Consider the following 115,343-nt stretch of genomic DNA (forward strand, 5'->3'; position numbering starts at 1 on the left):
ACCCAGTTTTCAACTTAAAGGTGTTTTTTATTTGTCTCACTTTATGGGGTCAGTCCCACTATCTGTCAATAAGGGTTTTTTTATAACAACTAGTGGATAGAGAAGGGAAAGAATAGAGGTGCTTTTTGCATAGACCATTTAACGTCCAACTTTTATATACCCTTCATTCTATTATTTAAACATTTATTTTTTAAAAAATTGAAGGAGGAAAACTCCTGTCCTTGTCAAAAACATTGAGGAAAGCTTTTGTTTTCATTTGATGAGGTTGATAGGCCCGGTAGAAAATTCACCTCTTTTGCTTGTTTCTTGAGGCTATTAAAAGGTTCAAAGTCATTAAGTGAGAATCGAAAAGGTTAGAGGGGATTTTTAGAAGGTATATGTATATTTATTTCTTCAAAGATAATGACTGAATTGTGATTGGTTTGAGCGGAAGATGCAAGACTCCAGTGGGAGCAGTGGAGGTAAGACCCCACAGGAGCTTGCGAAGAGGAGGGCTTACCGCACACCCCTCGGAAAGCGAGCAATCTAGAGCAGAATCAATTACATTCTATTACTGTGTAGATAAAAGCAAACTTTACGACAAATAAAGGAGGTGAGTAACATCGGTGCTTATATGGTTGATTTTGTATTAGTTGCAGTGTTGGTGATTGGAAGTACGGCCTTAATGGGAGTAATCGCAAACGGGATAGGGGAGAAGTTGATAAGAGGTAAAAATCAAAATGAGCATGTTGATCACTCTAATTATATGCAAGTAGGATGGCGGAAAGTTGGCGGAAAACGAAAATAGCAGGTGAATGTTCACCTGCTATTTTCGTATGCTTCAATAAGCAAATTGCCTAAAATTTTATATCCTTCATCATTTGGATGAATATCATTTTTTTCGATATGTGTCAGTTCTAATTCCTTTCCAATGAAAGGAGCATGAGGGTCAATCACGGTAACATGTTCATTCTGTAAATTTTGTAGAAGTAGATGATAGTCTTTTAAAATCAGCTGACTTACTTCTTCATATTGATGAGTGCTTCCATAAGGAGAATAAAGGCCAAACAATAAGATTGTAGCATCTTTATTTAACGACTCTACATAACGAACAATTTTTGTAACATCGTCATAAATCGTTTCAGCCCTCTGTTTAAAGTCATCGACTTCAACTTGTTCACTTGAACGAATTTCTCTTAGAAAGTCATTTCCACCAATTGAAATAGAGATGATATTGGCGGTTTTTAGCTTATTCTGAATTCCTTGATTTTGTGTTAAAAATGAATAGAGTCCAGAGGTTGTTAAGCCTGGAACACTGTGATTCTCAACATATACAGAGTTGGTTTTGCGCAAATAATTCACAAACTGTGGAACAAAAGCAGGGGTGCGAAGATAATTCACTTCGCTTGCCCCGATTCCAGCACTTAATGAGTCACCTAGCGCAATATACGTTACATTATTAGGTGCTTCTGCTCGACTCGTTGTTGTACCAATAATGAGGCTGATACAACAAACAAGCGTTAGTGCAAGTTGGTTCCATTTCATTCTCCATCAATCCCTTTTTCTGATAGCAGGATTCTTAATCCTCCATTGAGAGCTCTCTTTTTTCTATTTTTCGTAAACGACGTTGTTCAAATAAGTAATAAACAACTGGAATGAAAATAAGTGTGATAAGTGTTGCGAATCCTAGACCAAACACAATAACAATGGCCATTGGTTGTTGTACTTCTGTTCCTTCACCAATACCAAGTGTTAATGGAATTAATCCTAAAATGGTTGTGAGTGTTGTCATTAAAATTGGTCGTAGTCTAGTAGGACCAGCAATTAAAATTGCTTCTTTTAATGGATAACCCTCTTTCTTCAATTGTTGTAAGTAATCAATTAACACGATGGCATTATTAACGACAATCCCTGTTAAAATAAGCACACCTACTAGTGATCCTACACCTAGAGGTTGCATGGTCACGAGTAAACCGAACATGATTCCAATAAACGTAAGTGGGACAGAGAACATGATAACAAACGGATAGAAAAAGGATTCAAACTGTCCGGCCATCACCATATAAACGAGGACAACAGATAAAGCAAGAGCCAGTGAAAGTTTAAAGAATGCGTCATTCATTTGTTCATTTTGTCCACCAAACGTAACTTTGTATTGGTTGTTAGGGAGTGATAATTTCTCTTTTAATTCTTTTTCTACGTCTTTTGTGACACTTCCTAAGTCACGTCCAATAATATCAGCTGTGACGTTAATTTCACGAAGTCGATCTTTTCTCGTAATCTGTGAAGGACCTTGTCCACGTGAAACTTCAGCAACTACTTGAAGAGGGACAGTTGTACCTGTTGGTGATTTAATCAATAAATTTTCTAGCTCTTCGGTTGAAGATGTGTAGCGATCTTCTAATTGAAGGCGAACATCTAATTCGTCACCCTCACGAGCGATACGAGTAGCTACAACTCCTCTTGTCGCTTCAGCAACTGTTTGTGCAATTTGCGCACTACCAATCCCGTATTGCGATGCTTTCTCACGGTCAATGTTAATCACGACTTCAGGATTTCCATTTGTAAAGCTTGATTCTGGTTCACGAACACCGTCTACTCTTGAGATGATTTCAATGGTTTCATCGGCTAAGCTGGAAAGTACATCGATGTCTGGGCCTGTTAATGATAATGAAACAGGATCACCAGAAAAGCCTGAGTCTCCACCTGAAACACTTGCATCGACATTTGGGATATCAGCTAATCGAGTACGAATTTCTTCGGCTACTTCTTTATCTGAACGAGACCGTTCACTTACAGGTTTTAGTAAAATATCATAACTTGCTCGGTTCGTTTGAGCACCAGCGCTAGGGGAGAAGTTATTTGTTCCTCCTACTGTAACGTAAAGTAAATCAATCTCTTTTATATCACTTAATGTTTCTCTTATCTCTTCGGATGTGTCATACGTTGCGTTAAGAGATGTGCCTTCAGGTAGCTTCGTTGAAACTGAAATGTAGCTTTGGTCTTGTGCTGGTAAAAATTCTGTTCCAATAAAAGGGATGCCAGCAAAAGAAAGTAAAAAGGCAGCCACAACAATTCCAATGGTTTTCTTTGGATGATCCAATGCTTTTTCTAAGATTGTTCGGTAGCGAAGACGCAACTTTGAAAACTTCTCTTTGGATTCAGCATCTTCCATTTCAGTTTCATTTTCAATACGTGCAAGATCTTCTTTTTTTAGCTTTAAGAAAAGAGAAGAGAACAAAGGAACAATAATCAAAGCTGTAAATAAGGAAGCGAGCAATGAAAATGAAATGACAAGTGCTAACGGCTTAAACAATTGAGCTGCTAGGCCGTCAACAAAGACGATTGGTAAGAATACGACAACAGTTGTTAAAGTGGATGCAATAATGGCCGTTCCAACTTGTCCTGTTCCTTTAATTGCTGCTTCTTTTTTAGATAGTCCTTGGCTTCTCATCCGATAGATGTTTTCAAGAATGACAATCGCGTTATCTACCATCATCCCAATACCTAAAGCAAGTCCACCTAGTGTTAAGAGATTTAACGTTTGTCCACTAAAGTACATAAAAATAAATGTGGTTACGATGGAAATAGGAATAGCAAATCCAATAATCAGTGTGCTTCGCCAGTTGCGTAAAAATAAGTATAAAATCGCTGATGCTAACAAACTTCCAATTAACATGTTTGAAGATACAGCTTTAATGGATTGATTAATAAATAAACTCTGATCAAAAATGACGTCAATTTTTAAGTCGTCAGGTAATTGAGACTTTAAACTATCTAATCTTTTTTCGATACTTTTAGCAACCGATACTGTATTTGAGCCTGACTGCTTTAATACAGATACACCAACGGCAGGATTTCCGTTTAAATAACTTAGCTGACTGGCATCTGCAGATGTTTCTTTAATTTCACCTAAGTTTTCTAAAGAGATGACACCAGAAGCAGTTGGAATTGGCAATGCTGCTAACTCTTCAACGGATGAAAATTCTCCTGTGACACGAATAGGAAAATTTTGACTTTGATCTGTTACATTTCCAGCAGGAAGGTTCACGTTTTCCGACCCAATAATTTGCTGTAATTCTTTTAGTGTTAAGCCGTAAGCAGTTAGTTTTTGTGGATCAATGGTCAGTTGAATTTCCTGAGTTGTCCCTCCAGAAATTCCAACAGAAGCAACACCGTCTAGCCCATCTAGTGCAGGCTTAATGTCTTCTTCTGCAAGGCGTTTTACATCTGCTAGGTTGCCATCTTTATCAGTGATAGCAAGCTGTACAATCGGGAGGTCACTTGGATCAAATCGCATTACACGGGGCAGTGACACTCCTTCCGGTAAAGCTTCTCTTGCCATATCCACCCGTTCCCGCATACTAAGCGTGGCAAAATCCATATCTGTTCCCCAATTAAAAGATACAAGAACGAGAAGACCTCCATTTTGAGAAATTGAAGTGACACTTTCTACGTTTGGGATAGTACTCATTGAATTTTCGAGTGGTTTTGCTAGTAAGTTTTCAATCTCTTCAGGTCCTGCCCCTTCATATGTAGCTGTGACAGCGGCAACAGGGAATGTTAACTCAGGAAACAAGTCAACAGGCATATTACGGACACTCACTCCACCGAGAATGAGTAGGAAGAGAATGACCATCGACATCGCGATAGGTCGTAATACAGACAGTTTTACAATTTTCATGCTGTTTTCATCACTCTTTCCGTTCTTTAATTGTGTCACCGTCTTTTAAACGTTCTTTTCCGTCTGTTACAATGACATCCTTTTCAGCTAATCCTTCAACGACTTGATACACATCGCCACTTGCAAAACCAAGCGAGATGGGAGTACGAGTGACACGGTTATCTTTGGCGATAAATACGTAAGGTTCGCTTTCTTCATATAAAATGGCTTCCTTTGGTACAACAAGTGCATCTGTAATAGAGTCAATGGTCACCATGGCTGTAGCTTTCATGCCACCTTTAATGACATTCTGGGGATTACTCACTGGAACTTTAACTGTAAATAAGCTAGTTTGTGGATCTGCTGTTGGTGAAACCGTTTGAATTTTAGATGGGAATTCTTGGTCTACACCATCAAATGTAACAGTTGCATTGTTTCCGCTTTTTAGTTGTGAAACTTGATAGCTGTTAACTTGGAACGTAGCAGCGATATCACGCTGATCAACCACAGTCACAACAGGTACATTTGGGGCAGCTATCCCACCTTCAACAATTCCAATTTCTGCTACTGTTCCGCTAATTGGAGCTGTGAGTCTTGTTGCTTTTACTAATTCTTCTGCTTGAGCAACTGCTTGATTTGCTTGCTGCTGTTGTTGCTTTAGCTGCGGAAGCATGTCAGGAGTTGGAATGAGCTGTTTAAGAGACTGCTGAGCAATCTGTGCTTGTTTTAGCGTGACATCTAAACTACTTTGCATTAAATCAAGCGGTGTCACAGCTCCTGTTTGGGTACCTTCTAGTAAAGCTTCTGATTTTTTCATGGATTCGTTTAATTCACTTTGAAGCTTATCTAATTCATTTGAATTTGTGTTCGATGAAGTCGCTGATTCTGCTTCTTTCACTGCTTTGTTAATGTCGGATTGCGCTTGTTTTGCTTCATTTAATTGCTTCGTAGCGTTTGATGCATCTAGCGAAACAAGAAGGTCACCTTTACTTACTTCATCGCCAATGGAAACATGCACCTTCTCAACTTCTAACGGTGTAGGAGCAACAATAGGAACTTGTTTATCTGGCATTGCTACACCAGAAAGTTCGGTCGTATTAACGAGATTGCTTTTTTCGACTTGTTTTGTATTCACAACAATGTCGTTGTTTTTCGTGTCTTGTGTAGTAATTTCTTTCGGCGCGCATGCTGTTAAAAGAAGAAGAGCAGCGGCTATTTTGACTAATTTCATAAATGACGTCACCTCTTTATGTATGATTTGCAAATGATGGAATTAAAACATATAAGTTTTTAAAATGGAAATGTAATGTAGGATCTCTTAAAGATGATTTTGTTTAGAATGATAACTGTTTGTCGGCAATGAGGGAGAGCAACCTGTAATGGAAATTAAACCACTACCCAACGCTTGTTTAATTAAAACCATCTGTACGAAATCAGCTTAATCAAAAAAATAAAAAAATTAACGAAAAAATGAAACTAAATTGGAGGTTTATCCGTATTATAGATGTGGTAAATACACAAAGAAAGATCTTACAAGTAAGGAAGTAAGAATATGTGTTTGGTTTTTGAAAAACTATATCATTCCGATTGACTTTATAGTATAATGCTAATAGATATTATTTTATTAAATTAATTATAAAGTAGTATCGATTTTCATTATCACTAATACTAACGATTGATAAACCTTTATTTTAGTATAAAGCAACCTGTTTTTTATTTCATGTTTTTTTGTGTTACGTACCACTTATCTTAGATAGAGGGAGTGAAGTAATTGATGGTTACATTATATACATCACCAAGTTGTACATCTTGTCGTAAAGCAAAAGCTTGGTTAGAGGAGAACAATATTGCATATGTAGAGAGAAATATTTTTTCTGAACCATTATCGATTGATGAAATTAAAGAAATTTTACGCATGACAGAAGATGGTACAGATGAAATCATTTCAACTCGCTCAAAAACGTTCCAAAAGTTAGACGTCCAAGTAGATGCAATGCCATTACAAGATTTGTATGAATTAATTCAACAAAATCCTGGCTTATTACGTCGCCCTATTATTATCGACGAGAAGCGTCTGCAAGTAGGATATAATGAAGATGAAATTCGCCGTTTCTTACCAAGAAAAGTTCGTACGTTCCAATTACGCGAAGCACAACGACTTGTGAATGGATAAGTTTGTGAAATGATTATCATAAAAAACACGAAAAAGCCTTCACTCATTTTGAGGAGAAGGCTTTTTTATTCAACTATCTTGTTTTCAAGGAAGTCAAAATACGTCCCGTACTAAGAATAATAGCAACTGCGATAAATGGAAGAGTCACTTTCAGTAATGGGTATTGTTCGTAGAACCATGATAAACGTTGTTCGTGAGTCATCATTTTTCCAGCGGTGTATGCCAATATCCCAGCTCCGACATATACTAATAGAGGAAAGCGCTCTAATAAATACAAAATAAGTTTACTTCCCCAAACAATAATTGGAACAGAGATGATTAACCCAATCATGACAAGTAGAATATTACCATGTGCAGCGCCAGCAACAGCAATGACGTTATCAAGACCCATGACCACATCAGCGAATACAATCGTTTTAACAGCAGCACTTAAGGTGACACCAGCTCGGATTTTAGTGGTGTCATCTTCATTACTAATTAATAATCTTAAGGCAATGACGAGTAACAAAATTCCACCGATAAGTTGTAAAAATGGAATAGTAAGCAAATAAACAGCTAAAATAGTTAGTAATATACGAACGACAACAGCAAGTCCTGTTCCAAATACAATCGCTTTGTTTCGTTGATGTTCAGGTAGGTTCCGGCTTGCTAAAGCAATAACAATGGCGTTATCTCCGCCTAGTACAATGTCAATACTGATAATAATTAATACGGCCATTAATAATTCCAAATCCAACTGCAAATCCCCCTAACAATTAGTTGTACTGCTAGCTTTAAAAGGTGTCAGATTTTTTTATTTACCTTCTTGATCGTTTTGTCATACAATAACAGTACAAGATATATAGAAAATGTATGCTTGTACACGTGCAGTTAGAATACTTTACAAATATGTGAAGTGCATGTAAGATTGCTTTAACATGAAGGACATTTGTTTTTTTAAGTAGTAAAATGGAAAGTCTATTTTAAAAAAGATGGTTGCTTTTAGCTTCATTTTTAAAATAGTAACTTGATGGTGTTTGGCAGGAGTGGAAGTCAAACACATCCCACTATTCGTTTTATAGAAACAACGCGAAAAGAAATGGTGGCCAGTGTTACCTTCACTTTTAAGAAGGGAGAGGTGAAAGAATGGAAATTGAACGCATTAATGATAACACGGTAAAGTTTTATGTAACGTACGTTGATATAGAAGAAAGAGGGTTTGACCGTAATGAAATATGGTTTAACCGTGAGCGAAGTGAAGAACTTTTCTGGGAGATGATGGATGAAATTCATCAAGAAGAAGAGTTTATTGCTGAAGGACCACTTTGGATTCAAGTGCAAGCGTTAGAAAAAGGAATCGAAGTGATTGTGACTCGTGCACAGCTCTCAAAAGACGGTCAAAAGTTTGAAGTTCCGATTAGTGAAAACAAAAAAATTGATATTCCCGTCGATGAAAAGCTCGAAGCACTGTTAGATCCTCAGCTTTCAAATGATGATTCTAAAGAAGATGAAGAACTTGATGATGAGTCATTGCAATTTGTTGTTCGGTTCCAAGATTTCGAGGATTTAATCTCTCTAAGCCACCGTATTCAGTTAGAGGAGATTACCAATGAAGTGTATCATTTTCAAGGCAAATACTATTTATATGTAGAATTTCTTGAAGAACATGATGAAACACAAGACCTAGATGATGTGTTAAGTATCATTCTTGAATATGGACACGAATCTGCTGTTACACATGCTCGATTAGAGGAATACGGTAAAGAAATTATGAAAGATAATGCATTAAAACAAGTAAAGCACTATTTTCCGTTAAGATAGATGAAAGGGCTGTTCTGTAAATGGTTTGCTCTCACATACAATGGATTACTGTCAAAATCTATGTGTGAGCCTAAACTTTTACTTAAGAACAGTCTTCTTTATGTGGATGACTACTAGTTATGAGATATAAAGAGATAATAACATAAAGTAAGCTATTATAAGGAGCTTAAATACATAACGTTGTGAAGAGGCAGATATGCTTAGGGAAATAAACGTTATGAAAAGCTAAACGAATAATACGAAAGCTGTTTTGGGATAGGTGAAAAACTGTGAAAAACAGATTGCAACTACTGGTATTTATATTAGGTTTATTCGTACTCTTATTTTTTACACAAGGTTACTGGGATGGAAAAGTCATTGGTATACTTAGTATTTTAATGACGATTAGTGTTGTATTTATTGGGTTAGTGATTTCCCTCGAAAATCGTCACCCAACACAAACGCTAACCTGGCTTGTTGTACTAGGAAGCTTTCCGGTTGTCGGATTTTTCTTTTATTTATTATTTGGAAGAAATGTGCGCAAGCGTCGACTATTTGAAAAGAAAGCCAAATTAGATGAGCAAGTGTTATTAAAAATTGAAGGTGATCAACGCAAGATTGATGAAGACTTGGAAAGCATGGGTGAAAATTACCGACATTTGTTTCGCTTAGCTCGAAAAATTGGCAAAAGTCCCATTTCATTTGCAACTGAAACACATGCCTTAACAGATGGAAAAGAAACATTTGATGAGATTATGGAAGCGTTAAAACATGCGCGTCATCATATCCATCTAGAGTATTACATTGTTCGTGATGACAATTTAGGTCGTCGCATTAAGGATACGCTTGTTCAAAAAGCAAAAGAAGGGATTTATGTCCGCTTTTTATATGATGCAGTAGGAAGTTTACAGTTACCTCGAAAGTACGTAGAAGAGCTACAAGACGCAGGTGTAGAAATGATTCCATTTTTACCGGTTCGCCTTGCTTTTTTGAACAATAAAATTAACTTTCGCAATCACCGGAAAATCATTGTTATTGATGGAACGATTGGTTTTGTTGGTGGTCTTAACATTGGCGATGAATATTTAGGAGAGAGCCGTCATTTTGGTTTTTGGCGAGATACTCATTTATTAGTACGAGGGGAAGCTGTTCGGTCACTTCAACTTATCTTTCTACAAGATTGGTACTACATGACGGGCCAGACGTTATTAACACAAATGTACTTATCTCCTGACCTAATGGATGTAGATGTCTTGAATAACCATGGCGGTGTTCAAATGATTGCAGGTGGACCAGATCGTGAGTGGGAAGTGATTAAGCATTTATTTTTCTCGATGATTACTTCCGCAAAAGAATCAATTTGGATTGCATCTCCGTACTTTATTCCGGATGAGGATATTTTTACAGCCTTAAAGGTTGCGGCGTTAAGTGGTGTAGATGTGCGTTTGCTTGTACCAAAAAAGCCAGATAAGAAAATTGTCTATCATGCGTCACGATCTTATTTTCCAGAGATGTTAAAAGCAGGTGTAAACATTTACGAGTATGAAAAAGGATTCATGCACAGTAAAATTGTGATCATTGACAAAGAGATTGCATCGATTGGAACGGCAAACATGGATATGAGAAGTTTTCATTTGAATTTTGAAGTGAATGCATTCTTATATCAAACAAGTAGTACACAAAAGCTTGTGTATGAATATCTTCAAGATTTAGAGCAATCGAGTGCTTTGCATCTCAATGATTTTGAAAAGCGTCCGCTCATTCAACGTATCTTTGAATCAACGTCTAGGTTACTATCACCTTTATTATAATGAACAGTTCTCTCTTGTTGAAACATTCGCTAAAACAGCAGATGTTTCAACAAGGGAGTTTTTTTTGGAGTTATTTAAATAGACAACACGCACAAAAATAGTGGATTAACCTGTTTTTTCTTTGTCCCAATAAAAAGGAATTAGTAGAAGAATGTCGAACAACATATAGTGGTTCCATCTATCTATGAAGAGAAGAAAGGGGAGAATCATGCTTGTTAGTTGCCAAGACAGAAGAAGGAGAGCTCTTTTCATTAGCTAACCGCTTTCGCCCACATGTTTTAAAAGAGTTACGAAAGACAACCACGTTTGTATGCCCCAGTTGCCAAAAGCCCGTTCAACTAAAAGTAGGGACAAAAATCATTCCGCATTTTGCTCATTTAAAGTCCCAGTCGTGTTGTGCACAACATGAAGGAGAAACAGCTTATCATTTGCAAGGGAAGCAACAGCTGTATCATTGGCTATCGTTACAGTCAACACCAGAACTAGAGCCTTATTTGCGTACTATTGCTCAGCGACCTGACATCCTTGTGGCGATAAATGATATGAGTTATGCCATTGAGTTTCAATGTGCCAATTTACCTCCTGAGTTGCTTGTTAGACGAACAGAGAAGTATTTTACAGAGCGGTACGAGCCTGTTTGGATTTTAGGAGCGAGGCGATTAAAAAGAGTGTCTCAACACTCCTTTAAGCTATCTCCGCAAGAGTGGCAATATATGACTCAGAGAACACCACATACGTTACCTGCTTTGTTCTATTACTCTCCACATGACCAACTTTTTATTAAACTACAGCACCTTTATCCTTTTTCTTCACAAATCTGTTTTGCTCATATTAAAACATTTCCGCTAGCTCATTATCATTTTCATGACATTTTATTCTCCCGTTCAGAAGAGTTATATTTACTTCATAAAGAATGGTTTCAAAAGAAGAAGAAATGGCGAACACAATACATGCTATATCCAAACAAATCGTATCGAACTTTTTTAGAGTCGTTGTATCATCACCAAATCCCTCCATCTCATTTTCCTTCAGAAGCAGGAGTTCCACTTTCATCTCTCTATCTAATTGATACACCTGCTTGCGTTTGGCAAACGTGGTTGTTGCTTGATGTACTAGTCAATAAGTACATTGGTAGCACTCTGTCATATCAGCAGTTTCTCTATCATTTCAAGAAGCGTATTCAAACAAAAGACATCAAATATCGCCATCTTCCTCTTATGAATGTAGACCCGTATTTACCGTTAAAAGAATACATTCATGCTCTTTGTGAAATGAGAGTGTTAGAAAAGGTCACAGATACAATGTATAAGGTTATTCGCATGCATACGATCCCTGAAGTAACAAATGATAGGTTTGAAGAAGATCGACAAGTGATGAATATGATAAGCAAAATAAGTGACAATAATTTAGAAAATTTGTACGATTAGAGATATGGTTTGTTATTCCTTTTTTTTAGTAATTCACAAAAAGGCTTTGAAAAGGAATTTCTTACACAAACAGAGAATATTGAGATGAATGATGAAAAGTGGAGGGATTAAGATGACAGAACAAGCAACTGCGAAAAAACTACCACCGCGTAGCGAAATAAAAGTAGAGGATACATGGAGATTAGAAGATATATTTGCAACTGATAATGAGTGGGATAAAGAGTTTGACGAAGTGAAAGCGTTAATTCCACAAATGGAACAATATCAAGGTAAGCTTGGTGAATCAGCAGATAAATTGTATGAAGCATTGCAACAACAAGATGAGTTAACGATGCGAGTAAGCCAACTTTATACATATGCACATATGCGTTATGACCAAGATACAACGAATTCATTTTATCAAGGGTTAGATGATCGTATTAAAACGTTGTACACACAAATCTCAAGTGCGCTGTCATTTATCACACCAGAGCTGTTAGCCATTGAAGAGGAGAAAATTCAGCAGTTTTTAACTGAAAAAGAAGAGCTGAAATTATATGAGCATGCGTTAGATGAAATTAACCGTCAACGTCCTCACGTATTAGGGGCTTCAGAGGAAGCGTTATTAGCAGAAGCTTCTGAAGTACTAGGGGCATCTAGCAACACATTTGGTATGTTAAACAATGCTGATTTAGAGTTCCCAGAGATTAAAGATGAAAATGGAGACGATGTTGAGATTACACACGGACGCTACATTCGTTTCCTTGAAAGTGAAGATCGTCGCGTACGTGAAGATGCATTTAAAGCGGTGTATAAAACATATGGTAATTTTAAAAATACGTTTGCGAGTACGTTGAGTGGAACAGTGAAAAAAGACAATTTCAATGCTCGTGTTCGTAATTATGATTCTGCTCGTCATGCAGCTCTTAGCAACAATAACATCCCGGAAGAAGTGTATGATAACTTAGTCAGCACAGTAAATGATCATTTGCATTTGCTCCATCGTTACGTGGATTTACGTAAAAAAGTATTAGGTGTAGAAGAGTTGCACATGTATGATTTATATACCCCATTAGTAAAAGACGTGAAAATGGAAGTTCCGTATGAAGAAGCGAAAGAATATTTATTAAAAGGTCTTAAGCCATTAGGAGAAGATTATCTAAATGTATTACGTGAAGGTTTTGAAAACCGTTGGGTGGATGTGCACGAAAATAAAGGAAAGCGAAGCGGTGCATATTCATCAGGCACATACGGGACAAATCCATACATTTTAATGAACTGGCAAGATAATGTGAATAACTTGTTTACGCTTGCTCACGAGTTTGGGCATTCGGTTCACAGTTATTACACGCGTCAAACACAGCCGTATCCGTATGGTGATTATTCGATTTTCGTAGCAGAAGTTGCGTCTACGTGCAATGAAGCATTGTTAAATGATTACTTATTAAAAACGATTGATGATGAGAAAAAGCGCTTGTACTTATTGAATCATTACTTAGAAGGTTTCCGTGGTACTGTGTTCCGTCAAACTATGTTTGCTGAGTTTGAACATGATATTCATGTTCGTGCACAAAATGGAGAACCAATCACACCAGAACTATTAACAAACGTCTATTACGATTTAAATAAAAAGTACTTTGGTGATAACATTGTCATTGATGAAGAAATTGGATTAGAGTGGGCGCGTATTCCTCACTTCTATTACAACTATTATGTGTATCAATATGCAACAGGATTTAGTGCAGCAGCAGCATTAAGTAAACAAATTTTAGAAGAAGGAGAGCCTGCGGTTACGCGCTATGTCGACTTCTTAAAAGCTGGTAGCTCTGATTATCCAATTGAAGTGTTAAAGAAAGCGGGCGTTGATATGACAACAGCTGCGCCAATTAAAGAAGCACTTGCGGTATTTGAAGAAAAGTTAACAGAAATGGAACAACTTTTATCTTAAAAGTTAGAGAGTGATAGAGTGAACACGTTTTAATCGTATCACGTATTTCTCTACAGCTAGATTTAAGGATCAATAAGGGTTATGAGAATAGGAGTGATTCTTACTCCTGTTCCCATAACCTTTTTATTTTTTAAATCCTTTAAATTGGTTCTGTCGGTTCAATAAAAGCAACGTAATAAAAATAGACAAAAACATAATAGGTCCTGCTAAGATCATCGGTGCAAGCTCCATCAAAGCTAAGCAGTAAAAGAAGAAGGAAAGCATGATGACGATAATACAAATGAGAGGTAAAAGATAAGCCAAATGAATCTTCCTTTCTAAATGATGTGTTTGTACTATATGTATGTGTATGATAGACGAAGATTCTTTTTACCATGTACATTTTTGAAGAGAGACAAACGTTTCTTTTTTTAGTGTGGTTTTTCAGAAATAGCCGAGAGAAATCGAAGATAAATCTAATTAAATGCCACGCGAAAAGTGGGTATCCTCACAGAGAAATCCATCACTTTTTCAATCATCATCACGCTTACAAACATTCTTTTTTCAATAAATAAAGAAGAAAGTGCTTTCAATATGACAAATTTGTGAAAGTGATAAAAATCACTTGTCAAAAGTCGACACGGTTTGCTATATTATTAACGTGAAGTTTATCACAAACAAACATATACCCCTTTGTTTGACCGTGAAAATTTCTCCCATCCCCTTGTTGTCTTAAGACAAACAAAAAGACCCGGCCGAAAGCCGGGTCTTTTTGTGTTTTATTTAAAACGTAGAATCGATGTATCTCCAAAATGTACCGTATTTAACGGGTACTTGTTCAACGACTTGCTTAAGTTGCAACTTCTTTAATTCTTTTTCAACTTCCTGAATAGATCTATTGTAAACAACTGCCACTTCTTTTGATGCAACAAACTTGAAATATTGCATGAATAATTCAAGAGGTGGTGGTGAAGACGGCTCAGGTATTTGTTCTAACATTTCCTCAATGACATGAACGTATGTGTCATATGTGTAGTGGCCCGCAATTTTAATTCCTTCTTCTTCTGCTTTCTCATTAAAAAATACAAGTGTTGGAATTTCATCGACGTCCATTTCCGCTGTTACTTTTAAGTCACACTGAAATGCTTTTGAGGCACTTTCTGAATGTAGGTCTTTACGGAACTCTTCAACATCTAATCCTACATCTTCAGCGCATTGAATTAAGACATCTTCCTCTGAAATATTTTGTTTTTCAAGAAATAAGACTTCTTGAAGCTTTCGTAAAAAACGAATTCCTTGCCTTTTTCCTTGGAGTCCTGCAGCTTTAATTCCAATGGAAGCTGCATAAGGAGTGGAAACAGGGTTTTCCAGCCAAAGGCTTCCATCACAAGACATGCCTGAGCGACTACCTGTTTTTTCCCAAACACGCGCAATGTTTTCAAATTTGCGCTGTGTACCTGCATTTAATGATTTTAACTGTCCGCTTAAGACATGTTTTAAGGTGAAGAATTGACCATACTCAATTTGTAACTTCTTCAGAATCGGTTCTAATGCCCAACAATCTGGACAGAGTGGATCAATGAATACATAAATCTCAAGAGGCTTTTTACTCGAGCCTTGGCAAAGTTGAGATAACGAATGTTTTGTCGTCGGTTCTTGAGTACTCAATATGAAAATCCTTTCTCATCTGTTGGTTCGGGAGTATTGATCATATGCTGAGCAGTTAATACGAGGCGACGATAAAAGTCATCACGCACTTCACCTTTAAGGTTCACGTCATCCATTGCTTCGTACATACAGGTAAGCCACGCTTTTGCTCTCGTTGGTGTAATTTCAAATGGCAAGTGTCTTGCACGAAGCATTGGATGACCATGTTCTTCTGTGTAGAGAGCAGGTCCTCCTAAATATTGTGTTAGAAACTGCTTTTGTTTTCGAGCTGTTTCTGTAAAGTCGTTTGGAAAAATTGGTGCTAAATCAGGATGCTGTTCAACTCGTCTATAAAAAGCATCAACAAGTTTTGAAATCGTGTGTTCGCCACCTAATTCATCGTAAGGTGTGTAGAGTTTCTCTGTCATGTTGATAACTCCTTTTTTAATTAATTGGAATAAAGATGTTAAAATCGTAAAATCATGACTTTTCTACATTTTATCAGCGTCAATACGTTATCTCAAACGATTCGCTCTCAAATCTCTTTTTGCATAAAATAAGTGAAGCTGTCGAAGCTTCACTTATTTTATGCAAAGTAGGTTGATTTTACTTTCTTAACATAAGCTTGTGTTTCTTTAAAAGGTGGAATTCCACCATATTTATCCACGTTTCCGGGTCCAGCATTATAGGCAGCTAATGCGAGTTCTACATTGTCATTGTATTTATTTAGCATTTGTCGCAAATACTTTGTGCCACCAAAGATGTTCTCCGCTGCATCAAAAGCATTTTCAACACCTAAATAACGAGCGGTGCTTGGCATTAGTTGCATTAATCCCATTGCGCCAGCATGACTTTTCGCTTGTGTATTAAAATTTGATTCATGAAGAATAACCGATTTAATGAGTTTTGAATCAACATTATATTTTTGTGACGCTGCTTCAATGATTGATTCAATGTCACTGCGCACAGGTAAGTGATGTTGGGACGGTACGGTTTTTACAGATAAGCTCGATTTAAGGGAACTGTTAGGTGACAGTAAGCTTGCTTGTTGTGCTAATAAAGAATAGAGCCCTAATGATTGCGATTTCTGTGTTTCACTCATGGTGTTCGTGTATTGTGCTAATAAACTAGAAAAGAGCTCAGAGTCGATGGATGACGACTGAGTTGACGTTGAAACGTGTCGCAATGCTTGCAATTCTAATAACGGTTGGTATGCACGGATATTCATGAAGATTCCTCACTTAAGGCAATGTATTTTTCACGATAAAAGCGACGAATTTTATTTTCAGTTTTCCGAATTGGGATATGAAGAGAATGAAGAAGTTGTTTGAAATTCTCTTTTCCTTCTTTTGCATTCTTTACTTCATACTCTAGCTCATAATCTTCTTTTTCTAAGTAGAGACTATGATCAAAAACAAGGAGACCATCTTTATAAGGTTTCTCCACACGGCGAGTTGTTAACGTACCAAAATATAAAAGCTCCGTTACATCTACACCTAAACGTTCAATGAGCTCACGGATTTTACCAGTAACATGAACTTGTCCGTTCATGAATGCTTTTGCTTCATCTTCTGTGAGGAATTGATGAGTTTCTAGCAACCCTTGTTCATGAGGTTGCTTAAGTGTTAACACGTAACCACCTTTTTTATAACGAATGCGAAGGGCAGCTCCACAATCTTTTAAAGAAAATGATGTAGTATCAAAATAGTGATTGTCCTGGGTGATAAAATCTTCTTCACCAATGTTAAAGTGAGCGATGAGTTCGTCAAATTCTTGTTTCGTCACCAGGTTCTTAAATTCAATTTCAATTTCTTGCTTCATGAACAAACACCTTTCTATGTAGAAAAATATAGCGTGAAAAAGCGATGTAACGGTCATTTTAAACAGCGATTACAATTATATATATATGCCTTTCATTATTCCACGAAATCGTACTCATATCAATGTTTATCAATCAAACTTTTTATATGTTAAAATGAAGTAGTTGAATAGTCCATTGTAAAGGTTGGAAGGAGTTTAGTTATGCAAAAAAGAATTGAAGTAACAAAGAGTTACACGGAAGAGAATACGCTATATTTACAAACAGAAGAATTTACGAAACCGATTGATCATATAGAGGATACGATGCAGATGATTACGGATTCTGATAACGTATCATTCATTTATATTTTAGATATTAACGATGATTTTGTTTATATAAGCATACCTGATCATGCATGGCCTAATTTAAAAGAAGTTTTACATACAGATTACACAGTCGTTGTAGTTGTGAATGAACATAAAGTAGAACTAAAGGGTTTAAAAGAAGAATTAGAGTATTTAATCGGTAATATTGAAGGAAATACCAATTACGGTGAAGCGATGGTGTCTAAAGTAGAAGAAGTATTTTTAGGTAAATAAAGAGAAATAGGAAGATGGGGGGTGTGTTAGCAATGGTAAAGCATTGGGATTTATTTTTAGGTCCATATAAGCAAGCGGTAGAAGAATTAAAAGTAAAGTTAAAAGGAATTCGAACGCAATATGAAATGAAATCCATGCATTGCCCAATTGAGTTTGTAACAGGACGTGTCAAACCCATTGCTAGCATTCTAGATAAAGCGACGAGAAAAGGGATTCCACTCGACCGTTTAGAAGAAGAAATGCAAGATATTGCGGGTTTACGTATGATGTGTCAGTTTGTAGATGACATTAAAAGTGTAGTGGAGTTATTAAGGCAACGAACGGATTTTGAAATTGTCGAGGAACGAAACTATATTACACAAAAGAAAGATAGTGGCTACCGATCTTATCACGTTGTGGTTCGTTATCCAGTTCAAACCATTAAAGGAGAAAAAAACATTCTTGTCGAAATTCAAATTCGTACATTAGCGATGAATTTCTGGGCGACCATTGAACATTCACTTAATTATAAATACAGCGGGAAGTTCCCAGAAGAAATTAGAGAACGATTACAACGTGCAGCGGAAGCCGCTTATTTGTTAGACGAAGAGATGTCAAAGATTCGTGGAGAGATTCAGGAAGCACAGGCTATTTTTTCACGAAAAAAAGAAAACAAGGATGAATGAGAATAAATGGGGGATAGGGTGAAGAAGATGAAATTTGCTATTACGTCAAAAGGTGATCAAGTATCAAACACATTAATGCAAAAAATGAGAACGTACTTGCTTGACTTTCAGCTTGAATATGACGAGCAACAGCCGGATATTGTCATCTCAGTAGGAGGAGATGGAACGCTTTTATATGCTTTTCATCGCTACCGGAACCGATTAGATAAAACAGCTTTTGTTGGGGTACATACAGGTCATTTAGGGTTTTACGCGGATTGGACACCAGATGAAATTGAAAAGCTTGTCATTGCTATCGCAAAAACCCCTTATCAAACGGTAGAGTATCCACTATTAGAAGTCACCATTCGTTACATTAACGGCGGAAGAGAAGCTCGCTATCTTGCTTTAAATGAATGTACAGTCAAAAGTGTAGAAGGATCGCTTGTGATGGATGTAGAAATTAAAGGTCAGTTGTTTGAGACATTTAGAGGCGACGGGTTATGTATTTCAACGCCATCTGGTAGTACGGCTTATAACAAATCGTTAGGTGGCGCTATCTTACATCCTTCTTTAGATGCGATCCAAATTGCTGAAATGGCTTCAATTAACAATCGTGTTTTCAGAACAATTGGTTCACCGCTTATTTTACCAGCCCATCATACTGCAATGTTAAAGCCTGTGAATGATGTAGATTTTCAAATTACAATTGATCATTTAACGTTGTTACATAAAGACGTTAAGTCGATTCAATGTCGGGCAGCAGATGAGAAGATTCGCTTTGCAAGATTCCGTGCATTTCCTTTCTGGCAACGCGTACGTGATTCATTTGTCTGTGATTAAGAACGAAACAGGAAGGATTTATCATGGCAAGGTTATTTACGTTAACGTGGAAGATTTCTCCTGAACATCATGGAGTTCTCATTCGCGATTTCTTAAAAGAACATCATATTTCAAAATCTGCTTTAGTCGATATTAAATTTCACGGTGGTTCGATTAAAGTAAATGGTGACGACGTGACGGTGAGGTACTTGTTGCAAAAAGGAGATGAACTTTCTTTAGCCTTTCCACCAGAACAGCGGAGTGAAGGGTTAAGGAGTGAAAACATTCCACTCGATGTTGTTTATGAAGATGAGTATCTACTTGTTATCAATAAACAGGCGGGGCTACCGAGTATTCCTTCTCGTACCCACCCAACAACATCGTTAAGTAACGCACTACTACACTACTATGAGTGCAACGATATTCCATCAACCATTCATCTTGTCAATCGTTTAGACAAAGATACATCGGGGCTATTAATTGTCGCCAAAAATCGGTATGTGCATTATTTGTTTTCAAAAGCGCAGCAAACGCATTCCATTGAACGAACATATCATGCGTTTGTTGAAGGAAGATTAGCTTCTAGTTCTGGGACCATTTGTGCACCAATTGGGCGGAAATTGGACAGCATTATTGAGAGAGAAGTACGTGAAGACGGTCAGTATGCCGTGACAAACTATTCGGTTTTAGAGGAATTTGAACATGGAACCTATGTTTCACTAAAGCTTGAAACAGGAAGAACTCATCAAATCCGCGTTCATATGGCTCATCTTGGTCATCCATTAGTAGGTGATGATTTGTACGGTGGAAAGTGTGAATATATGCTTCGTCAAGCCTTACATAGTTATCATCTGACCTTTTTTCATCCTATTTTACATAAGCAATTATCATTTGTGTCGCCCATTCCTTCTGACATGGAAGAAGCGAAGAAAAAACTTGCTCAAAAACGTGAGTACACATAAAGGTCGTCGAGTCTTTTTAACTTGATCTAGCTAGATTCCATGAACGAATAAGCTGAGTCAAACAGGGAGTGATTCCTCCTTGATGGCTCAGCTTGTTCTTGTTTAAATCGTTCGGAACTTTTCTTTTACATAAGGCATAGAAGAAGGAACGGATACCGTTTCTAGTTCTGGATAGCGTAATGCAGTTAGAGCTCCTCCAAATACCGCACCTGTATCGATGTTAAATGTTCTGTTTAAGATACGTGGCTCTTTTACCGGTGTATGACCGTACACATTAATTGATTTTCCTTTGTAGTGTTTTGACCAGTCACGTCGCACAGGTGAGCCATCTTCGTGCTTTTCACCTGTTATATCGCCGTATAAGACAAATGTTTTTACTTTTTTATCTGTGCGGCCTATGTAGTCTTCACGAATACCTGCATGAGAAACGACTAACTGATTTTGATCAAGTTGTAAGTAAAGAGGTGCTTGTTCATACAACTCAATGAACCGGTGACGAATCGTTTGTTGATCATCACTAGATAATGCTTCATATTCAGCTACTGTTGTTTCTAATCCGTGTGTGATTTGAACTTTGTTTCCTAAAAAGTAGCGATAAAGCTTGTTGCAATGGTTTCCTGGGCAGTAATGAGCTTGCTTTTCCTTCACTACAAGCTTCCATACGATTTGAATCACATCTAAGGACCGTGGACCTCGATCGGCTAAATCTCCAACAAATACAAGACGACGTTGACTTGAATGTTTTGGTATCCCGCTTTCCCATATGTAACCGAGTTTTTTCGTGAGCAGCTCAAACTCTTCAAAGCATCCATGAATGTCTCCGATAATGTCAAATTTCATTTTTTCACTCCTAGTCGTTACTTTTATCTTTAAAATAGCACTATTTTTGTGCAAACTATTCATACTTACCAAAATCAATTTTAACAAATTCATGTTTATTAGTTGAATTGTAAGCGCATTACGTAATACAGTAAAAGAAGTTTTGTTTTTGAGAGGAGGCATTCAACTTGAGTGAAACAGCAGAAGTGACAAAAGAAAAGATGATTAAAGAACAGTTGCTACACGCATTAAACGGTCATGACATTGATATGTTTCGTGAAGAGTTTTTAGAAATGCATACGTACGACCAAGCTCAATTCTACGAAGAGCTAGATCAAACTCAGCGCTCCCAACTTTATGAGTTTTTGTCTCCAAAAGAAATGGCCGGTATTTTTGAAAACCTTGAGATACCAGAAGAAGAGTATCAACAGCTATTATCAGAAATGCATCCAACATTTGCAGCAGACATGTTATCAGAAATGTATGCCGATGATGCGGTTGATGTGTTAAATGAGCTTGATAAAGAACAAGTCGCAAGCTACTTAACCATTATGGATGATGAATCAGCGAAAGAGATTAAAGATCTTCTTCATTACGAGGAGTATACAGCTGGTAGTATTATGACGACGGAGTTTGTGGCCATTCATGCTCATCAAACGGTACATTCTGCGATGCAAATTTTACGAAAAGAAGCTCCACAAGCTGAAACAATTTACTATGTCTTTGTTGTGGATGAAGAGAGGAAGCTTGTAGGTGTTATTTCGTTACGTGACTTAATTGTGGCAGATGAGGACACGATGATTCACGAGATAATGAGTGAGCGAGTGGTATCGGTATCCGTTGCTGAAGACCAGGAAGAAGTGGCACGTACAATGCGTGATTATAACTTTTTAGCGTTACCAGTTGTTGATTTTCAACATCATCTACTAGGGATTATTACAGTCGATGATGTCCTAGATGTTATTGATGAAGAAGCATCAGATGACTACTCAAAGTTAGCCGGAATTAGCGACGTTGACAATGTTGACAAAAATCCCCTTTCAGCTGCAAAGAAGCGTTTGCCATGGCTTGTTATTTTATTATTTCTTGGTATGATGACAGCGAGCTTAATTGGTCAGTTTGAAGATACGTTAAATCAAGTGGCTATTCTAGCGGTATTTATCCCTTTGATTGCAGGGATGGCAGGAAATACAGGAACGCAAGCATTGGCTGTGGCGGTAAGAGGTCTTGCTACAGGAGAAGTGGCGGAAGAAAGCAAATGGAAACTCATCGTCCGAGAAGCAGGAACAGGATTTATTACAGGCGGATCATGTGGTGTCCTTGTGACGCTTGTTGTGTATGTGTGGCAAGGAGACTTTTTTCTTGGTTTGCTTGTAGGAATCTCCATTTTTATTACACTCATTGTAGCAACGTTAGCAGGGTCATTAGTGCCACTTTTGATGGACCGATTAAACATTGACCCAGCTGTAGCATCAGGTCCTTTTATTACGACCATTAACGATTTGATTAGTATTTTAATTTATTTTGGTTTAGCAACAATGTTTATGAGTTACTTACAATGAAGAATGGGTGATTTAAGAAAGGAGCCAATTACCAATGTTTGATTTGCCATTAAAAGAACCAGTGATTATTTTTGCCGTAGCAATGATTACCTTTCTTACTTTTCCATTCTTAATGCGAAAATTAAGAATACCAGGTATTATAGGTCCAATTATAGCAGGCGTCATAATTGGGCCAGACGGATTAAATCTTTTAGCGCGCGATGAAACAATTCAGCTTCTTGGAACAGTAGGCCTTTTATTTATTATCTTTATAGCTGGATTAGAGCTGGATTTAGATGGCTTTAAAAAGTATCGAAAGCGAAGTTTAGTGTTCGGTTTATTTTCGTTCTATATCCCTTTATTATTTGGTACAGTTTTTGGTTTATTACTAGGTTATGGAATGGCAGCCTCGATTTTATTAGGGTCTATACTTGGCTCGCATACATTACTTGGTTATCCTATTGCAAGTAGGTTAGGGATTGGAAAGAATAAAGCAATCACAACAGCTGTAGGTGGAAGCATCTTAACCGATACTTTTGCGTTACTAGTTCTTGCTATTGTTGCAGGATCAGTAGAGGGAGAGCTAACTATTCAATTTTTTGTAACATTGCTCTTTTCTCTATGTATATTTGTAGCAGTTGTATTAGTTGGTGTCCCTTTTATTTCGAAGATATTCTTTAAAAATGCAAGTAGTGAAGGTACAACAGAGTTCATTTATGTAATGGTTGTATTGTTTACAGCAGGATTTTTGGCTATCGTAGCAGGTTTACAACCTATTATTGGAGCATTTTTAGCAGGAATAAGTTTAAACCGTTATATATTTGAGCAAAGTCCACTTATGAATAGAATTCGTTTCTCTGCTAATGCATTGTTTATTCCATTCTTTTTACTCTCAGTAGGAATGTTAATGGATTTGCAAGTACTCATCAGTAGTCCAAAAGCATGGATATTCACAGCTGCCATTCTTGTAGGAGTAATTGGTGGTAAATATTTAGCTGCTCTTTTAACAAGCGTTATTTACAAATACAATCGAAACCAACGCCTAGCGATATTCGGTCTTACAATACCTCAAGCTGCAGCTACACTTGCAGCTACACTAGTAGGATTTAAAGTAGGTTTATTAGATCAAACTGCGGTTAATGGTGTTATCATTATGATTTTAATTACATGTATAATAGGTCCTTATTTAGTAGAAAAGTTTGGTCGCAAGTTAGCCCTTGAAGAAGAGCAACAGCCTTATAAGCGGGCAGATGCCCCTGAGCGTATTCTAATTCCGTTATCAAACGCAAAAGCAATGGAATCATTAATGGATTTAGCTTTTGTTATTAAAAGCTCTAGTTCTCAAGGCCATCCACTTTATCCATTAGCAGTAGTAGAGAGAGAGGTAGAAGCAGCAGAGAAGGAAGTAGCTAAAGCGGAAAAAATGCTGGGACAGGCTGTTATGTATGCATCAGGTGCAGATATTCCGATTAAGTTATTAACACGTGTTGATCATAATGTAGCTTCTGGCATTGTCAGAGCAGCTACAGAAGAACGAATTACAACAGTTATAGCGGAATGGGATGGAGAGAGAACGACACCAAGACGTATTTTTGGTAGTACTATTGATCAAATGCTCGAACAAACATATCAGACAGTTTTAATTTCAAAACTTAATCATCCACTGAATACGACAAAGCGAGTGGTTCTTGTCTTACCAAAAGGAATAGATCATAAACAAGGATATGAAGAAGCACTTATTAGAATCAAAACATTAACAAGTAAACTTGGGGCGACATTATGGTGCTTAATTTTAAAAGATGATACAAAGAAGTATGCAGCATTCATTGAGGAACTAAAGCCTAATCCTCCTACTACTTTTGAGTTTGTCGAAGGATGGAGCGTCTTGTTTGATAATTATTTAACAAATCTAGATGATGACGATTTAATTATTGTTATTAGTTCACGACAAGGAACGACTGCTTGGCATCCGAAGTTAGAAGAACTACCTTATAAATTATCAAAAGTTAACCCTGAAAGCTTCATTGTTTATTATCCTACTGAAGAAGAGGAAATCGACTTAAGGGGTACACGTGGCACAGAATTGCCGAGAGAGTTTTTGAGGAAAAAGGATTATGATGATGAATAAGTAAAGAAGGCTTATAAACGATATCCCTTTCTATGTAGTATTGTATTAATACGACTGTGATGTGGAGAGGTGAGTCGAATAGGGATAGAGATGCTCCCTATCTGACTCACCTCTTTTTACAATTAACGATTGTGCATTTGTCAGAATATGATATACTGATATTAATACTAGGTACTAATAACTTGTGATAGGTAATCGATTTTACATAAATGGAGGGTTTATCAATGAGAGGTTTGTCGTTAGAAAATCGTACGTTTGTCGTAATGGGCGTAGCTAATAAAAGAAGTATCGCGTGGGGAATTGCACGTTCTCTTCACGAAGCGGGTGCACGCTTAGTCTTCACATACGCAGGTGAGCGTTTAGAGAAAAATGTACGTGAGCTTGCTGACACGTTAGATCGCAATGACTCTATCATTTTACCATGTGATGTAACAAACGATGAAGAAATTCAAACTTGCTTTAACGAAATTAAAGAACAAGTTGGTGCTATTCATGGACTTGCACATTGTATTGCATTTGCAAAAGGCGAAGATTTAGAAGGAGAGTATGTTGATACGTCTCGTGAAGGCTTCTTATTAGCTCACAACATTAGCTCGTATTCGTTAACAGCTGTGTCAAAAGCTGCAAAAGAATTAATGACAGAGGGCGGTAGCATTGTAACACTAACATATCTTGGCGGTGAGCGTGTTGTCGAAAATTACAATGTAATGGGTGTAGCAAAAGCATCGCTTGAGGCAAGTGTGAAATATTTAGCCTCAGATCTTGGTAAGCATAATATTCGTGTAAATGCCATTTCAGCTGGGCCGATTCGTACTTTATCAGCAAAAGGAATTAGTGGCTTCAATGCTATTTTAAAAGATATTGAAGAGCGCGCGCCACTTCGTCGCACAACGACACCAGAAGAAGTTGGTGACACAGCTGTTTTCTTATTTAGTGATTTAGCACGCGGAATTACTGGTGAAAACATTCACGTTGATTCTGGCTTCCATATTATTGGGCGTTAATATGAATATAAAGAGTGGGACCTAACGAAAAAGTTGTTCGGTCCCGTTTTGTATGTTTAGGAGAAAAGTGGAAAGATAGAGGCTTGTGAAGCCATGCCTCTATATGAAAAGCTCTTGCTTTTTAGAGGAAGCGAGGGCTTTTTCTGTGCTTCCATGAAAAAATGAACAAGTTTTCTATGATGGAGGCATACATTTAGATAAAGCGTGCTAACTAGCATAGTAATTGGAGGTATGCTTCCATGACAAACTCAAAGTCAAGATCAGAAGAAAATGAGCCGTTGATGTATATTGTTCAACCAACAATTCACCAAAGTAAACGCTCCATGCAATATTATTTTCATTCACAAACCGATCAACCTAAGCAAGTCGTATCGGCAAAAAGTGAAAAAAAGAAGCCTATCAAAAAAGAGGAGCCTTCTTTTTCGTTAATTCAAACCGTTGATGAAAGTGTGAAGAAAGAAGAAGCGCGTAAGCCAAATAAGATGTTTCAAGATATGACAATTGAAGAGAAGGCAGTGTTTTTAGCAGGGTTCCCTAAGCACATGTCGCAGCCGATTTGTGAAGTGACGACAAAGGTAGATAAATATGTAGGGACCATTCTTGAGGTGAAAGGTGATGTGATTGTTTTTACTGCACCGCCTAAAAAAGAGGAGCTAAAAATTAAATTAGATAACATCAGGAAAATTTCAATCATTAAGATTTAGCATGTATACATCAATCTAAAGAATGGGACATAACGGAAGCACTGTTATGTCCCATTCTTTAGAATTTTAAGGTAGAAATTAATAGCTGTTCTCTCTGAAGAGCATGAATTTCGATATAAAGATAAAGGTTCAAGGCTAACAACACGTATTGCCTGGTTGTTCGTTTTTTCTTAGGGATGTACATTTAAAGGTAAAGGGTGATGAAAGCGTGGAGTGGACGTGGTTGTATTTAGTTTTGTTTGTACTAGCTACTTTCCGTTTAACAAGATTAATTGTATTCGATAAAATTACATGGTTTATTAGGAAACCGTTTCATGAAGTCATTGAAGAAAAGCATGAGGATGGAACGGTGGAAACGTATTTACATGTAAAAGGTGAAGGAATGCAAAAGTGGATTGGAGAGTTATTAAGTTGTTATTGGTGTACGGGGATGTGGTGTGCGCTTATTTTATATGTTAGCTATTTAACCGTTCCCAACCTTGCCTTTCCTGTTATCTCAATCCTTGCTATCGCTGGATTAGCGGGTATTATTGAGTCATTTATGAAATAGAACAAGGTCGGCTGGTGGAAGAAAACAAAGGGCCGACTTTTTTGTGTTTTCCTACTATTTAGAGAAGAATCGTTGTACATTGTGGTGATGGAGTGTTTTACTTAATATAAGTTTCATGAAAAGAAGGAGAGGGAAATGCTACATGAATTTATATGAATTAATTAGAGCGGGTGCATACGATCTTCATATGCATACAACTGCTTCTGACGGTGCTTTTACACCAACAGCAGTTGTAAGGAGAATGAGAGATTTAGGGAAACGAACCATTGCCATTACCGATCACGACACAATGTCAGGAATAAAAGAAGCGCAAGAAGAAGGGGAGAAGCTCGGTGTCCTTGTTATACCTGGAATTGAATTAACCACTTATTTTCAAGGAGAGCGCATTGATATTTTAGGATATGGGCTAGAAGAAACTGAAGAGCTGAACCGTATTCTTAAACAAGTAAGAAGTCAGCGTGAAGAACGCGCGCATTATATTATTGAAAAGTTTCATGAGCAAGGGATGACAATTACAATTGAAGATGTATATGAATTTAGTCAAGGTGCGGTCATTGCTCGACCTCATATTGCTAAAGCTGTAGTCGCAAAAGGTTATGTGAAAGATGTGAAAACGGTTTTTGACTTCTATTTAGGTGATGGTAAAGTGTGTAGTGTGGAGAAATTACAACTTACGCCAAAACAAGGGGTTTCACTAATCCAACAAAGTGGTGGACTAGCAGTGTTAGCACATCCAGCCGTGATTAAAAATCAGGATCTTGTTACAGAACTGCTTTCGTATGGATTTGATGGGATTGAAGTTCATCATCCATTACACACTACTGCACAGGAAACGATGTATCGAAAATTAGCAACGGAGTATAAGCTCATTCCGACAGGTGGCTCTGATTTTCATGAATAAAGAAGCTCTCACCATTCCATAGACTTTCTACGGTGGTGAGAGCTTTTTAGTTTGAAAAATTAATAATGATTTTATTTAAAAAAGGAATACCTTCTTTCCATTCGTTTGTGTATGCATAACCTTCTAGCATAAAGGACGAACTTTCTTCATTGACCGGGACGCTAATTTGAAACGAGTCGAAGGAGAGAAGTGAGTTAGCCTGAAGGTGAGTTTCTTTAATTGGGGTTAACCAATGTTCTCCATTCGTGCGTATTTTCTCTGCCCAATCAGGAATACTATATCTCCATTTTGACGGGCTAGCTTGTAATGGGAATTTGCTGGATTTTGCTACTGATTCACTTTGCTCAGCAATCTTTCCGCTTAACTGTCCAATAGAAGGTGGTGAGATTTTTAAGCAAATGACAGGTTCATGCAAGGTTATTGTTGTCTGATTTTTCATAATCACGTTTCCGACAATCATCATTTCTTCATCTTCAGAGGATGGAGTGACAAGTGAATAAGTAAAATAACAAACAAAGTCTAACTTGGAAAAGCGATCTACTGGTTTTTCAACGATTTTTTCAACCGGCTTTTCAATAATTTTCTCAATGGGCTTTTCAATAATCACTTCGACTGGTCTCTCGATAATCTTTTCCACAATTCTTTCTTCTATGATTGGTTCGCGGCGTGACAACTTTTGAAGCAATTGTTCTGTAATCATTTTTTGTTCAGCTAATGAATTTTCAAGTACACTTACTTCTTTTTCTAATTCCTCGATTTCCATTTCTTTTTCTGTTGAAAGAAGACTTTCTGAATGTTTGTTACGCCAAAATAATGTATTTTCTTTTTCGATTTGTAAAAGACGTTCGTATTGTTTTATCTTTTGTTGAGAATGAGATAGCTCTGCTTTATAGTGAATAAGCTTTTGTTTTAATTGAATGCTTTCTTCTTTAGGTGAAGGAACTTTTTTATCCATTGGCATTCTCCTTTCCTATTATTTTATATGTAGCAAGCGGCAGGCGAATGATTGTTTTCCGTTTTCATTGTATGCAATCAAATAAAAATAGAGGAGAAAACTCTCCTCTAAGTTGTGAGTGCTTAGCAATCAGGGTCGACTCCTGGGAAAATCATTGGGCATGTTGGAGGCATTGTATTTAATGAACATACGTCTGATACAAGCTCAGGACGAGGACTTACATAGCTACCTTCTACTTCAATGTTCACATCCATTAATGAGTATACGTTTAAGCATAATACTAAATCAACATCAACAGTGCGAGCAGCTACATCGACTTCTGAATCGTCTTCCATTGCAGAAACGACACCTGCAATTTCTGTTCCTTCTGGTGCGCATAAGAAGAATGTTTTTACAGTAGAGAAGGGAATTGGTTCAGAAATAGCAACTGTACCTAAGCTATCTCTTAACTCGATTCGATACTCTCCAGTAACTTGAACTCTTACACGTTGTAATGAAATTGTTTCACCGTTTGGTAAGACAGTTGTAACAGTTGGACGAATACCATTCATTCCTGACATTTCCGTTACTTCAAAGTCGCTTAGATCTGCAATCATTCTTAATTCTACTCCACCCTCAAGGTCTAGGAAATCAAATGGATCGTCATCTGATGTTCCTGGAGCGTTACTTACTTCAAAGCCTAATGCGCTTAAAGCTGCTTCATCAAATGTGCGATTGACGCCTTTAACTGCACGTTGCACCCAATCATACAATTTTGGTACACGGATGCAAAGTCTTTCTACTACATCAAAATTATCATGCATGAATATTTACCTCCTGATCATAATTGTCCTTTCTCTACGCCATAATCTAGGTATCGGACTAATATATTGTATGAATGACTAGTATTTGTGTGCCGTGATAAAAGCGGAATTTCTCCTAAATTGTTAGGCACTTGTTATGAAGAAAGAAAGAACCGTAAAATTATTAGCTCATTCATATCATATTCACCTAGGCGTAAAGTGTTATAAAAATTTAACGGGTAGAGATGAGGACGAATAAAAGCGAATAAACGGCTAGTTATGTTTAGGAATCTTATTCATATATATAGATATTGATAAGTTTCGTTTTATTAACATGTTAGCTGAAAGGAGATAGTGCTGTGAGTGATCAAGTAAAGCTAAAGCGATACATTGCCAGTTTGAAGTCAGAACTTGAATTTTATAAAGAACAATACTCTGAGCGACAAAAAGAAGAAGTAGCTTTTCAAGAGTTAGAAGAGAAAATGATTGAAATGCATAAAAGTTATGAAAAAGAAAAACGGAATTTATTAGAACAAATAGGCGTGTTAAAGGCGTTTATTAATGATATTTCAACGATAAAAGAACAACCAAAGTCGGAACCAAAACCAGAACCTGAGGTTGTTGTGCAAAAACCAGCCGAAACAGAGTTATTGAAGCAAGAGGTTCAGCAGTTAACGGAGAAGCTTCAAAAAGTGCAAGCGCAAAAACAACCCGTATCAGGAGATTGGTTTCAACGAGTATTAGCGGAGCAAAAAAAGGTTCACCCAAAAGCCACTGAAACAACTTTTCGGTCCATTCAACAAAAATTGGACAAATGATAGAGAACGTCTATTTCGGTTATCGAATATGATGCCATAGAGTAGTTGAAACGCATTGAAGGGGGGATGAAATGATGTTTTACGGATATAATCCAAGTTACAATGGTAATCAAAAGCTCCCTGTTACACAAAAGAGTCAACCAATGAAGCAAGTGACTCCAGCACCTAAAATGAATGCTTATCCAACATATCAACCCGTACAAAAAAGTGGTTGTGGTTGTGGGTCTAAGATGCCGAAGCGTTAATCCATTTGTTTCGTTGTTGTAAATCAAGAAGGTGAATCAAAATGAGCAACCATGCTTTTTGATTCACCTTCTTTTGTTTTTACCTCATATTTTAATCCATAATGTCAGAACATAATAAGAAACAAGGTTCGAAAGGGTTGTTACCGATGCTTCAAAAGGAAGTAAAAGAAAGTGTGATTCAGCTTAAACAAATTCAGGCGTTAATAGAACAATGTGTGGCACAATCACAAGATGAAACAATGAAAAGGGTGTTTAAACAAGCTGCTCATGATACGCAAGCTGTACGTCATAAAGCGATGAAACATCTGAAAGAGCTTGAACAACAAGGTGCTCGAGGGTTGAAATAAGAAGGAGATAAAAGTATGCCAGAATGGATTCAAATTGTAATTCGATCGGTATCCATCGTCATTGGATTGTTTATCATTACAAAATTGCTTGGGAAAAAACAATTGTCCAAGCTTTCTTTTTTTGAGTACATTGCAGGAATTACAGTAGGAGATATTGCAGGTACCTTGTCGATGGATATTGACCTTGACGTATCAAATGGAGTAACGAGTATTTTAATATGGACGTTGGCACCGTTATTGATTGGCAAAATATCGTTAAAAAACAAAGCATTCCGAGATTTTTTCGAAGGCAATTCAACCGTTTTTATTCAAAATGGACAAGTGCTAGAAGAGAACTTACGACGTGAAAAATATACAGCCGATGAACTTCTAGAGCAACTGAGAAAAAAGGACGTTTTTAAATTAGCAGATGTTGAGTTTGCTACGCTTGAAGCAAATGGTGATCTTAGCGTGTTGTTAAAAAAACCAAAGCAACCAGTTCGTGTAGAAGACCTATTTGCTACATATATAACAGATAAAGAACCTCATACGATTATTATGGATGGTCAATTATTAGATCAATCCCTTAAAACAGCAGGATTTACTCAAGTGTGGCTAGAGACACAGCTTGAACGAAAAGGGTATACGATTAAAGACATCTTTCTAGCGCAAGTAGATAACCTAGGACGGGTGTATGTTGATCTTTATGATGATGTCATTCAAAAAGATAGTGTTGATGAGTATGCATACTTACTAGCAAGTTTAAAACGATGCGAAGCACAATTTGAATGGCTTTCAAATGCAAGTATTGAATATAAGGAAATGTATACGGATTTGTGTAAAGAAGTTCACCGTATCACCAATGAAGTCGTACCTTATCTACAAAGGAAGTAGATAAGGTACTTTTTTTTATGAGTCGAATACGATGCATGGAGGTGATAACGATGCCGGATTTATTTGATGAACTTGAACGATTTTTTGAAAGAAATATCATGGGCCCTCATGAAGAACGATTTAAACGTGTTGAAAAGATGATGGAAGAGCAAAACCGGGAACTTTCAAGGCGTGGTGAGGAGCTTGATCAAATGGATTTGAAAGATCCATTTGGTCAATAAGTCTATCTTTAAATAAATTCTTCAAAAGCCCATACCAATTGGCATGTACTCACATACTTTATTAAAGAACAAGGACAGAGGGGGTGTAAAGATATGTCATTCGGATACTGCGGATATGGATATGGCGGTTGCGGTTATGGCGGTGGCTACGGCGGTGGCTTCGCTCTTATCGTGGTACTATTCATCTTATTAATCATTGTAGGTTGTGCTTGCTTCTACAACTAATTTGATACCCTTCTAAACAAAACATGCAGCACAGAAAGAGTACGAGTGGTTTTCCGCTCGTACTTTCCTATTTGTCTAGAAGTAAAAACAAATTAGGCAAATGTATCACCTAATGTGTTTATCGCACATACGATATGAGTATGAACCGAGGAGGGATTAAGATGGATAACAATATGTTTAAAAACATTGAAAACAAAACAGGTGTGAATATGAAAGATATTTTTGAATTAGCAAATTCTGTTCAAAACGCGAACTTTCAAGATGAAAAGACGGTTCGTAGCATTGTAAAGAGAGTAGCTCAAATTGCCAATAAGCCAGTATCACAGCAAAAAGAAGATCAAATCGTAAAAGCAATCACTGGTAATAAGCAGTCATTAGATTTTGGAACCATTGCGAAGATGTTAAACGAAAAAAAATAAATGTCGTATGTGTAAAGGTACAGTCATAGAAAAAGGTTGAGTGAAAAAAGGAGTTTATCCCTTCTCACTCAACCTTTTCTATTTTCAGAGCGTGTCACGTTCATAAATGGTTTTAAAAAGCGCGATGGGTATGCAGTTTTTCCACGACGTGTTTGTGGAATTGATAATAATAATGAATGTTCAGCACGAGTCATCGCTACATATAATAATCGACGTTCTTCTTCTAAAGGAGCCACGTCACCATTGCGGTACGATTCTAACGCGTAATCGTGGGGGAGACCACCATCAACGTTACTTAGTACATAGACGTGCTTGTATTCGAGTCCTTTTGCTCGGTGGATTGTTGTTAATTGAATACTTTCTTCATATTGTTTACTTAATGTTTTCATTTCTTTATTCATCGCGACCATATGATCGACGTGGTCAAGCAGTTGTTGAACAGTTGAAAACTTTTTTGCCACCACTTTCAAATCACGCACATCGTCAGATCCTTTTTCCATCTTATTTCCTTCATTGCCGCGCTTTTTCACAAAATCATCAAACCCCATATCTTTTGTAATGGTTTCAATGGCAACGATTGGCTTCATTGAAGGTAGTGAATGAAAAAGTGGAGAGACTTTTTTAAGTTTTTTTTGTTGAAACGGATGCAAGTTTTCTAAATGTTGAAGCGCGTCAACAAACGAAACATCATGTAAAATACTAAGCGCTTTTAAGTCATTAATCGCTGATTGTTTTAAGAAAAGTGCCTGGACTAAGTCAGAAAGAGCACTTGTATCGTTATGATTGATACTTAACCGTAAAAAAGCGAGTAAACTTCTGACAATTCGACGATTATAAAATGAATCCGCGTCTTGGTCGATCGTAAACGGTAAATGAGATTGAGTAAGGCGCTCAAAAATAGCTCGCGCTGATGAATGAGTGCGATACAAAATCGCAAAATCAGAAGGGCTTGCCCCTTCTTGGATTCGCTCTTTCATATCATTGACAATCATGGTTGCTTCTTCTTCCTCATCGTGAGGAAAGAAAAAAAGTGGCTCAATGTCACTTGTAAATTGAGCGACCATCTTTTTAGGGTGGCGTGCGGTGTTCATAGAAATCACTTTATTGGCCGATGCAACAATTGGATGGGCGGAACGATAATTTTGGTTCAATGTAATTAATTTTACATCTGGAAAGTCACGCTCAAAGTGTAAAATGAATGAAGGGTCACTACCACGAAATGCATAGATGGACTGATCATCATCACCAACGACACAAATGTTTTTAGATTTTGCGCTTAACAATTTCATAATTTCATATTGCACTTTGTTAATATCCTGAAATTCGTCAATGAGGAAATATTGCAATCTGTTTTGGTAACGCTCAAGCAATTCAGGGTTATGAACGAGCATGTCATAACAGCCATACAACATGTCATCAAAATCAAACACGTGACGTTGCTTCTTGGTCTGTTCATAGTGCTTGTATAAATAATGAACACGCTCTTCCCACTGATCAGTTGGTCGAACATCTTTTACATCAAGTAAGGTGTTTTTCCAATAACTAATTTGTTGAATCGCTTGATCAAAAGGAAACTCTTTTTCATCGAGTTGAAGTTGTCGAGCGCCTTCTTTAATAATCTGTTCTTTTTGCCAATCCCATTTTAACAAGTGATCCATTTTCCATTTGTCAGGATCATGGTGCACAACCATACGGTAAAAAATGCCATGAAATGTTCCTATTACGAGTCTTTGTATGTGTTGACGAGTAATAGAGGGATAAGATGCTAAACGCTCTTTCATTTCTTTCGCTGCTTTTGCTGTAAATGTTACGACCATAATCGATTGAGGAGCAATTTGTTCTTCTTGCATCATATAAGCTGTTCGTGCTGTTAACACTCTTGTTTTTCCGCTTCCCGCTCCTGCTAGAGTCAACAAAGGGCCTTCGATATGAGTAACAGCTTCCCATTGATTTTCATCTAAGTAAATTTGTTGAGAAGCCAATGTAAGATAGTAGGGAGATGAATGATGAGCGAGTGTATTCTCGCCTTTTTTATAAGTTGGAATTTGTTTAAATGTTATTCCTTGTTTCCATGTATTCGTCTCTGATTGTTTTGTAGCGGTAATTGAACGACTTGTAGGCATTCGGAAACCATTTCGCTCAACCATCTCTTCGCTTTTCTGCTCGCTTGTTTTCGGAGTAGAAGTAACCGTTTTGATACATTCACTACGCTCATGTGGAGTATGAGTATGGTAAAAATACGGTGCTTTTTGAATGCCAAGGTAAAGTTTTACAGGCTCTTTACAATGGTTACACGTTACTTCACCTTTAAGACTCGCTTCATATATTGATTGGTATCGCTCTCGAGAGAGGTGACGAAGACGAAGTGGCTTTCCTTGATAAGTTGCAACCTCCATGAAAGCAATCCTCCTTGTATGTTCAGTGTGTGTAAAAAAATTCCTCTTTTTTAAAAGTAAACAGTCAAAAACTATCATAACAAAACGTACCATATAGTAAAAGTCTTATATTGATCTAACCAACGTGACATAACGGAGGAGATCTTATGTCACGTTTTTAGACCTAAGCGTTTGTGGAAGAGTTCGAGGGAGCTGGCTTACTGGTTGTGAAGTGGAGTTTTGTGATTTGTTTGAAAAAATGGGTATGAAAAGAGGAAAGGGAGGAGTTTTTATGGGGTATGTGTTACCAGTTCACAATCATCAGTATACACAGTATGCAAATCGTACAATTGGAACGAAACATTCCTATCATCAAGTAGAAAAAGTTTCGAAGGTTGGAATTGATTCGAGACTGAAACAGCCGCTACATTCTTCTCCATTGTTCCAGCATCGTGAAAAGTCTAAGAGAAAAGTGTTGCCTGTTCGAAATGTGTATGGAAAAACAAGAGTAGAAGGAATGCTGGCCGAGCTAACAGGAAAAGGTCAGTTAATTAACGAGAGTGTGTAACTCCTTGGCTTATAGATGGTATAATGAGGAAAAAAGGAGAACGTACCAATGGAATTAACTAAAATTTCTGACAAAAATTATTATTTTGCGAGCGCTGTGAATGTAGGGTATGTTTATGAAGGAAATCGTGGATTATTAATTGATGCAGGATTAGATGCGCAAGCGATGAAAAAAATCGTGAAGCAATTAAAAGAAAAGAACTTGCCGCTTACTCATTTGTTTATTACGCATGCACATGCGGATCATTATGGGGGAGCGGCCTTTTTACAGAAACAGCATGCTGTTTATACAATGGCTCCTAAATTTGAAGAAGCTATTCTTCGTTATCCGCTTTTAGAACCTCTTTATTTGTTTCAAGGCACGAAGCCTTTGCCATCTATGCGTACAAAGTTTTTAGAAGGCCCACCGATTGTGATTGATGAAGTAGTAGAAGAAGGTCCGATTACGTGTGGAGATATACAGATCACGTGCGTTGCGTTACCAGGCCATAGTGAACATCAGTTAGCTGTGATGAGTAACGGATATTTATACGCAACGGATGCTTATTTTAGTGTAGAATCTTTACACAAACATAAAATTCCGTTTGTAGTAGATGTAGATGAAACGCTAGAGTCACTGCAAACATTACTTCAGTTATCTTGTAAAGGAGCTGTTCCAGGACACGGCACATTTGAAAAGGAATTTCACCCTACTGTTGAGGCAAATATAGCATACCATCAAGAGATTTTAACAAGGATGGACAACCTTTTACAGGAACATTCGGGTGGGTTAAGTCAAGAAGAGCTTATTTACCATATGTGTAAGTTGTATGACATTGAGGTTTCTAATGTAGGGAGTTGGATGTTATTTCGTACAGCGATTACGGCTTATGCAACGAAGCTTGTAAAAGATAAAAAGGCGACCTTTTTTATTCGAAAAGCAGCACTTTGGATTCAGAGTACTTAATACTTTTCAACGTGTAAAGATTCGCCTTCCTTCCATTCTGCGTATAATACTTGAGCGTAGGTGCGAATGCCATGTGTAGCGAGCTGTTGCTCTAACCATTGCTCATCGAACCCACACTGTGTGAGGTTATCACTTAATAGTCGCCCATCACTAATAAACGTAACGGCTATGGAGTCTGTGGATGAAGACATATTAAAGTCTTTTTTTGTTGGATTCGTAAACTCGTCTTTCTTAATAATGTTCAAGGTACCATCTGTTTCTAGAATAGCATACTCCACTTCTTTAATAGAGAAAACGCCATTCGAACGAAGCATATGTAAAAGTTGATCAATATCGAGTCGATTTTTTTGTAGTTCCCGGTATGATAGCTTTCCTTTTTGAATGATAATCGAAGGCTTTCCTTCCAAAAACAAGCGCAGTGGAATATTCTTTTGCGTAACCGTTTCTGTTACATAAATAAGCAAGCCCCAACAGGTAGTGGCAAATATAATTTTAGAAATACCAATGTCAGGGGAATAAAGGGCATTTCCAACAAGTTCACCGAGCACAAGAGCGGAAATAAAATCAAACGTTGTAATTTGTGTAATCGTCATTTTTCCTAGTAGCTTTGTAAGAATAAACAAGCTAAAAAAACCAACAACAATTTCAACGGCAATTCGAGCGAAGTCCATGTTTCTCACCTAACTTTTTGTTGTTACAAGTAGTATGAGCACTTACTGGCATTTTATCCGACTTTAAAACAAAACGGCTTGAGAAGGAATTTTTCTTCTCAAGCCGTTTTTGCTTAGTGTGTCTCCTTTATCATCGTAACGTGTGGAATCCCTGCATCAAGAAATTCATCTGATATCGTTTTATATCCAAGCTTTTGATAAAATGCTTCTGCCTGTGTTTGTGCATTTAATTTGAGCTTGTTCACATCGTGTGTTGATGCTACGTGCTCCATGTACAACATAATCTGTTTTCCAACACCATGTTGACGGTGGGACGGAAGCACACAGATACGTTCGATTTTCCCGTAACCATCGACGATTCGAAAGCGCCCAGCTCCTACAGGGTGGTTTTGATCATACACAACGATATGTGTAGCTTCATCTTCATACTGATCGATTTCTTCTTCAACTGGTACATTCTGTTCGTCTACAAACACTTTCTTTCGAACAGCATAAGCATCGTTGCGTTTTTTCTCGTTGTTAGCAATTGTTACGTTCAATGTGTTTATTCCTTTCCAAAACGAAATGTTTCAAAGACTGTCCATGTTCCATTTTCAAGTTGATAAAGGAGGTGGAAACGATCCACTTCTTCTTCTTGAGCGACATCAACTAATTTTAATTGACTGTATACATCAAGATGCTCATCATCAGAAAGCTTTTGTCCAATGGTGATGTGTGGAACAAAAGCATACTCTGTTTCTTGTGATAATGCCCCACTATGAAGGTTATCATACAGGCCATGTAAAGCATCGTTTTTATCTACTTTTAAGTAAAGAACATTATTAACAGGTGAAAAAGAACTTACTTTTGTCACTTGTAATGTAAACGGAGTTGTACGATTTGCTACATCACGCAATGCTTTTACTACCTCTTGGATTTCTTCTTCAGAAGCGTCAAATGCTTCTTTTACTGTTAAATGAGGTGCAATGAGTGCGTAGTTAGGATCGTAACGCTTGCGGTAGGAATTTGCTACATCTTGAAGTTTTTTTGATGGAAAAATGACAACGCCGAATTTCATAATAAGTTCCCTCCTCAAATAGGTCATACTCAATCATATGTATAAAATAGATATATGAATTGAGCCCATTATATCAAATTTTCAAAAAATAAATCCATATTGAAATGGAAATATGGGTAAAAAAGCATTTTCCCTTTTATGCTCAAGCGAATTGAGCGCGTTTTTTCGTTATACATAATGTAGACACGTTAAAGCATCGTTTCTAATGCGCGGTTCATATCTTTTTGCCAGTATTTCCACGTATGATTGCCGTTGAATTCGTCATAGAAGACATGATAACCTTTATCTACCATTCGTTCGTGAAGCTCCCTGTTTGGTGTGAGAAAGTCTAGCACACCATCTTGTGTCGTTTTAACATCCGTTTCTTCCGTACCAATTACGTGATAAAGATCTAGCAATGAAATGTCAGTAAAAGAGTCTACCGCTTTTAATACGGTGTCATTCACAAAAGGCGAATGCATAATAACATTCCCAAAGGTATGGGGATACGCTAAGGCAGTCATGAGTGATACGGTGGCACCTAACGAATCTCCAATGAGCGTTCTTGTTTTCCCCATTTGATAGGTTGGGTATGTTTGATCTAAATAAGGTACAAGTTCATGTGCTAAAAAACGGATATAAGCTGCTTGTTGATTGCCTTCAGGGTGATATTTATCACGTCGGTCTTTGACATATGTGTAAGGAATACCAACAAAAATGGTACGATCGATCTTTGAATCGGTCATCAATTCATCAATGACACGTGGCGTGCGTCCATACATCACATAATCTCGTCCGTCTTGCGCAATGAGTAGTGAGTACTTATAAAGTGGTGAAAAATTTGCAGGAAGATAGACTAAAAGAGTGATAGTTTGTTTCAACGATTCACTGTAAAATGATTGTTCTTCTAACTTATGTTTACGTTCTTGCATGTTTATCGACTCCGATTAATAAGAATAATGAAAGCGTTGTCTTTATTGTATCATATGTAGAAAGAAAGTTTGTCAATATTGCTTCAATTTGGTTGAAAACAGTTGGAAAAGACTACATTTTGTGTCATTCTAAAAGTAGAGTTTACTTTGAAAGGGGAGAGCGAGTTGAAAGAGAGAAAATTTGTCCCATCCAATGAGGTCACAAAAGCAACATTATCCCTATTAGAAGAAAGAGGTGTAACGGTATTCGACATTGCAGAGATTGTGTATGAAATGCAATTGCCGTATAACCCAACTTTAACGCTTCAAGAATGTGCAGATAGTGTGGAGAGAGTCTTACGAAAACGTGAAATTCAACATGCATTACTTGTTGGAATTGAATTAGACAAGCTCGCTGAACAAAAAAAGCTATCAGAACCACTTCAAACGATTGTTGAACAAGATGAAGGATTATTTGGTGTGGATGAAACAATTGCGCTTGGTGCCGTTTTAACATATGGAAGCATTGCAGTGACAACGTTTGGTCACTTAGATAAGGTCAAGGTTGGTATTATCGAAAAGCTAGATACAAAGAAAGACGGAGGCGTGCATACGTTTTTGGATGACCTAGTAGCAAGCGTTGCTGCAAGTGCAGCGAGTCGTTTAGCTCATCGTCAACGTGACGATTTAGAGCGTGAACAAGAAGCAAGTGAGACAGCCAATTAAAATACAAAAGGCAGTGTTAAAGCGTGCAAAGAGCACGGATGACACTGCCTTTTTCTGTTACGCTCTTTCTGGATGAAAGCTTGTTCCTCTTCACTTCTAAAGATCCAACTTTAGCCTCATTAATTTACTCGCTTCGCTCAGCCCAAGTTTTTCATAAAAGCGAATTGCTTTTTCGTTAAAAGACCAGACCGTTAGTTGAAGGTCAAGAGCTCCTTTGTTTTGTGCCCATTTCTTCGTAAGATCGAATAGTTCTTTCCCAATTCCGAGCTGTTGGTAGCCTTTTTTTATACTGAAAAATTGAATGTACGCAGTGTAGTATGGAGGTGTTGCTTTTAAAGGAGGGTTATACTTTAATTCCACAACAGAAGCTCCGACTACCTCGTTATTTCGTTCTGCAACGATAATGTCAACGGTCGAATAATACATAATTGATTGATATTGCTGAGGGGTAAACAGGTAAGATTCTTTATCAAATAAGTCCGGTAAAGCGTCAGCATGTAAGTGAAGAGATTCAGCCAATACATGATTTACATCATGATAGTCTTCTGGTGTTGCAATTCGATAGGTGATGCTCATATAGCTCCAACTCATTTCGTTCGATGATCTAATGCGCTCTGCTTCATCATATGTCAAAAAAGGTAAAACGTTTTTGAATTGGGCATTATCTATTGAGTCGAAACAAGAATAAAAGGGAGAAAATAGCTCATCCTAGTGGGAAAAGGGAGGTTTTTCCATGAAGAGGCTTGTTGTTTTAGCGATTGCTTTTATGCTTGTTCAACCTATGATGACGCATGCACAGCGTGAAGTAGTGGATGAATTAGCAAAGAAAGATATTGTTCTACAAGCAGAAGAACGAAATGGGATGTATGAAGATTTTCACTTACAAGTCAATGGACACGTATACTCGTTTCCAGATTGGCAAGCAGTTAAAACATTATCGAAACAACCTGTTTTAAAAGAAGTTGACTTGAACGGGGACGGAACAAAAGAGCTCGTTGTATTGCTTCCTCAAAAAGTAGCAAAAGGTGTGTTTGTTAACGAAGCAAAAGTTGTCACTGTTACAAAACCTGTTTCAGAGCTACTTGTTTACGATGCACGAACAATTTTACTAAAAGAAGTTAAATATTATATGGATGACAGTGCGTTTCATGTTCAATTGAATGATAAAGATGTGTTGAAGCTAAAAGGGAATAGTGAAGCGCCCATTCTTTCAACCGATTCGTTTGTGTCATACGACGTCAACGATAACGGGTTAATGGCAACTCTTTATCTAGAAGACGTCGCAGGGAAGAAGTTAGGAAGTTTTCACGTGGAGTACAAAAAGATGAATAAGCAAGCAGTGGAGCCAACGGAGTTGGTTTTTTTACAAAAATGAGGCTGGGACATAAGCGTTTCAGTCGATAAGACGAGGGTGTCCCAAAAGGTATAAACTTTTGGGCACTCTCTTTTTAGGTTAGCTTCTAAAATTAGTCCGTTGATTTCCGTTCCAGGCGCTTCGCTTTCCGCGGGGCTGGCGCTGAGCCTCCTCATCGCTTCGCTCTTGCGGGGTCTCACCTGACCAGTTGCGCCCGCAGGAGTCTTCGCGCCTTCCACTCCAATCAACTTAGCTTACGATATTTTTTTGTGTAAAAAAATACAAGAAAATCCCTCTTTTGTTATAATTAAGTCACCACAACAAAACCTATAAAATGGGTGAAAAGTAAAAGAGGCGACTCTCAGATCGAATTTATTCAACCTTTTGAGTCAGCCTCATTTTTTGATTAAAAAACAAGTTTAAAAGAATAGGGGAATGGAGCGTAGGACACTCGACTCCTGCGGGAAATAGAGGAAAGGCTGAGACCCCACAGGAACGAGGAGGCTCAGGTTCCTCCCCGCAAAAAGCGAGTGGTTAGAGCGAAATGGAACGAACTTGTTGTTGTAACTTAACGATGATAGAAACGGCATTGTTCGTTTTTAGAAAGGAATCATTTCGTTATGTCCCACTCTCTATTTTTTAGAGTTGAATATGAAAATATTGATCCAATACCTCATCAATGTCTTGTTCTTGTAGATCTATTTTTTTCTTATCTTGCTCCTTTGTAATCGTTAGTGTTGAGCCAGATAATGTGATTCGTCCATCTTTTGTTGCAATGGTTGCGAGCCGTGCCTTTGTAAATGGTGAGAGAGGAGACGTTTGATTAAATTCACACATAGGCTGAAAATCTTGAAGTTGCTTAGGTACAGTGGATACTCGATAAGTAGTTTTCCATTTCCCGTTTTGTTGCTTTTGAAAGTCATACGTTTGATCTGTTAATAGAGTGAGTCGATAAGAGCCACTTATATCAGTTATGATTTCACCGCTAAACGGGATAGGCTGACGAATTGAGTCACCGAATCCAACATCCACAAGATAAGATAATCCATCAATTGTCACCATATTCGTCGCATGACTTCCTTCCAATGCCCACGTTCCATCGTCTTTTTGAACGGTTGCTGCTAGAAGTCGTCCATCGTACCCTACTGTCTTTAACAACCAATGAAACAACCCATTCAGCTCATAACAAAATCCACCCCGAAAGCGATTCACTACTTTGGCATAAAAGCGTTCTGTATCCAATACAATCGGTGTTTGTTTGATAACGTCAAGGTTTTCAAACGGTACGTGAAACATATGTTGTTCTTGTAAATGTGCAAGGTAATGAAGTGTAGGTAATGAATCGGTGGTTACTCCAATACGCTGTAAATAATGATGCTGATCCATCTCATATCCCTCCAGTTCGTTCTTTTTAGTGTAGCAAAGCAAGAAGACAGAATCCATATAAGTGATGTTGTTTAACCGTTTACAATATTGATAGAATAGGAAAAATGATTGACAAGACCGTACTAGGTTCGTATAATAAATTCATACATAACATTACGATCTCGTAGCTCAGCAGGGAGAGCGCCACCTTGACAGGGTGGAGGTCGCTGGTTCGAACCCAGTCGAGATCATACAGTAAAAGAGGCTAAGACATAAGTGTTTCAGTAGGTAAGATATCCGAACTATTTTGAGTTATATACTCTTGATAGTTCGGATATTTTTGTTGGTTGGAAAAACAAGTTTAAAAGAATAGTGGAATGGAGCGCAATGGAACGAACTTGTTGTTGTAACCTAACGATGATAGAAATGATATTGTTCGTTTTTGAGAAGGAATCATTTCCTTATGTCCTACCCTCTTTTATTTTGCTCATCTTTCATTAGGTTATATGATTGGATTTCAGGTAATATAGACTAGTGATAACAGTTTATGCAGAAAGAAGGAGATTCGCGTGACATATCTATTACTGATTGTCGGCTTTGCCTTGCTTATTAAAGGAGCAGACTTTTTTGTGAGCGGTGCTTCAAAGATTGCTCGTGGGCTGAATGTGTCCCCTTTGTTGATTGGGTTAACCATTGTGGCGTTTGGAACGAGTTCACCAGAGGCAACCGTCAGTATTGTCGCTGCATTAGAAGGAACGGCTGGAGTAGCCATCGGAAACGTTGTTGGAAGTAATATTTTTAATATTACACTGGTTGTCGGATTAACAGCGATGATTAATCCGTTAATGGTTGAGAGTGAAACGATTCGTAAAGAAATACCGTTTACGTTATTAGGGAGCACAGCACTGATTGTATTAATTAGTGATATCGCACTTCAAGGGTTAAGTGCAAATTTCATTACAAGAAGTGATGGAGTTATTCTATTATTGTTTTTTGGTATCTTTTTATATTACATATTTGAAGTAGCACGTAATAACCGTGATAAGGTAAAAGAAGATGTGACAGCTACAGAAAAGCCTGCATGGGGGAAGAATACTGTTCTGACATTAGTAGGGTTAGCAGGGATTATTTTAGGTGGAGAATTTGTCGTGAGCAATGCGACAGAAATTGCCCTGTCATTCGGCATGAGTGAAACATTAGTTGGATTAACCATTGTGGCTGTTGGAACGTCATTGCCTGAGTTAATTACATCCATTACAGCTGCGATTAAAAAAGAAAGCGAAATCGCACTTGGCAACATTGTTGGAAGCAACATTTTTAATATTTTGTTCGTACTAGGTTCGGCTTCTGTCATTTCACCTCTTGCGGTTGACAGTAAGATTTTTACTGATGCGTTATTGATGATTATTCTTACAGTCGTTTTACTGTTGTTCTCAAGAACTCACTATAAAATTGGAAAGTTTGAAGGGATAGCGTTAGTCATCGCATACGTTGTTTATATGATTTACATTATTTTAAGAAATTAACAAAAGGTGGGTTCGTCATTGCGAATCCACCTTTTTGCTTTTAACGTAACTGTTCATTCCAACTTTTTGCTTTATTCAATGCAAGGTTATCGTTGACGACATCGCCTGGTTTTCCACCTACTCCGATTACATAGTCAACAAACTCCATGTTCACAAACTCAAAGATGTAGTTAAATTGCTGAACAAGTGGCAAACCTTTGATCTTTGCATCAGGTCCACCTGTAATGACAACATAGGCTTTTTTCTTTTTCAATTCTTCTTTAAAAGGAAAGCGCTCATCACGCAAGTATTGTGACCAACGATCGAAAAAGTTTTTCATTGGGCCGCTCATTCCGTACCAATAAAGCGGTGTCGCAAATACGAATACGTCATGTTCGAGCATAAGTTGCACAAGCTCTTCGTAATCATCATCCACAGGTGAAAATCCTTCTTCGGTATGTCTCATATCTACAATCGGTTTAATCTCTTTATTAGCTAATGAGACAAATGTGTGGTCAATACCTTCTACGATTTTGTTGGCTAAGTAAGCTGTGTTTCCATCTTTTCGCGTGCTTCCGGATAGGACTAAGACACTCATTTTAGTGACGCTCCTTTTTATCTGTTTGTTACGATAAATATGCTTCTAAAAGTATAGCATTCTGTTTATTATGAAGCGAATGAAATGAGTGGAAGCACCTTTCTTAATTCGTACCTCACTTCCGTGGAAAGCTTCTCTCATACTAGTTGGCAAAAAGTAAATGTCACAAAATAATGACTAGAGTTCATTATATTCATCAACAGAGATGTTACATTCATTTAATAGGTTTAATAGCTTATCAAGATGCTGACTCAGTTTGATTGATTTTGGACATGTTAAACCATTTTTTAAAGCTGTATCAATCATATCTTTCCTCGTCTTTTCAACTGATAAGTAAATCATGTTCATCAACAACACCTCATTTTAGCCTCTGTTTTTTCTTGCGTAGAGTAGGTTAACGACAATCTTTTTTATAATTCTTAATTAATAGTAAAATATTTAGAGGTAGGGGTAAATAGTCACGGTTTTAAAAGTAGAAAATGAGTTGTGTAATGTCCATAAAAGGTATGGGAATGAGAGGAAAAGACTACTAATTATTTATCTTACTATTTAGAAAAGATAGTCTATTAATCGATTCGATGAAATGGTATTATTTCCTTAAAAGTAAATGAAAGTTTACACACATATGTATGAATTCAACAGGTGGGAAGTTAAGTCTTATGTTAGCTAAAGGGGGATTTCACGTGAACATTCAAGCGCAATATGAATCAAAACGACGAACACCAGGAGAAGCGATTCAATACATTGAGCCTCACACAGATGTGATTGTACCAATTATGGCTGGAGAACCACCCGCATTAATCGCATCGCTTGCTCATCATCCAAGATTAGAAGGGAATCGACTTTATCGGATGTTGCCAGCATATCCTGTATTAGATGTAAGTGAAAAAAAACTGAAACAAGTTTCTCTCTTTTTAGGTGGGCAAGACCGAGTTGCTTTTCGCGATGGACTTGTGGACTTATTACCGAATCACTTTTCGGACATCCCTGCACTGTTAAAACAGATGACAACGAATCGTGTCATCATGGCAGCTGTATCTCCAATGGATGAAGAAGGTTACTTTTCTTTAGGGGTAAGTGCTGCTTATACCGTACCGTTCATTGCAGATGCTAAACAAATCATTCTTGAAGTGAACGAAAACATGCCAAAAACATATGGAGAAAACAATCGCATCCATATTAGTCAAGTGACGGCACTTGTTGAAAATCATCAACCGTTACCTTCTGCACCTCCACCGGTTTTAACAGAAAAAGATGAAGTCATCGGAAAGACGATTGCAGGAATTATTAAGGACGGAGATACACTGCAAATTGGGTTTGGAGCAATGCCTAACGCAGTCATGAGCTTTTTAACTGATCATCGAGATTTAGGCATTTATACAGAAATGCTTCCTGATAAAATTGTTGATTTGTATGAAGCGGGTGCCATTTCTAATGCGAAAAAGTCCGTCTTTCAAGGGAAATCTACGATGACATTTGCGTTCGGAACACAAAGACTTTATGACTTTATGCATGAAAATAAAGACCTTTATATGCTGCCGTGTGATCAATCTAATAATGTTTGTTCAATCGCACAACTTGAAAACCTTGTGTCCATCAATTCAACGGTTGAAGTTGATTTTCTAGGTCAATGTAACTCTGAAACGGTAGTAGGAAACTATTACTCATCAACGGGTGGACAGTCTGATTTTGCAAAAGGTGCTCGATTAGCAAAGAATGGACGAGGCATTATTTGTTTATATTCAACGACGAAAAATGACACCATCTCAAAAATTGTGCCAAGACTACCAGCGGGTGCTGTGGCGACAACTTCAAAAAATGATGTAGATTTCATTGTGACAGAATATGGAGTAGCTGAACTAAAAGGGAAAACCATTCGCGAGAGAACCGAATCGTTAATTCAGATTGCTCATCCAAAGTTCCGTGAAGAGCTAGAAATGGAAGCGAAAAAGTTAGGTTACCTACCGCTTAAGAAGTTTTACGTTTAAAAAGAGAGAAATGATCATCGTACTATTGAATGAACCATAAAATCCATGTGTTTCTGTTGGGAGTAATGATTTTATCAGTTACAATAAAGAAAACAAAGACTGATAGAATTGGGTGAATAAATGGATACATTAACGATAGTTTTAGAATTGTTGCTAACGACATTGATTCAACTTTTTTCACTTGTTGGAATCATTTGTGTCGTTGGCTTTTTATTAGGCTTTATGCAAAATAAATCGAGAATGTATGTGACAAGTGTGTTTGGAGAGAAAGGCTTTTTAGTGACGGCTTGGATTGGAACACCGATTCATGAACTTGGTCATGTTTTAATGTGTATTTTGTTTCGTCACCGTATTGTCGATGTGCAGTGGTTTCCGACGAATACGAGAAATGGATATTTAGGATATGTCCAACACGAATATAATCCAGAAAGTCTTTATCAACGGATTGGAAAGTTTTTTATCGGAATTGCACCAGTGTTGATTGGAATTGTTGCGTTAATTAGTCTTATGTATGGGCTTGTCCCACAGTCGTACGAAGTATTTATAAGAAGTGTTGAAATGAATGTTCAAACAGAGCAGTTAGATGTCACATTTATTAAAAGTACGTTTCTTTCAATTGGGATGTTGTTGAAGAGCTTATTTACATGGTCGAATGTGATGAGTCCCGCGTTTTGGTTCTTTCTTTTTCTGTCTATTTGCATTTCCACTCATATTGCACTTAGTTCGGAAGACATGAAAGGAGCTTGGAGTGGGCTTGTGACTATCTTTATGGTGTTGTTTTTTCTAAATGCTGCAGCTACATTTTTTAATCTTGATTACACGCGATGGACATCGCAAGTAAATATTTATAATGCATATGTCATTTCTTTCTCAAGTATCGCATTGCTGTTTGCGAGTACAACTCTTTTCGTTAGTTTTGCCCTCTATCAATTTAAAAGAATCAGAATGTGAAAAATGACTAAGCAATGAATAGGTATTTGGTTTTAATTTTGTAAATTAACAGAAATATGTGAAATGATCCTTTAATTTTGTTAAAATTAAAAAGAGTCGAGCTTATTCGCTACATATCAAGAAAAATCAACATATTGTGACGAAAGGACAGTGTGAATATCAACCTATTTTTTACATTACATTTACAATGTCCTAACAGAAGATTGTTACAATGTAAATCGTTGATGAATGAACGACTCATCTAAAATAGACGTAGGGGGAACAAAATGAAAAAGGTAAGTGTTCGTAAAAAGAAAGCATTGAATGTTGCATTATCTGCTTCTTTAGTGACAGGAGCGGTAGTAACACTAGCGCCTAGTGCTCAAGCAGATAGTTTGTTTAAAGATGTGAAGCCAGGAGATCACTTCTATGAGCCTGTTCTTAGTTTACATGAACGTAATATTGTAAAAGGATACGGTGATGAGTTTAGACCTTATGCATCTGTAAACCGTGCTCAAGCAGCAAAAGTAATTGCGCTTGCGTTAGATTTAGATGTGGAAAATGCAAAAGATCCGAAGTTTAAAGATGTTCCAAAAACAAGTGAGTTCCACGGTTATATTGCTGCATTAGCTGACAAAGGAATCATTAGTGGATACGGTGATGAGTTCCGCCCATATGCACCATTAACTCGTGCGCAAATGGCGAAGATTATTGCATTATCATTTGAATTTAAGAAAGAAGCACCAACAAGCTTACCATTTACAGATGTAAAAGCTGGTGATTGGTATGCCGAATTTTTACCATCATTAGTCGAAAATAAAATTACAACAGGTACAACACCTACAACATTTTCACCAAGCAAACATGTGACACGCGGCCAACTTGCTTCATTTGTTGTGCGTAGTGAAAAAGTAGAAAAAGAACCAGTAGATCCTGAAAACTATAACTTAACAATTATGCATACGAACGATACGCACTCGAACGTTGAGCGTGTTCCAAGACGAATCACTGCTGTTAACCAAATTCGTGAAGAAAAGCCAAACTCGCTTTTACTTGATGCAGGAGATGTATTAACAGGAACACTTTACTTCAATGAATTTGAAGGAGCGGCTGACGTAGAATTGATGAACATGGTTGGCTATGATGCCATGACGTTCGGTAACCATGAATTCGATTATGGGACAAGCGTGTTAGGAAAGTTTGTTGAAAGTGCGAAGTTTCCATTTGTAAGTACAAACTTAGATTTTTCTAAAGATAAAAATTTAAAAGGTCATTTTACGACTGAGTACACATCTGAACCAAAAGACGGCATGATCTATAGCGGAATTGTCAAAGAGATAGATGGCGAAAAAGTGGGGATCTTTGGATTAACAACGGCTGAAACAAAAGACATTTCAAGCCCTGGCGACGATGTAATCTTTGAAGATTATATTGAAGAAGCGAAAAAAGCAGTAAAAGAATTTGAATCCCGAGGAATTAATAAAATTGTGGCATTAACGCATATCGGTTTTCAAGATGGCGGTGGAGATAACGATGTAACGCTTGCGAAAGAAGTAGCAGGTATTGACGTCATCGTCGGTGCACATTCTCATGATTTACTGGATAAGCCGTATGTAAGTTCAACGAGAGAAGAGCCAACAGTTATCGTTCAAGCAAACGAGTACGGCAAATACCTTGGTGTGTTAGATGTAGAATTTGATGACCATGGTAAAGTTGTGAAGCATGACGGTAAGCTAATTGATATCGATAAAAAAGAAAATAATCAATACGTATTAGCTGACGATCCAGCTGCATTGAAAGTATTAAACGAAAAGTATAAGCCAGCTGTTGAAGAAGCAAAGAAAAAAGTAGTGGCTAAAACAGATGTAGAATTAGATGGCGTTCGCGATAACGTACGTACAAAAGAAACAAATCTAGGAAATCTCATTACAGATGGTATGTTAGCTAAAGCGAAGACTGTCAATCCAAACGCAGTCATTGCTCTTCAAAACGGTGGTGGAATTCGCGCATCAATCGATAAAGGTGACATCACACAAGAAGAAGTTTTAACTGTACTACCATTTGGCAATGCATTAGCGTTAATGGAATTAACAGGTTCTGAAATCAAAACGGCATTAGAGCATAGTGTAAAAGATGCGCCAGTTGCTTCAGGTGCTTTCTTACACGTAGCAGGTATGAAGTTTGAATATGATTCAAGCAAACCAGCTGGTGAGCGTGTTCAAACCGTTCAAGTAAAAGAAGGCGAAGCGTATGCAACGCTAGATGACGCAAAGAAATACGTAGTAGCAACAAATATCTTCACAGCTAAAGGTGGAGATGGCTTTACAGTATTTAAGAAAGCATATGACGAAGGCCGTGCAAGTGAGCCTGGTTTTGTTGATTGGGAAATGTTTGTTGATTATGTAAAAGCAACACCAACAATTCCGGCTGTTGAAGGTCGTATTGTGGATGTCGCAACGAAAAACTAACATATACAAGAAAAGCTTTACCGTTCAATCGAATGGTAAAGCTTTTGTTTTTTCTCCTAATTTTTTGAACAAAAGTAATATGTAGGTAAAAAAGATTATTTTTCGAAAGATTGAATACGTTAATTAGTTCTATTTACGTGTTTTTTCCACTTTTTACATTATCTTTACAAATTCATAAAAAAGCTCTGCTAAAATAGAATTTGTATGCGGAATTTAGCATAATTTATCGAAAAGTCTGGAGGTCTTCGTTAGGGGAAATGAATGGAACAGCACATCATGAATAAAAATACAAAAATAAGGGAGAAGAAACATGAAAAGAAAATCAAGCAACAAATTGTTTAGCCTTATTGTCATTTTTACGTTTATGGTCAGTTTATTCACACCAGCAATTTCGCAAGCTGCGACTGTTAAATCAGTTAGTGAAGCGATCGCGAATAATGCAGGAACTGCAACAGTAGAAGGATATATTGTTGGTTTTACAAAAGGATCAAAATCATATCAATTTGAAAGTCCTTTCGCTTCGAATCAAAATACAAACATTGCTATTGCAGATAAAATCGATGAGAGAGATCCAGCGAAAATTTTACCTGTTCAATTACCATCAGGGAAGATACGTGCAGGATTAAACTTATTCGAAAATCCTCAACTTCTTGGTCAAAAAGTTCAAATCACAGGTTCATTAGAAGCATACTTCACGGTACCAGGGTTAAAGACACCGACATCTTTCGAGCTAATTGATGATACAAAAGTAAAAGCGGTTGTTGCTTCACGAGCTTCAGGTCCAGTAGAAGAAGGCGCAAAAGTTGAACTATCAACAGGCACGGAAGGAGCAACAATTCACTACACAGTGGACGGTTCAGAGCCGACTGTAGAGAGCTCTACATATACAGAACCACTTACAATTAACAAAGAAACAACGGTGAAAGCTTTTGCTGTAAAAGACGGATTAGAAGCAAGTAGTGTAAACACGTTTAACTATATTATTCAAAAAGAAAACTTACGCATTCATGACATTCAAGGAGTAGGACATGCTTCTCCTTACAATGGTCAAAACGTAGCAAACATAGAAGGAATTATTACGAAGGTTGTCGACGCTAGCAACTTTTTTATGCAAGACCAACAGCCAGATGATGATGATCGTACATCTGAAGCAGTTTTAGTCTATAAGCCATCTCACGGTATGCAAGTAGGAGACATTGTCAAAGTAGACGGACAAGTGAAAGAGTGGGTATTAAATGGCTACTCTGATAAGCTACAAACAGATTTAGCAATGACAGAGATTAACGCAACAATGATTCAAAAAGCAGGAACAGGCGAACTACCAGCACCAATTGTGATTGGAAAAGACGGTCGTGTACAGCCAACAGGTGTAATCGATAATGATCAATTCGCTGAGTTTGATCCCGAAGAGGATGGCATCGACTTTTTTGAAAGTCTTGAAGGCATGCGTGTTCAATTAAACAACCCTGATATTGTTGCACCACAAAAATACGGTGAGTTAGCGGTTGTTGTTGATAACGGAACGGCATCAAAAGAGCGCACATCAGCAGGTGGATTAAAGTTAACAGAAACAAACTATAACCCAGAGCGTATTTTTATTGAAATGGGTAATCGTGATTATGTAGCAAAAGCAGGAGATAAGCTAAATGGAGAAGTAGTTGGAGTTGTTAGCTATGGATTTAGCAACTACAAAGTGTTAGTCGATGAAAAAGAACTTCCTGAGCGTATTGAAGGAACGACAAAACGAGAAGTAACAACGATTGAACCAAAAGAAGATGAACTAACGGTTGCGACATACAACATGGAAAACTTCTCAGCGAACCCTAAAAACACAAGCGATGAAAAGGTAGCAAAAATCGCAGAATCAATGGTACATGACTTAAAAGCACCAGATATTATCGGGTTAGTTGAAGTACAAGATAACGATGGTGAAACGGATAGTGGTACAACAGATGCAACAAAGAGTTATGAGCGTTTAATTAACGGGATTGTAGCTGCTGGTGGACCAACATATGCTTTTACTGACATTGCACCAGAAGATAAAAAAGACGGTGGAGCTCCAGGTGGAAACATTCGTGTTGGATTCCTTTACAACCCAGAGCGCGTGTCTTTAGCGGAAGGTGAAAAAGGAACAGCAACAGAAACAGTTGGATTTGCAAATGGAAAATTAACAGCCAATCCAGGTCGCATTTCACCAGATAAATTTGTAAATACACGTAAGCCGCTTGCAGGACAATTTACATTCCAAGGTGAAGATGTCATTGTCATTGCAGCTCACTTAAACTCTAAAGGTGGAGATCAACCACTTTACGGTAAAAACCAACCACCTGTATTAAAGAGTGAAGTACAACGTGTGCAACTTGCAACAGAGATTAACTCGTTTATTAAAGATGTGAAAGCCCAACACCCAAACATGAACGTAGTTGTTGTAGGAGATATGAATGACTTTGAATTTTCAAACCCACTTCGTGCGCTAAAAGGCAATGAGTTAACGAACATGGTTGAGAAAGTAGAAGAGCAAGATCGTTATTCTTACATTTATCAAGGAAACTCACAAGTTCTTGATCACATTCTTGTATCAAATCACTTAGCAGATCAAACGAAAGTGGATATGGTTCACTTGAATGCGGCATTTATGGAAGAACATGGTCGTGCGAGTGATCATGATCCAGTTATTGTTCAATTAAAGTTAAAAGCTGAACAACCAGTTGAAGAAGATGTGACATACGTTAAAGGATTAAAAACGAATCTTTTCATGGTTAATACAGAAGGATTCATTTATGACTTTGATAAAGATACTGTGATTAAAAAAGCAATTATGGTGAAAAAATCGACCTCGTTACGTGGAGAAGGTTTAAAGAATGCAACCATTCAAATAAAGCCGAATGTCAAAGAAGCGGTCATCAATTTAAATGGTGCAGAAGTCAAAGAAATCATCATTGAAAATGAAGACATAAAAGAAATTACAGGTGCAGAAAACGTTCAATCTATTAAGTTTAAAAAGAACGTAAATCCTGCGAATGTAACCATTACAAACAGCAAAGGCGAGTCAATTGACTCGCTTTTTGTTATGGATAGGAAAGTTGACTTGTGAATGAGAGAAGTGGCAAAATGAAGAAAAAGTAGAGGTGACAGCATGGCATTTGGCATTAATCGAACAGAGCTAAAGGAATGGAAGCAGAAAGTAGCGAGCGGCGAAATTGCTTTTTTAACTCATTATTGGATTGACGATCGATTTCCTGGCGTCAATACAGTCACAAAGGTAGGGTGTGTCAATGTTGAACGATTAGCAAAATGGGGAGAGAAGCACGGCATTTCTGCTCGGTATATTCATCACCGTGCACGGTATCCTCATTTTGATTTACTAGGGGAGCGTCAAAGAGAAATATTAGCAAAAGAGAATTTACTACATCAATTAGACCGGTTTGAATCGTAACGTTATGTTTCAAGAATAGATGGGTATATATAATAGAAGAAACGCGAAGGAGGAGGGTGAGAAGTGATAATCATTGTGTACATAAGCTTAGCTATCATTGTGGGGTCTCTCATCTATTTATCTGTTGTATCGATGAAAGCAGTAAAAGGAATGCAGCCAACCGTTAAACGAATGACGGCAACGACCGAGCGCATGCAAACATCAGTTGAAAAGATAAAACGTGAAACGGATGCATTAACGATGACACAACAAAAACTTCAACAAGACATCAACTATAAAAAAGACGCAGTTCAACATGTAGTGGATGAATGCAAAGCAGTCCCTAAACTGCTACAGCAAACGTGGCGTAGTGGGGAAGCGGATGTGCCTACTCATAGCCCTCAAACATTAGAAGTAGAACGTGTTGTTTTTAAATTCATGGATAAAATCAATAAAAAAAATGTACATCGAGAAAGAGGCTGAGATAAAAGAGTAAAAAGCACGTCTAATCGGATTAGCCCACAGCACCCCTTGCTCCTATCAATTGATAAAGCGGCAAGGGGTGCTAGATGTAAATTTACTTTTTAATTTAGGTCTCATCGTTTTTTTTCTTGTATCATAAAGATGTTCATGTTATTCTATATGTGTAAACGGTTACATAATTCGAGAGGAGGGAAGCGAATGGTGACAATTCGAGACGTAGCGAAGGAAGCTGGTGTATCTGTCGCGACAGTATCACGTGTATTGAATGCAACTGGGTATGTTCATGAAGATACACGAAAGCGCGTAACAGATACAATGAAAAAGCTGAATTATAGTCCGAACGAAGTAGCTCGCTCCCTTTATAAGAAAAAGTCAAAACTCATTGGCTTGTTGCTTCCAGACATTACAAACCCATTTTTCCCGCAGTTAGCAAGAGGTGTGGAAGACGAAATGCAAAAAGAAGGGTTTCGGTTATTGTTTGGCAACAGTGATGAGCAGCCAGAAAAAGAACTCGATTATATTCACACATTTATTCAAAATAACGTAGTGGGCCTTATTTCAGCTACCAATCATACGAGTAAAACAAATTATCAAGATTTATCCATTCCAGTGGTGTTTTTAGACCGCACCTCGAATGATTATCCATCCGTGTATGCAGATGGAAAGGAAGGCGGGAGAATGGCTGCTGAAGAAATCGTCAGAAGGGGAAGTAAACGCGTGACAGTGTTAAAAGGTCCTGCTCACATTCAGCCAGCTCAAGATCGCTTTCAAGGAGCGTTAGATTATTTAATCCAGTCAAACGTCAATTTTCATGTAATGAATACAACGTCTTTTGCATTTGAAGATGCAAAGAAGTGGGCAAAGGAGTTATTTGAAACGTATCCTGATACCGACGGGGTACTCGCAAGTAACGATATTGTAGCAACCGCTGTTTTACATGAAGCATTGCGTCTTGGAAAGACCATCCCACGTGATGTTCAAATTATTGGGTTCGATGATATTCCACAAAGTAGTTTGCTGTTTCCATCTTTATCAACGATTAGACAGCCTGCATATGAAATGGGAAGAGAAGCGGCAAAGCTGTTAATAAAGTTAATGAAACAAGAGCCGATTGATCAAAAGCATATTCAAATGCCTGTTACATTTATAAAAAGAGAAACGACGAGAGAGGTTGAGACATATGAGTAACATCGTAGTTATTGGAAGTTCATCTATGGATTTAGTTGTCACATCTGCGAAACGACCAGGTGCTGGAGAAACTGTTCTTGGAGAGTCATTTAAAACCGTACCAGGTGGGAAAGGTGCCAATCAAGCAGTTGCAGCAGCACGATTAGGAGCAAATGTTACGATGATAGGTCGTGTTGGAGATGATCATTACGGAGCAGCGATTTTAGAAAACTTTAAGCAAAATGGTGTTTTTGTCAACAATGTGGAACCGGTTACAGATATGGAGAGTGGAACCGCTCATATCATTTTAGCTGAAGGTGACAACAGCATTGTGGTTGTAAAAGGGGCGAACGATTACGTAACACCGAATTATGTGAAAAGTGCGATCAATAAAATCAAAGAAGCAAGTATTGTACTGATTCAACAAGAGATTCCAGAAGAAACCGTGGAGTATGTGAGTGAGGTTTGCAGTAAATACAATGTTCCGCTTTTACTAAATCCAGCACCAGCGCGTCCACTTTCACAACAAGTCATTGACCGTGCAACCTACATTACACCAAATGAGCATGAAGCTTCTGTGTTGTTTAATAGGTTGAGTACGAAAGAAGCACTGAAGCAATACCCAAATAAAGTCTTTATCACAGAAGGAAAACAAGGCGTGCGTTATTATGATGGTGAAAAAGAAGTGCTCGTGCCTTCTTATCAAGTAGAAGCGGTTGATACAACAGGGGCAGGAGATACATTTAATGCTGCACTTGCTGTTGCGTTAGCAGAAGGAAAAAGCATTGAAAAGAGTTTACGGTTTGCAAACCGTGCAGCTTCATTATCTGTTACGAAATTTGGAGCACAAGGCGGGATGCCGATGAGAAAAGAAGTGGAGGAAACGTTATGAAGCGACATGGTATGTTAAATAGTCATATCTCAAAAGTATTAACAGACCTTGGACATACAGACCTCATCGTAATTGCCGATGCAGGTCTTCCAATTCCAGATCACGTACAACGCATCGACTTAGCTCTCACATTAGGTGTTCCGAGTTTCAAAGATGTAGTTAATGCGGTGACAGATGACATGGTCGTGGAAAAAGTCATCATTGCAAGTGAAATGAAGGAAAAAAATGAAGAAACGATGCAATACATGACGGAGCGCTTTACAAAGGCTGACATGAGTGAAGTGTCTCATGAGGAATTTAAACAATTAATGAATAACGCAAAAGCAGTCATTCGAACGGGAGAAGTTACTCCTTATGCCAATTGTCTGTTACAAGCAGGTGTAATCTTCTAGAAAGAGGTGAGTGTCATGCATATTCAAATGAACAATATTTACAAAGCATTTGGGACGAATCAAGTATTAACAGGAGTTAACTTCGACTTACAAGAAGGTGAAGTACACGCTCTAATGGGAGAGAATGGTGCGGGTAAGTCGACGATGATGAATATTTTGACAGGTCTTCATAAACGAGATGAAGGCACAATTTTCATTGACGGAAAAGAAACGTATTTTGCCAACCCGAAAGAAGCAGAGCAAAATGGAGTTGCTTTTATTCATCAAGAGTTGAACGTCTGGCCTGATATGACCGTACTTGATAACTTATTTATTGGAAAAGAATTGCGGTCTCCGCTTGGCTTCTTAAAAACGAAAGAAATGAAAGCGTTAGCAGAAAAGCAGTTTAAAAAACTTGCTGTAACGATTCCTCTTGAGCAAGAAGCAGGACTTTGTTCGGTCGGACAACAGCAAATGATTGAGATTGCAAAAGCACTGATGACAAATGCGAAAGTGATTATTATGGATGAGCCAACAGCGGCACTAACGGAACGCGAGATTGAAAAGCTATTTGAGGTGATTAACGCACTTCGTAAAGAAGGAGTATCAATTGTGTACATTTCACATCGAATGGAAGAAATCTTTGCAATTTGTGACCGTATTACGGTGATGCGTGACGGAAAAACAGTTGATACAACACCTATTCCTGAGACGAATTTTGATGAGGTTGTTCGTAAAATGGTTGGCCGCGAATTAACTGACCGGTTTCCAAGTCGTGAGCCAAAGCTCGGTGAGACGGTTTTAGAAGTAAAAGCAGCAACAAGAAAAGGTGTGTTTGAAAATGTCAGCTTTTCTGTACAATCGGGTGAGATTGTTGGAGTATCTGGACTAATGGGTGCCGGTCGAACAGAAATTATGCGTGCGTTATTTGGGCTTGATCAGCTTGATTCAGGAGAGGTATGGGTCAATGGTGAACGTGTCACCATTAAGAATCCGTCGGAAGCAGTTAAATTAGGTATTGGTTTTATTACAGAAGATCGTAAAACCGAAGGACTTGTACTAGATTTCTCAATTCGTGATAATATGGCTCTTCCCAATTTAAAGAGCTTCTCAAAAAAGGGTGTTATTGATTATCAAACAGAAACAGAGTTTGTCGATTTATTAATTAAGCGTTTACAGATTAAAACAGAATCTGGTGAAACGAGTGCAAAAAACTTATCAGGTGGTAATCAACAAAAAGTGGTCATTGCGAAATGGATTGGCATTGGACCAAAAGTGTTAATTTTAGATGAACCAACACGAGGAGTCGATGTTGGAGCAAAGCGTGAAATTTATCAATTAATGAATGAATTAACTGAACGCGGTGTAGCCATTGTGATGGTATCATCTGAACTTCCTGAAGTACTTGGAATGAGCGACCGCATCCTTGTTGTCCATGAAGGACGAATTAGCGGTCAGTTAATGAAGAGTGAAGCGACGCAAGAAAAAATTATGACATTTGCAACGGGAGGGCAGTAACATGAAACAATCTGTCAAAAAAGTCAATCATGTGGATAATTTACTGCAAAAGCTAGGTCCATTACTCGGACTGATCATGTTAGTCGTCATTGTGTCCATTTTAAATCCGAGTTTCTTAGAACCATTGAATCTATTAAACTTGCTTCGTCAAGTGGCGATTAATGCATTAATTGCGTTTGGGATGACGTTCGTGATTTTAACAGGTGGAATTGATTTGTCCGTCGGTTCGATTTTAGCGCTTTCTAGTGCTTTAATGGCGGGGATGATTGTATCAGGGATTGATCCCATTTTAGCGATTTTAATTGGCTGTTTATTAGGAGCAGGCATGGGAGCAATCAATGGCCTTTTAATTACAAAAGGAAAAATGGCACCGTTCATTGCAACATTAGCAACAATGACTATTTTTCGAGGTCTTACGCTCGTATACACAGATGGAAATCCGATAACAGGACTTGGTGAGAACTACTTATTTCAATTGTTTGGTCGTGGGTACTTCTTAGGTATTCCTGTTCCAGCGATTACGATGATGCTGTCGTTCGCCGTGCTGTGGGTGATTTTGCACAAAACACCATTTGGACGTAAAACATATGCGATTGGTGGAAATGAGAAGGCGGCCATTATTTCAGGAATAAAAGTTCCACAAGTGAAAGTCATGATTTACTCGTTAGCAGGACTACTTGCAGCATTAGCAGGAGCCATTTTAACATCACGATTAAATTCAGCACAACCAACAGCTGGAACATCGTACGAATTAGACGCGATTGCAGCCGTTGTATTAGGTGGGACAAGTTTATCAGGTGGTCGTGGCTTAATTGTTGGAACATTGATTGGGGCATTAATTATTGGGACATTGAACAACGGTCTAAATTTATTAGGTGTCTCATCCTTTTTCCAGATGGTTGTAAAAGGTGTTGTTATCTTAATTGCAGTGTTAATTGATCGTAAAAAATCAGCATAGGAGGGGTTCTCATTGAAAAAAGTCTTACTTGTATTGATGTCACTCTCATTATTAATCTTAGGGGCTTGTTCGTTAGAGCCCCCAGAATGGGCAAAACCATCTAAAAAAGGAAACAAGGATGAGATTAAAATTGGTTTATCTGTTTCGACGCTAAATAATCCATTTTTCGTTTCATTAAAAGATGGCGTCGTAGAAGAAGCGAAGAAACAAGGGATGGACGTTGTGGTAGTGGATGCACAGAACGATTCAGCAAAGCAAGTGAATGACGTAGAAGACTTGTTGCAACAAGGTGTGGATGCGTTGTTAATTAATCCAACTGATTCAGCTGCGATTTCAACAGCGGTGCAGTCAGCAAATAGCATTGGTGTTCCGGTTGTGACGTTAGACCGTTCAGCAGAAAAAGGAGACGTCGCAACACTAGTGGCTTCTGATAACGTAAAAGGTGGTCAAATGGCTGCTGATTATATTGTTGAGATGGTTGGAGAAGGTGCAAAGGTAGCAGAGCTTGAAGGGGTACCAGGTGCTTCAGCTACGCGCGAACGCGGAAAAGGATTCCACAATGTAGCAGACGAAAAGCTAGAGGTAGTAGCAAAACAAACAGCAGACTTTGATCGTACAAAAGGGTTAAATGTGATGGAAAACTTACTACAAGGAAACCCAGATATCCAAGCTGTATTTGCACACAATGATGAAATGGCATTAGGGGCTATTCAAGCGATTAGCAGTTCAGGACGCGAGATTCTTGTCGTTGGATTCGATGGAAACGAAGATGCTGTGAAAGCGGTAAATGAAGGCAAGTTAGGAGCAACTGTTGCGCAACAACCAGAGTTAATTGGTGAAATGGCGGTACAAGCGGCTGCGGATGTACTACAAGGAAAGAAAGTAGAAAAGAATATTGCCGCACCGTTGAAGTTAATGGTGAAGGAGTAAATAAAAAGAGTTGTAAGCTGTCTTGAAAGGGATGAATTTCTCCTTTTTAGGCAGCTTTTTTCAATGAATGACATCAAATTGCAATAAAAAGAGAGAAAAGACTGTTAGATAACTAGCTAACGAATGAGTAGCACAAATGCTGATTTGACAAGGGTTTATCGACTTTTTGTAACATTTAGGTAACAAAAACATACAAATTATCCCATCTTTTTAACGCTTTTGTAACATAAATATGACACTTTTTATGGTATAACTATACGTACGAAGAAAGGGGACTACTAAAATATGAAAATATTACGAAACATGGTGCTCATGACCTTGGCTTTTGTTCTTTCAATGTCAAGTATGATTGAGACTCATGCGCAAACTAGTCAGGACACCTTGCGTAACATGGAACAGCAACTTCAACAACACGAAGAGACGCTTAAACAAAAAGAGAAAGAAAAGCAGTCTGTTCAAGGTGAAGTGCAAAACATTCAAACAGAGCTTAATGCCTTACATAATGTGATTAACGATAATAAAGAAGATTTAGCTCAAACGGAGCAAAAAATAAAAGACATTCGTGCCCTAATCGAAGAGCGTAAAGAAGAAATCATCGTTCTTCAAGAGAAAGTAATGGGACGTAAAGATGTGATGGAACAGCGCCTTGTATCCTTGCAACAAAGTGATCAAACCAACGCGTTTATTGATACGTTGTTTAGCGCTGAAAACTTCTCAGATTTTGTGGCACGTGTAACAGCGGTTACAACATTGTTTAACGCTGATCGTGACATTCTTACTCAGCATCAAGATGATTTAAATCGCATTGAAGAAAATAAAAAAGAAATCGATAAGCAAGAGAAAAACCTTGTTGAAGAGCAACAAAAATTGGCGGATAAACAAGTGGAGCTAGATCAAAACTTGCAAGCACGTCAAGTTGCATTAACAGCGATGCAAGAAAAATATAGCCAAGTTGTCAATGAGTTAACAATGGCTGAACAAGAAAAAGTAAAGATTTCATCTCAAATGAGAGAAGCGCAAGAAACGATTAAGCGTGAGCAAGAAGCTGCAAGACAGCGTGCGGCACAATTAGCGAAAGCAAAAGCAGAGCGTGAAAGAGCAGCAAAAGAAGAAGCGCAAGCAGTGGCAGCTAGTAAGCCAGCACCGAGCAAATCAACACCAAGTAAACCAGTTGCTGCTAAGTCGAGCAAATCAACACCAAGTAAGCCAGTTGCTGCTAAGCCAAGCAATAAGCCAGCACCAAAACCAATTTCTTCAGGGAAAGAATTTTATGTATCAGCGACAGCTTATAGCCATGAAGAAACAAACGCAAATGGTGGTTGGACAGCTGCGGGTTATAACATTAAAAACAATCCAAATATGAAGCTAATTGCGGTTGATCCTTCCGTTATTCCACTCGGTAAAAAAGTGTGGGTAGAAGGCTATGGCGTCGCTGTAGCTGGTGACACAGGTGGAGCGATTAAAGGATATAAAATCGATGTATTAATGCCATCAAAATCTGCGGCTCTTTCTTGGGGACGTAAACAAGTAAAAGTAAAAGTGCTTGATTAAGAAGCAAAAGCGGTTGTCAAACCTATTGGCAATCGCTTTTTTATCGTCTATGATAGAAGAGTTGTATAAGAGGCTGCCAATAAAGGAGAGAAATACTCCTATCTGAATTAGTCCACAACAGCTCTTTTTGAGAAAATCTAGGAGTTAGCTAGAGAATCAGAGTTACATTGTTTTTACTGATTGTAGATAGTCTCGTCTAAAACATGTGATATGCAGAGGAAGTTGTGGTACACAAAGCGGGTGGCATAGCGTATCAGTAACAAGTTCGTTTAAACAGCTGAAGAAAGGAGTGTAGCGAGATGAAAGGGAACATTCAAGAAATTATGATGATTATTTTAGGGGCGTTTTTATTTGCGTTCGGTATTAACTATTTTGCCATCCCAAATGAGTTAGCAGAGGGCGGTATTACAGGTGTGACGATGATTACTTACTATTTATTTAGTTGGTCACCCGGTATTGTGAACTTTGTTTTAAATGGTCTTTTGTTAGCGGTAGGATACAAGTTAATGCCAAAGCGTGTGACGGTATATACGATTATTGCCATTATTTTTACGTCGTTGTTTCTTTACGTAACAGAAGGGTATCACACAACAAGTGATGACGCGCTTCTAGGCTCAATTTTTGCAGGGATTTTAGTTGGGATTGGTTTAGGTCTTGTGATTCGATTTGGTGGTACGACAGGTGGGTCGACTGTTATTGCGAAGCTTGCGAATCAGTATTTAGGTTGGAACCTAAGCCGTTCGATGATGCTTGTTGACTTACTCGTTGTTGCAAGTGCGTCATTTGTAATCGGGCTTGAAAAAACGATGTATACCGTTATCTCCATTTATATTAGTACAAAAGTGCTTGACTATATTATTGAAGGAATGGATGCGCGTAAGGCCGTTACGATTGTTTCGCATCAATCAAATGAAGTGGCTCAACGAGTAAACAAAGAGATGGACAGAGGGGTAACCGTCTTTTCAGCACATGGTAGCTATACAAAGGAAGAAAAAAATGTCTTGTACGTAGTCATTAATAAACAAGAATTAATGCAATTGCGTAAAATTATTCAAAGCATCGATGAGAAGGCCTTTGTTGTCATTCACGATGTGAAAGATGTATTCGGAGAAGGATTCACGTTCCCAAAAACTTAATAAAGTGAAGAAAGCAGATAGCGTCTCTCTTTAGGTAGACATTATCTGTCTTTTTTTATAAAAATGAAACCTTTTGACAACTTGTCCGTATATATAGGGGAAGACAGTGTAAAATATTCCATTTTATGAGATGAATTGAAATGATTAACACTGTATAGTACCATTTAATTGGAAAAAGTGAAGTGTGTAGGTTAAAGGGAGGGAGTGAAGAAGATGGCCATTACGTTACAAAAAGGACAACGTATTGATTTAACAAAAGGAAACCCTGGCTTAGCGAAGGTATTAGTTGGTTTAGGATGGGACCCAGTTGAGTCAAAACAGTCGAAAGGTTTTTTTGGATCTCTTTTTGGCGGAGGTTCTTCAGGAGCAAATATTGATTGTGACGCATCGGTACTGATGTTAGAAAATGATCGATTCACTCAAAAAGAGCATCTTATTTACTTTGGAAATTTGAAAAGTAAATGTGGGGGTGTAAACCACACAGGCGACAACTTAACAGGTGAAGGAGACGGAGATGACGAACAAATCATTATTGACTTGCAGAGAGTTCCGTCGAATATTAACAAGCTGGTTTTCGTTGTAAACATTTACGATGCTGTGCGTCGTAATCAAGATTTCGGGATGATTCAAAATGCGTTCATCCGCGTTGTAAACATGAATAATCAAGAAGAGCTTATTAAGTTTAATTTATCAGAGAATTATAGTGGGAAAACGAGTTTATTAGTAGCCGAAATGTACCGTTATGAGCAGGATTGGAAGTTTGCGGCGGTTGGTACGGGTACGAATGATAAGGGGTTAGAGGAGCTCATCCGTCACTATACATAATTGATCTATCAAATGAAACCTAACGGAAGGGATTGTTAGGTTTCATTTGATAGACCTAAGCGGCTGTCGCCCCCCTTACGGGGTTGGCGTCATCGGTATAGGTGGACCTTTGAGGGAGCATTCAGAGAGGTCTGGGTGGCTAGTTGTGTGGTGGGTTTCAGTTTGAGAGGTCATTTAAGTTGGGATGAATGAATCTAACAGAAGTGATTGAAGAGAGTTCTATTACTATAGTAAAAAGGAGAGAGTAGAATGGGTATTTCATTAGCAAAAGGTCAAAAGGTTGATTTAACAAAAGGAAATCCTGGTTTAACGAATGTGGTTGTTGGTTTAGGTTGGGATACAAACAAATATGATGGCGGTGTTGATTTTGATTTAGATGCATCATGCTTCTTATTAGATGCAAGTGGTAAGTGTGCAGCAGATACAGATTTTGTTTTCTATAACAATGCGAAGCATGCAAGTGGTGCAGTTGAACATACAGGCGATAACCGTACAGGTGAAGGAGACGGAGATGATGAGCAAGTAAAAGTGAATTTATCTACGGTTCCAGCGACGATTGATAAAATTGCGTTTGTGATCACAATTCATGACGGTGAAGCTCGTGGGCAAAACTTTGGACAAGTTTCAAACAGCTTTGTACGTATCGTAAATGAAGAAACAAATGAAGAATTGATTCGCTACGACTTAGGAGAAGATTTCTCGATTGAAACAGCCGTTGTTGTAGGAGAGTTATACCGTCATGCAGGCGAGTGGAAGTTCGCTGCTGTTGGATCTGGTTATCAAGGTGGACTAGCTTCACTTGTTCGTGATTACGGATTGGACGTGTAAGAACGAAAAAGATAAGGGGGGTTGTGTCATGGGTATTCAGTTAGCAAAAGGTCAGCGTATCGACTTAACGAAGACAAATCCAGGGTTAGTAAAAGGAATTATTGGCTTAGGTTGGGATACGAACAAATACCAAGGTGGACATGACTTTGATTTAGATGCATGTGCTTTTTTAGCAGATCAGAATGGAAAATGTATCAATGATCATGATTTCATCTTTTATAATCACTTGATGCATCCGAGTGGTGCGGTTGAACATACAGGAGATAATCGAACAGGTGAGGGAGACGGAGATGACGAACAGATTGTAGTGAATTTCTCTAAAATCCCTCCTTCTGTTCACCGAATTGGGATTACGGTCACTATTCATGATGCGGAGTTACGCAATCAAAATTTTGGGCTTGTATCTAATGCATTTGTTCGTTTAGTCGATGAAGCGACAGGGCAAGAGTTATTGCGTTATGACTTAGGAGAAGACTTCTCAATTGAAACAGCCGTTGTGGTGTGTGAACTATATAAGCACGGTGGCGATTGGAAGTTTAACGCAATTGGAAGTGGCTTTTCTGGTGGGTTAGCATCTCTTTGTCGCAACTACGGACTTCAAGTGTAAAAAGCGATTCATACAAGGCTTGGCAAGAGAACGACCTCACATTTTTACTATCTTTTCAATTTGAGGTCGTTCTTTTTTATTATGGGAAACTTTTGTAAATGACACATCTTGCTATTTTCGATATAGTAGAGATGAAAGAGTGGAAGAAGGAGGAAATTTAGATGGCGATTACACTTCAAAAAGGTCAGCGCATTGACTTAACCAAAGGCAATGCAACATTAAAGAAAGTAATGGTTGGCTTAGGATGGGACCCTGTTCAAGCAAAAAGTGGCGGGGGATTATTCGGATCATTATTCGGTGGCGGTGGTGGATCTACAGCTAATATCGATTGTGATGCTTCCGTTTTAATGCTTGAAAACGATAAGTTCACTCGTAAAGAAAACTTGATCTATTTTGGAAATCTAAAAAGTAAATGTGGTAGTGTTCAACATAGTGGTGACAATCTAACAGGTGCTGGAGCTGGAGATGATGAGCAAGTAACCGTTGATCTTCAAAAAGTTCCTGCAAACATTACGAAACTTGTATTTGTTGTTAACATTTATAACTGTGTTGCAAGAAAACAAGACTTTGGTATGATTCAAAATGCCTTTATTCGCCTAGTAAACTTAAGTGGTCAAGAAGAAATGGTGAAATTCAACTTAACAGAAAATCATAGTGGAAAAACAAGCTTAATTTTAGGTGAAATGTATCGTCATAACGGTGATTGGAAATTTGCTGCAATTGGTGATGGTACAACAGATACGTCTGTTTCAGAAGTTGTTCGTCGTTATTCTTAATTTGACAATTCAAATTTAAAAAAGAAAGAAGGGTACATAATGGCAATTTCACTATCAAAAGGTCAAAAGGTTGATTTAACAAAAGGAAATCCTGGTTTAACAAAAGTAACGATTGGTTTAGGATGGGACGTTAACAAGTACGATGGAGGACATGATTTCGATTTAGATGCGTCTGCATTTTTATTAGATGCAAGTGGCAAGTGTGCAGCTGAAACGGATTTTGTTTTTTATAATAATGCACAGCATACAAGCGGTGGTGTTACGTATACAGGAGATAATCGTACAGGTGAAGGTGGCGGAGACGATGAGCAAATCGATCTTGACTTAAGCCTTGTACCAGCAACGACTGAAAAAGTAGCATTCGTGATTACAATCCATGATGGTGAGGTACGTAATCAAAACTTTGGACAAGTATCAAATAGCTACGTACGTGTATTCAATTCTGCGTCAAATGAAGAGTTAATTCGCTACGATTTAGGTGAAGACTTCTCAATTGAAACAGCAATTGTTGTAGGTGAGCTATACCGTCATAACGGCGAGTGGAAATTCGCAGCAGTTGGTTCAGGTTACCAAGGCGGATTAGGTGCACTTGTTCAAGCTTATGGATTAAACGTATAAATCACGTCTAAAAAAACAAGGCTGGGACATAAATCTTTTAGTTGTGTCCCAACCTTTTCTTCTAAAACAGAACACATTAAAAATTAAATAATGTCACAAAGCTTTTATGACAGGTTTACATGCGTAGGCATGTAGGAGGAAAAGATCGATGGAAATCATTAATAAAATGTTACACACATACGCTCAGTTTTTTAACTGGGAAATGTGGGGCGAAGTGCTAACAGATCCAGTTTCATGGGGACTGATTGGTACGTTAGTAATTTTAGAAGGACTGTTATCTGCAGATAACGCACTTGTATTAGCTGTAATGGTTAAACATTTACCACCTGAACAACGTAAGAAAGCTTTAACGTATGGATTAATTGGTGCGTATTTCTTCCGTTTCTTATTCATTGGATTAGGCGTGTACTTAATTAAGTTCTGGTGGATTAAACTATTAGGTGCACTTTACCTAGCATGGTTAGTGTATAGTCACTTCAGATCTAAACAAGCTCAAAGTGAAGAGGAAGAAGTAAAAGGAATTAAGAAAGACGGGTTCCTTATCCGCACGTTCGGTATGTTCTGGGGTACGGTTATCATGGTAGAGATGATGGATATTGCATTCTCTGTTGATAGTATTCTAGCAGCATTCGCTGTATCAGAAGAAATTTGGATTTTATTAGTCGGTGGTATGCTTGGAATCCTTATGATGCGTACAGTTGCGAAAGTGTTCTTACGCTTAATTGATCGCGTTCCTGAATTAGAAACAACTGCGTTTATCTTAATTGGAATTATCGCAGCGAAGATGTTAGCAAGTGTATTCGGCATTCACGTATCACATACGATTTTCTTTGTGATCATCATTGCAGCATTTGCAATCACATTTATTGTTCACCACTTAAACAATAAAAAAGCAGCTCAAGAAGCAGCAGCATCAGAAGATAAGTAAGAGGATAGACAATCAAAGGGGCTAGTTAGCTCCTTTGGTTATTAAGTTGGACTCTTATAGATAAAAAAGAGCTGAGACTGAAAACAGCTCTTTTTTATCTATAAGACTCTATATCAATTAATTTTACTATAGAAGGTAGTGGGATACCTCGTTTGAAAGTAAGGGTGTGAACAAATGAATTATTTTTCATATTTAACGGAATTTCAGCAAAAAGGCATTTTTTATTTGCCACCACAACACTTTTCCAAAACATCTTCAAAAGAGATGTTAGCCTATAGCCTAGGTGCGACGTTGTATATGCCGGCAACACGTTCAGATATTGCTCAGTTAGTTTTAACAAGTAAATATCGTGAGTTAGTTTCCATGGTTATTTGTTTAGAAGATGCTATTGGAGATGATGAGGTAGAGCAAGGAGAAAAGCAACTAGTTGAGCATCTACACTATTTATTAGATGCCGTGCAAATGAAGCGGTGTTCGGAAGATTCATTACCACTTATTTTCATCCGCGTACGAACGCCTGAACAAATTCAGAAAATAAACCAAATGATTGGCTCGGCGATGCAATTAGTTGCAGGTTTCGTCTTTCCGAAGTTCACACCAGTTAATGCACCTGCCTACTTATCTTATACAAGACAAGTCGCCACCGAACGTCAAACGGTTTTATATGGAATGCCTGTTTTAGAAACAGAAGATGTCTTATATAAAGAACATCGATTTTCAACGTTTGAGCAGTTAGCTACTTGTATGAAGGGATACGAAGATCTTGTATTAAATATTCGACTTGGTGCAACTGACTTTTGTGGATTATACGGGATTCGTAGAACGCCTTCTACTACGATTTATGATATTTCCATGATGAGAGATGTCATTGCTGATATAGTCAATTTCTTTGGACGAACGTACGTCGTATCAGGCCCGGTTTGGGAGTATTTTCAGTCTTCTTCTAACATACTACCTAACAATCCGTATGACGAAGGGTTAAAAAAGGAGACATTGCTAGATTTAGTAAATGGCCTACATGGTAAAACAGTCATTCATCCATCACAAATGCGAATGGTACAAGCATTAAATGTGGTGTCAAAAGAAGAATATTTAGATGCACTAGCGATTTTAAGCAACGGTTCAAATGAAATGGGTGTTGTCAAAAGTGATTATGGCAACAAAATGAATGAAATGAAGCCTCATTATAAGTGGGCCACAAAAATCATGTTAAAGTCAAAAATATACGGGGTGTTTCATGAAAACAACAGCTATCAAGACCTCCTTGCAGAAGAAATATACGTATAATGTGTTAAACGAGCTACAAGTGGATGTAAATGTTCACCGTAGTTTATATGAATTAGAGCCACGTCACTTATTTAAAATGGCAGCACGGATTAATAAAAAGAGAAGTTTCTTGTTTGTAAGTAATGTATTAGGAAAGCATTTAGCCGTTGAGCCACGCATACCTGTGTTTGCTTCAGCTTTATTAGCAAGTGCATTCTATCAAGCTCGTACAGGAGAGAACGCTTCATTTGAACGATCTGTAGCAGCTGCGTTAAAGAGTAAACGTACGGAAGAGCTTCAGGAGGCTGAGTCAGCTCTTTCTAAGGAAAAGCTAACGTTGCCAGAAGATTGTTTATTTATCGGATTTGCTGAAACAGCAACAGCACTTGGTCATGCAGTGTTTGAACAGTTTACAAATGGACATTATGTTCATACGACACGTGAAAAAGTACAAGGTACAGCAGAAGTGTTAGAGTTTAAAGAAGAGCATTCACATGCAACGGACCAACTATGTTTTATTGAAAAAGAGCTATTCCGTAAACATGAGCATGTCGTGCTTGTAGATGATGAAATCACAACAGGGAAAACAGCACTCAATATTATTCGAGAGATTCATCAACAGTTTCCGCAAAAAGAGTATACAATTCTTTCTCTTTTAGATTGGAGACATGAGGGGAACAAACAAGCATTTCAAGAACTTGAGCAACAATTGAATACAACCATTCATACGATTGCGCTATTAGAAGGTGAAATTGAGGTAACAGGAAGTAATCAAAATCAACAAGAATCAGTGAAAGAGAAGCGAAATGTTCAAGATGTACACATTCATACACATAACATGAGCATTTACTTTGAACATACTCGCTACAAGTCAACCAATCAATTACCTTATTTAAAAGGAACAGGTCGCTTTGGGTTAAGTAGCACGGGTCAAAGCGAGGTAGAGTTTGCGTGTAAGCGTGCAGGACAAGAACTAGCCCAAAATCGCCGAGGAAAGAAGACGCTTGTCCTTGGAACAGGAGAGTTTATGTATATGCCGATGAAAGTGGCAGCGAATATGGGAGATGGCGTGTTGTATCATTCGACAACAAGAAGCCCTATTTATCCCATTCAAAAAGATGAATATGCCATCCATACACGCATTGAATTTCCAAGTCCACATGGGGAAGAGGTACAAAACTATCTTTATAATGTAGGAGAGTATGATGAGATCTTTGTGATGCTTGAGCAAAAAGCAGACCACGAGCGAATTCAATCGCTTCTTGATCAATTAGCAGGATACACTACTCACTTGCATCTTGTGTGGATGAGTCAAAGGGAGGAAACGACCAATGAAGCTTAAACGTGAGGCGAAAATGGGAAGCTATTCTGAACAAGATGTCATCTTTTTATTGAAAGATTTATCGACGATTACGATTGAGAAAGAAACGAGCGAACGTGAAAAAGCCATTCAGTCAGGTGTTCACTATTCAGAGATGTTACCGATTGAATATAAGCCGTCAGCTGAATATCTCAATCTATTTCATGAATCGCTAGAAACGTATAAACACAAAGTAGCGATGGCAGTTTCTGTTGTGGCGGAGCAAATTTTTGAGCGTAAAGGTGACAAAGTTGTACTCGTTTCATTAGCAAGAGCAGGAACGCCAATTGGTATTTTAATAAAACGCTATCTTGCTTATAAATACAAGGTTCATGTACCTCATTACAGCATCTCCATCATTCGTGGACGAGGCATTGATGAAAATGCCATTCACTACATGTTACAGAAACATGAGGGAGCCTCTTTACAATTTGTAGATGGCTGGACAGGAAAAGGAGCCATCACAAAAGAATTAACAACATCATGTGCTGCTTTTTATGAAAAATATGGGGTTCAATTAGATGATGAGCTAGCTGTATTGGCTGATCCAGGTTTTTGTTCGTCGCTTTACGGAACAAGAGAAGATTTTCTTATCCCGAGTGCTTGTTTAAATTCAACTGTAAGTGGACTTGTCAGTCGGACCGTATTGAACCGAGAATACATTGGCGAAACTGATTTTCATGGTGCCAAGTATTACAAAGATTTAGAAGCAGAAGATGTGTCAAACTTTTATGTAGATAGCATCACGGCTCAATTCGACTCTTTGCAGGAAACGTTACCGAGAGAAATTGAGGCTCAAAAAGAAGAATACAAAGAGCCAAATTGGTCGGGTTTACAAGGTGTGGAACGAATTCAACATGATTTTCAGATTGAGAACTATCACCTTATTAAACCAGGTGTAGGTGAAACTACACGTGTGTTGCTACGACGTGTACCGTGGAAAATACTTGTCAAAGAGAGAAATAGTGAGCATTTAAACCATATTTATTTACTTGCAAAAGAACGTGGTGTACCAGTAGAAGTGTATGAGCACATGCCTTATTCATGTTGTGGATTAATTAAACCGGTGGAGGAAGAAAAATGAGAGCTTTTGCGAGTGACTTAGATCGTACCCTTATTTATTCCAGGCGTCTCATATCAGAAGAGATAAATGAGGCAGACATTGAGCTTGTTGAAACGCTAGATGGCCGTGAAATTAGTTACATGACGAAAAAAGCGATTCGTCAATTAACAAAACTCACAGAGAATGCCATGTTTATTCCCGTGACGACGAGAACGACAGAACAGTATAAGCGTATCTCAATGATCTCTGAAACATTCAAGCCGCAATATGCAATCACCACAAATGGTGCCGTCATCTTAAAAGATGGTGAACCACTTGAAGAGTGGGATGACATTATGAATGAACGAATAAGAAATCTTTCTTTGTCATTTGATGAAGCATATGAGTGGCTTCAAACGTATGACGGTTATGACTGGGTGAAAGAAGTAAAAGAAGCAGATAAAACATTTTTATATTTGGTCGTACATAAAGAGTTATTCACAAATGAGCACCTTCAGACATTGCGCAACTATTTTCACCCGGGTGGATGGCGCGTTTATGCACACGGACGTAAAATTTATTGCATTCCAACTGCCATTTCAAAGTGGAGTGCCGTCGCTTTTTTAAAAGAAAAGCTAGGAATTGATACACTCTGTGCAGCAGGTGATTCCGAGCTCGATGTGGAGATGATTTTACATGCTGACTTTGGCATGGCACCTCTTCACGGTGAGTTAGCTCATATGGATTATGAAGTGACGTTTACAAAAACGATGAACATTGAAGCAGCGGAAGAAATGCTAGAACACGTTGAACAGGCATTATCCACAGCAGTAAAACGTTAGGTTCTCTCAGAAAGAGGGGGTAAAAAGATGAGAGCCATTGAGATTTCAAAAGCACCTTTAGAGAAATGGATTGAAATCATTGATAAGCCTTACCAAGATCGAACGCCTTATCAAACAAGTGAAGAGAGTTATCATATCACCCAAGTAGCTGGAAGAATGCTTGGGGTGTCACATGATGAAACGGATTATTTAGTCACGTTATATGAGCTGTCTAAAAAGCCTCATGTCTTTATTTTAAGTGAAGAACTGGATAAAAACATTACACCAGAACGCTTTCAAGCCATTCAAAAAATCCATATGATTAACCAAAAAGAAAATGGATTATCCATTAATCGGTTTGTCGCTTTTTTAGATGGTGAACGTCTTCTTCCTACTCATGCAAATAGCACCTATCATCGACACTTACGTCAATCATTCATGACAATGCTTCGTCATTTTGAATCTCGTCACGGATTGGCTCATGCTGATTTTAGGCGTATTTTATTAGACGTGATTAAGTGGACGTGGAATCATCTAGATCCATGGCTAACAGAGTATGACTTGGACAAACAGCTTCCATGTGTAGTGTGGTATGGAGATATGAATAAAAGTCAGCAATATTTCCTGTACTACTTAATTATGCTTGGTTTTGACGTTCTGATGTTTCACCCAGCAGGAGAGGATGCGTTTCATTTTATTGATGAACAAGACGAAGTCGCAAAAATTCATCGTTACCCAACAACGATGTCACCGCCTCCATTTCCTATTGAACAACCAGAGCGACGAGGAACGGTAGCGTATCGTGCATCTAAAGAAATGGATGAAGTCATTCATCATGAAGACTCTTCTCTTTATAAACCTTGGCAATTTCGTAATTATGCTCCTTCTTCTGTCACGTTAAAAACAACGTATGATGAAGTATTTTTATTGGCAAAAGAGCGAGCATTTATTCGACCGAACTTCAAAGTGAAGGAAGGAGTTGTGTATATTCCTGCGCTTTTTTCAAAAGTGATGGGTGTCTCACGCAACAAAAAAGAGTATTGGGATCGACTGCATCAATTAACAGAATTAAAACAAGCAATTACAGTTCAAACATTTCCTTTTACTCAACAAATTCAAACAAACTACCAATTTCATTATCAGCATGCATTAAATCAACAGAATGAGTTAGATGTAGAAAAGATGATCAAAGGAAACTGGTGGCAATATGGTCATTTACCAGAAGGAATGCAAAAGGGGATTGCTTCAGCGATTGCTTCGATTTGTCGCAATCCGAAGTTGTTACCTGTTGGAAGTGAAACGGAAAAAGATGTTCAATTGTATTTATTTACGCAAGTAGCAAACATTCCAAAGTTTTTCCTGAATGTCATGCAGACATTTGATTATGCACAAGAAGTTCCAAAGGTTATTTTATACAACAATGAAACCAATGGCGCGCTTTCTCGTTCAGATGCTGCACTTCTCTTATTATTAAATGAATTTGGAATGGATATCGTCGTGTATAATCCACCAGGTCATAACGACCTTGAACAATACATTGATGCTTCTTGTTTTGATACACATTGGCTCGATGAGATGGTGTTTAACCAAGAATACAAAGAGCCCTCATTACTGAAACGAGTGTTTCGCTCAATTAAAAATTAGATGTGTGATTGAGTTTCGATTCGTTACGGTTCATTGAAGCAAGTATTTAGGAGTAGAAATCAACAAATCTTTACACATTGTTCAACGGCCAAAAATTTTAAAAAGGGTGAGACATAAATGACAGATCAAACGGTATTATCGACACTTCAAAAAGAAGAAGGGTTAACAGAGCAACATGCAAATGATGTGCGTTTACAATTAAGGCAAGATCCATCTGTGCAGCAACTTTCACAGCAAGTGGATTATCGTAATCAAATGGAGCTTTTAGAGTTTGGAAAAGAGCCTGCTATTCAAATCTCTCAATTTTCAGATCGTATTTTATCAATGATGCGGACGTCTGAAATGAATGATTCTAGTAAAATGCTCCAACAGCTTGGAAAGTTAATGGATAAGTTTGATAAAAATGATTTTGAAGAGAAAAAAGGGTTTTTAGGTAAGTTGTTTAAGCGTGGTGAAAAGCTTATCGAAAAAATCTTTGAAAAGTATCAAACACTTGGGAAAGAAATCGAGAAAATTCACCAAGAAATTTCGGGTTATAAAGATAAAATGGTCCACACGTCGGGTATGTTAGAAGACATGTATCAACATAATATTCAATATTATATGGAACTTGAACGTTACATTGTAGCAGGTCAGTTAAAAGTAGATGAATTAAAAGGGCAAGCTGCACAATTAGAGCAACGTGCGGCAAGCGGTGATCAAATGGCTGCGATGAATCTTGATACGCTTCAAAATGGTATTCAAACATTAGAGGAGCGCATTTATGATTTAGAAATGGCGCGTATGGTTGCTGTTCAAACCGCTCCGCAAATTCGCTTGTTACAACGCGGTAACACGAAATTAATTGGTAAGATTAATTCGGCGTTTATTACAACAATTCCAATTTTTAAAAATGGAATTATTCAAGCTGTCGCAGCAAAACGTCAGAAATTAGTAGCAGATTCACTAAGCGAACTAGATCGTCGTACGAATGAGATGATTTTACGTAATGCCCAAAACATTTCTAGTCAAAGTGTAGAAATTGCGAAGCTTGCAGGCTCTCCAAGTGTTAAAGTGGAAACACTTGAAGAATCATGGAGCATCATTATGAAGGGAATGGAAGAAACAAAAGCGATTGAAGATGAAAATAAGCGTTTACGAGAAGACGGTACACAGCGTATTCTTCAACTTCAAGAGCAAATGAAATCTGTATAATGATTAAATAGATAAGAAGAAAAATCTCGTTTGCATCATGTGGTATGAACGAGATTTTTTCTTTTTATTCATAGTCAATAATGGTCAGAATTTTTTTTCTTCTTTTGCAAGCAGCGTATTTTCTTTTTATAAACTAGGCGATAAAATAGTAATAGTTATTTATTCCTAAAAATGTATAAATGAGAGTAATTACACATATATAAACTTTCTTTAAAATAGTGTCATGTCCTAATAAAAGGACATGTTTTTTTCATGTTTGACAGGCACTTTGGCATATAGATAAAGGAATGATTCACTGTGTAGAGGGGGTAGGGAATGTGGAAAAATATCAAGCTGCACTTCTAAAGAATATTCGTGAAACATTGAAGAAGTGGTTTGAAGATGAGCAAGCGATTTCCCATGAGGAAGTCATTCGGTTTTTACACTCATTATCAGGAACGGCTCAAACCATTGGATTAACAGACTTAGGTGAAATGGCGCGAACGTTAATGGAGCAAATTGAGGGTGAAACACCAAAGCAGTGGTCAAACTCAGACTTGCGCATGCGCTTAGTCGCGATTATTACGCTTTGTTATCAAGATGAAATTATTGAGAGTGATAGCAAACAAGAACGAATGGTCAAAGGGAAATCAATTGTTCTTTTAGTAGACAAAGACACGTCTGTATTAATGCATTTAAAAGATGAAATGGAAAGAGTCGGCTGGTACGTATTAGCTGTCACAGATATCCAAAAAGCGATTCAAGTGTTTTATGAGTCAAAACCTCATTGTGTGGTGTTAGACCTCGATATGCAACAGCAAAGTAGTGAATTGGTCAACTTTTTACATGAGCAAACGAATCATCGCTTTGTGCCAACCGTGATGATCAGTGAACATCATGACAAGCGCACACGGTTAACGGCATTTGAGATAGGAGCAGACGATTTTATTCCTAAGCCAATTGACGTAGAAGAATTTGTGGTGAGAGTTAAGCGTCATTTAGAACGAAAAAAACAGTTCGATTATCACTTATTGGTGGATGAATTAACGAATGTGTACAATCGTAAATACTTAATTGAACGATTTAATCAACAGCAAGCAGAGTACAAACGATTGCAAGAAGCTTATTGCATCGTCATGATTGATATCGATAAGTTTAAAAGTGTGAATGATGATTACGGACATTTACAAGGAGATCAGGTGTTAAAGGAATTCGCATCGTTTTTAAAAAGCAGTATGCGCTCTACTGATGTTATTTTTCGCTATGGGGGAGAAGAATTTGTTCTGTTATTACCGAGAACACACGCAAACGATGCAAAAGTGTTGTTAGATCGTTTACTAGAACAATTCTCTATCATCACTTTTACACATGGTGCTCATTCTTTTTCATGTACATTCTCGGCTGGAATTGTGGAGGTTGATCATGAAGATACACCGTTAGACGTTTGGTTAGACCGAGTGGACCAAGCGTTGTACAAAGCAAAAGAGTCAGGGCGAAAGCAAGTCGTCATTGCTTGTTCTTCAGGACAAAAACGAAAGCGTACGTTGCGAATTGCGATTGTCGATGATGATCCTGTTGTACGAACCATGCTAACTGAAACGATGAAAAAGGTAGACATGGAAGGGGCATATGATGTTGTTGTTCAACCATTTAAAGATGGAGAAACGTTTTTGCGAGATGAATGGACACATAGTGACGACCAATATGTTGTCATTTTAGATGGGATGATGCCGAAGATGGATGGCTTAGAAGTACTTCAGAGATTGCGTAAGACGAAGCGTCACGATAAATATAAGATGATTATGTTGACGACGAGAAAAAGTGAACAAGACATAAAAAAAGCGTTAGAGCTAGGCGCAGATGATTATATGACGAAACCATTTAAGTTACTAGAAGTCGAAGCTAGGATTCATCATTTGATGAAAAGGATGAAGTAAACGTGTTTACAAATGAGATTGCACTTATTTTAACAAGTATGTTTTGTATGTTTATCCTTCTTCTCGCGTTATTCGGTCATTTAGTAATCAAGAAAATCATGTATAACAGACGACGTGCGTTCATTGAACAGTACAAAGAACAATTAAGAGAGCGCGTTTTTTATTATTTATATCATGAAGATAAAACGTTTATTGAAGAATCATTTAACGCTCAACAAATGATCGCCATTGAAGAGTTGTTAAGTGATTTTGCTGATGTGATAGATGAAGGAGAGTCACGAACACGTATCCAATTGTATGCAGAAACTCATTTTACGGATGCGTACAAAAAGGCGTTACATCATCGTCGGTGGAGTATTAGGATGAATACGCTTTATGCGATTGAAGACTTTCATATGGAAGGAATGCTGGCATCAGTTCTATCATTCTATGATAAGCCTTCTTTAACAGTAGGAGAAGAGAGTCAATTCTTAAAGATTTTAGTTGTGTTTCAGCATCCTCAGTTTTTGTATTACATCACTCACTCTCGACAACCCCTATCAGAGTCTGTTTACCGTTCGCTATATGGCCAAATGAATGACGAGCAATTTAGAGAATGTGTAAAAGTTTATGACGAATTGCCAATCTATTTACAGCTATCGCTTATTGACATGATTGGCATTGAACATAAGTGGGAGTATGCAAGCTTTTTAAAGGAGCAGTTGTCTTCGTCTGTTGATGAACAACGAATTCGAGCGTTAAAAGCATTAAACGAATTAAGTTATCCAATGGAGGTAGAAACACTTCTTTTTCACGTTCATGCAAGCGGGTGGCAAGAAAGAATGATGGCTACGAAACTATTAGGAAAAACAAAGGATGAGCAAGCTTTGCCATTGCTTGAAACATTGCTGCAAGATGTTCACTTTTCAGTTCGTTCGAACGCTGCAAAATCAATGCTTCTTATTCGCAATGGAAAAGACTATTTGTTTCAAGTTTATCAGAACACAGAAGATCGTTATGCAAAGGACATGGCTCGAGAATGGTTAGAGCGAGGAGGAGTAGAGCTTGTGGAGTGAGATTGGACACGGGCTTTTTATGCTTGTGGGATGGATTATTATGATTTATATGGTTGTGGTTATTGGATTTTATCTATTTATGCTCGTCGTCTCTATTTTTCAAGTGCGAAAGCAGTATCAATTAGATAATGATGAGCCGTATGAGGATTTATTAGAAGTCAGTTATACAAAGCCTCTTTCTATTTTAGTGCCGGCATACAATGAATCGGTTGGTATTTTGGCTAGTGTGCGTTCATTGTTAAGCATTCAATATTCAGAGTACGAGATCATTGTCATTAACGATGGTTCCACAGATGATACGATGGAGCAGCTCATTGAAGAATATGAGTTGGTCAAAATTAATCGAGTAATAAAAAAAGCCATCGATACAAAAGAGGTAAAAGCCATTTATCAATCACGAATCTATGATTATGTCTATGTGGTAGATAAAGAAAATGGAGGAAAGGCAGATGCATTGAATGTAGGCATTAATTTAGCAAACTTTCCTTATTTTTGTTCGATTGACGGTGACTCGGTGTTAGAAAGAGATTCATTTTTAAAGGTGATGAAGCCTATTATTGATTCAGATGGAGACGTCATTGCATCGGGTGGAAGTGTGAGGATTGCAAACGGGTGTCAAATTGAGAATGGTTCCATTGTGTCGATTGGTCTTTCATCAAGACCTCTTGTCATTATGCAAGTGATTGAGTATTTGCGAGCCTTTTTAATGGGAAGAATTGGACTCAGTCGTCATAACTTGTTACTCATTGTCTCAGGAGCGTTCGGTGTGTTTTCGAAGCATTGGGTGATTGAAGCGGGTGGCTATTCTCATACTGTCGGAGAAGACATGGAGCTTGTGGTTCGATTGCACCGATTAGTGAAAGAGAAGAAAGCGAATAAAAAAATTATTTATATTGCAGACCCTGTTTGTTGGACAGAAGCGCCAGAGGAAATCAGATTTTTAAAAAGGCAACGAAACCGATGGCACCGTGGTTTGTTTGATAGCTTGTGGACACATAAAAAAATGCTTTTTAATCCGAAGTATGGCTCAATTGGGATGGTGTCGATGCCTTACTTTTTACTCATTGAATTTTTAGGACCTGTTATTGAATTAATTGGCTATCTTTATATTCTTTTTTCGTTCGCTGTAGGTGGCGTTTATTTAGAATTCTCATATTTATTATTTTTGTTGTTTGTTCTATATGGCTCAATGTATTCAATGGTGGGTGTGTTATTAGAAGAGTGGAGTTTACGACGTTTTCCAAAGGTGAGTCATGTGGTGAAACTGTTCTTTTTTTCAATGACAGAATCGTTTTGGTATCGACCTATGACAGTGATATGGCGTTGTCAGGGGATTGTTGATATGCTTCGTAAGAAAAAAGGCTGGGGAGATATGAAGCGGAAGGGTGTTTCACAATGAAAGGTCGATGGAGGTTATTTATTTTTGGATTGTCTGCGATTGCATTCCTTTTACTTACAACGTCTCCATTTTGGGTGTGGCAAGTAAAGTCAAAGACAACGCTTGATATGCTTATTATTGATAAGACGGTCCCTGATGCAACATTTCGAGAGCATCAAGGGTTAACGTGGTTTTTAAATTACACGAAAGTAAAAAAGAGCGATGATACACCCTATCAGGCTGCACATGATTATGTTGGGTTCGATCCTACAAAAGAGGATAATGATCGAATTCGTCCTATTGAAGAAGGACAGTACGACATGATTTACATGGCTGATGGCTATGGTGTGTATGAAGATGATGTAACAGACAAAGAGGGTGAGCGTTCTGAACTGATTTACGGAGGGATGACGATGGAAGATGTGTCATCCATTCGATCCATGGTGATAAACAATCAAGCTACACTCATTAGTGAGTTTAATACATTTGGCAGCCCGACTTCTGGTGAGGTGAGAAGAGAATTTTATGACCTTCTTCACTTAGAGTGGAGTGGATGGATTGGACGTTACTTTGTTGATTTGCAAAGTGATGAAATTCCTGCTTGGATGAAGAAAAATTATGAAAAACAGTATGGAGAAACGTGGGCTTTAAAAGGAAAAGGATTTGTTTTTGTTCATGAGTCTGATCGTTTAATGATTTTGACAGAGGAACAATTGAAACAAGAAGGTGTACAGTTTACTTATACGAAACAAGGAAAACAGCATTTTGATGTAACGAGAGAATCTGATTACTATTATTGGTTTGATATTGTCACACCCGTAAATGAAAAAGAAGTGATGGCTACGTTCACCATGAATGTAACGAAAGAAGCAGAAGAAATGTTAAAAAAAGAAGGCATTCCACTTGCTGTTCCAGCTGTTATGTATCATCAAAACGAACGGTATGATGCTTACTACTTTACTGGAGATTTTGCAGATCAAGGAGAAGTTCCAGCTCTCTACCAGCTTGAATGGTATGCGACTTGGAAGAGGTGGATGTCATCTCTTTCTAAAGATGAGGAGTCGTCTTTTTACTGGCGTACGTATATTCCGATGATGAAGGCAATTGTGCAACAAAATCGTCATGATAAGAAAACGGTGAAAACAAATGCCGTTCCCGTTCATGAGAGCAATGGTTACAAAATGAACGCAAAAGTTGGCAATGATTATTTACAAATGTATCAAGATGGGCAATGGAAAGATGTGCTCATTAAAGGCGTGAATATGGGGATTGGAAAGCCAGGTACGTTCCCTGGTGAAACGGCTATTTCAAAGCGGGAGTATGCAAGGTGGTTTCAGCAAATCGGCGAGATGAATGCAAATGCTATTCGTGTGTACACCATTCACCCTCCTCATTTTTATGAAGCGTTAGCTGAATACAATGAAACAGCCAAGCATCCACTTTATTTATTTCACGGTGTGTGGCTAAACGAAGAGGTTTTTTATGAAACACAAGACGCCTTTTCGAAAGAGAACACGAAAGAGTTTAAAGATGAAATTAAACGAATTGTTGATTTAGTTCATGGCAACGCGAAGCTAGAAGAGCGACCAGGGCATGCTAGTGGAAACTATACAGCAAACGTAGCACCTTATATTTTAGGATGGATATTAGGAGTAGAGTGGGACCCGGAAGTTGTATTAGCGACAAATGAAAAACATAAAAATCAACCAGACTTTAACGGGAAATATGTATATACAAAAGATGCGGAGCCATTTGAAGTATGGCTTGCTGAAATGATGGAGTATACGATTCAGTATGAACAAGATAAATACGATTGGCAGCGTCCAATGAGTTTTACTAACTGGGTAACCACTGACTTACTTGAGCATCCAGCAGAACCGCATGACAAAGAAGACATGGTGTCGATTGATCCAAATGTCATTTATGCAAAAGAGACGTTTGAAGGAGGCTTATTTGCATCTTATCACATTTATCCTTATTATCCAGATCTCTTAAACTATGAAAAGCGGTATGTGGACTATGTCGATCATCGTGGTGAAAAAAATAACTATGCTGGATATCTTCAGCATATGAAAGAAGTTCATCGTATGCCGCTCCTTGTCGCTGAGTTTGGAATTCCTGCATCAAGAGGATTAACACACAAAAATGTATATGGATGGAACCAAGGTTTTCATTCGGAAGAAGAACAAGGAGAACTTGTAACAAGGTTATATGAAGACATTGTTGAAGAGAAAATGGCAGGAGGGTTAATTTTTTCTTGGCATGATGAATGGTTTAAACGCACGTGGAACACGATGGACTATGATAATCCAGATCGCCGGCCGTTTTGGAGTAACGTTCAAACAAACGAGCAACGATTTGGCTTGTTAAGTTTTGATCCAGGTGAGACGTTGAAAGTTAAAGTAGATGGCCAAAAAGATGACTGGAATGAATGGCGTGCGCAGTCGGTTTATCCGTCATCAAAGCACTTAAAAGGAATGTATGTCACAAGTGATGAAGCGTATTTGTATGTTCGCTTAGATGCAGATAGAGTGGAATTGAATGACTATTACTTGCTGTTAGATACAATTGAAGAGCAAGGACAGTCTAGGGTGCCAAAGGTTCCTTCAATTAAGGCGGAAGGAATTGACTTTGTTGCCGAATTAACAGGGGAACAATCAAGCCGCATTCTTGTAGACAGTTACTATGATACATTTTATTATTCATACGCACATACGTTGAACATGATTGACGACGTTGAGTATGCATCGAAAAAAGATAACGGTGTGTTTCATCCAATTCGGTTAGCATTAAATAAAGAGATTACTATCGAGCAAGGTGGGAAACAAAAGACGTATCCATTTGATGATTATGAAGCAGGTAAATTACGCTTTGGAAATAGTGACCCTGCCTCTTCGTCCTATGACTCGCTAGCTGATTTTTATGTGAATACAAAAGAAAACATGGTAGAGGTTCGTATTCCGTGGGCTCTTTTAAATGTAAAAGATCCGAGTACCCATGAAGTGATGGGCGATATTTGGGGATCGGGTGGAATTGAGGCGAGTAAAACGACAGAAGGCATCAAGATTGGAGTTGTGGCAGTCGATAAAAAGACACAAAGTATAACGGATACGTATCCAATGATGCAAAGTGAAGAGTTAGCGATTGGACCTCTTTATCGTTATCAATGGGAAGCATGGGAAGAGCCGAGCTATCATGAACGATTAAAGCAATCTTATTATCGTGTGCAAGAGATGTTTGGGAAAGTGAAGGAAGCGGGGGAGTGAAGCATGGCAAGGATTTTATTGGCTGAAGATGAATCAGTCTTACGTATGCTTGTTGTAGACACGTTAGAAGATGAAGGGCACGAGATCGTTGAAGCGTGTGATGGGCAAGAAGCATTGAACAAAATCCACACAGACGGTCCATTTGATTTACTCATTCTTGATTATATGATGCCTGTTTATACAGGGCTCGAAGTGGTGCAAAAGATGACACATGATTCAAAAACAAAAGTTTTAATGCTTTCAGCTAAAAGTCAACATACAGATCGTGAGCGTGTATTGAATGCAGGGGCAACGTCGTTTATGTCCAAACCATTTAGTCCGTTAGAGCTTGTGAAAAAAGTAGAGGAACTTTTACATGAAAAGAACTAGAAAATTTTCTGCACAATTTTTATGGATTGTTGGCTCATTCGTTCTTTTGTTTTTAGTTGGAATGAGTGTGTTATTAAGTTATCAATCTGTTATTACAGCCACTTATGAAGAGGAAAATAGAGAGCTAGAGAAAAGAAGGAAGTCTGTTGCAAAGATTGACAATTCATTTACACAAGCTGTTGCACAGTCGAGGGGATATATTGCTTTTTCTAATACACAAATGCTTGATGATGCATTCAAGCAGGAAAAAGTCATAAAGCAAGAAATAGTAAATCTTTCTCAACTTGCTAAAGTAGAGACTGACTTGCTTTTTGTGAATGAAGTGTCTTCTTTTTCTACATTCTATTTTCGTTCGTTAATTAAAGATGGAGTGACAATTTATCAAGATAAAGGGTTAGAGGCATTACGAGAGTTTGTACAAAAAGGCAATTCTTCTGAACAAGTCGCAAATTTTAATGACTATGTAAAACAATATCGAGAGAGCATTAATAAGCAAATTGATGACAACTCAACATTATTAGTTAAACAGTTAAATCAAAGTCAGTGGCTCTTTGTAGGGTATTTACTACTTGTATTAGCAGGGTTGTTTTATATGACAAGAGTGATGTTAAAGCGAATTGGTCAACCTTTAGAGAAATTAGCAATGATAGCGGTAGAGGTTGAGCAAGGCAAGGTTGTCATGTTGCCAGAAGCAGTAGAGCGTACAGATGAAATTGGGACGCTAACGAGTGCCTTTTCAAAGATGGTCAAACGTTTGCAAGCAAATGAAGAAGAAGTGACGGCTCAAAATGAAGAGTTGGTTGCTCAACAAGATGAGTTGCAGTCACAACAAGATGAACTGCACTATGCATTAACATTGATGAAGCAACGGGAACTCGAACTCGAAGCACGAAACGAGTTTACGCATGGATTAGCGGATACACTTGATCAACAAAAGCTTCTTCAAAGTGTTGTTGAAAACATGGCAAGAGTCATTAAGGCTGAACATGGGTTTATTGTATCAATGATGAATCTAAACGAGTATGCGTCTGTCGGCTTGACGAAAACAGCGGTCGCTCAGGTTCTTGAAAACATTGACAATGGTTACGTTGAGAAAGTAAAAGAACAGAAAAAGTCTTTTACGATTAAGCGAGTATGTGAACCTAGTGAAAAAATCTATCACGAAGGTCATTTATACATGTATGACTTAATTGTACCTGTGTTATCGCTTGAAGATGAAGTCATTTCATGTATGTTTTATAGTCGATATAGTGAGCCTTTTACTGAAAGAGACTTAGAGTTATGTGAAGCGTTGTCTAAACAAATAAGCATTGCTTTAGAGAAGATACATGTATATGAGGAAACGGAACACGACCGCTTATTGTATCAAGATATTTTAAATTCGATTCATGAAGGTGTTCAGTTATTTAGTAAGTCGGGAGTTATCTTACAAGTGAATACAACGATGTGTGAATTGTTTGATTGTCCACCGCCTCGGCAAATGTTACATCATACATTTGATGAGTGGTCTCAGAAGCTTTTATGGGATGTGAAAAATGGTGAACGACTTGTTCACTATATGAAAAGCATGCTAGAGGGAGAAGGAGAGGTTGGTCAAACGTTTATTTATGAAATGAACCAAGAAACAAAGCGAAAAGTGATGCAAGTTTATTGCGAACAAGTGTATCGTAATAACAAGAAATATGGAGTCATTTTCGTGCATCGAGATATTACAAAAGAGTACGAAGTGGATGAAATGAAGTCCGAGTTTGTGAGTACCGTAAGTCATGAATTACGTACACCACTTGCGAGTGTGTTAGGGTTCACAGAGTTAATGTTAAATAAGGAGTTAAAGCCTGAGCGACAAAAGAAATATTTAACGACAATTTATCAAGAAGCAAAACGGCTAACTGCTTTAATCAATGATTTTCTAGATGTGCAGCGGATGGAAGCGGGTAAGCAATCGTATGAAAAAAAGCAAGAAGATATTGTATCTATTGCGAAGCAAGTCATTCAAGCACAAGAGATAGCTGTTTCGGCTCATACCATTGATTTGGTTACAAAGACGGAACATAGCTTTGTGCTAGGAGACCGAGATAAACTCATTCAAGTGTTTAATAATTTGTTGAATAATGCTATTAAATATTCACCAGAAGGCGGCAAAGTCCTTGTTTTAATTGAGGAACGTGATCAACAACTTTGTGTCGATGTGAAAGATGAAGGGATTGGGATTCCTCCTGAATCGATTGATCAATTGTTTATGAAGTTTTATCGTGTAGATAATTCGGATATGAGAAAAATTGGTGGTACCGGACTTGGTCTTGCGATTGTAAAAGAAATCATCAAAGCACATGGTGGGAATATCACTGTTCAATCTGAATTAAAAAAAGGAAGTACATTTACAGTAAGCTTGCCATTGATTAGCAAGCCGAAAAAAGTCCATACGTCTCATAAGAGAGAGCAAGAGCATGCCAATGTAGTCATCATTGAAGATGATCAAAGTTTAGCAACGCTACTACAAGAAGAGTTGAAAGAACGAGGATTTTATGTGCAATATTTTAATAACGGTGAAGATGCGTTGACATTCATTGAAGGTTCTCCACCACAAGCTATCGTGTTAGATCTGATGTTAAAGGAAAATGAATTAGATGGATGGGCGATATTAGAGAAGCTTAAAAAAGATGAAAGATTGGCGACCATTCCAATTTTTATCTCTTCGGCATTAGATGAACAAGAAAAAGGTCTTGCTCTCGGAGCGCAGTATTACTTAACTAAGCCTTATCAGCCTAGTCAATTATCGAAGGCTATTATACAGGTGGTGCTCAATAAGCATGATTCATCTAGTTAGATGGTAGAGGATCTTAAAGAAGTAGAGCGAGTTCCAACGCGATATAAAACCATTAGTTCATGAAAAGAAGCTGAGTCAAATGAGGGGAGTACCTTTCCCAAGTTTGACTCAGCTTCTTTATCTTTCTATCAATCGAACCATTTGTAGTGAAGGAAACATGCGTAGATCCACATATGCATCTTCGATTTTAACTAGTGGTTTATGAGGTTCATTGTCGTGGATAAAAATGATTTCACCAATGCGACCGTCACTCAGTTCAATTTCAGATCCAATAAATTGTCTGATGACGTATTGAACGAGCGGAAAAACGATGGCACGATTTAACCGGTTGTTTGTCACTTCTTTTATCAATTCATGTACGACATCAAACATTGGCTTTTTATCTTGATACACTCTTTTAGATAGCATAGCGTCAAAGGCATCTGCTACAGAAATAATTTGAACGAGAAAAGGGATGTCTTTTTCTTTCAATCCTTTCGGGTATCCAGAGCCATCAATACGTTCGTGGTGTAATAACGCAGCATCTTTAATATGTTGTTCAATGACATTCATACTACGGAGTAATTCGTACCCATGTGTTGTATGACGTTTTATTTGTTCCCACTCTTCAGTTGTTAAGGGGGCTGACTTATCTAGAATCCGTTTATCAATCATCATTCGTCCGATGTCGTGAAACAAACCCATTCGTCCAAGCAATAAACATTCGTTGTGAGAGCGTTTTAATATTTTGCCAATTAAAGCACTGATAATCCCCACGTTTAAGCTGTGACTATACACATATTCTTCGTAACTATCTTCCTTTTGAATATGATTTAATACAGCTAAGTCTTCCATTGAGTTTTCTAGTAGATAGTCATAATTCTTTGTTAGATGAGAGAAGTCGATGTGAGTCATTGGTTTCGTTGTGACTTGACTAAATGTATGTTTAATCGCTTGAAAGCATAGCTGATAACTTTTTTCTGTTTTCATTGTTCGTGCTTTTAATAAATGATTTGCATCCTCAACAACGGCAATCTTTTTACCGAAGCTGTATCGCTGCAGGATAAGAATATGAGACTCTGTTAATTCTATGCCTTTTTTTAACAATAAAACGCCTTGATCTGAATGGATATCTTGGGCAAGTTTCTCTCCAACTAACCCAAAAGAAACGGGATACTTTGCCATCTATACCACTCCTTATTTAGTTTTTCATGTTTATATATATGTATATACGTATAGTGAGGGGACATATAAATGACAAGATTTACGTACTGTCTCTAAGTAATAAAAAAATCGTATATTATAAATATAGCATATCTATATAGAGTTAAATAAGTATTTTTAACTATGAATAGATTAAAAATGTATGTTTATTGAGTACAAAGAACCATTTGGTAGATTAGAAAACAATTCTTTTGCTTCCCGTAATCCCCAATCAAAATGACGTTCGACTGATTGTATAAGCTCTGCTTGCATCATCATAATCCTCCTCGCTTTTGGCATTTTATATCTTACTGTTGAAATTACCTATTTTAAAAAAGTTTAAAATTAAATCATCGAAAAATTTAGAAACTTAAAAGGTGCAAGTGGGTATTGTAAGGTTTTTAGTTTGTCGTGGTATACTGCAACCAAAGAGAAAAGGTGTAGGAGCGAGTGAGATGAAAAAAAAGCATATTTTAATTGTAGAAGATGAAGTAAAAATTGCCCGTGTTATTAAATTGGAATTAGAGTTTGAAGGGTATCAAGTTGACACAGCTGAAACAGGCTTAGAAGGATTAGAAAAAATAAAAGAAGGACAATGGGACCTTGTACTACTAGATGTAATGTTGCCTGAATTAAATGGAATGGAAGTGTTACGTCGTATCCGTATGTTGGATGTAGGGTTACCTGTTATTTTACTAACGGCCAGAGATTCAGTTATTGATAAAGTAAATGGACTTGATCAAGGTGCTAATGATTATATAACAAAGCCTTTTCAAATTGAAGAATTATTAGCTCGGGTGAGAGCTTGTTTACGTATGAATCAAGTTGTGAGAAAAGAAGAGTTAGAAGATGAACAACTCCGAGTAGCCAATTTAATGGTTGATGAAAAAACCCGTGAAGTGAAGCGAGGAGATATGAATATCGAGTTAACACCGAGAGAGTTTGATTTGCTTGTTTATCTTCTTCAACATGAAAATCAAGTGTTAAATCGAGAACAAATTTTATCAGCGGTATGGGGATTTGATTATTATGGAGATACGAATGTAGTCGATGTATACATTCGTTACTTACGAAAAAAGATTGATCAACCGTTTGATCAACCACTTATTCATACCGTTCGAGGCGTTGGTTACACATTAAAGGAGTTGTAATATGAAGTTAAATCATAAAATTCAGCTCTTTACAACGGTTTGGCTACTTGTCATTTTATTGATTGTAAATATGTCTATTTATGTTCTTTTCTACAAAGTGACAACCAATGGTGAGTTAGAGCGAATAACGAATCAAACAGAAAGCATCGCCTCTGGATTAAAGAATGAAAATATTAACCCAAGAGATTTGATTTTAGCGTCATTATCACCAAATGAAATGGTGCGTGTCATTGACCAAGAGTTAAAAGCCGAGATGGGCTTTACAAACGAAAAGCGTTATCCAAAATTAATTAAGCCCGTTTACAAAACAAAGCAAGAGGCGGTAATACGCAAAGTTGAAGGAGATCTGTATGCATCAGTGTACTTGCCTATCATATGGTCAAATGGAGAAGTTTTGACATTAGAAGTGACAGAACAAATTAAAACTGCACAGTCAAATTTAGCGATGCTTCGACTTGTGTTAATTGTCGCATCATTGGTAGTCCTTATTCCTGCCTTTTTCGCCGGTAGGATGTTAAGTAATCTTATTTTAAAGCCAATTCAATCAATGATTTCAACAATGGAAGAAATTCAACGAAAAGGAATGTTCCGTAAAATTGAGCTGCACGAGCAGTCTAATGATGAGCTATTTAAAATGGCTAATACATTTAATAAGATGATGGATCTTTTACAACGTAACTTTGATAAGCAACAACAATTCGTATCGGATGCGTCTCATGAGTTAAAAACTCCGTTAACGGTCATTGAAAGTTATGCTCAGCTGTTGAAAAGATGGGGAACGAAGCGGCCTGATGTGTTAGAAGAATCAGTTGAAGCGATTCATTCAGAAGCGATTCGCATGAAAGAGATGACGCAGCAAATGTTAGCTTTAGCCAATAATGATGCGGAGTGGAATGTGGCAAGAGAACGAGTAGATGTTTATAAATTATGTATAGAAACAGGGAAACAGCTACAAGAAGCATACGGACGATATATTCGGACAACCTCTACAGAGAAACAGATTATGGTAATTGGAGATCATCAAAAATTAAAACAAGTTCTCGTTATTTTATTAGACAACGCTATGAAATATAGTGAGCAAGAAATTGATGTGACAGCATCTGTTGAAAATGATACAGCGATTATTTCAGTTATCGATCGCGGAGTAGGAATTCCAGCAGAGGATGTTGATAAAATTTTTGATCGTTTTTTTAGAGTGGATAAAGCAAGAAGCCGCCAAACAGGAGGAACAGGGTTAGGATTGTCAATTGCAAAGCGAATTGTTGATGCACATGATGGTCAGATTATTGTAGAAAGTGAAGAAGGAAAAGGAACAACAGTCATTATGAAGCTGCCGATGAAGGGGGAAAATTAATATGCGCAAAAAGATAATGGTTATTGTTGGAGGTATTGTCCTTCTTTTCGGAATTATTGTTGGAACAAAACAAATCATTGCAAAAAATGAGCCACTTTTAACAGAAGCTGAAGTGAAAGAAATTGTTCGTGATCGATATACAGGCACAATTCAAGGTGTAGAGTTAAATGAAGCAAAAGAAATGTACACATTAACGGTTGAAAATGAGCGTGGATTGTATGATGTGAAAGTACATGCTGTGTCTGGTGAGATTGGTCAGTTAACACTAGTGGAGAAGAAGGAAACAAAGCCTGTTGAAAAGAATGAACCAGGGCCAAAGGTGAAGGAAGAAGAAGCGAAAGAGCGTGCGTTAAAGCAAGTAAACGGAAAAGTAGAGTCAGTGAAATCAACTACGACCGAGCAAGGTTCTTTTTATGAAATTGTCATTGTGAATGACAGTGGAAAGCATAAAGTTCAAGTGAATGCAGAGAATGCAGAAGCGAAAGTAGTTGAAACATCTCAGCCGAAACAAGTATTAATCGATGAAAATCGTGCAAAGCAAATTGCGCTTGAACAAGTAAAAGGTGTAGTTGAAGAAGTAGAACTGAGAGATGAGAATGGAGTTAAAATGTATAAAATTGAGATTGAAGCATCTTCAGGAGAAGACGCAGCTGTATATGTAAATGCATATACGGGAGAATTTACGATTAGCTGGGATGATTAATTATTTTCTCATCAAATTTTAATCTTTCTCTCCTTTTTCTTTAATGTGACAGCTTTAAGATAAAGTTGAACATAAATTAAAGGAGGAAACAAACATGAAAAAATTAATCGTTACAACAGCAGCAAGTGCATTATTAATCGGAGGAATCGGCTTTGGAGCAAGCGCAATGAAGAGTGATCAACAAGATGATGTAAAAGCATATGTACAACAAGGGGAAGCAAAACAAAAAATTAGTGTAGAACAAGCGAAAGCAAGTGCATTAAAAGCCGTTCCTGGTACAGTAAAAGAAGTGGAGTTAGATAAAAAAGACGGTCGTCTTGTTTACGAGGTAGAAGTAAAACATAACGGAGATGACAAAGATGTGTACGTAGATGCGTACACAGGGAAAGTATTAAATCAATTTAATGATGACAACGACGATAACAAACAGGTTGAAAACCAAACACAATCTTCTTTCATCACAAAAGAGCAAGCAAAACAAATCGCGTTAAAGCAAGTAAAAGGAACAGTTGAAGAAGTAGAGTTAGATGATGAAGATGGTCAAAACGTGTATGAAGTTGAAATTGAAACGAATGATGATGATGTAACAGTATATGTATCAGCTGAAAATGGTGAAGTAATTACTATTGATTGGGATTAATCAATGTGGTGTTACATTTTTAGTGGATAAAAGAGAGTGGGACATAACGAAATGATTCCTTCTCAAAAACGAACAATACCGTTTCTGTCATCGTGATGTTGCAACAACAAGTTCGTTCCATTTCGCTCTAGCCACTCGCTTTCCGCGGAGAGGAACCTGAGCCTCCTCGTTCCTGTAGGGGTCTCAGCCGTTCCTCTATTTCCCGCAGGAGTCGAGTGTCCTATGCTCCATTCCACTATTCTTTTAAACTTGTTTTTTAATCAAAAAATGAGGCTGACTCAAAAGGTTGAATAAATTCGATCTGAGAGTCGCCTCTTTTACTCACCATTTCTCTGACTATAGTAGGTCTTGATGAAACAGTACATTAACGTATTTTTGTCGAAATGTCGCTAAAATCATAAAAAAATGTTGAAAACGCTATCAAAATATGTTTTTATAGAACTAGGCATAACAATGATAACCCTAGAGGGACATGTTTCCACCTCCTTATTCGTAAGGAGGCTTTTTTATGAGAGAAAAAACTGGTGTATACTAACGATAACAACTTCAAACGGAGGAATGTTTGATGAAATGGATGTTAATCGTTACAGTGATACTTGGGTTGATTCTCTTTTTTGCTTTTCAACCATCAAAGCCGGTTTTATCAACCAATCGACTGCCTGTTTTATTTGTACACGGTTATTTAGGAAGTGAGCGAAGCTTAGGTACAATGATAAAACGGTTTGAACAAAATGGGTGGGGAAAGAAAATCGCTGTATGTGAAGTGCAAGAAGATGGGACGTTGCATTGGAAAATGTTCAACATGGCAAAAGGGGACGAGTTGCCACTTGTGCAGGTGATTTTTAAAGATGCATCAAACAGTGTGGAGCAACAAGCAAAATGGCTGAACGAAGTGGTGAAGCAAGTAAAGAAAGAGACCAATAAAAACGAAGTGTATCTCGTTGGACATAGTATGGGAGGTCTTGCTTCAACAGCTGCGGTTTTATATGAAAAAACACCAGTTGAAAAGCTTGTGACTCTTGGATCACCGATGAAAGGGTTAGAATACAAGCAATTAATGAAACACTATCCAAACGCACGAAATTTTCAGCAGTCAAAAGGAGCGCAGGATTTACAGTACGGATCCAAAGCGTTACAAACGTTAGAGAAGTACGGACGGAATTTAACCATTCCCGTGTTCTCTGGTGCAGGTGATATTGGAGATGGAACCGATCAAGTTGTGACAATTGAGAGTGCATACGGGCTTCAAGACGTTACTTCTACTATAGAAGTAATGACGTTTCCAGTCAGTCACTCCGCATTACATGAAAGCAAAGAAGTAGACCGAGCAGTGTATGAATTTTTACTTGAAGAGAGCGTCTCATCGTGAGCGTTCTCTTTTTTCGTTGATTCATTTGTCCATGGTTTTCGTATAAAAAGAACAGAAAAATTGAAATTCTTGTTGACGGAACAAAAATATATCGATATTATAGTAAATAACAAGTGATAATAATTATCATTATCGAACATCAAATGTAAAGGCGGAAAGAAAAATGTACATAAAAAAGCTATTAAAACCATTTATTGCAACGACAGCTTTAACATTAGCGCTTGCTGGATGTGGAGCGGGAAATAATACGACTGAGGGCGAAAAAGAGAGCGCTCCCAAAGAAAAGCAAGAAGAAAAAGTAGTGAATGTGTATACAGCACGACACTATGAAGCGGATGAGCAAGTGTATAAAGACTTCACAGAAGAAACAGGTATTAAAGTAAATGTTGTAAAAGGTGAAGCAGAAGAGTTAATTGAACGTTTAAAGCGTGAAGGCGAAAGCACACAAGCAGATTTATTCATCACAGTTGACGGAGGCGTTCTTGCTCATGCAAAAGAAAACGACATCCTTCAACCTGTTGAATCTGATGTCATTAATGAAAATGTTCCAGCAAACTTACGTGATAAAGAAAACAAATGGATTGGGATGTCTACACGTGCTCGTGTCATTGTATACGCAAAAGATCGTGTGACACCAGATCAGTTATCAACATATGAAGACTTAGCAACAGATAAATGGCAAGGAAAAGTACTTGCTCGTTCATCAACAAACTTATACAACCAATCTCTTTTAGCATCATTTATTGAATTAAATGGTGAGCAAGCAGCAGAAGAGTGGGCAGCAGGAATCGCGAAAAACTTTGCACGTCAACCAGACGGTGGTGACCGTGACCAAGCGAAAGCAATCGCAGCTGGTACAGGTGATGTAGCCATAATGAACACATACTATGTAGGTCTTATGGCTAACTCAGCAGATGCTGAAGAAGCAAAAGTAGCAGAGCAAATCGGCGTATTCTTCCCGAACCAAGAAACAAATGGTACACACATTAACGTAAGTGGTATCGGTTTAACAAAGCATAGTAAACATCCAAACAATGCAACACAACTTATTGAATACATGACAGGTAAAGAAGCACAAGAATACTTATCTGCTAATAACTATGAGTTCCCTGTAAACCCTGAAGCAGAAAAGCCAGAACTTCTTCAATCATGGGGCGAGTTCAAAGCTCAAGAACTTAACTTCGACACATTAGCAGAACATAACCAAAAAGCAATCGAAGTCTTTAATAAAGTAGGCTGGAAGTAAAAATGGAAACCAAATCTATTAAACGCTTTCTTCGTAAAGATTTTAATGGATGGTGGTTGATAAGCATGATTGGGGCGGCAATAATATTGCTGCCCATCTTGTTTATCTTTTTGTCTATCTTCCAGGAACCGAATGAGAACTGGTTTCAAATTCGCCAGTATTTATTAAAAAACTATGTTGCCAATACCGTCATACTTGTCCTATTAACAGGCATTTTTACAGCGACTTTAGGAGTAAGTCTCGCATGGTTAATTGCAGCCTATGACTTTCCATTAAGACGCTTTTTTCGTTGGGGGCTTATTTTACCTCTTGCAATTCCACCATACATTGCAGCTTATACGTATCGAACGATGCTTAGCTACACAGGTGTGGTGCAAACAACGCTTCGCAATCAGTTTGATTATCAAGTGAATCCAGAGATTGTTGCGATTTCATCTCTTCGAGGAGCCGTATTTATTTTTACAATCTTTTTGTTTCCATATGTATATATTATGAGTCGAGCTTTTTTAGAAAGCCAAAGTTCATCGTTTTTTGAGAATGCGAGACTACTAGGACGTAAGCCATTTGCGATTTTCCTAAAAGTCGTTCTTCCATTATCAAGACCAGCAATCGTAGCTGGAGCGGTACTTGTTATTTATGAAGTATTAAGTGATTATGGTGTAACGAGTTATTTTGGCATTCATACGGTGACAACGGCGATCTTTCAAACGTGGTTTGGCATGTATGATGTGAATTCAGCGATGCGTCTTGCGGCATGGTTAATGGTCATTATTGTCGGATTGTTTTTTATTGAAAAGCTGCTTCGACAAGGAAGACGTTATCACTTAAGCAACAAAGCAAGGCCGCTTAGTCGTATGAAGTTAAAAGGAATAAAAGCGGCTGTTGCGTTTACGTATTGCTTCGTCATCTTCTTATTAGGTTTCTTTATTCCCGTGATTCAGCTTATTGTATGGGCAGGGATGACGTTTGAGAAAGTATGGAACGAAACTTTCTTTACACTTCTTTATCAAACTCTTTATGTAGGAGTTATTGCGACACTTTTGATTCTTGTATTTGCAGTCATTATTGCGAATGTGACTCGTTCACATTCTCCCGCTTCATATGTGTTGTCAAAGCTTGCGACTACAGGGTATTCGATTCCAGGTGCTATTATTGCCATTGGAGTGTTAGCGATCTTCATCGAGCTTGATGGGGCACTTGCACCATTTTACTCGTACATGGGATGGGGAACCGCACCATTAATTCTTAGTTTATCGCTTGTGATGCTCATTGTTGGATACGTCATTCGATTTATGGCGACAGGTTACAATGCAGTAGAAGTAGGCTTTGAGCGAATTGGAACGAAGTATACAGAAGCGTCGAGAACACTAGGGTATGGAGTAACGAAAACGTTCTTTAAAATTGATTTACCGTTAATTAGAGGGGCTTTATTTAGTGGTTTTATTTTAACATTTGTTGAAATTGTTAAAGAGTTGCCGCTCGCGCTATTGTTAAGACCGTTTAATTTTGATACACTCGCAACGAAAACATATCAGTATGCAAAAGATGAGCAAATTTATGAAGCAGCTACCTCGTCTTTAATGATTATTGTCATAAGTGCTTTATCGATTATCGCATTTCAAATGATTGACAAGAAGGTGAAGAAATGAAGATTATGAGTATCGAAAATTTAACCTTTTCTTTTTCAAAAGCCAATAATCCCGTTATTCACCAATTTTCGTTCTCCATGGACGAAGGGGAAATTGTGGGGGTGCTTGGGCAAAGCGGTAGTGGGAAAAGCACGCTGCTCAGATTGATTTCTGGATTAGAAGTGCCAATAGAAGGGACGATTGAAATTGCGGGAACAACTGTAGCGGATCATAAAGTATTTGTTCAACCTGAAAATCGTGGTGTCGGAATGGTGTTTCAAGATTATGCGCTGTTTCCTCATATGACAGTAAAAGATAACATTTTATTTGGGTTGTCACGTCTTCCGCGCAAAGAGCGTCACAATCGAGTAGTGGAGATGTTAGAACTTGTACAAATGAAGGAATATGAAAAACGATATCCACACGAATTAAGTGGTGGACAGCAACAGAGAATTGCCCTCGCGCGCGCACTTGCGCCTCAACCGAAGTTACTATTAATGGATGAACCATTCAGTAATTTAGATGCGAGCTTACGAGAGTCCATTCGTGATGAGCTTCGTTCCATTTTGAAAGAAGCAAATATGACCTGTATCATTGTGACACATGATCGTGAAGACGTCGAAGCGATTTGTGACCGAAGTATCTTGTTCGGTGAAACTAGGGGAAAGTTCCCGGCGGCAAGAGAAACTGGACCTAAACTTACATTTGTTCAATAAGAAGAGGGTGTCTCAAAAGGAAAGAATCGCTCCTTTTGAGACACCCTTTTGCACATTAAAAGCAATTTGCGATTGATTTTTAGCCTTGCGCTACTTTTGGATCGGGTGATTCATCGATTTGTACTTGCTGTCCTTCAGGTGGAAGCGGAGTTAATGTGAAACCTGTATACCCGTAGATAATGGCGATAATTGGACTAATGAAGCCAATGAACGTAAACATGACATATTCAGCTCCAACACCAAGTGTCGTCATAATAAATGCTCCTGTTACGCCCCAAGGAATTAAAGCGTGCATAATCGTGCCTGCATCTTCAAGTGTACGAGAGAGGTTTTTAGGATGTAATCCGACTTGTTTGTATGATGACTCAAGCAGCTGACCTGGAAGTACAATGGATAAATATTGTTCACCAACTGCTGCATTAATGCCAAAACAGGACAGAACGGTCGTGACGATGACGTTTCCTTTCTTTGTTAAAAACCCTTTCAAACCAAGAAGAATCGCTTCTGCTAATCGCATCTCTTTAATAAGACCACCCAAAGAAAGCGCTATCAATATTAAGGATACGCCGAACATCATACTCGATAATCCACCGAGTGATAGAAGTTTATCGATTGATTCGACCCCTGTTTTCGCTGTGTAACCAAAATGAGCAGTAGCCATAATTTGACCTAATGTTGTACCAGGTGATGTGAAAAAAGCTGTGATGACAGCAACGAATAAGCCGATAACAAGCGATGGGATGGGGCTTACTTTTCGAACAGCTAAGATGATGATAAGCAATGGTGAAAGTAATGTGAGAGGAGAAATTGTAAATTCCTCGTTTAACGTTGCTAGCATTGATGCAAGTTGGTCTAGCTCTACATTTTGACTTGTTGACCAGCCTAACACTCCAAAGATGATGAGCGTAATGAGTAAGCTTGGAATCGTTGTCCAAAGCATGTGTTTAATGTGTTCGAAAATATTTACCTTTGCGGTAGCGGATGCTAAATTTGTTGTGTCTGATAAAGGTGATAGTTTGTCTCCAAACATCGCTCCACATACAATGGCACCAGCAGTCATTGCTGGTGAAACATTTAATCCGTATGCAGCCCCCATTAACGCGACACCGACTGTTCCCATCGCACTCCAAGAGCTCCCAGTGACAAGAGCTGTAACGGAACAAATTAAAACAGTACTCACTAAGAAGAAATCTGGCGATAAGAACGTAAGTGAATAATAAGTGATTGTTGGAACGGTTCCACTTAAGATCCATACTCCAATCAGCATCCCGATTAAAGATAAAATGAGAATGGCAGGTATACCAGAAAAGATTCCTTTTGCCATTGCACGTTCGAGTTCTTTCCACTTGTAACCGAGTGTCAGTCCATATAGGCAAACAAGAACTGCGGCAAATACAATTGGAATTTGCGGTGCTACTTCATAATGTAAAATGCTAATGCCTAAAAGTGTAATAATGACAACCATGAGTAAGCTTGAGACAAGAAAAGACGGCTGTTGCCTCTCCATTAAAATCCCCCTTTAATAAGCGATACTAATCAACCAGCGCAATGGTTATCCTCACCTCCTTATTTAGATTAACAACATGGAAACAGTGAATACGAAAATAGTATAAAGAATATTCAGATGATTATCAATTATTTTTGGTAACGCTTTCATGTATTTTCGCTTTAGTGTATTTCCTTGTAGAACTTCACCACAAAAACGCATTACTCCGCACTCTTGCATGAATGATTTTAGATAAGATACATTTTATTCAGAAGATTTAAATCATTATAAAAATGTAGGAGGCATGATTTTATGGCAAAATCATCGTTACAAATGAACTCAAAAGTACAAGATTTTTTTCCGATTCAAGACGTGCATCATTTTGAACTTTATGTAGGAAATGCAAAACAAGCAGCTCACTACTATTGCCGTGCATTTGGGTTTAAGTTTGTTGGCTACAAGGGGCCAGAAACAGGTAGCCGCGAGAAAGTATCCTATTTACTTCAACAAAATAAAATTCGCCTTGTCTTGACGTCTTCATTATCAAAAGATCACGAAGTAGGTCGTTTCGTTACACTTCATGGAGATGGTGTAAAAGACGTAGCGCTTGTATTTGACGATGTAGAGTCTGCTTACAATGAAGCGGTTAAACGAGGTGCAATTGAAATTATGCCTCCGAGAGAATTTAAAGATGAGAATGGCACGTTAAAACACGCCATTATCGGTACGTATGGGGATGCACAGCATAGTTTGATCGAACGTAAAGACTACAAAGGATTGTTTATGCCTGGGTTTGAAGCTGCTGAATATGAAATTCCACATGAGTCAACAGGTTTAATTGCAGTGGACCACGTTGTTGGAAATGTGGAGAAGATGGAAGAATGGGTTTCATATTATGAAAACGTTCTAGGTTTTAAACAAATGATTCATTTTGATGACGATGACATTAGCACAGAATATTCAGCTTTAATGTCAAAAGTCATGTACAAAGGTGGACGAATTAAGTTCCCGATTAACGAGCCAGCGAATAAAAAAGGAAAATCGCAAATTCAAGAGTACTTAGATTACTACAACGGAGCAGGTATTCAACATATCGCTCTTTTAACAGATGACATTATTGATACCATCACAAAAATGCGTGCCAACGGGATCGAATTTTTAGACACACCAGATACGTATTACGAAATGTTATCAGAGCGTGTTGGGGAAATCGATGAAGATATGGAGAAGCTTCGTGAGAATCGTATTTTAGTAGACCGTGATGATGAAGGTTATTTATTACAAATCTTCACAAAGCCGATTGTGGATCGCCCAACACTATTTGTTGAAATCATCCAACGTAAAGGAGCGATTGGATTCGGAGAAGGAAACTTCAAAGCATTATTTGAGTCCATCGAGCGAGAACAAGCACGTCGCGGTAACTTATAATTGATCCATCTAAGCGGATGTCACTCCCTCTCATACGGGTAGTGGCATCCGCTTTAGGTGAATGATGAAGCATGTACAAAGGAGGAGAGATTATGATTAAGAGCACGATTCTGACACGAAATGAGATTCAAAATCTAGCGGTCTATGTGCCAGGAAAACCAATTGAAGAAGTACAGCGAGAGCTAGGACTTGAAAAAGTAATCAAGCTTGCGTCGAATGAAAACCCGTTTGGTTGTTCACCTCTTGCATACGAAGCGATGAAAGAAGAACTGTCGCAAATGCCTTTTTATCCTGAATCGATGGCGCCAAAGCTTGCAGAAAGGTTAAGTGAAAAATTACATATTGAAAAAGACCATTTTATTTTTGGGAATGGATCAGATGAGATTATCCGTTTATTGACGAGAAGCTATATTCGTCACGAAGATGAAGTAATCATGGCAGATGTGACGTTTCCACGCTATGAGACGAATGTCATCATTGAAGGTGGAAAACCCGTAAAGGTACCTCTTCAAGAAGGGGTTCATCATTTAGAGGGGATGATCGCAGCTATTACAGATAAAACGCGTATGATCTTTGTTTGCAACCCTAATAATCCAACAGGAACCATTGTGTCAAAAGAAGAACTCCAGTCGTTTATTGAACGTGTTCCGCCACATATTTTACTTGTGTTAGATGAAGCTTATTACGAATATGTTTCAGCAAAAGATCGCTTAGACACAGTTGCGTTATTAAAGCATTATCACAATCTGATTCTTTTACGTACATTTTCTAAAATTTATGGCCTTGCTGCTTCTCGCATCGGTTACGGCATGATGCATCCTCGTATCGTTGCAGAGTTAGTAAAAGTAAAAGAGCCATTTAATACAAACCGTATTGCACAAGCAGGGGCTTATGCATCGTTAGCTGATGACGCGTTTGTTCAAACATGTGTGGATCGAAATCGTAAGGGGCTTACGTATATTGCAGAACAAGTAAAACAGCTCGGATTGAACTATTTTCCTTCACACGCCAACTTTTTAATGATTCATCTAGACCATCCGGGTGATGAAGTGTTTTCAGGTCTTTTAAAGCAAGGTGTTATCATTCGGTCGGGCTCTTTATTGGGGTATCCCAATACAATTCGCGTGACGATTGGTACGCAAGCCGAAAACGAAGTGTTTATTCAAGCCTTACAAACCGTATTAGGAAAGAAGGGATCACTGTGAAGCTAGAACCAAGTTCATTACATTGGAAAGAGGCATATAAGTTGTTGATTGGTTCGGTGTTACCAAGACCAATCGCATTCGTTTCAACAATTGATGAAAAAGGAAATGCAAACTTAGCCCCGTTTAGCTTTTTTACAGGAATTTGTGCTGAGCCGATGATGGTTTGTTTTGCACCGATGCTACGAGGAACAGACGGAGCGAAAAAGGATACACTTCGTAACATTGAACAGACCAATGAGTTTGTCATTAATGTAGTAGGCGAAAGCATTGTAGAGCGAATGAATGATACGGCCATCGAATTTGACTCTCATGTGGATGAATTTGTAGAGACTGGACTAACAAAAGTACCTAGTGAAATTGTTAAACCGTATCGTGTAAAAGAAAGCGATGTGCAGCTAGAGTGTGTACTCCGTCAAATCCTTCATTTTGGTGATCAGCCGGGTGCTGGAAGCTTAGTGATTGGGCAAGTTGTTTGTGTTCATGTGAAAGGTGCACTTTATGAAAGTGGAAGAATTAATACGGAGAAGTTAGCTCCCGTTGGTCGTTTAGCAGGTGCCACTTATACGAGAGCTGCAAGTGACACGTTCGTATTAGAGCGAAAGAGAGAAACGAAGAAATGAAGTTTATTACGTTTAAAACAAAAGAGGGTCAAGAGCGGGTTGGAGTTGTGCAGGGAAGCAAAGTCATCGATTTATATGAAGAGAGTAATGGAGCGTTGCCTGCTCAATTAAGTACGATCATTGAAAGTTATTCTAAATATGAAGAACAACTAAAAGTGATTGTTGAAAAAGGGGAAACACATTGCTTGCTTGAAGAGGTTACGCTTTTAGCTCCGATTCCTGCACCCTCAAGTGTGCGTGATTTTTATGCGTTTGAAGAGCACGTGAAAACCGCACGTGCAAAGCGTGGACTTGAGATGATACCGAAGTGGTATGAATTTCCTGTGTTTTATTTTACGAATCACCGTGCAATTATCGGTCCAAATGAAGAAGTAGAATTCCCATCATCGTGTCAGTGGGCAGATTATGAATTAGAAGTGGCATGTGTTATTGGAAAAGAAGGGAAAAACATCTCTGTCGAAGAAGCAGACGACTATATTTTTGGATACTGCATCTTAAATGACTGGAGTGCACGTGATATTCAGCGTGAAGAAGTAAAGGTGGGACTTGGTCCGGCAAAAGGAAAAGATTTTGCGACATCAATTGGGCCTTACCTCGTTACGAAAGATGAGCTTGAACATAAGCGAGTACAGAATCGATATGACTTAGAAATGACCGCAACAGTAAACGGCACATTGTTGTCAAAAGGAAATATGAAAGACCTTTACTATAGCTTTAGCCAAATGATTGCGAGAGCATCTGAAGGAACAATTTTATATCCAGGAGATGTGATTGGTTCAGGTACGGTTGGAACGGGTTGTCTTTTAGAGTTAGGTACAGAGGTCCATCGTTGGTTACAATCAGGAGATGTTGTCGAGCTAGCCATTGAGGAATTAGGTGTATTGCGTAATACAGTGAAATAAGGAGGAGAAGAAATGACATTTTATCGTCAAATGGGGAACATTCCTCGTAAGCGTCATACAATGTTTCGTAAAGCAGACGGTTCTCTTTATCGCGAGCAAGTGATGGGAACAAAAGGCTTTTCTGGTGTGCAGTCTATTTTGTATCACCACCATGCGCCAACTGCAATGGCGAAAGCGGAACTAGTTGGTTCTGCCATGCATGAATATGAAGAGCAAGGGCCGCTTTGTCATCGTCATTTCGAAACGAGTCGTCTTGAAAAAGGTGGGGATGCAGTAAAGGAGCGCACGTACTTACTTGGAAATGATGACGTGGTGATTGGGATAGTCGAACCAACAAAAGAAATGGACTATTTTTATCGAAACAGCGATGGTGATGAAATCCTATTCATTCATTATGGAACAGGTAAGGTGGAAACGGTATTTGGTACATTAACATATGAGCCAGGCGATTATGTGATGATTCCGATGGCAACCATTCATCGTATTATACCAGATGAAGGCGAAACGAAAATGCTTGTCATTGAGACAATGAGCCATGTGACAACGCCGAGACGTTATCGAAATGAATTTGGTCAGTTACTCGAGCATAGTCCATTTTGTGAGCGTGATTTCCGTGGCCCTGAAACGTTAGACACGCACGATGAACAAGGGGAGTATATCGTCTTAACGAAGTCACGTGGTTATTTGCATAAGCATACCTTTAATCATCATCCGCTTGATGTTGTGGGATGGGATGGCAATATTTATCCATGGATTTTTAACATTCGTGATTTTGAGCCAATCACAGGGCGCATTCATATGCCACCGCCGATTCATCAAACGTTTGAAGGACATAATTTCGTTATTTGTTCATTCTGTCCAAGATTATATGACTATCATCCAGAAGCCATTCCAGCACCGTATTTTCATAGTAATGTTGATAGTGATGAAGTTCTTTACTATGTGGAAGGAAATTTTATGAGTCGAAAAGGAATTAATGAAGGATCAATTACACTTCATCCACTAGGTATTCCACATGGTCCACATCCAGGTAAAATTGAAAATAGCATTGGAAAAAAAGAAACATTAGAACTAGCTGTGATGATTGATACATTCCGTCCGTTAAAAGTAATTCAACAAGCACACGCAGTTGAAGATGAGCAATATCGTTACAGTTGGATTGAAAAACCGTAAAAGTACAGGAGCTAGTAAAGCAGCTAGCTCTTTTTTATGATGAGTTGATGATATACTAATTGTATGAACAACATGTTAAGAGAGGATGAACGACCATTTTATACTTAGTAAGGCATGGTGAAACGGACTGGAATAAACAACGATTAATTCAAGGACACTCAAATATCCCGTTAAATGAAGAAGGAAGGAAGCAAGCAAAGAAAGTAGCTGAAGCATTTCGTCATAAACAAGTGGATGTGATGTATTCTAGTGATTTGCTTCGTGCATATGAGACAGCACTTGAAATTGCAAAAGTGGTTGCGATTGAAGAAGTGAAAACATGTGAGAGGTTACGAGAACGCTCATTTGGGGACTTGGAAGCACAAGCGGTGTCAAAACTAGAGGAGCTTGTACCTGGTTACGGAACGAACTGGGGAAGTGAGTCTGTCTATCGTATGGAACGATTAGAAGATGCTCAAAAACGACTGACAGACCGCCTTGTTGAGATTATAGAAGAAGCAAAAGAGAAGCATATAGTCGTTGTGAGTCATGGTGCCATCATTAACCTTTTTATTCATTTTGTCACGAATGGAGAAGATGGAACAGGAAAGCGACACCTTGAAAATACGTCGATTAGTACGTTTAACTATCAAGAAGGAAACTGGCAAGTGATCGAAATAAATAATCACGACCATCTTTTATAAAGTACAGAACATTCTGTGCTTTTTATTTTTGGTAAAATGTATAAAAATACGGTTGTTTTTAATCTTTATTCAAGTTATACTACATATAAATAATTATTCTATTAAATTAATAAAAATACAGCTGTATACTAATAGAAAAAGAGATGAGAAAGTTTTCTTTAGCAAATTAATAGACTAAAACATGATAAAACCAATGAATAAATTTATTTTTCAGAAAATTATTGCTATCTTTTGTGGAGGAATGTAACATTGAGAGCGTATACAGGAAAAACAAAAAAGTTATGCTAACAAACTATGAGATTGGAGGAATGAACGATGGAATTAAAAAAGGAGGAGATATACTCCCAACCGCTTGAGAAGCCATCAGCAAGTCACTATGCAAAATTTATCATCCCATCTTTATTAGGTATCATCTTATTTTTAATTCCGGTAAAAGTGGATGGAAAGGTAACGATTGTATTAGGGGTTATGGCCGATGCGTTAATGGGGGCAGTTGGAAGCTATATACCGAGTATAATGGTCGGTGTGTTAGTCATCGCTGCGATGGGTTCGCTGTTTGCCAAACTTGTACAACCCTCATTTGTTAACAACAGTCCGATGCTAAAGAGTTTGTTTCAAGTCGAGTGGCTTTGGGTCGTATTACGTGTAGTAGGAGCTATCTTTGCGGCACTGACGTTGTTTGAAGCGGGACCAGAAGCAATTTCATCGAAGTTTACAGGTGGAACGGTTTTATTCGACTTAATTCCAGTTTTAACTCTTTGGTTTTTCTTCGCAGCACTATGCATGCCGTTGTTACTGGAGTATGGATTAATGGATTTCATCGGGACACTTGTACGAAAAGTGATGTATCCGTTATTTAAATTACCAGGTCGTTCATCAATTGATGCGATGGCGTCTTGGATGGGAAGCGGTACAGTTGGTGTTTTAATTACAACGAAACAATATGAAGAAGGTTATTATACACAGCGTGAAGCAGCAGTTATTGCGACGAACTTCTCGGTCGCGTCGATTGCATTTAGTTTAGTCATTGCAAAGTTTATTGGTATTGATCACATGTTTGTGCCGTTTTATTTCACTGTAGTCGTAGCAGGTGTGTTAACTGCCATTATTTGTCCGCGTATTCCACCTCTTTCTCGTAAAAAGGACGAGTATTACGGACCGGTTGGCAAGCAAATTGATGAAGCTGTACCAGCAGGTGTTTCATCATTTCAATGGGGGTTACAGCAAGCGGTTGAAAAAGCAAGCAAAGCAGATGGGCCGAAAGCGGTTATTAAAAAAGCCATCCATAACGTACTTGATATTTGGTTAGGGTTGATCCCTCTTGTGATGGCGCTTGGAACGATGGCGTTAATCGTGGCAGAGTATACATCCGTATTTACGTACTTATCGTATCCGTTTGTTCCACTTCTTTCATTGCTTCAAATTCCAGAAGCCGCACAAGCAGCTCCTGCGATGATCGTTGGATTTGCCGATATGTTTTTACCAGCTGTTGTGGGCAGCGGAATTGAATCAGAATTAACTCGCTTTGTCATTGCGTGTGTATCATTAACACAAATCATTTACATGTCAGAGATCGGTATTTTACTCTTAAAGTCAAAAATTCCAGTTAGTTTCCTAGAACTATTTATTATTTTCTTACAACGTACGCTTATTTCACTACCAATTATCGCATTATTAGCACACATACTTGTTTAAGGAGGAAGTAGACTATGTCAAACGATTGGAGTCATTTATTTAATAGAATGCCAGAGTTACTAGCACCGAGTATGGCAAAAGATCATCCAAACCTACCAGTTGTAAAAGAAGAAGGGTGTTACTACTATGGGGTAGATGGAAAGAAATACTTAGATTTTACATCAGGGATTGCGACAACCAACGTTGGACATCGTCATCCGAAAGTGGTCCAAGCGGTGAAAGATGGAGTTGATCAACTGATGCATGGACCGTCGGGTGTCATTATGTACGAATCGATTTTACGATTAGCGGATGAGCTTGGAAAAGTGTTACCGGGTGATTTAGATTGTTTCTTCTTTGCGAATAGTGGAACGGAAGCCATTGAAGGAGCAATGAAGTTAGCGAAGCATGTAACAAAGCGTCCGTATGTTGTATCGTTCATTGGGTGTTTTCATGGTCGTTCTATGGGGTCATTAAGTGTTTCAACGTCAAAAAGTAAATATCGTAAGTATCAACAGCCTTCAGGGTTAACGTATCAATTGCCATATGCAAATGTGAAAGAGTGTCCAGAAGGGATAGATCCAGAAAGCTATTTCCCTGAAAAGCTTGAGAAAGATTTTGAAACGATATTTAACCACCAAGTCACACCGGAAGAAGTAGCTGCAGTCATCATTGAGCCTGTATTAGGAGAAGGCGGATACGTCATTCCGCCGAAAGCTTGGATGAAAAAGCTTCGTGAAATTTGTGACCGTCACGGCATTTTACTGATCTTTGATGAAGTTCAAACAGGATTCGGTCGTACGGGTGAATGGTTTGCAGCTCAAACATTTGATGTGACACCTGATATTATGGCTATCGCAAAAGGAATTGCTTCAGGAATGCCATTAAGTGCAACAGTTGCTTCACAAGAATTGATGAAACAATGGCCACTAGGAAGCCACGGAACAACATTTGGCGGAAATCCGATTGGCTGTTCGGCAGCACTTGCGACACTTGAAGTGATTAAAGAAGAGAATCTTCTCGAACATACAAAAGAAGTGGGCGCGTATGCGGTTGAGAAGCTGCAATTACTGAAAGAAAAGCATGATGTGATTGGCGATATTCGTGCAGTTGGATTAATGATTGGAATTGAGATTATTGATCCTGTCACGAAAAAACCAAATGGTGATGGACTATTTAAAATTTTAGACATCGCGTTAGAAAAAGGGGTACTGTTCTACTTCTGCGGAAATTCAAGTGAAGTGATTCGTATGGTACCACCTTTAACAGTGACGAAAGAACAGATCGATGATGGATTACAGATGTTAGATGAATCGATTGAAGAGTATGTTGCACAATTAACAATAAACGTGTAAGGTGTCAAACAAAGAAGAAGGTGGGACATAACGAAATGATTCCTTCTCAAAAACGAACAAGAACGTTTCTGTCATCGTTATGTTACAACAACAAGTTCGTTCCATTTCGCTCCAGCCACTCGCTTTTTGCGGGGAGGAACCTGAGCCTCCTCGTTCCTGCGGGGTCTCAGCCTTTCCTCTATTTCCCGCAGGATTCGAGTGTCCTACGCTCCATTCCACTATTCTTTTAAACTGGTTTTTTAATCAAAAAACATCCGAACTATAAATAGAATATAACTATAAATAGTTCGGATATCTTATCGACTGAAACACTTATGTCCCAGCCTCTTCTTTTTCGTTTTTGCTAAAGATTAAACGACGTGTTTACTATCCTGTTTTCTCATTCGATTAAAGTAAAGGAAAATGGGGAATGGAATAATGATAAACCCAAAGCTTTTAATGATCGTGTTTATTCCTTGCTGCTTTGTACGTTCGGTTTCTCTGTCAATCATTCGCTCATAGTCTTGGCGAATGATTTCTTCATTTAGGTCGATTTTACGATCTTGTGCTTCTGCCATCCGACTAAACTTGTAGTCTTCATATCGCTCATAGTACGTTGTTGGACTGACGTAATCAGATGCACCCATGAAGATGCCAATTCCTCCTCCAATGGTCATCATAAGTGTGAAAAACAAAACGAGGTAAACGTATAATTGCTTAAACATATCTTCTTTCTCTCCTTCTTTTTTGTTTTTGGCTACTGCGAATGTAAGAAATGCAATTAAAAGAATTGGTAAACCTAATGAGAAAAGTAAACTAATCAAAACCATTGTCAGAGCTCCTCACCATTTATGTTGTCTTTTTGTTATTTTTTACCTTATTATAACTGAATAGTTGTGATTTGTCTGTGGGAAAGAAGAAAGGTTGTTTTTATCAAGCAGCCTATAGATAAGACAATCTTACAAAAAGTGAGAAAAAATAGAGGGAATTTTGTACTAGTTGTGGAATGGTTTTCATATATTGTGAATGTGAATGAATGAACGTACGCAAATCAGCAAGGTAACAGAGATTAGAGAGGGTTGAACATCGATTTTGTGGAAAAAGCATGTGAATCATTAAGTGAAAAATGAAAGCGAATTCTTATCTTTTAGATAAAAAAATATTTTCTGAAAGCTGTTGACAGCTTGTGCAATCGATTGTATGATTGTAAACATAACTTAATCAAAACATTTTTCGACAAAATTCTTATCAAGAGAGGTAGAGGGATTTGGCCCTATGACACCTCGGCAACGGACTTTTTAAAGCACCGTGCCAACTCCAGCAAGCAGTTGCTTGACAGATAAGAAGACGGAAGGCTTACTTAATTACGTGATCCCAACCTCTTCTTGCAGTCAACTCGGCAACTGTAAGGGGAGGTTTTATATTTTTCTTTAAAACCGAGTAAATTGATAAGTCTAATAAAACTTAATATAGATAGAAGGAAGTCATTCTGTCTACATGAAAATGTAGGAACAGGATGACTTTTTTAGAATGAACATTATTGGTTCGGTGTGACAAATCCAACCCTTGATTATATGATGAGAACGTTTAAAGAGGAAAAAGAAGTAGTGCAAAGTACAAGTGTTAAAAATGTGGTAGAATAAGGATAAAAAGGCGGAGAGCGATTGAAACGATTTTTGGTTACTCTAGTGCTGAGTGTGAGCTTAATTGGTTGTGCAATGTCAGAGGAAACAGATGATATGTACTTAATTCCTGAAGGATACGAAGGAGATGTGTATATTTTTTATAATGTAAAAGGTGCACATCCTCTCAAACAGGAAGACGAGTACGACGTGTATGACGTGAATGATGAAGGTTATTTTGTCACATCGACTGCTGATATGGATTACGGCACGGTTACTGATCGTTACTATTATATAGATAAAAGTGGGAAGCGAACGAAGATTGATGAAAGTTGTGTTCGAGGGATGGGAACCGGGGAGTTTCAAAATGATCCTAATAGTAAAGAAGTGATTCGAATTCGTTACACCGGTGTTGAAGTGACACGCACTCAATGCGGAACTAAATTTGTACAGTCAGCTAATGGAATCGATCATGATCAGATGGAGTTGGTACTTGAAAACGTAGTAGAGAAGTACTATGGACAAAAACTACAAAGATAATAAAATAAAAATCATTCAAAATGAGCAATTCATACGCATTGCCCTTGTCACACCTGTTTAAAATCAATGAGGAAACAGATGAGAGGTGTTGTGTTGAATGGCTTTTTTTGTTTAGTGTTTGAATAGTACATATTAGTAAAAACGGAAGGTTCGACCATTTTGAAGTGAAAATCAATCATGGTCACGATTAACAAAAAAATTGTCGATTTTTGTTGACGTACTTGTATATACAGGTTAGAATGAAATCGTAATCATCTTCCTGTATATACAAGTTTGAGAATTAAAATGAAAGCGGTATATAGGGAAGAGAGATTATATGGATATCCAACATTAAATTAGTGAAAAATAGCAAATAGCATAACGACATTATTTTATATTTTGTCAAACATGAAAACGGTAACAGGAGGGAATGGGATGAGTATTAATCGAGAATCAGTTGAACAAATTGTTCAAGCGGTTGGCGGGAAAGACAACATTTCAGCAGCGACACATTGCGTCACGCGTTTACGCTTAGTCTTAAAAGACGAAAGCAAAGTTGATCAAGACGCATTAAATAATCATGATTTAGTAAAAGGTTCATTCTCAACAAGTGGTCAATTCCAAGTAGTTATTGGACAAGGGACTGTTGATAAAGTGTATAAAGAGATGGTGGCGATTACAGGAATCGGTGAAGTCTCAAAAGAAGAAGTGAAAAATGAAGCGGCTAAAAATATGAATCCACTTCAGCGTGCGATTAAGACGCTAGCGGATATTTTTATCCCAATTTTACCAGCCATCGTAACAGCTGGTTTACTTATGGGGATTAACAACGTTTTAACTGGACCTGGTATCTTTTATGATGACAAATCGATTGTAGATGTTCATACACAGTGGGCTGATTTTGCGAACATGATTAACTTAATTGCGAATACAGCGTTCGTGTTTTTGCCAGGCTTGATTGGGTGGTCTGCGGTTAATCGATTCGGCGGAAGTCCGTTACTCGGAATTGTACTAGGATTAATGCTTGTACATCCAGACTTATTAAATGCATGGGGATACGGAGCGGCTGAAGAAGTACCCACTTGGAACTTGTTCGGCTTTGAAGTAGAGAAAGTCGGTTATCAAGGACAAGTCTTACCCGTATTATTTGCTTCTCTTTTACTAGCGAAAATTGAAGTGTTCTTACGAAAACGTATTCCAGATGGTTTTCAACTACTCGTTGTTGCACCAGTGGCATTGTTAGTAACAGGTTTTCTATCGTTTATCGCGATTGGACCCATTACGTTTGCATTAGGTAATGTCATTACAGATGGGGTTGTTGGTGTTTTTGAAGCAGTACCAGCACTTGGTGGTTTAATTTATGGTGGATTATACGCACCGCTTGTTATTACGGGTATGCACCATACGTTTTTAGCGGTTGATTTACAATTAATAGGCAGCACAGGTGGAACGTTCTTATGGCCGATGGTGGCTTTATCAAACATTGCCCAAGGCTCTGCTGCATTTGCGATGATGGTATTAGCGAAAAATGATGAGAAGTTAAAAGGATTATCATTAACATCAGGAGTTTCAGCGTGGTTAGGGATTACAGAGCCAGCGATGTTCGGGGTAAACTTACGCTTTAGATATGCGTTCATTTCAGCCATTATCGGTTCAGCGATTGCCGGATTAGTTATTTCAATGGCAGGTGTAAAAGCACCGTCAATTGGAATCGGTGGAATTCCAGCGCCGTTATCGATTTTCCCGCAAAACTGGGGAGCGTTCTTCATTGGAATGGGAATCGTTATTGTTGTACCGTTTGTGTTAACGTTAATTTTAGGGAAAATGAAGAAGTAAGGTCTTAAAGTAGATAAAGGGGGACGAGACCAACAGCATAAGGAGAATATCCATGCTTGTTGGCTTCGTCTTTTTCTGTTTTAAAGCGAACAACAAAGGAGCTGACAACATGTCACAAGCTTGGTGGAAGCAAAGTGTCATTTATCAAATTTATCCGCGTAGTTTTATGGACTCAAATGGAGATGGAATTGGCGATTTACAAGGGATTATTTCAAAACTAGATTACTTAAAAAATTTAGGAATCGATGTAATCTGGTTATCTCCTGTTTATAAGTCTCCAAATGATGATAATGGGTATGATATTAGTGATTACCAAGATATTATGGATGAGTTTGGAACGTTAGCCGATTGGGAGCAATTACTACACGAGGTACATAACCGCGGAATGAAGCTTATTATGGACCTTGTGGTGAATCATAGTTCGGATGAGCACGCGTGGTTTGTGGAATCACGTCAGTCAAAAGGCAATCCGTACCGTGATTATTATATATGGCGGGAAGGCAAAGATGGAAAAGAACCAAACAACTGGGCATCTAACTTTGGTGGGTCTGCTTGGGAGTATGATGAGCAAACTGGCGAATACTTTTTACATCTTTTCTCGAAAAAGCAGCCTGACTTAAATTGGGAAAACGAAAGACTTCGTCAAGAAGTGTACGACATGATGACATGGTGGCTTGAAAAAGGTATTGATGGATTTCGAATGGATGTGATTAATTTTATTTCTAAAGTAGATGGACTTCCTGATGATGAGCCCAAGCCTGGACAGAAATATGCATCAGGTAGTAAATATTATCGCAATGGTCCACGCATTCATGAATACTTTCAAGAAATGAATGAAAAAGTGTTGAGGAAGTATGATGTGATGACAGTAGGTGAAATGCCAGGTGTAAAGCCAGAACATGCGGAACTTTATACCGACCCAAGTCGAAACGAATTGAACATGGTATTTCAATTTGAACATATGGGCTTAGACAATGGACCGAACGGAAAGTGGGATTTAAAGCCGTTAGATTTAGCTGATTTAAAATGGAGCTTGTCTCGTTGGCAGTATGCGCTTGAACATAAAGGGTGGAACAGCTTGTATTTTAATAATCATGATCAGCCTCGGGTCGTATCACGGTTTGGTAATGACCGAGAATATCGCGAAAAGTCAGCGAAAATGCTTGGTACTTTGCTTCATATGATGAAAGGCACACCTTATGTATATCAAGGGGAAGAGCTTGGGATGACTAACGTAAAGTTTGACAGCATTGAGGAGTACCGTGATATTGAGACGTTAAACATGTATAAAGAGTACCAAGAAAAAGGTGTATCTGAAGAAAGCATCATGGAAAGCATTTATGCAAAAGGCCGTGACAATGCGCGAACACCAATGCAGTGGGATGATAGTGAATATGCTGGTTTTACAACGGGTACACCGTGGATTGCGGTGAACCCAAATTATAAACAAATCAATGCGAAACAAGTGATAGAAGATCCAAAGTCGGTGTATCATTATTACCGCAAATTGATCGAGCTTCGCAAACAATACGACGTGATTGTTCACGGAAGATACAAATTAATCGAAGATACTCATCCGTCCGTTTACGCGTACACCCGTCAATTACATGAGCAAACACTCGTCGTTATTTGTAACTTTTATGAAGAAGAATGTGAATTTACGTTGCCAGAAAACATTCATTATGACCGTTTGGAATTGCTGTTGAGTAATGAGGACAATGTTAGAGGTGACATTCAATCGTTCACATTAAATCCTTATGAAGCAAGAATTTACTTATTAAAATAATGAATTGACAAAGGAGAATTAATACGTAATCAAGGTTGATCTTGTGCATACAACGCTACTCGAAATTGATTGAAATAGAAGGTGTGAAACTGTAGCGAGAGCAACCTAAAGTGGAAATTTAACTTCTATCAATACGTATGAACTTTTAGCAATGTTTAGTAAAACAGCTTAAAATAAAAAATGGTGGTGCTTAAAATGAAACAACCTTGGTGGAAGAAATCAGTTGTGTATCAAATTTATCCGAAAAGCTTTTATGACACAAACGGGAATGGTGTCGGAGATTTACAAGGTATTATTTCAAAGCTTGATTATTTAAAAGAGCTAGGTGTAGATGTTGTATGGTTAACACCTATTTACAAATCACCTCAACGTGATAATGGGTATGATATTAGCGATTACTTTAACATTCACGAAGAATACGGGACGATGGAAGACTTTGATCGTTTGTTAGAGGAAGCACATAAACGCGACATTAAAGTCATTATGGACATCGTTGTGAACCATACGTCAACTGAGCATGAATGGTTCAAAAAATCAGCACAATCAAAAGACAGCGACTATCGTGATTTTTACATTTGGAAAGACGGAAAAGAAGATGGAAGTGAGCCAACAAACTGGGAGTCAAAGTTTGGTGGAAACGCGTGGAAATACGATGAACAAACAGGTCAATACTACTTGCATTTATTTGACGTGACACAAGCAGATTTAAACTGGGAAAATGAAGAAGTGCGTAAAAGTGTGTATGACATGATGCATTTCTGGTTTAAAAAAGGTGTGGATGGTTTCCGCTTAGATGTCATCAACTTAATCTCGAAAGATCAACGTTTCTTAGATGATGATGGTTCGGTTGCACCTGGAGATGGTCGTAAATTTTACACAGATGGTCCACGTGTTCATGAATTTATGCATGAAATGAACCAAGAAGTATTTTCGAAGTATGATGTGATGACGGTTGGAGAAATGTCATCAACAACGCTTGATCATTGTGTGAAATATACACACCCAGAACGCAATGAATTAAGCATGACGTTTAACTTCCATCATTTAAAAGTGGATTATCCAAACGGTGAAAAGTGGGCATTAGCTGATTTTGATTTCATTAAATTAAAAGACATTTTATCAACGTGGCAAGTAGGTATGAACAAAGGTGGCGGCTGGAATGCCTTGTTCTGGTGTAACCATGACCAACCGCGCGTCGTTTCTCGTTACGGAGATGATGGTACGTATCACAATGAATCAGCGAAAATGCTTGCGACAACGGTTCACATGATGCAAGGAACGCCTTATATTTATCAAGGAGAAGAAATCGGAATGACGAATCCGAAGTTTGACTCAATTGATGAATACCGCGATGTTGAATCGTTAAACATTTACGACATTAAGCGTAAAGAAGGTATGAGTGATCGTGACATCATTGAGATTTTAAAAAGTAAATCGCGTGATAACTCCCGTACGCCTGTTCAGTGGGACGATAGCGACAACGCTGGGTTTACAAAAGGAACACCGTGGATTTATCCAGCAGCGAACTACAAACAAATTAACGTGGAGAACGCACTCAACGATCAAAACTCAGTGTTTTATCATTATCAACAATTAATTAAGCTTCGTAAAGAATACGACATTATTACAGATGGTGATTATGAGTTACTTTTAGCGGATGATGAAGAAATCTTTGCGTATGTTCGTAACGGTGTTGGCGAGAAGTTACTTGTGGTGAACAACTTCTACGGAAAAGAAACAACATTCGAGTTGCCAGCAAACGTAGAAATTGAAGGCTACAACAGTAACATCTTACTTTCTAACTATGACGATTCGCCGGCAGATGTAAAGAAAATCACATTAAGACCGTATGAGTCGATAGTGTATCATTTAACGAAATAAGATAGGAAGAAGCGGTGGTTGTGCAAGCCATCGCTCTTTTTGTACAATAAAGAAGGTGATAAACGTGAGAGAAAATAAATTTATGACGATCTATGAAGACATTGTCGCAAATATTCAAAGCGGTCAGCTTCGTCCGAACACAAAACTACCTTCTGAAAATGAGCTTGTGGAGCACTATGAAACGTCTCGTGAAACCATTCGAAAAGCATTAAACCTGCTGTCACAAAATGGATACATCCAGAAAATGAAAGGAAAAGGTTCGTTTGTGCTTGATGTGTCGAGGTTTGATTTTCCGATTTCAGGGCTTGTGAGCTTTAAAGAAGTAGCGGAAAAACTTGGCCACGAATCAAAGACAGTGGTGGAAGAATTTGAGCTTGTGAAACCGGATGAAGAGTTACGCGCACAACTTCATGTGACGAGTAAAGATACGGTGTGGAAAGTCGTGCGAGCTCGTGAGATTGATGGGGAGCGCATTATTTTAGATAAAGATTTCTTTCATAAGAAGTTCGTGCCTCATCTAACGGAAGACATTTGTCGAGGTTCTATTTACGAGTATTTAGAAAAAGAAGTAGGCTTAAAAATTAGTTTTGCGAAAAAAGAAATTTCGGTGGATGAACTAACAGAAGATGACAGGCGCTATTTAGATTTAAAAGAATATGAACACATTGTCGTCGTGCGAAACTATGTCTATTTAGACGATGCAAGTTTGTTTCAATATACGGAATCGCGTCACCGTTTAGATAAATTTCGGTTTGTCGACTTTGCGCGTCGTGGTGTGTAAAAAATCTAGGTGCTTATACAGAGTGCCTAGATTTTTTACGTTTAGAAGGAGAGAGAGAATGGTATAAAAAAGTAACAAGAGTTTTGTGGAAAAATGAAACTTTTCACGACTTGGTTCGTCTTACTAAGTAGAAGAAAAAACGAAGGGAATGGGAGACATGATCAGAATGAAGGTTGCAGTTGCACTTGGTTTATCCGTTATGATGTTAACGGCTTGTACACAAAAAGAAGAAGTGAAAGAAGTCAGTGCGGCTGCACCTCAAGCTGCTCAGTTATTAGAGAAGGATGACAAAGTGGACCAGTTTTATGACTATCAAAAAGAAAAAAGCGACGAGCAATTAGAAGAGCTTGCGCCGTATGATGTGTTTTTACTTTACTGGGCTGCGGTGAAAGAAGATGATTATGAAACGATGTACGCTCTTTTCGCTAAGGGAGAAGATGCAGGAACACCGTCTTATGAAGTCTTTAAAAAAGAGTACATGGAATACAAACAAAACACGATGAACATTTTAGATGAAATTGAAAACAGAGGCATTTATTCATTTGAAGAAGTGATGGTATCCGATGATCGTGCATACATCTCGCTCGACGAAGAAATTGGTCTTGGATTCGGCTTAACCAAACAAGACGGCGTGTGGAAAGTGAATTGGATGCCGGTGCAATAGGTAAGCAATCGCAGGTGCAGAAAAGCCTGCGATTTTTTGTATGAATTTGGTATAGTGGAGGTGAAGGTGGGATGGTATGAAGCGTATTATGATAGGGGTCTTTTTCCTTGTTGGATTGATAGGTTGTCAGTCGCAGCTTACGTATTCAGAAGTGGAAATGACAAAAGCAAATGCATCTGTTCAAGAGTTTATGGAGTTTGTAAAACATGAAAATGGTCCTTATTTATACTTAGATGGAAAAAAGACGATGTATTTGTTTTTGAACGGTGGAAATGTTGTGCAAGGGGAAAAAGCGATTCATTTTACTGATGTAAAAGTAAAGGCAGAAAACGATACATTAAACCTTTTCGTTACAGAAGATGAAACAGATGACTATTCAAATGATTCGTTGACCCATCAAGCACTCTATAAAATTCATGACAATCACATATATG

At 38.1% G+C, this 115,343-nt stretch carries 107 protein-coding genes, 1 tRNA gene, 1 pseudogene and 1 riboswitch (1 of these 110 running past the window's edge); of the genes and pseudogenes, 84 read left to right on the forward strand and 25 right to left on the reverse strand.

Features of this window, described 5'->3' with window-relative positions; translation table 11 throughout:
• Positions 1–592 precede the first annotated feature (592 nt).
• Entirely contained in the window at positions 593–787 is a 195-nt protein-coding gene (locus DIS06_RS11260; protein ID WP_481746860.1) for a hypothetical protein, read from the forward strand.
• 11 nt (positions 788–798) lie between these two features.
• Here the strand turns inward: DIS06_RS11260 and DIS06_RS11265 are convergent, their stop codons facing one another.
• Genes DIS06_RS11265 through DIS06_RS11275 form a run of 3 tightly spaced genes read right to left on the reverse strand, consistent with a single transcriptional unit; the run spans position 799 to position 5,873 of the window.
• Positions 799–1,524 (reverse strand): SGNH/GDSL hydrolase family protein, encoded by a 726-nt coding sequence (locus DIS06_RS11265; RefSeq protein ID WP_110113377.1) that lies wholly within the window; start codon positions 1,522–1,524, stop codon positions 799–801.
• A gap of 34 nt (positions 1,525–1,558) precedes the next feature.
• On the reverse strand, positions 1,559–4,663 hold the full coding sequence (locus DIS06_RS11270; RefSeq protein ID WP_110113512.1) for an efflux RND transporter permease subunit: 3,105 nt from the start codon (positions 4,661–4,663) through the stop codon (positions 1,559–1,561).
• Between the two features lie 10 nt (positions 4,664–4,673).
• Positions 4,674–5,873, reverse strand: coding sequence for an efflux RND transporter periplasmic adaptor subunit (locus tag DIS06_RS11275; RefSeq protein WP_110113378.1), 1,200 nt, complete (start codon positions 5,871–5,873; stop codon positions 4,674–4,676).
• 543 nt (positions 5,874–6,416) lie between these two features.
• Between DIS06_RS11275 and spxA the strand changes: the two genes are divergently transcribed.
• Positions 6,417–6,815, forward strand: a complete 399-nt coding sequence (gene spxA, locus DIS06_RS11280) for a transcriptional regulator SpxA (protein ID WP_110113379.1) — start codon at positions 6,417–6,419, stop codon at positions 6,813–6,815.
• Between the two features lie 73 nt (positions 6,816–6,888).
• Here spxA and DIS06_RS11285 read toward each other — a convergent pair whose 3' ends face one another.
• Positions 6,889–7,551 (reverse strand): TerC family protein, encoded by a 663-nt coding sequence (locus DIS06_RS11285; RefSeq protein WP_110113380.1) that lies wholly within the window; start codon positions 7,549–7,551, stop codon positions 6,889–6,891.
• 389 nt (positions 7,552–7,940) lie between these two features.
• Between DIS06_RS11285 and mecA the strand changes: the two genes are divergently transcribed.
• From mecA to pepF, 4 genes are all read left to right on the forward strand, one after another.
• Positions 7,941–8,615 (forward strand): adaptor protein MecA, encoded by a 675-nt coding sequence (gene mecA, locus DIS06_RS11290; protein WP_110113381.1) that lies wholly within the window; start codon positions 7,941–7,943, stop codon positions 8,613–8,615.
• Between the two features lie 269 nt (positions 8,616–8,884).
• Positions 8,885–10,405 carry a cardiolipin synthase gene (cls, locus tag DIS06_RS11295; RefSeq protein ID WP_110113382.1) on the forward strand — a complete coding sequence of 507 codons (1,521 nt, stop codon included), beginning with the start codon at positions 8,885–8,887 and terminating at the stop codon, positions 10,403–10,405.
• Positions 10,406–10,617: 212 nt separating this feature from the next.
• Positions 10,618–11,832: a competence protein CoiA gene (locus DIS06_RS11300; RefSeq protein ID WP_110113383.1), complete on the forward strand. Its 1,215-nt coding sequence runs from the start codon at positions 10,618–10,620 to the stop codon at positions 11,830–11,832.
• Between the two features lie 112 nt (positions 11,833–11,944).
• Positions 11,945–13,759, forward strand: coding sequence for an oligoendopeptidase F (gene pepF, locus DIS06_RS11305; RefSeq protein WP_110113384.1), 1,815 nt, complete (start codon positions 11,945–11,947; stop codon positions 13,757–13,759).
• A 123-nt stretch (positions 13,760–13,882) separates the two neighbouring features.
• On the opposite strand, the gene DIS06_RS11310 is transcribed toward pepF, so the two are convergent.
• From DIS06_RS11310 to DIS06_RS11330, 5 genes are all read right to left on the reverse strand, one after another.
• Positions 13,883–14,062, reverse strand: a complete 180-nt coding sequence (locus DIS06_RS11310; protein WP_110113385.1) for a hypothetical protein — start codon at positions 14,060–14,062, stop codon at positions 13,883–13,885.
• 459 nt (positions 14,063–14,521) lie between these two features.
• The gene (locus DIS06_RS11315) at positions 14,522–15,406 is read right to left on the reverse strand and encodes a ClpXP adapter SpxH family protein (RefSeq protein WP_239422030.1); all 885 of its coding nucleotides are present in this window, start codon (positions 15,404–15,406) and stop codon (positions 14,522–14,524) included.
• Positions 15,403–15,813, reverse strand: a complete 411-nt coding sequence (locus tag DIS06_RS11320) for a globin domain-containing protein (RefSeq protein ID WP_110113387.1) — start codon at positions 15,811–15,813, stop codon at positions 15,403–15,405. The genes DIS06_RS11315 and DIS06_RS11320 overlap by 4 nt, the downstream gene beginning before the upstream one ends.
• Positions 15,814–15,971: 158 nt before the next feature.
• Positions 15,972–16,613, reverse strand: coding sequence for a lytic transglycosylase domain-containing protein (locus DIS06_RS11325; RefSeq protein WP_110113388.1), 642 nt, complete (start codon positions 16,611–16,613; stop codon positions 15,972–15,974).
• Positions 16,610–17,206: a CYTH domain-containing protein gene (locus DIS06_RS11330; RefSeq protein WP_110113389.1), complete on the reverse strand. Its 597-nt coding sequence runs from the start codon at positions 17,204–17,206 to the stop codon at positions 16,610–16,612. The genes DIS06_RS11325 and DIS06_RS11330 overlap by 4 nt, the downstream gene beginning before the upstream one ends.
• Positions 17,207–17,407: 201 nt before the next feature.
• Here DIS06_RS11330 and DIS06_RS11335 point away from each other — a divergent pair, with 201 nt between their 5' ends.
• Genes DIS06_RS11335 through DIS06_RS11350 form a run of 4 tightly spaced genes read left to right on the forward strand, consistent with a single transcriptional unit; the run spans position 17,408 to position 20,213 of the window.
• Positions 17,408–17,785, forward strand: a complete 378-nt coding sequence (locus tag DIS06_RS11335) for a UPF0738 family protein (RefSeq protein WP_110113390.1) — start codon at positions 17,408–17,410, stop codon at positions 17,783–17,785.
• A 32-nt stretch (positions 17,786–17,817) separates the two neighbouring features.
• Positions 17,818–18,450, forward strand: coding sequence for a GTP diphosphokinase (gene yjbM, locus DIS06_RS11340; RefSeq protein ID WP_110113513.1), 633 nt, complete (start codon positions 17,818–17,820; stop codon positions 18,448–18,450).
• A gap of 27 nt (positions 18,451–18,477) precedes the next feature.
• Positions 18,478–19,272: an NAD kinase gene (locus DIS06_RS11345; RefSeq protein ID WP_110113391.1), complete on the forward strand. Its 795-nt coding sequence runs from the start codon at positions 18,478–18,480 to the stop codon at positions 19,270–19,272.
• Positions 19,273–19,295: 23 nt separating this feature from the next.
• On the forward strand, positions 19,296–20,213 hold the full coding sequence (locus DIS06_RS11350; RefSeq protein ID WP_110113392.1) for an RluA family pseudouridine synthase: 918 nt from the start codon (positions 19,296–19,298) through the stop codon (positions 20,211–20,213).
• Between the two features lie 102 nt (positions 20,214–20,315).
• Here DIS06_RS11350 and prpE read toward each other — a convergent pair whose 3' ends face one another.
• Positions 20,316–21,053 carry a bis(5'-nucleosyl)-tetraphosphatase PrpE gene (prpE, locus tag DIS06_RS11355; RefSeq protein WP_110113393.1) on the reverse strand — a complete coding sequence of 246 codons (738 nt, stop codon included), beginning with the start codon at positions 21,051–21,053 and terminating at the stop codon, positions 20,316–20,318.
• A gap of 200 nt (positions 21,054–21,253) precedes the next feature.
• Here prpE and mgtE point away from each other — a divergent pair, with 200 nt between their 5' ends.
• The 6 genes from mgtE to DIS06_RS11385 all read left to right on the forward strand — a co-directional run bounded on the left by mgtE (position 21,254) and on the right by DIS06_RS11385 (position 27,860).
• The gene (gene mgtE / locus DIS06_RS11360) at positions 21,254–22,594 is read left to right on the forward strand and encodes a magnesium transporter (protein ID WP_110113514.1); all 1,341 of its coding nucleotides are present in this window, start codon (positions 21,254–21,256) and stop codon (positions 22,592–22,594) included.
• Between the two features lie 34 nt (positions 22,595–22,628).
• Positions 22,629–24,701: a cation:proton antiporter domain-containing protein gene (locus DIS06_RS11365; protein WP_110113394.1), complete on the forward strand. Its 2,073-nt coding sequence runs from the start codon at positions 22,629–22,631 to the stop codon at positions 24,699–24,701.
• A gap of 224 nt (positions 24,702–24,925) precedes the next feature.
• Entirely contained in the window at positions 24,926–25,705 is a 780-nt protein-coding gene (gene fabI, locus DIS06_RS11370; protein WP_110113395.1) for an enoyl-ACP reductase FabI, read from the forward strand.
• A gap of 239 nt (positions 25,706–25,944) precedes the next feature.
• Positions 25,945–26,409, forward strand: coding sequence for a CotO family spore coat protein (locus DIS06_RS11375; protein ID WP_110113396.1), 465 nt, complete (start codon positions 25,945–25,947; stop codon positions 26,407–26,409).
• 208 nt (positions 26,410–26,617) lie between these two features.
• Positions 26,618–26,959: a DUF1360 domain-containing protein gene (locus DIS06_RS11380; protein ID WP_110113397.1), complete on the forward strand. Its 342-nt coding sequence runs from the start codon at positions 26,618–26,620 to the stop codon at positions 26,957–26,959.
• A gap of 142 nt (positions 26,960–27,101) precedes the next feature.
• Positions 27,102–27,860 (forward strand): PHP domain-containing protein, encoded by a 759-nt coding sequence (locus DIS06_RS11385; protein WP_110113398.1) that lies wholly within the window; start codon positions 27,102–27,104, stop codon positions 27,858–27,860.
• A 46-nt stretch (positions 27,861–27,906) separates the two neighbouring features.
• Here DIS06_RS11385 and DIS06_RS11390 read toward each other — a convergent pair whose 3' ends face one another.
• The gene (locus DIS06_RS11390; protein ID WP_110113399.1) at positions 27,907–28,815 is read right to left on the reverse strand and encodes a hypothetical protein; all 909 of its coding nucleotides are present in this window, start codon (positions 28,813–28,815) and stop codon (positions 27,907–27,909) included.
• A 122-nt stretch (positions 28,816–28,937) separates the two neighbouring features.
• A complete protein-coding gene (locus DIS06_RS11395; protein ID WP_110113400.1) occupies positions 28,938–29,618 on the reverse strand; it encodes a BMQ_0737 family morphogenetic spore coat protein in 681 nt (226 codons plus the stop codon).
• A gap of 338 nt (positions 29,619–29,956) precedes the next feature.
• Here DIS06_RS11395 and DIS06_RS11400 point away from each other — a divergent pair, with 338 nt between their 5' ends.
• The 7 genes from DIS06_RS11400 to spoVIF all read left to right on the forward strand — a co-directional run bounded on the left by DIS06_RS11400 (position 29,957) and on the right by spoVIF (position 32,745).
• Entirely contained in the window at positions 29,957–30,415 is a 459-nt protein-coding gene (locus DIS06_RS11400; protein ID WP_110113401.1) for a hypothetical protein, read from the forward strand.
• A gap of 71 nt (positions 30,416–30,486) precedes the next feature.
• Complete coding sequence (locus tag DIS06_RS20160; protein WP_162595961.1) at positions 30,487–30,660, forward strand: hypothetical protein; 174 nt, start codon at positions 30,487–30,489, stop codon at positions 30,658–30,660.
• Positions 30,661–30,806: 146 nt separating this feature from the next.
• Positions 30,807–31,007, forward strand: a complete 201-nt coding sequence (locus tag DIS06_RS11405; RefSeq protein WP_110113402.1) for a hypothetical protein — start codon at positions 30,807–30,809, stop codon at positions 31,005–31,007.
• A 15-nt stretch (positions 31,008–31,022) separates the two neighbouring features.
• Positions 31,023–31,880, forward strand: a complete 858-nt coding sequence (locus DIS06_RS11410) for a DUF421 domain-containing protein (protein WP_110113403.1) — start codon at positions 31,023–31,025, stop codon at positions 31,878–31,880.
• 50 nt (positions 31,881–31,930) lie between these two features.
• The gene (locus DIS06_RS20395; RefSeq protein WP_204166789.1) at positions 31,931–32,101 is read left to right on the forward strand and encodes a hypothetical protein; all 171 of its coding nucleotides are present in this window, start codon (positions 31,931–31,933) and stop codon (positions 32,099–32,101) included.
• Positions 32,102–32,194: 93 nt separating this feature from the next.
• Positions 32,195–32,326: a YjcZ family sporulation protein gene (locus DIS06_RS11415; protein WP_110113404.1), complete on the forward strand. Its 132-nt coding sequence runs from the start codon at positions 32,195–32,197 to the stop codon at positions 32,324–32,326.
• A gap of 161 nt (positions 32,327–32,487) precedes the next feature.
• Positions 32,488–32,745: a sporulation-specific transcription regulator SpoVIF gene (gene spoVIF / locus DIS06_RS11420; protein WP_110113405.1), complete on the forward strand. Its 258-nt coding sequence runs from the start codon at positions 32,488–32,490 to the stop codon at positions 32,743–32,745.
• A 68-nt stretch (positions 32,746–32,813) separates the two neighbouring features.
• On the opposite strand, the gene DIS06_RS11425 is transcribed toward spoVIF, so the two are convergent.
• Positions 32,814–35,141, reverse strand: coding sequence for an ATP-dependent helicase (locus DIS06_RS11425; protein WP_110113406.1), 2,328 nt, complete (start codon positions 35,139–35,141; stop codon positions 32,814–32,816).
• Positions 35,142–35,412: 271 nt separating this feature from the next.
• On the opposite strand from DIS06_RS11425, the gene DIS06_RS11430 reads away from it, so the two are divergent.
• Together DIS06_RS11430 and DIS06_RS11435 are read left to right on the forward strand one after the other, a co-directional pair.
• The gene (locus DIS06_RS11430) at positions 35,413–35,688 is read left to right on the forward strand and encodes a hypothetical protein (RefSeq protein WP_162595962.1); all 276 of its coding nucleotides are present in this window, start codon (positions 35,413–35,415) and stop codon (positions 35,686–35,688) included.
• Positions 35,689–35,736: 48 nt separating this feature from the next.
• Positions 35,737–36,633 (forward strand): MBL fold metallo-hydrolase, encoded by an 897-nt coding sequence (locus DIS06_RS11435; protein ID WP_110113408.1) that lies wholly within the window; start codon positions 35,737–35,739, stop codon positions 36,631–36,633.
• Here the strand turns inward: DIS06_RS11435 and DIS06_RS11440 are convergent.
• The 4 genes from DIS06_RS11440 to DIS06_RS11455 all read right to left on the reverse strand — a co-directional run bounded on the left by DIS06_RS11440 (position 36,630) and on the right by DIS06_RS11455 (position 39,272).
• Complete coding sequence (locus tag DIS06_RS11440) at positions 36,630–37,304, reverse strand: DUF421 domain-containing protein (protein ID WP_110113409.1); 675 nt, start codon at positions 37,302–37,304, stop codon at positions 36,630–36,632. The two genes, DIS06_RS11435 and DIS06_RS11440, sit on opposite strands and share 4 nt — an antisense overlap.
• 113 nt (positions 37,305–37,417) lie before the next feature.
• Entirely contained in the window at positions 37,418–37,843 is a 426-nt protein-coding gene (locus DIS06_RS11445; protein WP_110113410.1) for a GNAT family N-acetyltransferase, read from the reverse strand.
• A gap of 5 nt (positions 37,844–37,848) precedes the next feature.
• Positions 37,849–38,361, reverse strand: coding sequence for a YjcG family protein (locus tag DIS06_RS11450; protein WP_110113411.1), 513 nt, complete (start codon positions 38,359–38,361; stop codon positions 37,849–37,851).
• Positions 38,362–38,549: 188 nt separating this feature from the next.
• Positions 38,550–39,272, reverse strand: coding sequence for an alpha/beta hydrolase (locus tag DIS06_RS11455; RefSeq protein WP_110113412.1), 723 nt, complete (start codon positions 39,270–39,272; stop codon positions 38,550–38,552).
• 165 nt (positions 39,273–39,437) lie between these two features.
• On the opposite strand from DIS06_RS11455, the gene DIS06_RS11460 reads away from it, so the two are divergent.
• Complete coding sequence (locus DIS06_RS11460; protein ID WP_110113413.1) at positions 39,438–39,977, forward strand: phosphatidylglycerophosphatase A family protein; 540 nt, start codon at positions 39,438–39,440, stop codon at positions 39,975–39,977.
• Between the two features lie 96 nt (positions 39,978–40,073).
• Here DIS06_RS11460 and DIS06_RS11465 read toward each other — a convergent pair whose 3' ends face one another.
• The gene (locus DIS06_RS11465) at positions 40,074–40,553 is read right to left on the reverse strand and encodes a GNAT family N-acetyltransferase (protein ID WP_110113414.1); all 480 of its coding nucleotides are present in this window, start codon (positions 40,551–40,553) and stop codon (positions 40,074–40,076) included.
• Between the two features lie 157 nt (positions 40,554–40,710).
• Here DIS06_RS11465 and DIS06_RS11470 point away from each other — a divergent pair, with 157 nt between their 5' ends.
• Positions 40,711–41,352 (forward strand): hypothetical protein, encoded by a 642-nt coding sequence (locus DIS06_RS11470; protein WP_110113415.1) that lies wholly within the window; start codon positions 40,711–40,713, stop codon positions 41,350–41,352.
• A gap of 618 nt (positions 41,353–41,970) precedes the next feature.
• Here the strand turns inward: DIS06_RS11470 and DIS06_RS11480 are convergent.
• Positions 41,971–42,717, reverse strand: coding sequence for an arylamine N-acetyltransferase family protein (locus DIS06_RS11480; protein WP_110113417.1), 747 nt, complete (start codon positions 42,715–42,717; stop codon positions 41,971–41,973).
• A 157-nt stretch (positions 42,718–42,874) separates the two neighbouring features.
• Between DIS06_RS11480 and DIS06_RS11485 the strand changes: the two genes are divergently transcribed.
• Positions 42,875–42,947 (forward strand) — tRNA-Val (locus tag DIS06_RS11485).
• Between the two features lie 318 nt (positions 42,948–43,265).
• Complete coding sequence (locus DIS06_RS11490) at positions 43,266–44,222, forward strand: calcium/sodium antiporter (protein ID WP_110113418.1); 957 nt, start codon at positions 43,266–43,268, stop codon at positions 44,220–44,222.
• 40 nt (positions 44,223–44,262) lie between these two features.
• On the opposite strand, the gene DIS06_RS11495 is transcribed toward DIS06_RS11490, so the two are convergent.
• The gene (locus DIS06_RS11495; RefSeq protein ID WP_110113419.1) at positions 44,263–44,799 is read right to left on the reverse strand and encodes a flavodoxin family protein; all 537 of its coding nucleotides are present in this window, start codon (positions 44,797–44,799) and stop codon (positions 44,263–44,265) included.
• Positions 44,800–44,976: 177 nt separating this feature from the next.
• The gene (locus tag DIS06_RS11500; RefSeq protein WP_110113420.1) at positions 44,977–45,147 is read right to left on the reverse strand and encodes an aspartyl-phosphate phosphatase Spo0E family protein; all 171 of its coding nucleotides are present in this window, start codon (positions 45,145–45,147) and stop codon (positions 44,977–44,979) included.
• A gap of 335 nt (positions 45,148–45,482) precedes the next feature.
• Here DIS06_RS11500 and DIS06_RS11505 point away from each other — a divergent pair, with 335 nt between their 5' ends.
• From DIS06_RS11505 to DIS06_RS11660, 32 genes are all read left to right on the forward strand, one after another.
• A complete protein-coding gene (locus DIS06_RS11505) occupies positions 45,483–46,787 on the forward strand; it encodes an acetyl-CoA hydrolase/transferase family protein (protein ID WP_239422031.1) in 1,305 nt (434 codons plus the stop codon).
• 120 nt (positions 46,788–46,907) lie between these two features.
• A complete protein-coding gene (locus tag DIS06_RS11510) occupies positions 46,908–47,738 on the forward strand; it encodes a hypothetical protein (protein ID WP_110113422.1) in 831 nt (276 codons plus the stop codon).
• 266 nt (positions 47,739–48,004) lie between these two features.
• Positions 48,005–50,185 (forward strand): 5'-nucleotidase C-terminal domain-containing protein, encoded by a 2,181-nt coding sequence (locus DIS06_RS11515; protein WP_110113423.1) that lies wholly within the window; start codon positions 48,005–48,007, stop codon positions 50,183–50,185.
• Positions 50,186–50,495: 310 nt separating this feature from the next.
• A complete protein-coding gene (locus DIS06_RS11520; protein ID WP_110113424.1) occupies positions 50,496–53,279 on the forward strand; it encodes a DUF6359 domain-containing protein in 2,784 nt (927 codons plus the stop codon).
• A 42-nt stretch (positions 53,280–53,321) separates the two neighbouring features.
• A complete protein-coding gene (locus DIS06_RS11525; RefSeq protein ID WP_110113425.1) occupies positions 53,322–53,621 on the forward strand; it encodes a hypothetical protein in 300 nt (99 codons plus the stop codon).
• Between the two features lie 63 nt (positions 53,622–53,684).
• Positions 53,685–54,083 carry a DUF948 domain-containing protein gene (locus DIS06_RS11530; protein WP_110113426.1) on the forward strand — a complete coding sequence of 133 codons (399 nt, stop codon included), beginning with the start codon at positions 53,685–53,687 and terminating at the stop codon, positions 54,081–54,083.
• A 198-nt stretch (positions 54,084–54,281) separates the two neighbouring features.
• The gene (locus DIS06_RS11535; protein WP_110113427.1) at positions 54,282–55,271 is read left to right on the forward strand and encodes a LacI family DNA-binding transcriptional regulator; all 990 of its coding nucleotides are present in this window, start codon (positions 54,282–54,284) and stop codon (positions 55,269–55,271) included.
• The gene (gene rbsK, locus DIS06_RS11540; RefSeq protein ID WP_110113428.1) at positions 55,264–56,142 is read left to right on the forward strand and encodes a ribokinase; all 879 of its coding nucleotides are present in this window, start codon (positions 55,264–55,266) and stop codon (positions 56,140–56,142) included. The genes DIS06_RS11535 and rbsK overlap by 8 nt, the downstream gene beginning before the upstream one ends.
• Positions 56,139–56,534, forward strand: a complete 396-nt coding sequence (gene rbsD / locus DIS06_RS11545) for a D-ribose pyranase (RefSeq protein ID WP_110113429.1) — start codon at positions 56,139–56,141, stop codon at positions 56,532–56,534. The genes rbsK and rbsD overlap by 4 nt, the downstream gene beginning before the upstream one ends.
• A gap of 15 nt (positions 56,535–56,549) precedes the next feature.
• Positions 56,550–58,031, forward strand: coding sequence for a sugar ABC transporter ATP-binding protein (locus DIS06_RS11550; protein WP_110113430.1), 1,482 nt, complete (start codon positions 56,550–56,552; stop codon positions 58,029–58,031).
• A 1-nt stretch (position 58,032) separates the two neighbouring features.
• Positions 58,033–58,989, forward strand: a complete 957-nt coding sequence (gene rbsC, locus DIS06_RS11555; protein ID WP_110113431.1) for a ribose ABC transporter permease RbsC — start codon at positions 58,033–58,035, stop codon at positions 58,987–58,989.
• 36 nt (positions 58,990–59,025) lie between these two features.
• Positions 59,026–59,919 (forward strand): ribose ABC transporter substrate-binding protein RbsB, encoded by an 894-nt coding sequence (gene rbsB, locus DIS06_RS11560; protein ID WP_481746861.1) that lies wholly within the window; start codon positions 59,026–59,028, stop codon positions 59,917–59,919.
• Positions 59,920–60,204: 285 nt separating this feature from the next.
• Entirely contained in the window at positions 60,205–61,470 is a 1,266-nt protein-coding gene (locus tag DIS06_RS11565; protein ID WP_110113433.1) for a 3D domain-containing protein, read from the forward strand.
• 299 nt (positions 61,471–61,769) lie between these two features.
• Positions 61,770–62,606, forward strand: a complete 837-nt coding sequence (locus tag DIS06_RS11570) for a YitT family protein (RefSeq protein ID WP_110113434.1) — start codon at positions 61,770–61,772, stop codon at positions 62,604–62,606.
• Between the two features lie 213 nt (positions 62,607–62,819).
• Complete coding sequence (locus tag DIS06_RS11575) at positions 62,820–63,431, forward strand: TerD family protein (protein WP_110113435.1); 612 nt, start codon at positions 62,820–62,822, stop codon at positions 63,429–63,431.
• A 249-nt stretch (positions 63,432–63,680) separates the two neighbouring features.
• The gene (locus DIS06_RS11580) at positions 63,681–64,259 is read left to right on the forward strand and encodes a TerD family protein (protein ID WP_110113436.1); all 579 of its coding nucleotides are present in this window, start codon (positions 63,681–63,683) and stop codon (positions 64,257–64,259) included.
• A 28-nt stretch (positions 64,260–64,287) separates the two neighbouring features.
• Positions 64,288–64,866: a TerD family protein gene (locus tag DIS06_RS11585; RefSeq protein WP_110113437.1), complete on the forward strand. Its 579-nt coding sequence runs from the start codon at positions 64,288–64,290 to the stop codon at positions 64,864–64,866.
• Between the two features lie 161 nt (positions 64,867–65,027).
• Positions 65,028–65,642 carry a TerD family protein gene (locus DIS06_RS11590; RefSeq protein ID WP_110113438.1) on the forward strand — a complete coding sequence of 205 codons (615 nt, stop codon included), beginning with the start codon at positions 65,028–65,030 and terminating at the stop codon, positions 65,640–65,642.
• Positions 65,643–65,681: 39 nt separating this feature from the next.
• Positions 65,682–66,260 (forward strand): TerD family protein, encoded by a 579-nt coding sequence (locus DIS06_RS11595; RefSeq protein WP_110113439.1) that lies wholly within the window; start codon positions 65,682–65,684, stop codon positions 66,258–66,260.
• Between the two features lie 148 nt (positions 66,261–66,408).
• A complete protein-coding gene (locus tag DIS06_RS11600; RefSeq protein WP_110113440.1) occupies positions 66,409–67,188 on the forward strand; it encodes a TerC family protein in 780 nt (259 codons plus the stop codon).
• Between the two features lie 174 nt (positions 67,189–67,362).
• Entirely contained in the window at positions 67,363–68,475 is a 1,113-nt protein-coding gene (locus DIS06_RS11605; protein WP_110113441.1) for an HpcH/HpaI aldolase/citrate lyase family protein, read from the forward strand.
• Complete coding sequence (locus DIS06_RS11610; protein WP_110113442.1) at positions 68,426–69,796, forward strand: phosphoribosyltransferase family protein; 1,371 nt, start codon at positions 68,426–68,428, stop codon at positions 69,794–69,796. Before DIS06_RS11605 ends, DIS06_RS11610 begins: the two co-directional genes overlap by 50 nt.
• Positions 69,786–70,898 carry a cysteine protease StiP family protein gene (locus DIS06_RS11615; protein ID WP_110113443.1) on the forward strand — a complete coding sequence of 371 codons (1,113 nt, stop codon included), beginning with the start codon at positions 69,786–69,788 and terminating at the stop codon, positions 70,896–70,898. Before DIS06_RS11610 ends, DIS06_RS11615 begins: the two co-directional genes overlap by 11 nt.
• Positions 70,895–71,698 (forward strand): HAD family hydrolase, encoded by an 804-nt coding sequence (locus DIS06_RS11620; RefSeq protein WP_110113444.1) that lies wholly within the window; start codon positions 70,895–70,897, stop codon positions 71,696–71,698. The genes DIS06_RS11615 and DIS06_RS11620 overlap by 4 nt, the downstream gene beginning before the upstream one ends.
• A gap of 27 nt (positions 71,699–71,725) precedes the next feature.
• Positions 71,726–73,321 carry a YceG family protein gene (locus tag DIS06_RS11625; protein WP_110113445.1) on the forward strand — a complete coding sequence of 532 codons (1,596 nt, stop codon included), beginning with the start codon at positions 71,726–71,728 and terminating at the stop codon, positions 73,319–73,321.
• A 117-nt stretch (positions 73,322–73,438) separates the two neighbouring features.
• A complete protein-coding gene (locus tag DIS06_RS11630; protein ID WP_110113446.1) occupies positions 73,439–74,515 on the forward strand; it encodes a toxic anion resistance protein in 1,077 nt (358 codons plus the stop codon).
• A 317-nt stretch (positions 74,516–74,832) separates the two neighbouring features.
• Positions 74,833–76,431 carry a diguanylate cyclase gene (locus DIS06_RS11635; protein WP_110113447.1) on the forward strand — a complete coding sequence of 533 codons (1,599 nt, stop codon included), beginning with the start codon at positions 74,833–74,835 and terminating at the stop codon, positions 76,429–76,431.
• 2 nt (positions 76,432–76,433) lie between these two features.
• Positions 76,434–77,486, forward strand: a complete 1,053-nt coding sequence (locus tag DIS06_RS11640) for a HEAT repeat domain-containing protein (protein ID WP_110113448.1) — start codon at positions 76,434–76,436, stop codon at positions 77,484–77,486.
• 19 nt (positions 77,487–77,505) lie between these two features.
• On the forward strand, positions 77,506–78,885 hold the full coding sequence (locus tag DIS06_RS11645) for a glycosyltransferase family 2 protein (RefSeq protein WP_204166793.1): 1,380 nt from the start codon (positions 77,506–77,508) through the stop codon (positions 78,883–78,885).
• Positions 78,882–82,130, forward strand: a complete 3,249-nt coding sequence (locus DIS06_RS11650; protein ID WP_110113450.1) for a hypothetical protein — start codon at positions 78,882–78,884, stop codon at positions 82,128–82,130. Before DIS06_RS11645 ends, DIS06_RS11650 begins: the two co-directional genes overlap by 4 nt.
• A 3-nt stretch (positions 82,131–82,133) precedes the next feature.
• The gene (locus DIS06_RS11655; protein ID WP_110113451.1) at positions 82,134–82,499 is read left to right on the forward strand and encodes a response regulator transcription factor; all 366 of its coding nucleotides are present in this window, start codon (positions 82,134–82,136) and stop codon (positions 82,497–82,499) included.
• Positions 82,486–85,326 carry an ATP-binding protein gene (locus DIS06_RS11660; protein ID WP_110113452.1) on the forward strand — a complete coding sequence of 947 codons (2,841 nt, stop codon included), beginning with the start codon at positions 82,486–82,488 and terminating at the stop codon, positions 85,324–85,326. Before DIS06_RS11655 ends, DIS06_RS11660 begins: the two co-directional genes overlap by 14 nt.
• 117 nt (positions 85,327–85,443) lie before the next feature.
• On the opposite strand, the gene DIS06_RS11665 is transcribed toward DIS06_RS11660, so the two are convergent.
• Positions 85,444–86,490 (reverse strand): HD-GYP domain-containing protein, encoded by a 1,047-nt coding sequence (locus DIS06_RS11665; protein WP_110113453.1) that lies wholly within the window; start codon positions 86,488–86,490, stop codon positions 85,444–85,446.
• Between the two features lie 171 nt (positions 86,491–86,661).
• On the reverse strand, positions 86,662–86,784 hold the full coding sequence (locus DIS06_RS20750) for a hypothetical protein (RefSeq protein WP_275425428.1): 123 nt from the start codon (positions 86,782–86,784) through the stop codon (positions 86,662–86,664).
• A 179-nt stretch (positions 86,785–86,963) separates the two neighbouring features.
• Between DIS06_RS20750 and DIS06_RS11670 the strand changes: the two genes are divergently transcribed.
• From DIS06_RS11670 to DIS06_RS11705, 8 genes are all read left to right on the forward strand, one after another.
• Entirely contained in the window at positions 86,964–87,659 is a 696-nt protein-coding gene (locus DIS06_RS11670) for a response regulator transcription factor (RefSeq protein ID WP_110113454.1), read from the forward strand.
• A 1-nt stretch (position 87,660) separates the two neighbouring features.
• Positions 87,661–89,013, forward strand: coding sequence for a sensor histidine kinase (locus DIS06_RS11675; protein ID WP_110113455.1), 1,353 nt, complete (start codon positions 87,661–87,663; stop codon positions 89,011–89,013).
• 1 nt (position 89,014) lies between these two features.
• A complete protein-coding gene (locus tag DIS06_RS11680) occupies positions 89,015–89,716 on the forward strand; it encodes a PepSY domain-containing protein (protein WP_110113456.1) in 702 nt (233 codons plus the stop codon).
• Between the two features lie 94 nt (positions 89,717–89,810).
• On the forward strand, positions 89,811–90,356 hold the full coding sequence (locus tag DIS06_RS11685; protein ID WP_110113457.1) for a PepSY domain-containing protein: 546 nt from the start codon (positions 89,811–89,813) through the stop codon (positions 90,354–90,356).
• A gap of 565 nt (positions 90,357–90,921) precedes the next feature.
• A complete protein-coding gene (locus DIS06_RS11690; RefSeq protein ID WP_239422033.1) occupies positions 90,922–91,725 on the forward strand; it encodes an alpha/beta fold hydrolase in 804 nt (267 codons plus the stop codon).
• A 163-nt stretch (positions 91,726–91,888) separates the two neighbouring features.
• Positions 91,889–92,971 (forward strand): Fe(3+) ABC transporter substrate-binding protein, encoded by a 1,083-nt coding sequence (locus DIS06_RS11695; RefSeq protein ID WP_110113458.1) that lies wholly within the window; start codon positions 91,889–91,891, stop codon positions 92,969–92,971.
• A gap of 2 nt (positions 92,972–92,973) precedes the next feature.
• The gene (locus DIS06_RS11700) at positions 92,974–94,620 is read left to right on the forward strand and encodes an ABC transporter permease (protein ID WP_110113459.1); all 1,647 of its coding nucleotides are present in this window, start codon (positions 92,974–92,976) and stop codon (positions 94,618–94,620) included.
• Positions 94,617–95,315 carry an ABC transporter ATP-binding protein gene (locus DIS06_RS11705; RefSeq protein WP_110113460.1) on the forward strand — a complete coding sequence of 233 codons (699 nt, stop codon included), beginning with the start codon at positions 94,617–94,619 and terminating at the stop codon, positions 95,313–95,315. The genes DIS06_RS11700 and DIS06_RS11705 overlap by 4 nt, the downstream gene beginning before the upstream one ends.
• Before the next feature lie 79 nt (positions 95,316–95,394).
• On the opposite strand, the gene nhaC is transcribed toward DIS06_RS11705, so the two are convergent.
• Positions 95,395–96,822 (reverse strand): Na+/H+ antiporter NhaC, encoded by a 1,428-nt coding sequence (gene nhaC / locus DIS06_RS11710; RefSeq protein WP_110113461.1) that lies wholly within the window; start codon positions 96,820–96,822, stop codon positions 95,395–95,397.
• A 291-nt stretch (positions 96,823–97,113) separates the two neighbouring features.
• Between nhaC and hppD the strand changes: the two genes are divergently transcribed.
• From hppD to DIS06_RS11750, 8 genes and pseudogenes are all read left to right on the forward strand, one after another.
• Positions 97,114–98,229 carry a 4-hydroxyphenylpyruvate dioxygenase gene (hppD, locus tag DIS06_RS11715; RefSeq protein WP_110113462.1) on the forward strand — a complete coding sequence of 372 codons (1,116 nt, stop codon included), beginning with the start codon at positions 97,114–97,116 and terminating at the stop codon, positions 98,227–98,229.
• Positions 98,230–98,321: 92 nt separating this feature from the next.
• Positions 98,322–99,434: a histidinol-phosphate transaminase gene (gene hisC / locus DIS06_RS11720; RefSeq protein ID WP_110113463.1), complete on the forward strand. Its 1,113-nt coding sequence runs from the start codon at positions 98,322–98,324 to the stop codon at positions 99,432–99,434.
• Complete coding sequence (locus DIS06_RS11725) at positions 99,431–100,054, forward strand: flavin reductase family protein (RefSeq protein ID WP_110113464.1); 624 nt, start codon at positions 99,431–99,433, stop codon at positions 100,052–100,054. The genes hisC and DIS06_RS11725 overlap by 4 nt, the downstream gene beginning before the upstream one ends.
• A pseudogene (locus tag DIS06_RS11730) lies at positions 100,051–101,006 on the forward strand (fumarylacetoacetate hydrolase family protein). Before DIS06_RS11725 ends, DIS06_RS11730 begins: the two are co-directional and overlap by 4 nt.
• Positions 100,969–102,129, forward strand: coding sequence for a homogentisate 1,2-dioxygenase (locus tag DIS06_RS11735; RefSeq protein ID WP_110113466.1), 1,161 nt, complete (start codon positions 100,969–100,971; stop codon positions 102,127–102,129). The pseudogene DIS06_RS11730 and the gene DIS06_RS11735 overlap by 38 nt, the downstream one beginning before the upstream one ends.
• 95 nt (positions 102,130–102,224) lie before the next feature.
• Positions 102,225–102,812, forward strand: a complete 588-nt coding sequence (locus DIS06_RS11740) for a histidine phosphatase family protein (protein WP_110113467.1) — start codon at positions 102,225–102,227, stop codon at positions 102,810–102,812.
• A gap of 315 nt (positions 102,813–103,127) precedes the next feature.
• Positions 103,128–104,507, forward strand: a complete 1,380-nt coding sequence (locus DIS06_RS11745) for a YjiH family protein (protein WP_110113468.1) — start codon at positions 103,128–103,130, stop codon at positions 104,505–104,507.
• A 14-nt stretch (positions 104,508–104,521) separates the two neighbouring features.
• Entirely contained in the window at positions 104,522–105,841 is a 1,320-nt protein-coding gene (locus DIS06_RS11750; protein ID WP_110113469.1) for an aspartate aminotransferase family protein, read from the forward strand.
• Between the two features lie 350 nt (positions 105,842–106,191).
• Here the strand turns inward: DIS06_RS11750 and DIS06_RS11755 are convergent, their stop codons facing one another.
• The gene (locus tag DIS06_RS11755) at positions 106,192–106,650 is read right to left on the reverse strand and encodes a hypothetical protein (RefSeq protein ID WP_110113470.1); all 459 of its coding nucleotides are present in this window, start codon (positions 106,648–106,650) and stop codon (positions 106,192–106,194) included.
• A gap of 412 nt (positions 106,651–107,062) precedes the next feature.
• Positions 107,063–107,166, forward strand: a riboswitch (SAM riboswitch).
• A gap of 318 nt (positions 107,167–107,484) precedes the next feature.
• Between DIS06_RS11755 and DIS06_RS11760 the strand changes: the two genes are divergently transcribed.
• From DIS06_RS11760 to DIS06_RS11790, 7 genes are all read left to right on the forward strand, one after another.
• Complete coding sequence (locus DIS06_RS11760) at positions 107,485–107,982, forward strand: DUF6843 domain-containing protein (RefSeq protein ID WP_110113471.1); 498 nt, start codon at positions 107,485–107,487, stop codon at positions 107,980–107,982.
• 414 nt (positions 107,983–108,396) lie between these two features.
• Entirely contained in the window at positions 108,397–109,797 is a 1,401-nt protein-coding gene (gene treP, locus DIS06_RS11765; RefSeq protein WP_110113472.1) for a PTS system trehalose-specific EIIBC component, read from the forward strand.
• A 109-nt stretch (positions 109,798–109,906) separates the two neighbouring features.
• A complete protein-coding gene (locus tag DIS06_RS11770; protein ID WP_110113516.1) occupies positions 109,907–111,583 on the forward strand; it encodes a glycoside hydrolase family 13 protein in 1,677 nt (558 codons plus the stop codon).
• Positions 111,584–111,778: 195 nt separating this feature from the next.
• Positions 111,779–113,464 carry an alpha,alpha-phosphotrehalase gene (gene treC, locus DIS06_RS11775; protein ID WP_110113473.1) on the forward strand — a complete coding sequence of 562 codons (1,686 nt, stop codon included), beginning with the start codon at positions 111,779–111,781 and terminating at the stop codon, positions 113,462–113,464.
• Positions 113,465–113,528: 64 nt separating this feature from the next.
• Complete coding sequence (gene treR / locus DIS06_RS11780) at positions 113,529–114,245, forward strand: trehalose operon repressor (RefSeq protein ID WP_110113474.1); 717 nt, start codon at positions 113,529–113,531, stop codon at positions 114,243–114,245.
• Between the two features lie 166 nt (positions 114,246–114,411).
• The gene (locus DIS06_RS11785; protein ID WP_110113475.1) at positions 114,412–114,909 is read left to right on the forward strand and encodes a hypothetical protein; all 498 of its coding nucleotides are present in this window, start codon (positions 114,412–114,414) and stop codon (positions 114,907–114,909) included.
• 76 nt (positions 114,910–114,985) lie between these two features.
• Positions 114,986–115,343, forward strand: partial view of a hypothetical protein gene (locus DIS06_RS11790; RefSeq protein WP_110113476.1) — the 5' portion only. The gene runs 65 nt beyond the window's last position; the window shows 358 of its 423 coding nt (coding positions 1–358); the start codon lies at positions 114,986–114,988; the stop codon falls past the right edge of the window.

The sequence above is a fragment of the Bacillus sp. CGMCC 1.16541 genome (genome assembly GCF_003184905.1).
Lineage (GTDB): Bacteria > Bacillota > Bacilli > Bacillales > Bacillaceae_H > Priestia.

Bases quoted from the DNA above. Each gene is read 5' to 3' on its own strand.
- DIS06_RS11265 (WP_110113377.1), bottom strand. From the start codon at position 1,524: ATGAAATGGAACCAACTTGCACTAACGCTTGTTTGTTGTATCAGCCTC.
- DIS06_RS11270 (WP_110113512.1), bottom strand. From the start codon at position 4,663: ATGAAAATTGTAAAACTGTCTGTATTACGACCTATCGCGATGTCGATG.
- DIS06_RS11275 (WP_110113378.1), bottom strand. From the start codon at position 5,873: ATGAAATTAGTCAAAATAGCCGCTGCTCTTCTTCTTTTAACAGCATGC.
- spxA (WP_110113379.1), top strand. From the start codon at position 6,417: ATGGTTACATTATATACATCACCAAGTTGTACATCTTGTCGTAAAGCA.
- mecA (WP_110113381.1), top strand. From the start codon at position 7,941: ATGGAAATTGAACGCATTAATGATAACACGGTAAAGTTTTATGTAACG.
- pepF (WP_110113384.1), top strand. From the start codon at position 11,945: ATGACAGAACAAGCAACTGCGAAAAAACTACCACCGCGTAGCGAAATA.
- DIS06_RS11320 (WP_110113387.1), bottom strand. From the start codon at position 15,813: ATGACAGAGAAACTCTACACACCTTACGATGAATTAGGTGGCGAACAC.
- DIS06_RS11325 (WP_110113388.1), bottom strand. From the start codon at position 16,613: ATGAATATCCGTGCATACCAACCGTTATTAGAATTGCAAGCATTGCGA.
- DIS06_RS11330 (WP_110113389.1), bottom strand. From the start codon at position 17,206: ATGAAGCAAGAAATTGAAATTGAATTTAAGAACCTGGTGACGAAACAA.
- DIS06_RS11335 (WP_110113390.1), top strand. From the start codon at position 17,408: ATGCAAAAAAGAATTGAAGTAACAAAGAGTTACACGGAAGAGAATACG.
- yjbM (WP_110113513.1), top strand. From the start codon at position 17,818: ATGGTAAAGCATTGGGATTTATTTTTAGGTCCATATAAGCAAGCGGTA.
- DIS06_RS11345 (WP_110113391.1), top strand. From the start codon at position 18,478: ATGAAATTTGCTATTACGTCAAAAGGTGATCAAGTATCAAACACATTA.
- DIS06_RS11350 (WP_110113392.1), top strand. From the start codon at position 19,296: ATGGCAAGGTTATTTACGTTAACGTGGAAGATTTCTCCTGAACATCAT.
- prpE (WP_110113393.1), bottom strand. From the start codon at position 21,053: ATGAAATTTGACATTATCGGAGACATTCATGGATGCTTTGAAGAGTTT.
- mgtE (WP_110113514.1), top strand. From the start codon at position 21,254: ATGATTAAAGAACAGTTGCTACACGCATTAAACGGTCATGACATTGAT.
- DIS06_RS11365 (WP_110113394.1), top strand. From the start codon at position 22,629: ATGTTTGATTTGCCATTAAAAGAACCAGTGATTATTTTTGCCGTAGCA.
- fabI (WP_110113395.1), top strand. From the start codon at position 24,926: ATGAGAGGTTTGTCGTTAGAAAATCGTACGTTTGTCGTAATGGGCGTA.
- DIS06_RS11375 (WP_110113396.1), top strand. From the start codon at position 25,945: ATGACAAACTCAAAGTCAAGATCAGAAGAAAATGAGCCGTTGATGTAT.
- DIS06_RS11385 (WP_110113398.1), top strand. From the start codon at position 27,102: ATGAATTTATATGAATTAATTAGAGCGGGTGCATACGATCTTCATATG.
- DIS06_RS11390 (WP_110113399.1), bottom strand. From the start codon at position 28,815: ATGGATAAAAAAGTTCCTTCACCTAAAGAAGAAAGCATTCAATTAAAA.
- DIS06_RS11395 (WP_110113400.1), bottom strand. From the start codon at position 29,618: ATGCATGATAATTTTGATGTAGTAGAAAGACTTTGCATCCGTGTACCA.
- DIS06_RS20160 (WP_162595961.1), top strand. From the start codon at position 30,487: ATGATGTTTTACGGATATAATCCAAGTTACAATGGTAATCAAAAGCTC.
- DIS06_RS11405 (WP_110113402.1), top strand. From the start codon at position 30,807: ATGCTTCAAAAGGAAGTAAAAGAAAGTGTGATTCAGCTTAAACAAATT.
- DIS06_RS11410 (WP_110113403.1), top strand. From the start codon at position 31,023: ATGCCAGAATGGATTCAAATTGTAATTCGATCGGTATCCATCGTCATT.
- DIS06_RS20395 (WP_204166789.1), top strand. From the start codon at position 31,931: ATGCCGGATTTATTTGATGAACTTGAACGATTTTTTGAAAGAAATATC.
- DIS06_RS11415 (WP_110113404.1), top strand. From the start codon at position 32,195: ATGTCATTCGGATACTGCGGATATGGATATGGCGGTTGCGGTTATGGC.
- spoVIF (WP_110113405.1), top strand. From the start codon at position 32,488: ATGGATAACAATATGTTTAAAAACATTGAAAACAAAACAGGTGTGAAT.
- DIS06_RS11425 (WP_110113406.1), bottom strand. From the start codon at position 35,141: ATGGAGGTTGCAACTTATCAAGGAAAGCCACTTCGTCTTCGTCACCTC.
- DIS06_RS11430 (WP_162595962.1), top strand. From the start codon at position 35,413: ATGGGGTATGTGTTACCAGTTCACAATCATCAGTATACACAGTATGCA.
- DIS06_RS11435 (WP_110113408.1), top strand. From the start codon at position 35,737: ATGGAATTAACTAAAATTTCTGACAAAAATTATTATTTTGCGAGCGCT.
- DIS06_RS11440 (WP_110113409.1), bottom strand. From the start codon at position 37,304: ATGGACTTCGCTCGAATTGCCGTTGAAATTGTTGTTGGTTTTTTTAGC.
- DIS06_RS11450 (WP_110113411.1), bottom strand. From the start codon at position 38,361: ATGAAATTCGGCGTTGTCATTTTTCCATCAAAAAAACTTCAAGATGTA.
- DIS06_RS11455 (WP_110113412.1), bottom strand. From the start codon at position 39,272: ATGCAAGAACGTAAACATAAGTTAGAAGAACAATCATTTTACAGTGAA.
- DIS06_RS11465 (WP_110113414.1), bottom strand. From the start codon at position 40,553: ATGAGCATCACCTATCGAATTGCAACACCAGAAGACTATCATGATGTA.
- DIS06_RS11470 (WP_110113415.1), top strand. From the start codon at position 40,711: ATGAAGAGGCTTGTTGTTTTAGCGATTGCTTTTATGCTTGTTCAACCT.
- DIS06_RS11480 (WP_110113417.1), bottom strand. From the start codon at position 42,717: ATGGATCAGCATCATTATTTACAGCGTATTGGAGTAACCACCGATTCA.
- DIS06_RS11495 (WP_110113419.1), bottom strand. From the start codon at position 44,799: ATGAGTGTCTTAGTCCTATCCGGAAGCACGCGAAAAGATGGAAACACA.
- DIS06_RS11500 (WP_110113420.1), bottom strand. From the start codon at position 45,147: ATGAACATGATTTACTTATCAGTTGAAAAGACGAGGAAAGATATGATT.
- DIS06_RS11510 (WP_110113422.1), top strand. From the start codon at position 46,908: ATGGATACATTAACGATAGTTTTAGAATTGTTGCTAACGACATTGATT.
- DIS06_RS11515 (WP_110113423.1), top strand. From the start codon at position 48,005: ATGAAAAAGGTAAGTGTTCGTAAAAAGAAAGCATTGAATGTTGCATTA.
- DIS06_RS11520 (WP_110113424.1), top strand. From the start codon at position 50,496: ATGAAAAGAAAATCAAGCAACAAATTGTTTAGCCTTATTGTCATTTTT.
- DIS06_RS11525 (WP_110113425.1), top strand. From the start codon at position 53,322: ATGGCATTTGGCATTAATCGAACAGAGCTAAAGGAATGGAAGCAGAAA.
- DIS06_RS11535 (WP_110113427.1), top strand. From the start codon at position 54,282: ATGGTGACAATTCGAGACGTAGCGAAGGAAGCTGGTGTATCTGTCGCG.
- rbsK (WP_110113428.1), top strand. From the start codon at position 55,264: ATGAGTAACATCGTAGTTATTGGAAGTTCATCTATGGATTTAGTTGTC.
- rbsD (WP_110113429.1), top strand. From the start codon at position 56,139: ATGAAGCGACATGGTATGTTAAATAGTCATATCTCAAAAGTATTAACA.
- DIS06_RS11550 (WP_110113430.1), top strand. From the start codon at position 56,550: ATGCATATTCAAATGAACAATATTTACAAAGCATTTGGGACGAATCAA.
- rbsC (WP_110113431.1), top strand. From the start codon at position 58,033: ATGAAACAATCTGTCAAAAAAGTCAATCATGTGGATAATTTACTGCAA.
- rbsB (WP_481746861.1), top strand. From the start codon at position 59,026: ATGTCACTCTCATTATTAATCTTAGGGGCTTGTTCGTTAGAGCCCCCA.
- DIS06_RS11565 (WP_110113433.1), top strand. From the start codon at position 60,205: ATGAAAATATTACGAAACATGGTGCTCATGACCTTGGCTTTTGTTCTT.
- DIS06_RS11570 (WP_110113434.1), top strand. From the start codon at position 61,770: ATGAAAGGGAACATTCAAGAAATTATGATGATTATTTTAGGGGCGTTT.
- DIS06_RS11575 (WP_110113435.1), top strand. From the start codon at position 62,820: ATGGCCATTACGTTACAAAAAGGACAACGTATTGATTTAACAAAAGGA.
- DIS06_RS11580 (WP_110113436.1), top strand. From the start codon at position 63,681: ATGGGTATTTCATTAGCAAAAGGTCAAAAGGTTGATTTAACAAAAGGA.
- DIS06_RS11585 (WP_110113437.1), top strand. From the start codon at position 64,288: ATGGGTATTCAGTTAGCAAAAGGTCAGCGTATCGACTTAACGAAGACA.
- DIS06_RS11590 (WP_110113438.1), top strand. From the start codon at position 65,028: ATGGCGATTACACTTCAAAAAGGTCAGCGCATTGACTTAACCAAAGGC.
- DIS06_RS11595 (WP_110113439.1), top strand. From the start codon at position 65,682: ATGGCAATTTCACTATCAAAAGGTCAAAAGGTTGATTTAACAAAAGGA.
- DIS06_RS11600 (WP_110113440.1), top strand. From the start codon at position 66,409: ATGGAAATCATTAATAAAATGTTACACACATACGCTCAGTTTTTTAAC.
- DIS06_RS11605 (WP_110113441.1), top strand. From the start codon at position 67,363: ATGAATTATTTTTCATATTTAACGGAATTTCAGCAAAAAGGCATTTTT.
- DIS06_RS11610 (WP_110113442.1), top strand. From the start codon at position 68,426: ATGAAAACAACAGCTATCAAGACCTCCTTGCAGAAGAAATATACGTAT.
- DIS06_RS11615 (WP_110113443.1), top strand. From the start codon at position 69,786: ATGAAGCTTAAACGTGAGGCGAAAATGGGAAGCTATTCTGAACAAGAT.
- DIS06_RS11620 (WP_110113444.1), top strand. From the start codon at position 70,895: ATGAGAGCTTTTGCGAGTGACTTAGATCGTACCCTTATTTATTCCAGG.
- DIS06_RS11625 (WP_110113445.1), top strand. From the start codon at position 71,726: ATGAGAGCCATTGAGATTTCAAAAGCACCTTTAGAGAAATGGATTGAA.
- DIS06_RS11630 (WP_110113446.1), top strand. From the start codon at position 73,439: ATGACAGATCAAACGGTATTATCGACACTTCAAAAAGAAGAAGGGTTA.
- DIS06_RS11645 (WP_204166793.1), top strand. From the start codon at position 77,506: ATGCTTGTGGGATGGATTATTATGATTTATATGGTTGTGGTTATTGGA.
- DIS06_RS11650 (WP_110113450.1), top strand. From the start codon at position 78,882: ATGAAAGGTCGATGGAGGTTATTTATTTTTGGATTGTCTGCGATTGCA.
- DIS06_RS11655 (WP_110113451.1), top strand. From the start codon at position 82,134: ATGGCAAGGATTTTATTGGCTGAAGATGAATCAGTCTTACGTATGCTT.
- DIS06_RS11660 (WP_110113452.1), top strand. From the start codon at position 82,486: ATGAAAAGAACTAGAAAATTTTCTGCACAATTTTTATGGATTGTTGGC.
- DIS06_RS11665 (WP_110113453.1), bottom strand. From the start codon at position 86,490: ATGGCAAAGTATCCCGTTTCTTTTGGGTTAGTTGGAGAGAAACTTGCC.
- DIS06_RS20750 (WP_275425428.1), bottom strand. From the start codon at position 86,784: ATGATGCAAGCAGAGCTTATACAATCAGTCGAACGTCATTTTGATTGG.
- DIS06_RS11670 (WP_110113454.1), top strand. From the start codon at position 86,964: ATGAAAAAAAAGCATATTTTAATTGTAGAAGATGAAGTAAAAATTGCC.
- DIS06_RS11675 (WP_110113455.1), top strand. From the start codon at position 87,661: ATGAAGTTAAATCATAAAATTCAGCTCTTTACAACGGTTTGGCTACTT.
- DIS06_RS11680 (WP_110113456.1), top strand. From the start codon at position 89,015: ATGCGCAAAAAGATAATGGTTATTGTTGGAGGTATTGTCCTTCTTTTC.
- DIS06_RS11685 (WP_110113457.1), top strand. From the start codon at position 89,811: ATGAAAAAATTAATCGTTACAACAGCAGCAAGTGCATTATTAATCGGA.
- DIS06_RS11690 (WP_239422033.1), top strand. From the start codon at position 90,922: ATGAAATGGATGTTAATCGTTACAGTGATACTTGGGTTGATTCTCTTT.
- DIS06_RS11695 (WP_110113458.1), top strand. From the start codon at position 91,889: ATGTACATAAAAAAGCTATTAAAACCATTTATTGCAACGACAGCTTTA.
- DIS06_RS11700 (WP_110113459.1), top strand. From the start codon at position 92,974: ATGGAAACCAAATCTATTAAACGCTTTCTTCGTAAAGATTTTAATGGA.
- DIS06_RS11705 (WP_110113460.1), top strand. From the start codon at position 94,617: ATGAAGATTATGAGTATCGAAAATTTAACCTTTTCTTTTTCAAAAGCC.
- nhaC (WP_110113461.1), bottom strand. From the start codon at position 96,822: ATGGAGAGGCAACAGCCGTCTTTTCTTGTCTCAAGCTTACTCATGGTT.
- hppD (WP_110113462.1), top strand. From the start codon at position 97,114: ATGGCAAAATCATCGTTACAAATGAACTCAAAAGTACAAGATTTTTTT.
- hisC (WP_110113463.1), top strand. From the start codon at position 98,322: ATGATTAAGAGCACGATTCTGACACGAAATGAGATTCAAAATCTAGCG.
- DIS06_RS11735 (WP_110113466.1), top strand. From the start codon at position 100,969: ATGACATTTTATCGTCAAATGGGGAACATTCCTCGTAAGCGTCATACA.
- DIS06_RS11745 (WP_110113468.1), top strand. From the start codon at position 103,128: ATGGAATTAAAAAAGGAGGAGATATACTCCCAACCGCTTGAGAAGCCA.
- DIS06_RS11750 (WP_110113469.1), top strand. From the start codon at position 104,522: ATGTCAAACGATTGGAGTCATTTATTTAATAGAATGCCAGAGTTACTA.
- DIS06_RS11755 (WP_110113470.1), bottom strand. From the start codon at position 106,650: ATGGTTTTGATTAGTTTACTTTTCTCATTAGGTTTACCAATTCTTTTA.
- treP (WP_110113472.1), top strand. From the start codon at position 108,397: ATGAGTATTAATCGAGAATCAGTTGAACAAATTGTTCAAGCGGTTGGC.
- DIS06_RS11770 (WP_110113516.1), top strand. From the start codon at position 109,907: ATGTCACAAGCTTGGTGGAAGCAAAGTGTCATTTATCAAATTTATCCG.
- treC (WP_110113473.1), top strand. From the start codon at position 111,779: ATGAAACAACCTTGGTGGAAGAAATCAGTTGTGTATCAAATTTATCCG.
- DIS06_RS11785 (WP_110113475.1), top strand. From the start codon at position 114,412: ATGAAGGTTGCAGTTGCACTTGGTTTATCCGTTATGATGTTAACGGCT.